This is a genomic window from Acinetobacter sp. S40 (genome assembly GCF_016624705.1).
GTDB lineage: Bacteria > Pseudomonadota > Gammaproteobacteria > Pseudomonadales > Moraxellaceae > Acinetobacter.
Genome location: NZ_JACVTU010000011.1, coordinates 1 through 97,862, shown reverse-complemented (window position 1 = coordinate 97,862; position 97,862 = coordinate 1). Strand labels below are relative to the sequence as shown.

Here is a 97,862-nt window from a genome sequence, read left to right as displayed (position 1 = left end):
TGCTGAAATAAAGATAAAAATAAGTTAACGCCTAAACACTCGATAACTCATCAACAAGTGATTTGTTAACGCTATAAATTTTAATTAAATTTAGTTAACATGACTTATGATATTCTGGCTGGCCTTTTTTAAACTAAATAAAAGTTGGCCAAGTAAAACATCTTTACTACTCAATGTTACGATTACCATAGGATGCTTATCGGCTGGTACTGAAGTTAGAATTGCTTTTCCATTTTCAGCATCCAAAGTGATGCTCTGACAGCCTGTCAGCTGAATTTCTTTAAGAAAGGCACCGACCATTGCCAAAATAGAACTGCTAACTGCAGCTAATTTACTGGCATTATAATGATTTTTTTTTGTAATCGTTGCTAGCTCAAAACCATCCGTTGAACAAAGCATAATAAAATCTATTCCACGAACATTATTAATAATATCCTGAACTTCATTCTTTGCGTGTTGAATAAGCTCAGGAGATGCAATTCTTCGCTGTTCTTTTAAAGCAAACATGGCGGCTACCTCAAAATTAATTTTAGGATGTCAGGTTGTAATTTACTTCCAATGCTGTAATAAGTGATTCAATCATAAGTAAGATATGGTCAGGTTGACGCGCATCAATAAAAAATAACGGATATGAATATTGATTTTCCTTTAGCCAGTCCCGATAGATCGAAAGGGATTTTTCTTTATTTTGATCAACGTGAGTGATTCCTATCGCTATATTATGACTGTGTGCCTTAAATGTTTTTAAATAAGTATCCAGTTCTTGCAGGGGTGTCTCGATAGAGTGATCAATCAGTAAAATAATTCCTATAGCACCCTCACAAATAACTGACCAGATAAAATCAAAGCGAGTTTGTCCAGGAGTACCATATAATCCGATCTTTACGCCATCTTCTAGCGTAATTTCACCATAATCAATCCCTACAGTTGTCTGAAGCTTTTCATGGGCCTCTTGGTCTGTATTAAACGCTTCCGTAGCTAGCACAGGGATTTCGGACAGTGATTTTATTGCTTCAGTTTTACCAGCTCCCATGCTTCCAGCAAATACAATTTTATATTGTTGTAGAATCATATGCTTATCCTATAATCCAAAACGGCGACGTAGCTTACCGAAAAATTTATTTAAAAAGCCTTGGTTTTCATCATCTTGTATATCTGAGTTGTGTGAAAATTTACTTTGTGCAGCCAGAATCACCTCACCATTACCAGCTGCAATACAGGCCGCTATAAATTGTTTAACTATCTGGATTGGTAGATTTAGTTGTTTCGCTATTTGGCTAAGTTGGGCGCCTTGTATAAAGCATGCGCTCAGTTGCAAGACGGTTTTACGATTTTGAGTACTAAATGGTTGTGGCCAATATTTGGTTTGATAAAACTGGATATCATCTGCAAGGGTATTTAGTTCAGGAGAATTCCAAACAAGATTCCAAAGCCAGTCTTGAAGTTGATATTCGGCTTTACGCGAGACTTTGACAAAATCAGCAGTCATTGCAAAATCATATTGAAAACTATGGTTTGTTCGGGTCTTGATTCGAGTAGGTTCTAACCATGCAATTTTACTGCGTGTATCAATGATCGCTAGAGTTCCATGATCATCAAACAAATGTAAACGTGCATTTTCAGGATTAAGCATTTTCCTAAAAATGGTTGGATCTAATGGAGAGGGTGCTTGATTATTTAAATTTGTTTTATATTCTTCATAATTGGATAAATAGTTTAGTAATTTTAAATTTACCCATTGCTTTAAAGGTTCAATTTTATTATTAAAAGGTAAGTATAGGGTATTATTATTTATACTTCCTGATAAATCATGATCTTTCACTATTTTTAAAAATGGAAAATTTTTATTTTCTAAAATCTTTTGAATGCTTTGGGTCTCAAAAAAAGATTCATTGATTATAAGTAAATCAATATTGGGGTCAGCAACATTTATCCAGTTAATACCATATTGGTCTGGAATAGCATTTCTTAACTCCATTTTTAATTCATCTGAACTTTTTAATCCTAAGCCAGAAATTGCAATATTAATGCAGTGCCCATTCATATTATCTTTTGTATCTCAACAGTGGACAGTACAAGAGAAACAGCCCTTTATAAATTTAGTTCATAAAGGGCAATTTTGGCTTAAGCAAAATCAAGTTCTTTTTCAAAAGTCTTAAGCTCATGACGTGCCATCGCTAAATTAGATTTTGCGCGGTCAAGAACCAAGTACAAAAAGATATTGCTATTGCTCTCTAATGGGCGAATAAGGTGGTATTGCTTGCCCAATGTGATCAGGATATCCTCAATTTCATCATTGAGCTTGAGTGAGTTGGCAACGCGACGTTTAGCACGTATAACTTCTGTATTTCCTGCTGCTGCAAGTTCTAAATCAATATTTCCCCCACCTTGAGTGGCAAGCGCTAATCCGCTTTCTGAGTCGACTAGAGCCGCTGCATTGAAACCATCAATACCCGTTAATCCATCAAGTGATAATTTAGCCATGTGTATACCTATTTATTAAGCCATGATTATTTATACTTTCTACTATTCTTTGATTTATATCTGGAATGAAATAGTAGGTGTTTTTTTATTATTAGAAAATGGCTGAATTAAAGCAATAGTTTATAAAATATAAAAAATGAATATGAATTATTGATTTGATTATACTGGTCATATTAAATTCAAAAAAATGTATTTTTTAATGCATATCGATAATTCTAATGTGATATTAATCTCATTAAAATTGATCAAAAAAGTCAGAATTACAAATGTAACAAAATATTTTTCAATAATTTTATTGTTAAATTTAAATATAATAAACGTTATTATGTGACATTATTTGTTAGTTTCTATTGTGTAAATAAAATAAGAGAGCAAGTCCTCTCTTATTTTAAATAATGTTTTTAATTTAACTTAATGAGTTAAGCCGGTATATTGGCAATAAAGAAAAATTAAAATTACGAACGCGATTACTGGCGCAATGATTTTAGACCAACCGGGAATATGGGGTTCGGGTACTTCAATAGACGAGTGGTGATCTGTATCAATGTGAGGGTGGGCTGTATTTACCATTAGATTAAACTCCTTCATGGTTTCATCTAATGATATCTCTTCTGTTCTCTGAGGTTTAGACCCTACCAGCTCAGTAAGCTGATTTGTTGACCAAACCCAATCATCCGCTTGTCCTGATAAATGCTCTACTTGCCCAGTCAATAGCTCTCTAAGCCCATTTTGACCAAAATTTCCCGTGTCATCGAGTTGTTTAATCTCGGTAAATTGAAGTGCCAAAATCTCCATTAAAGCAGTTTCTAGTTCTTTGGCTGGTAATTCTGATTGATTATTTGAAGAGGTAACCAGATGGCGGGCAATACCTTGTAAATATAAGGGATCAATTTTATGAATTTCTTGGTAAAGTTTACTTTCATCTTCACGCCAGAGCTGAATAATTTTTCCCAAAGCTAATACATTAAGTTCAAAAATATAATGGTTACGCTTTTCACGGGGGTGGGATGAAAATAGCTGAGGCTTTTGAATTGCAGTCTGCTCAGCAAAATAATGTACTAAATCAAAAGCCATCGGATACTCCGTAAATCTAATCTAATAATCGTAAACTTGGTTTTTTCTTAGGTGTTTCTGATTCAACTTTGTCTTGAGTATTTGATTTTAAAGTATCTTCTGTAGTTTGCGCATTGGCATATTCGTCAGGATCGAAGAATAATCCTTGTCCATTTTCACGAGCATAAATACCCATTAAGGCTGAAATGGGGACATAAATATCACGAGCCACGCCACCAAAGCGAGCTGAAAAACTAATCGCATCGTTGCTCATTTGAAATTGATGAACCGCATGAGGCGCAATATTTAGAACAATTTGTCCATCTTTCACGAACTGTTCTGGAACAGAAGTATAAGGTTGGGTGGCATCAACCATTAAATAAGGCGTAAGCTGGTTATCACAGATCCATTCATAAATTGCACGTGCCATATAGGGGCGGGTAGGACTTACATCTATTTCATGATTTGACATGATGGACTCACTTAACGATTTACTAAAGTACTATAACGCGTTTTTTCCTGTTGTGTCATGGATTTAACAAAAGCAGGACGACTAAATACACGATTACAATAGAGTAACAAAGGGCGGGATTGTTGGGCTGATAGTTCAATTCCCATAGTTTGTAATCTGAGAAACATGGGGGCAATCATACAATCAAGAATCCCAAAATTTTCTGCCATAAAATAGGGGAAATGTTGAAATAAGGGAGTAAGGGAAATTAAAGTATCTCGGAATTGTTTTTGTGTTCTAATTTTTTGTTCGACATTCAGTGTATCTGCATGTTTTAGCATGATATCCGCTTGTTTAAACCAGTCTTGTTCAAATCGCCAGATATATTGGCGTTGTTCAGCACGTGTACTAGGTGCATCCGCATATAGCTTATTTTGTCGATATCGATCATCGATATACTCTGAAATAATCGCGGTTGAAAATAGTTTTAAATCATTTTCCAGTAACATGGGAAGCTGATTATAGGGATTTAAACTGGCAAGGTCTTCGTCTTCATGATCCACTAGAATCAAATGATATTTTATTTGTTTTTCCGCCAGCAAAAATCGAATCCAGTGTGAGCGAAAATCATCTGCATGACTATAAAGCGTAATTCCTTGAAGCGATGCATTTTCGACAGACATATCTCAAAAAACTAAAAAACTGAATGTAGTAGGATACTAAAATTACATCTAAAAAGATAATACCCTGTTTAATAAGTTTGGGTGCTTTGCATTTATAAATTTTAAGTATAGGGGCCGTCTCTTTATTCAAAAAAAGCTTAAAGCTATATCTGTATTATGAAATATAAAATAAATTTTTTAAAAGAAAACCCCGGAAAATCCGGGGTTTTGTCCAATCCGAAAACGTATTAACGTTTAGAGAACTGAGGACGTTTACGTGCTTTACGTAAACCAAGTTTTTTACGTTCAACTTCACGAGCATCACGAGTTACGAAGCCAGCTTGACGAAGAACTGGTTTTAAAGTCTCGTCAGATGCGATCAAGGCACGAGTAATACCGTGACGGATAGCACCAGCTTGACCACCAATACCACCACCTTTAACAGTGATGTAAAGGTCGTATTTTCCAGTTGCTTCTAACAACTCAAGCGGTTGACGAACAACCATTTGAGCAGTTTCACGTCCGAAATATTGCTCTAAAGTGCGGTTGTTGATAACGAGTTTACCAGTACCTGCTGATAAGAAAACACGTGCAGTTGCGGTCTTACGGCGACCTGTACCATAATTAGTTGCCATGTGCTTTATCCCTTAGATGTCCAAAACTTGTGGCTGTTGAGCAGTATGAGGATGCTCGCTACCAGCATACACTTTCATCTTCTTGATCATTGCATAACCAAGAGGACCTTTTGGCAACATGCCTTTAACAGCGCGTTGGAAGATTTCTTCAGGTTTGTGAGCAACTAATTTTTCGAAATTAGTTTCTTTTAAACCGCCTGGGTATTCAGTGTGGCGATAGTATTTTTTATCAAGCGCTTTGTTACCAGTCACTTGAACTTGTTCAGCATTGATCACAACGATGTAGTCACCAGTGTCAACGTGAGGAGTATAAGAAGTCTTGTGCTTACCGCGTAAACGACGAGCGATTTCAGTCGCGAGACGACCTAAAGTTTTGCCAGAAGCATCAACAACGTACCAGTCGTGTTGTACTTCAGCAGGCTTAGCGCTGAGAGTTTTCATTACTACTACCTATTATAGTTGGTTTGAACGGTGGAATCTGTCCAAACAAAAGGAGACGATATTCTAAACGAATCTATCCAATTTCACAAGAAATAATCACTTCTAATCAGGATTATTTTAACCGCTCTAGTCTTAAAATTGCATATACTGCATAAGATGGAAACTAATACGAGTGGGATTCGATGGCACTTCCTTTATATATCACCAGCGGTGAGCCTGCGGGAATTGGCCCGGACATTTGTTTAACTTTAGCTGCGCGTGTGGATGAACGTCCAGTTGTTGTTCTGGTTGATAAAGATTTATTGCTGCAACGTGCCCGACAATTGGGAATAGACGTTGAATTGATCGAATATAAGGGACAGCCTGTTCCCAGTGAAAAAGGTCAGCTTTATATCGAACATGTTCCTTTACATGTAGAAGTGATTGCAGGTGAATTAAATCCCAAAAATTCAGCGTATGTCATCGAACAGCTTAGACGTTCTGCTGAATATGCCATGACTGCTAAAAGTGTGGGTGTAGCAACTGCCCCAGTACAAAAGTCTGTGATTAATGATGCAGGGATTGTTTTTAGTGGACATACAGAGTTTTATCAGGACTTCGCAGGTGTTGCTCGTGTGGTCATGATGTTAGCAACGAAAACGTTACGGGTGGCTTTGGTCACTACACATTTACCATTACGCGCTGTTGCTGATGCGATTACACCTGAGCGGCTACGTCAAGTGATTGATATTTTACTGCATGATTTACAAACCAAATTTAAAATTGAACAGCCACGGGTTTTAGTTTGTGGATTGAACCCTCATGCTGGGGAAGATGGTTATTTAGGTCGTGAAGAAATCGAGGTCATTAATCCTGTCCTTGAAAGTTACCGTCAACACGGCGTAAAAATGAGTTTAAGTCTACCTGCAGATACTTTATTTACCCCTGAACATTTAAAAGATGCTGATGCGGTTTTGGCGATGTATCACGATCAGGGTTTACCTGTGTTAAAATCACAGGGCTTTGGTGAAGCCATTAATATTACGCTGGGTTTACCTTTTATTCGTACCTCGGTCGATCATGGTACTGCACTGTCGTTAGCAGGCACCGGTATAGCTAAAAGTTCAAGTTTGCATGTTGCGGTTGATCTGGCGCTGGATCTGGCGCGTCAATAATTGATTTATGTTGGAACGTTTTTATGTATCAAATTAATGCCCTAAACCCTAAAGAAGAAGGGCATAAAGCTCGTAAACGTTTTGGTCAAAACTTTTTGCATGATCAGCGCGTGATTGCCAAAATTGTACGATCAGTTAATCCGCGTCCTGGTGAAAATATTGTGGAAATTGGGCCGGGTCTAGCGGCATTAACTTCACCACTGATTGGCGAGTGTGATGCACTTACTGTCGTAGAGCTGGATCGTGATTTGGCAGCGGGTTTGCCTGAGCGTGTGCCTTATCCAGAACGATTAACCATTGTAGAAGCAGATGCATTAAAATACGATTTTAGCCAATTAGCACAAGAAGGGCGTCCACTACGTGTTGTGGGTAATTTACCTTATAACATTTCGACTCCTTTACTTTTTCATCTTTTGGAATTTGGCGATAAAGTCAAAGACATGCACTTTATGCTGCAAAAAGAAGTAGTAGAACGGATTACGGCAGCCCCTAATACCAAAGAGTATGGTCGTTTGTCGGTGATGATTCAGTATTATTGTCAGCCTACTTTTTTATTTGAAGTCCCTGCAGGTGCATTTAATCCGCCGCCAAAAGTCACGAGCGCTGTATTCCGTTTAGTCCCGTATATCGAGAAACCGATTGTGGCTAAAGATGAAAAAGCATTATCTCGTCTGGTTTCCCATGTGTTTACTCAACGTCGAAAAACCTTGAGAAATAGTTTAAAGGGTATGCTCGGTGAAGATGGTTTTGTAAAAGCGGGCGTAGATCCAATGGCTCGTCCTGAAACCTTAACATTGACACAATTTGTCGCGTTGTCTGATTATATGGTCGGGTAGATGCTATGGCGAAACGTTATAATTATGTGATTGGGGATGTACAAGGCTGTTTTGAAGCTTTAAAAGCATTACTCAAGGAAATTCGTTTTGATCCAGATCAGGACGTAATCTGGTTTGCAGGCGATTTAGTGGCCCGAGGTGAAAACTCTGTAGGAACATTACGTTTTGTCAAAAAACTAGCAGAGCGCGGTGCGGCCCATACCGTTTTGGGCAATCATGACCTGACTTTAATTGCGGGTGCGCGTGGGTTGAAAAAAATTAAACCCAAAGACAATACTCAGCAAGTCATTGATGCCATTGATGGTGATGAATTAATCGATTGGTTGCGTCGTCAGCCTTTGTCGCTATTTCCAAATGAAGTTACAGTGTTGACTCATGCCGGCATTCCTTGCATCTGGAGTGCTGAAAAAACGGATCAATTGGCAAAAGAAGTTCAGGCTCAGATTGGAAGCGATGATTTAAATCAATTGGATGCATTTTTGGCAGTTATGTACGGTGAAGAACCAAGCTTATGGTCAGATGAATTAACTGGAATGGAGCGTTTACGCAGCATTACCAATTATTTAACACGTATGCGCCTGACCAATGCAGAGGGTCGTCTTGAGTTCAGTTTTAAAGATGAACTGACGGCTCCTATGCCTGAAGGCTTTCGTCCATGGTTTGAATTTGAGAGTTTAACCGCACAGACACATCAAATCGTATTTGGTCATTGGGCTGCTTTACAAGGTCGGACGATTAGCCCACATATTCAAAATGTCGATGGGGGAGCGGTGTGGGGCAATCAGCTCATTGCTTATCGCTTGGAAGATCAACAACTTTTTCAGGTTGATAATCCATTAATTTAAAAATGCAAAAAGTCACCGTTTGGTGACTTTTTATGATTGTGAATACGTTATTGTTATTCCTGACGGATCCAGATTTGGGTACGACCTAACGCTGAAACGCCAACATATCCCCGTAGTTGTAGACGTTTGCCATTTGGACTTAACTTGGCTTTCATGCTGTAAATCTTGCCACTTAAAGGATCAATAATTCTGCCGCCTTTGTAGTCAAAATTTTCATCATGCTGTAGCCCTGTTAAAACATCCATTCCTAAGATAGGTTTGTTGGTGTAAGGAGCCGGGCAATTTACGCACGTTTCTTTAGGCGTATAGCCTGGACGTGGCGTAACTTTAATAATTTTACCTGTATATGAACCGTTTGATTCTTTACGAATCTCAATAATTGCTTTGGATGAACCTGTTTTATCATCAATATTTTGCCAGATACCTGAAATGTCTTGTGCAAAAATCAGACTACTAAATCCAGACAATAATACCGCTGCTGCTAATTTTAGCTTTCGCATTGTTTAAATTCCTTTTTCTGCGTAACCAGATAGCTTTTTATGCCATAAAATGACAACTACTCCAATCTTAGGTGTAATTCTATCTGTATTCAATGCCTATTTTTGATTAATAAGTCACGGATTATTGGAGTGAAAGTATAAAAGTTGGCAGCCAGATTGCAGTGAATACGCCATTAATGGCCATGCCAAAGGCGGCATAACGCCCAGCAACGGCACCTCGTTGCCATGCCTGAGCGGTGCCAATCGCATGTGCTGCTAGACCTAAAGCCAGACCAGATGCACGTTCATCATTAATATGTCGTAATATTAATGGAGAGAATGCAGCTCCAATCACGCCAGATAATATGACGATTAAAGTCACTAAGGTTAATGGTGCATGTAATAAAGTTGCGATATTTAATGCAATTGGTGTGGTAACAGCGCGTGTGGCAAAGGCCAGAATCGTGGGTTCTGACATATGTAATAAATAAGCAAGTCCCATAGGTAGTGCAACCGCACTGGTACTGGCAAAAACAAGAATTCCAATCATCGATTTAAGAGGTAAATCGTCATAACGCATAGCCGCTAAAGGAATAGCAAGTGCGACCGTGACATAACCAAGTAAATGACTGAATAAATTATTTACAGCAGCCATATATTGTTCATATGGCATACCGACTATGGCCAAGATAGCCACCACGATGCACATACCAAATACCAGTAAAGGTACTTGCGGTAGACGTTTATTCAAAGGCTTAGCACAAAGATAGGCCACGAGAGTGATCAAAAAACCATAAAGAACTGTTAACATTTTTTGGTCATCCTAAAGCCAGTGTTTTGCCATTTTTGCGTAAATCCAGAGAGGAATCAGGGTGCTGATCACCAATACCAATAAAAATAAGGGAATTTCCTTCCCCATATGTACCAGCATCATCAGTGAACCCGCACAGATGGGTAAAAATGCAAACCCACTTTCTTTCATGATTTTATTATTGGTGTCGACGAGACGATTTGGAACTTTTTTAAATTTACGCCAGACAAATAGTACAATCAGAAGACTAATTAATCCTACCAAATTACCCAATTCAGGATGGTTAAATGCTCCCATAATCAGCACAGAACCTTCTCGAAATACAATAATCAGCGCAATGGTTGCGACCCATGCCAACCAGTCAATCTGTTTTAACCTGTCCATGCTGCTCATCTATTTATCATTTGAATAATCACGTTTTAACCGATCTAGGACTTGATTTCAAATTCTTCGAGTGGTCGTTTAAATTGGCTAGCGCGTTCACCCAGAATTTCGTCAAGTGGTAAATGCGCTTGACGAATCAGTTGTTCAAGTTTATGTGGTGCGATGCAAATATTTAAATGGAGATGGCCTTCGTCATCATAATGTTCACTTTGAATGACATTCAGTGCATAAAGTTGGGTACGTAATTTGCCATAAGCAGGTTTCAGGCAAAGCTCAAACTCTTGTAATTGACCCATTAAACATTCTTGTACTGCTTGTTTAAGTAATTCAAGTCCTTGTCCAGAATGCGCAGATACATAAACCCGATCGGGTAAATGCGGTTCAGCATAAATAATTTTTGGCTCATCACCACTTAGATCAATTTTGTTATATACCCTTAAAACGGGTGCATCTGCTCCAATTTCTTTTAGTACGCCTTCGACAGCTTCGATTTGTTCATGCATGTCGGGACTATGACTATCAATGACATGAAGTAAAAGCGTAGCTTCAAGGGTTTCTTCCAAGGTCGCTTTAAATGATTCGACCAAGTCATGTTGCAAGTCACGAACAAAACCTACAGTATCTGCGAGTACGACCGCACCAATTCCATCCCAGTCTAGACGACGTAATGTCGGATCCAGTGTCGCAAACAATTGGTCAGCAGCGTAAACATCACTATTGGCCAAGATATTAAACAAAGTGGATTTGCCGGCATTGGTATATCCGACCAAAGAAACTGTTGGAATCGCAGCCTTTTGCCGTGCTGCCCGGCCTTGTATACGAGTTTGTTGTACTTTGATCAGTTTATCTTTCAACTGAGTAATACGTACTTTAATTAAACGTCGATCGGTTTCAAGCTGAGTTTCACCTGGTCCTTTGAGTCCAATGCCACCTTTTTGTTGCTCAAAACCTGCTGCCCAACCGCGAATTAAGCGTGTAGATAAGTATTTGAGCTGTGCCAATTCGACTTGTAATTTACCTTCATGAGTACGAGCCCGTTGCGCAAAAATATCCAGAATCAATCCTGTGCGATCAATAACGCGACATTTCATGATTTTTTCGAGATTGCGTTCTTGCGCAGGCGATAATGAGTGATCAAAAATCACGAGTTCAGCATCTAAATCTTGGACGTGCTGCGCAATTTCTTCGGCTTTACCTGAGCCAATAAAAAACTTGGGGTCAGGTTTATTGCGTTGAACCGTTAAGTGTTCGAGTAAAGTGGCTCCTGCAGATTGGGCAAGCAGGCGAAACTCTTCAACATCCAGATCATCGAGCATGTTGACTGCTACACTGACCAAAATGACACGTTCCCTTTGTTGTACTTGCCCCGAATGTTCCACAGATGACTAAACTCGTTTAACTAAAATATCATGCTAAGATAACCCGAGCAGTCATTTGAATCTAGTTTTTATAGCCAAAATGACTAGATTAAACTGCTAAATGCCTGAGCAGTCAGAATCATGGCGCCCGTATATAAAATTGACCAGCCGATGATTTGACGTAAAATTGTTGCAATCGAACTGTTGGAATATTGATGTTGTTTCACTGGAGTGGCGTGCATGACATGGCTCCTTTGATCTTTAATTTCGATAATTAAATAATAGTCAATCGTAATAATAAATAGAAATTGAATTTTTAAATGTTCTTGTTCGGTTTTTATCATCAATGCAAGCAAATCCAGTTCAGTATAAAATGGGCCGAAATTGCTATTTTAACAACAATGATATTTTTATGACTCAATCTAATTCTGTATCTCAAACGCCCTTAAGTCCTGTAGAAAAAGTTTTTCTATATAGTAAGAAACTGGCGACTGGTCTGGGCGTGATTGGGGAGGGCTTTTATCTGGTCTATCGCCATGGTCTCTATAAAAATCCTAATAATCCACACAATACCCGTTATGTGCAGTATTTTTGTCGCCAATTATGCAAAGTTTTTAATATTGATGTTGAGGTACACGGTACTATTCCGCGCAATCCTGCATTATGGGTAAGTAATCATATTTCATGGCTTGATGTCGCAGTGTTAGGTTCTGGTGCGCGAGTTTTCTTTTTGGCTAAAGCTGAAATTGAAAATTGGCCTGTGTTGGGTAAATTGGCGAAAGGCGGTGGTACGTTATTTATTAAACGCGGTTCAGGCGATTCAGTGCGGATTCGTGAGCAAATTGCAGATTTTTTAAGAAAGGATATCCCGGTTTTATTTTTTCCCGAGGCCACAACGACGGATGGAAAAACCATTAAAAGGGTGCATGGACGTATTTTAGGGGCTGCGATAGAAGCACAACGTCCTGTACAAGTTTGTTTGATTTGCTATGTCAATCAACAGGGTGAATTAGATACTATTGCGCCATTTATTGGTGAAACTACTTTTGCAGAACATGTGCAGCAGGTATTGGAAATGCCTAAAGTTACAGCACATTTGCTGACTTTACCTGAAATTGAGGTACAGGGACATACGGTGACGAGTTTAACGGCCGAAGTTCAACAGAAAATGGAGCAAGGTTTAAAAGAGTTGCATGCGAGAGTACTGACTCTTAAAGCATAAATAAATTGCTTACTTATTGAAGGATTTACAGGATTCTTTGAATTACATAAATCCTTCGATTGGTAACCATGACAGCATTTTGACTCCAGCACGTTGCCACCATTTCATGCGTGGTTCTTTTTTATAAATTTTAGTGCTGTTGGGAGTCTGGCGATACCAATTGATATTATGGTTAGCATCTAGCACGAGCTTATAGGCGTAATGAGTGAGTTGTTGATCCATTGTTTGGTGAATGTTTTTTGCTAAAGTCGGACTGTTTAAAATAACCCCAATCTCAGTGTTCAAATAGGCTGAGCGCGGATCAAAATTAAAAGAACCAATAAATACCTGCTTTTGATCTAGGGTCATCATTTTTGCATGTAGGCTTGAATTACTTAGACCTTTAAGACTAATTTTAGCTTCTTTTGCTAATTCTCGGGTATTTTTAGTTAGATCCTCTTCATCAAGAGAGGGGAGAAACTCATAAAGCTGTACGCCATTTTCCAATAATTCTTTGCGATATTTACCATAAAAGGCATGAACAATCGACACATCATTGGCTTTAAACGAGTTGGTTAAAACCCGAACTTGTACACCATTTTGTGCTAATTCACTTAAGTGCTTGGCACCTTGTTTTTCAGGTACGAAATAAGCAGAGATCAGGTCAATATTCTCCTCAGGTTTCTGCAAATTTTTAATCAGCTGGAAATTAAGATGTTGTTCTTTTTTTGCTTTTGCGCGAATTTTATCAGGTGAGTCCTTGACCACTTTCGCTTCTACCCAATCGAATTGAATATTATTATTGAACCATTGGTCAAAAGCATGTGAACGTGCCGCTAAGTTAAGATAGTTTTGTACATTCGCCAATTCGTAATGTGCGTCTAGCTGACGTTTTAGCTCTGGATAACGTAAATAATGGGTTTTGGCATTAACGATATTAATCACAGAGTAGGCATATTTATCATTCCAGTAATCGTCAAAGGAATGCACAATGTCATCGACAGCTGAACCAACAAGCATCACATCGACATCTGAAAATTGATAATTATCACTGCTGTTATAATATTGATTGGTCATGTTACGACCGCCAATTAAGGCAATCTGATCATCAGCAATAAAGCTTTTATTATGCATGCGGCGATTGATACGCTTTAAATCCAGTACCATATCAATTCCACGAAATTTGCGAAAACGATAAGGATTAAACAGCTTTACTTCAATATTTTGATGTTGTGACAATGCCAATAAAACGCCTTCCATTTGTTTGGCATTGTTGTCATCAATCAATAAACGAACTTTTACTCCACGATCCGCTGCACGAATAATGGCATGCAAAGCTAAAGCACCTACTCGGTCGTTGTCCCAGATATAATATTGCAGATCCAGACTTTTTTCGGCTTTATCAATCAGTTTAAGTCGTGCGGTAAGAGCTTCAAGTGGATCATAGAGCAAATGATAGCCCGTAAGTCCCGGATTCTGCTGACGCAGAGGCTTTACGACTTTGGCAAGCGTAGTTTGTGAGGTATCTACTTGGCTTGCTAGCTGAATAACTTCAGGTCCAGGTTTTGGTAGCGTATTGCATCCGCTTAAATTCAATACCACCATACAACTGATGCCAAGCAAAAAGTGCCTGCTCATTTGCTTTTTTGCAGTAAAATTAGGGTATTGTGTAGATAAGCGGAATGTTTTTGCCATAATGCATGCATACAATAATGTGGCCTAGAGTATAATTCTTGACTAGCCAAAGATAAATAACTGAAACAAAATCACCATCCTGATGATTCTTTCAGTGTTTAAGATGCTATTTAGGATCATTTGAGAATAGCTATGTGGGATTTTAATTCGATTATTTTTTATTTCTATCTGATTTTTGTTGTTCTTGCAATCTGGGCCATTTCTCAAGCTTGGCGTAGTCAGTCACGTACGGAAACGATTCATCCTTTTAAGGCTTTCGTACATCTCTTGGCCTTTTATTTATCTTATTTACTTTTTCCTTTAATTATTTTTAGTCTTTATGCGGGATGGTCTGGTTATTTTTCTTTGCATCAATCGATTTTTGTTTTTCTATTGAGCGTATTCTTAATTTATGCTCGATTTATCGAACCGCATCTAGTTCATGTACGTCAGCATCAATATCGTTTAAATCCCGATCAGCCGTTTGTTAAACCCATTAAAGTGGCTTTGATTGCCGATTTACATATTGGTTTGTTTTCAGGACATGAGCGTCAATTACGCATTATTGTCGAAAAGCTTAATCAGGCCCAGCCCGATATTGTAGTTGTCGCAGGCGACTGGACCTATGAACCTGAAAATGAATTGGCTGAAGAACTAGACGTTTTGCGTCAGATAGAGGCGCCTGTCTACTCTGTGCCAGGGAATCATGATGAACAATATCCTGGCCCGCCAATTCAGGAATTGCTGAAACATGCATTAAATGTAAATGATGTGATCGATATAGAAGGAAAAATCGTTGAGTTTGATGAATTTCGTCTCATTGGAATTGGGGATTTATGGGCAGGCAAGACGGATATGCGTTTTATGCCTGAGTTACCTCAGGATAAGCCTTGGCTAATTTTATCGCACAATCCTGATACTGTAGATATGGTGCCTAAGCTTCCTTTACGTCCTTTAATGCTTTCTGGACATACACATGGTGGGCAAGTTGAATTGCCATGGATTACCAATTACATTATGAAAAAAGTTTCAATTTTGGGTCATAAAAAAGGCTTTTATGAACATGAACATGCGGATGTATTTGTAACTGTTGGAACGGGAATGGTGGGAATTCCATTTCGTTTTCGAGTGCCACCTACGATTGATATTATTGAACTGATTTAAACTTTTAGGGTGTTTAAATTAAATGAGCCAATAAAAAACCAGCCTATGCTGGTTTTTTATTTTCTTAGCTTTAAATTTGATTATTTACATCTTCATTTTTAGTTTCACGGATCAGCAGGAATGCAAGCAATGATAAAATTGAAGCTGCTGTTAAATAATATCCTACAGCTTGTAAGCCGTAAGTTTCAGCTAACTTAGTGGCGATCAGCGGCGCAAAAGAGGCCCCTAAAATACCCGCAAGGTTGAATGTTAAAGCTGAACCGGTGTAGCGGACAGATGTTGGAAATAGTTCTGAAAGTACGGTTCCAATTGGGCCATAAGTAAGTCCCATAATAGACAAACCAATACACAGGAACAGGAACACTACCAACGTATTGCCAGATGCCAGAAGATCAGAGAAAAACAAACCAAAAATTGCAGCAGCAATACAAACCCCAATAGAGGTCGCTTTACGGCCAAATTTTTCAGCAAAAATAGCTGAAAGGGGAATAAAAGCAGCAAAACATAAAGTTGCAAATAATTGCATCTCAAGGAACTGTCCACGAGCATAGCCCAAATGAGTGGTCCCCCAATTTAAGGCAAAAACAGTCGTCAAATAAAACACGACAAAGGTACATACAGCACCAATGGTTCCAAGTACCAATTGTTTAGTGTGTTTTGTCACCACTTCGGTAAATGGAATGTTAACTTCTTTTTGCTTATCCAGTACTTTCTGGAAAGCTGGTGTTTCGTGGAGTTTTAAGCGGATATATAAACCCACCAGTACCAAAATTGCACTCGCAATAAATGGAATACGCCATCCCCATTGCATAAATGCCTCATCTGACATAAATGCGCCAAGCGTTAAAAATGAACCTGCGGCTAAAATAAATCCAATCGGTGCGCCAAGTTGGGGAAACATGCCATACCATGCACGTTTACCTTCTGGTGCATTTTCAGTTGCGAGCAGTACAGCGCCACTCCATTCACCACCTAACCCCAAACCTTGGCCTAAACGACATAGCGCTAACAATAATGGCGCGACAATTCCAATTTGAGCATAAGTAGGCAATAGGCCGATACAAACTGTAGAAATTCCCATAGTGAGCAAGGCTGCGACTAAGGTTGCTTTACGTCCAATACGATCCCCTAAATGCCCAAATAATGCAGCACCAATCGGGCGCGCGATAAAGGCAATCGCGAAAGTTGCAAGGGACTGTAGCATGGCAGCACTGCCACTGCTTGCTGGGAAAAATAGATGTGGAAAAATAAGTACTGCAGCGGTGGCATAAATATAAAAATCAAAAAACTCGATCGTTGTTCCAACGAGACTCGCAGTTAAGACACGGAATTTTGAGTTACTGGCAACAGCAGGTGCTGTGGTTGCAGAGGTAGAGGATGACGCCATAAAGGAACCTTACACTTCGTAAAAATAAAAAAATTTGTTTTTAAAAGCGTAATCTTTTTAAAAAAGGCGTAATTTCTTAAAAAAATAACGAGAGTAGTCCTGATATTCAATACTGATCAGGGTCGCTGACAATAGTATTAAAAATAGACTAGATCACGTACCAATAGATCGCGAGGAATTGTAATCCTGCGCCTATCAATACAAAAACATGCCAGATTGCATGGGTATATCTTACCTTTTTTAGCGCATAAAACAATGCTCCAATCGTATAAGCTAATCCACCACCCACTAAAAAAATGAGAGCATCTTTGCTCAAATACCTTTGCATATCATCAATAAGCAACACAGCAGTCCACCCCATCAGCAAATAGGCAATGAGTGAGATTTTTTGAAATCGATGAATGAAAATTAATTTGAAAAGTGTACCAATAAAAGCAATCACCCAAAGTGCAATCAATAAATAATGCGCTTTGGTTGTCGGAATGGCGATACTTAAAAAAGGCGTGTATGTTCCTGCAATAAGATAATAAATCGCCGTATGATCCAGTTTTTTATACCAGTGGCGTTTTTCTTTGGTTTTTGCAAAATGGTAGAGCGTGGAGCTACTAAATACTAAAATCAGACTTAAGCAATAAGCCCATAAACCAATCCATTGACCACCTGATAAATCATGGCCTTTTATTAATAAAAAAATAGCAGCAATGACCGCAAGAACCGCACCAGCTGCATGACTCCAAGCATTTAGTTGTTCTTCAACAGGATCATAATCAAGGACAGGGAGATGTGACATTTTTAGGTCATTTTATTAAAAGTACAAGTGTATAGTAATTCAATTTTATTTTTAAAGTAAGACGTTTTAAACTATAGCTGCAAATAAATAAGGTTTTTACTATGTCTGCTTTGGCAATCGATTCTTCTCAGGAACATCAATTTATTGAATTGATTCAACAAACCATTCAAACTCAGCAGTTTGAACGGCTGATCCTGAGCCAATATAAAGGTACTGAGGCGGAACTTGAAAAAATCACGTTTCGATTGGTTGAGTTACAGCAGCAAACAAAATTAAGTGTTTTGTACCATTATAAAACTAAAGATGTGACTAAAAATTATGATTTAAATGAATCATTTGAAATTATTGAAGAATTTGTACTTTTATGTAAACAAGCCAATCTATTTGCGTTAAATGTTGAAGCTCAGCTCAAAAAGAATAAGAAAAAAGCTGTGTTGAATATTCAACCATTGAATAAACTGGAATCGAATCATTTAAAGCCTGCCCATCAGCAACATGACCGTGAAAAAGAGCGCTATATTGATCAGGGAAGTCCATTTTTACACTATCTAGGTATTACCGAAAGCGGTGGTAATATTATTCCTGCTATGGCGAGAAAATGGAAACAAATCAACAAATTTATTGAAATTTTTTCACATGCCTATGAACAAATTGAGATAAAAAAAGATCAGATCAATATCGTTGATTTTGGTTCAGGTAAAGGTTATCTCACTTTTGCACTTTACGATTATTTGCAGCAGCAAACCATGACTCAACCTGTCATCACAGGGGTTGAGCTGCGTTCCAATCTGGTTGAGTTTTGTGAGGATGTCGCTAAACGGTCGGGTTTTGATCATCTCAATTTTTTTGAAGGAGATGTCAGAACTTATCATGCAGATCAGCTAGATGTGATGATCGCTTTACATGCCTGTGATATTGCTACGGACTTTGCAATTCATACAGGAATTCGCCTAAATGCCTCAATGATTATGTGCGCACCATGTTGTCATAAAGAATTACGACCACAGTTACAAAGTCCAGCGGTACTAAAACCGATGTTGCAATTTGGCGTTCATGCGGGGCAACAAGCTGAAATGCTCACGGATTCGTTACGCGCTTTATTTCTTAAAGCGTATGGTTATGAAGTCAAAGTATTTGAATTTGTATCACTCGAACACACCAGTAAAAATAAAATGATTCTGGCCACTAAGCGTAAAAATATGCAACAGCCAGATGCCCAAATTTTGCAACAGATTCAAGCATTAAAACAGATGTATGGGATTGAAAAACAAACACTTGAGTTACTATTAAGCGATCAATTGATGATCGATAATGTTGGATGTAAATGTTAAATGATGAAGAATCCGATCATTGATATTCAAAAAGGGGCATGGAAGACTCTGCAACAAGATGCCATGTTTGTCCGTAAACGTGTGTTTATTGAGGAACAACAAATTCCAGAAGCAGAAGAGTGGGATGCTCAGGATGAGCGCTCTATTCATTTTGTTATGTATCATGATACTCAACCGATTGCCACGGCAAGATTATTAGAAAATCGTAGTGTGGGTCGAGTTGCGGTTTTAAAGCCTTATCGGGGATTAAACATTGGAAATAAGCTCATGCAAGCCATTGTTGATTATGCCAAACAACAAAATCTACCCGATTTAAAACTGTCTGCTCAGGTGTATGCAACGGGTTTTTATGAGCGTTTAGGCTTTCGTCAACGCGGTGAAATTTATGATGATTGTGGAATTCCGCATATAGAAATGTTTTTAAACTTCGACTAATTTAAGCTCTACTAAAAAAAGATATGGAAGCAAATACCATGAATCAAAACCAAAATATTATTCCAGTCTTGCGTATTTTTGATGTGGAAAAAGCCAAAGCTTTTTATCTGGATTTTTTGGGTTTTCAGTTGGATTGGACGCATCAATTTGAAGAAAACTTTCCGTTATATCTGCAGGTTTCAAAAGATCAGTATTGCTTGCACTTAACTGAACATCATGGTGATTGTAGTCCTGGTGCATTAGTGCGTTTGCATTTGGCAGATTTAGAACAATTTGCTCAACACCTTGCGGATAAGAATGCCCGATTTGCCAAGCCTCAGATTGAAACAGTGCCGTGGGGAAATCTCGAACTGTCAATAAGCGATCCATTTTCTAATCGTTTGGTGTTTTGGAAAGATCAGGTACACATTACCTGATCGTTTACCTGCTTAGGGCAAGGTTTTCCATTGTTCAATAGCAGCAAATCCTGTTTCCAAGCCGACTTGATAGGTGTATTGCAATTTATTGCGGTCTTTACACAAACGGTTTGCAAGCCCTTTTTTATCTGGTACACAAACTTCCAGAATGTGCTGGTGATTAGGTTGGCGTAAAAAACTGACTGAATCATTATAACGATTACAGCGTTCTTTTAGACTCAACGCGAAGCCTCGATTATTGCTCACGATATATTTCGCCAAAAATTGATCGCCTTTACTGCTGGCTTTAAAATAGTGCTGAGGGCGCGTGCGAATGACCATAAGTTTGGTCACATCTACTTGTTGAGCTGCCCATTGTACAGGCAATGCATCTGCAACACCGCCGTCAAAATATGGTTCACCCATAATCTGAACAGGGTGACGAGTCAATACAGGAATAGTGCTGGATGCGCGTAGAGCATCCAGCAGATTATCAGGACCTGCTCGTAAATACTCAGCCCGCCCGCTTTGTGCATGGGTCAGTACCATATAAAAATCAGGATTTTCTGAGAATAATTTTCCTTGATCGAGTGGATGTTCTATTTCGCCCACTTGCCACATCCACTCTAAATCAAGTAAATCACCACCCTTAAAAAAGCGTTTATAGCTAATAAATTCTGGGCGTAAGGAATGATCGATATAAAAATTTAGGGTACGACCCTTTTGAGCTGCTAGATAATTAGCAAGATTGGTTGAGCCAGAAGATACTCCGACATATAAATCAAAAGGGTTAAATTGCTGATCCAAAAAAGCATCGAGTACACCGGCAGTAAAAGCACCACGCATACCACCGCCTTCAACGATAAGCGCCTGACGTTGCATTGCTGACATGATATTTTCCAGAATTATGGTTTAGCTTGATGTTGCGAATCTTGATCCGCATGTTCTGAGTGCTGAAGCATTGCTTCATGATCTTGCTGAGTTTCAGGAGCTTGTTGTGGTGTCGCTTTGAGCTGGTAGTGACCTTTTTTAGCGTCCTGATTAGGCATATAGTCAGGTTCGCTGGACATGGCTAAATATAAAAAAGTAAAAAAAATCGTAGTGATGCCAGCCACAATGATAATAAATTTCCAGCCCAAGGCTGTTGATTCAGAATCATTGCCAGAAGATGATTTACTCATAAATGAGTCCAACCGTCAAAATAAAATAAAGAAAATAAGTGCTTGTTATAGCATAAAATTGAAAAAGAAAGAGGTTTTTAGTTTAAAATTCAATAAATACAATTAGATAAAAGCACACCCTATTTCTAAGTATAGGATGTGCCAGAGAAATGCAGCGACTGCTTAGTGAATGCTTTCACGCTTTTGCGCTTTGTCTTTCAGTAACTGCGGCGGATTAAAACGTTCACCATATTTTGCAGCTAATTGTTCAGCACGTTGTAGCGATTTCTCAATGCCGTTTTGATTGAGGAATTGAATTGCACCCCCTGTCCATGGGGCAAAACCGATTCCAAAAATTGAACCCACATTGGCATCAATCACGGACTCTAAAACACCTTCTTCATAGCAGCGTAAAGTATCTAATGCTTGAACGAATAGGAAGCGATCAATCATGTCTTGTTCAGAAATATCATTGTCTTTTGCCCAACAGCTGAGACCATCCCATAAATGTTTTTTACCGTTTTCGGGATATTCATAAAAACCTGCGCCCGCAGCTTTACCTTTACGATGAAGCTCGTGAATCATGGTGTGTACCACTTCATCCACTGGGGTTTTTGCAAGGTCTTTACCTTCGGCTTGTAGTGCTTTACGAGTTTCACTTGCGACGTGTTCAGTTAAGCTTAGAGACACTTCATCCTGAATCGCTAATGGGCCAACGGGCATGCCTGCTTTCAGTGCTGCCATTTCAATTTTGGCTGGATGTACTCCTTCAGCCAGCAAACGCATACCTTCTTGAATGAATGTGCCAAACACACGGCTTGTAAAAAAGCCACGACTGTCATTGACCACAATAGGGGTTTTCGCAATTTGCTGAACAAAATCGTAAGCTTTTGCTAATGTTTCAGCAGAAGTTTGTTTGCCTTTGATGATTTCGACCAATTGCATTTTATCTACTGGGCTAAAGAAGTGCAGGCCAATGAAGTTTTTAGCATCTTTACTTGCCGTTGCTAAGCCAGTGATGGGTAAGGTCGAAGTATTTGATGCAAAGATTCCACCTTCAGCCAAATACTGTTCAGCTTCTTGTGTGACTTTGGCTTTGAGTTCCTGATTTTCAAATACAGCTTCAATAATTAGGTCACAACCTTTTAAATCTGCAGCATCTGCTGTTGCCGTAATCAGCGCTAAAACCTGATCCCGTTTCTCTGCGGTCATACGACCTTGTGAAACACGTTTATCGAGTAACTTTTGCGAATAGGCTTTCCCTTTTTCAGCATTTTCAGCAGACACGTCCTTAAGCACAACGGGGATGCCTTTGATTGCGGTTGAATAGGCAATACCAGCGCCCATCATCCCTGCACCTAGAACTCCTACTTTGCTCGCTTGCCATTTTGCAATATTTGCAGGACGGCTTGCACCTGATTTAATTGCATTCAGACCATGCCAAAATGTGCCGATCATATTTTTGGAAATCTGACCAACTGTCAGTTGAGCGAAATAGCGTGATTCGATACGCAAAGCAGTATCTACATCTACTTGTGCGCCTTCAACAGCCGCAGCCATGATTGCCTCTGGAGCAGGGTAGCAACCTTTAGTCTTGTCACGCAGCATTGCAGGGGCTATTGCTAACACTTGAGCCACTGCAGGAGTTTTGGGATCGCCTCCCGGAATTTTGTAGCCTTTAACATCAAAAGGTTGCTGGCTTTTTGGATTGGCTTTCACCCATGTAATGGCTTTGTCTAAAAGTTCTTGCTCATTTTCGGCGGTATCATGTACTAAACCTAGCGATCTTGCTTTATCGACACCAAACTGTTTGCCTTCCATCAGAAATGGAAATGCATTTTGTAAGCCCAGCAGACGAACCATGCGCACGATACCGCCACCACCAGGGAGTAGACCTAAAGTGACTTCTGGCAGACCAAACTTGGTTTTTGGATCATTGATTGCAATACGGTAATGACAACCTAAAGCAATTTCCCAGCCACCGCCTAATGCCGTACCATTCAAAGCTGCCACAACAGGGACACCTAATGTTTCGATAGTGCGTAAATCACCTTTGAGCTTTTCAATCATTTTGAAAAATTCTGTGGCATTTTCAGGCTGAACTTGAATGAGTTCATCCAAGTCACCGCCTGCAAAAAAGGTTTTCTTGGCTGAGCGGAAAATAACCCCTTTAAGATCAGTTTCAGTTTTCAACTTTTGGCTAACTTCATCCAGCGAATCACGGAATTCTGCATTCATGGTATTGGCAGATTGACCCGATGAATCAAGGGTAAGAATTACAATATTGTCAGCGTTTTTTTCGTAGTTAATAGCGCTCATACATCATCGTCCAATATTTTATGAGCTTAATCATCAGTGATCTGCATAAGTAAAAATAAGCATTGCACAGTCTTGTTAAGCTCTCATCTAATTTTAGGATAAACCTTCGGCTCGACCTACCTTGCAAAATAGTATTTCTGATTTCACAGAAGTAGGTAAAATTATTGCCATTCGCAAAACTGAGGTACCAGCAAAGAGTAATACGCTTTGCCTTACTGCAAGGCGAAAGCTATGTCTGGGCATAAACCAAGCACTTTATTTATCTTTTGTTGTTCCTATGCTTTGGCTTGCTCAAGTTACAAATGACATTTCCGAATCTTATATTTCAGGGAAGTGTCGTATGTTTTACACCAACTCGATAATCGTCGCGATGCCCATACCACCACCGACACATAGTGTTGCTAAACCACGTTTTTTGCCCTGACGCTCTAATTCATCAAGTAACGTACTTAAAATCATGGCACCTGTTGCACCCAATGGATGACCCATTGCAATCGCGCCACCATTAACATTGACTTTATCGCTTGGGACTTTAAGTTCATTGATGAAACGCATCACTACGGCAGCAAATGCTTCATTGACTTCAAACAAGTCGATGTCATCAATGGTTAAGCCCGCTTTTTCCAATGCTTTACGTGCAGCAGGAGCAGGACCTGTCAGCATGATGGTGGGATCTGTTCCGACCAATGCCGTTGCCAATACTTTGGCACGAGGTTTTAAACCTTGTTCTTTAACTGCTTTTTCAGAAGCCAATAACACTACAGCAGCGCCATCAACGATGCCTGATGAGTTTCCTGCATGATGTACATGGTTAATTTTTTGGGCTTCGGGATATTTTTGTAAAGCCACCGCATCGAAACCCATTTGTCCCATCATTTCAAAGCTTGCGTTGAGTTTTGCCAAGCCTTCAACTGTGGTTGAACCTCTAATGAATTCATCTTTTTCTAAAATCATCACACCTGAATGATCTTTTACAGGAACGACTGATTTGTCAAAATAGCCATTTGCCTGAGCTGCTGCCGCTTTTTGTTGTGAGCCAACAGCAAAGGTATCGACATCTGCACGCGTATAGCCATCTAGAGTCGCAATCAGATCAGCCCCCACGCCTTGTGGGACAAAAGAGGATTTTAAATTGGTTTCAGGATCAAGTGCCCAAGGACCTCCGTCAGATCCCATTGGGATACGTGACATGGATTCAACGCCACCAGCAACGACTAAATCCTCCCAACCTGAACGCACTTTTTGAGCTGCCAAGTTTACAGCTTCTAGCCCAGATGCACAGAAACGGTTAATCTGAACCCCAGCAACATCATCATTCCAACCCGCTGCAATGGCAGCAGTTTTAGCAATATCACCGCCTTGATCGCCAATAGGTGTGACACAGCCTAGAACAATATCATCGACTTTCGAGGTGTCGAATTGGTGACGTTGTTGTAGCTCATTGAGTAATGTGGTGACTAATGTAATTGGTTTGACTTCATAAAGTGAACCATCCTTTTTCCCTTTCCCGCGTGGAGTACGGATGGCATCGATGATATAAGCCTCGCTCATCATTATTCCTTTTATGACCTTAAAATATTTTTATGGATTGAGTGTAATGGATTTTAGACCCAACACAATGACGATAAGGTCATCTGGTAAATGATAATTTTTGCCAATGCAGTGTCCCCAATAGAAACTTGATCAATATTTGCTTCATTAGTAGAATATTCGGCCATAAAAAATAATCTATTTATATGAAATTTATTAATATTGTTGGAAACACGGCTTCTGGTAAAACGACATTTTCTCGTCAACTCGCACAAACATTAAAATTAACACGTATTGAAATGGACGATTTGTTTTGGTTGGATAATTGGCAGGAAACACCGGATGATGAATTTGTCCTGAAACTACAACATAAAATGGATACCGCCAAAGAGGGTTGGGTATTGGATGGAAATTATTCGAGGACATGGGCTTTAAAGTTAATCAAATTGGATACGATGATTTGGCTAGATTATTCATTTAGCCTGAATTTTTATCGATCTGTTAAGCGGGCAATAAGTCGAGCGATCAGCCAAGAAGCATTATGGAAAAGCTCAAATAATCGAGAAAGTTTTCGTAGAAGTTTCTTATCCCAAGAATCTATTATTTTATGGATGATCAAGCATCATGCTAAAAATCGGAAAAAATATTTAAATATGATGCAAAACCCTGCGTATCAACATATTCAATTTGTTCGACTGACTTCGCCTAAGCAGGCAGCAGAATTTTTAAAACAGGTAGGGGCTATGTAATGAATTCTATTAAAGCAAAAGCCTTGTGTATTTTTCGATATGAGAATAAATTTTTGCTATCTCATGGATATGATCCGAGCAAAAATGAGCATTATCTAAGACCGATTGGAGGGAGTATTGAATTTGGAGAAACCTCCTTACAAGCAATAGAAAGAGAAGTGTTTGAGGAAATTAATCAACAAATTACTCATCCAAAACTTTTAGGTGTATTGGAAAATTTATTTAGTTTTAACCGTCAGCAAGGACATGAAATTGTGTTTTTGTATGAAGCAAATTTTTTGGATCGAAAAATATACAATCAGGGCGAAATAAAGGGTCATGAAACGGATGGGTCAACTTATATTGCTCAATGGATAACTTTAGAGCAGCTTGCTTCGGGATACCCTGTTTATCCAAAGGGGATAGAGCATTGGCTTGCAGTTGATAGACAGCCTGCTTTTTAGACTGTCTATTTATTCGAAAATTAAACTTTAATGATATCCATGTAACTGACGATATAACCCTGGAGTGACGCCAGTCCATTTTTTAAATGCGCGGTGGAACGTACTGGTTTCACTAAAGCCGACTTGTTGCGCGACGTCTTCAAGTGTCAAATCAGGATTAAGTAACAAGTGAATTGCAGCATCGCGACGTAATGCATCTTTCACACCTTGATAACTTTTACCTTCTGCTGCAAGACGACGACGCAGGGTTTGCGGTGAAAGATAAAGCATAGAGGCAACATCATTCAGGGTTGGCATTTCTTCACCAATTTGACTTTTGAGCACATCACGAATACGTGAAGTCAGTGAATTGGTATTTTTAAATTTCACTAAAAGCTGCGCTGGTGCTGCTTTTAAGAACTCCTCCAGAGTGTTTTCGTTTTGACGAATAGGTAAATCGAGATAATCCGCAGCAAAAGTGATTTCAGTCCGTGGCATATCAAATTGCATGACAGGTGCAAAAAATAAAGCATCGTATTCGTCAGCATGTGCAGGTCGAGGATAACCAAAATGAACACGTTCTAGCGGCAGACGACGTTCGATTAACCATGAAGCCAAACCATGCCAAATCATGAGCATACTTTCGGTAATAAAATGATCGGGATCCAGACTTTTAGGAATCATGGGAACCAAACGCGCTTCATGTTTATCACGCTCTAAAGTCACTGACCACTCATCACCAAAAAGCTTATAAAATTGAGAAGATAAATCTAGAGCTTCGCCCAGTGTCTTTGCATGAATAATCAACTGACACATAATGGCAAAAGTGCCTAAACGGCGCGGTTGAACATCAAATCCTACATGTTCATCCTGAGTAACCATCCAGAGCATTTTAATGAAACGTGTATATTGTTCTGGTGAAATTCGCGCCTTGGGTTGACGTAACAATTCTGCTTCAATCCCAACGTGCGAAAGCAGGGTTTCGACATCCATGCCTAGGCGTTTAACACCAGTCAAAGCCGCATTCACGAAATGGATACTAATGGTATCGCGACTCATGTTAAATCCTTCAGTCTCTTTTATGTTCACTTTTGATTGACCTAAATGACCTTAAAAAACGTTCAATTGGCGATTTACAACAATCATAAATCACTTTTTACATGTTAAATTGCCGAAATGATCAAGGTAAATGGCTGAACATGACATTGTTTTGATTCTTTTATATCCCTAAGATTGCTAAAAATACAATAGTTTTAGGATGAAAATAAGTATGACAACGGCATTAAACGGACTGAAAATACTGGATTTTTCAACATTATTACCTGGGCCATTTGCTACGATGTATCTGGCAGATATGGGTGCAGAAGTCGTTCATATTGAATCGCCAACCCGTCCTGATCTGGTTCGGATTATGCCCCCTTATGCCAATGGCCAAGCTACATCGCATAGCTATCTTAATCGTAATAAACAGTCTATTGCACTGGATTTAAAGGATCTTGCCAATATTGAGCTGATTAAATCGCGCATTTCAGAGTTTGATATTGTGGTTGAACAGTTTCGTCCTGGTGTGATGCAACGTCTTGGTCTGGATTATACCACTCTGTCTGCAATTAATCCCCGTCTAATCTATTGCTCCATTACAGGCTATGGACAAACGGGCAGTTATAAAGATCGGGCTGGCCATGACATTAACTATTTAGCCTTGTCAGGCATTATGGGACATAGTGGGCGTGAGCAGAGTGGCCCACCGCCGTTAGGCATTCAGATTGCAGATGTTGCAGGTGGTTCATTACATGCCGTAATTGGTATTTTGGCTGCCGTGGTGGAGCGAAATCAAAGTGGCAAAGGACAGTATATTGATATCTCCATGACGGATTGTGTGGTGGGACTCAATAGTATGGCCGCTTCGGCAAGTCTGGCAGCAGATGTTGCACAATATCCTGAACAGAGCACATTAAATGGCGGCAGTTTTTATGACTATTATCAAACCAAAGATGGCCGCTATATTTCGGTAGGCAGTCTTGAACCACAATTTATGACAGGCTTAGCCACCGCGCTGGAGTTGCCAATTTTATTAGAAAAAGGGGCTTCTTTTCACCCAGAGGATCGACAGCTTGTAAAGCAGGCATTGACCGATCAATTTAAGACTCAAGATTATACATACTGGCATCATGTATTTGCGGCGCTAGACGTATGCGTCGAACCTGTCTTAAGTTTGGAGGAGGCATTACATACCCCACTTGCTGGTGAGCGTGGGTGGGTCGTCGATGTACCATTGTCCGAGCGGGCTGAACAAACTGAACCTCAACTGGGCTGTCCAATTAAATTTTCAAGATCAAAACTTCGTTATGATTTTATCGGACAGGGTCTCGGCCAAGGAATATGGTGAGGAAATAACCAGCAATATTCTTTATAAATGTGATTTTAATCAATAAATTAACATTTTGAATAAATTCTTCTGATTTAATTTAGCGTAACCTTTCAAGTACAAATATATAAAAAGGTTACGTAAACATGACAATTAATTCATCTTTAGTTGTTTCTTGTTTATCTGTCTTAACATTGAGTCTTTTCCAAACCTCTCATGCCGCTTCCGCATTTGATTCCTCAAGTCCGTGGATGTTTGGTGATTGGAATGGAAAACGTACTGAGTTACAGCAACAAGGATATGACTTTAGTTTTGGTTATACGGGCGAACTTGCAAATGTATTAGATTCAAAGAAAACCTCGAATCATGGTACAGAATATGCCGATCAATTTGCACTGGGTGCACATCTGGATCTGAGTAAAATTGCAGGTTGGGATGATACCGAAGCACAAATCACAATTACTCAACGTAATGGACATTCACTTTCTCAAACCTCACCTGCTTTAGATGGTCATCTGAGTTCTGCACAAGAGGTTTGGGGGCGTGGACAAACTTGGCGTCTCACTGATTTATGGATTAAGAAAAAATTTTTAGATCAAGCGCTTGATATTAAAGTGGGCCGTTTTGGCGAAGGTGAAGACTTTAATAGCTTTGATTGTGATTTTCAAAACTTGGCTTTATGTGGTTCGCAAGTGGGTAACTGGGTTGGCGATCAATGGTATAACTGGCCCGTAAGTCAGTGGGCATTACGTGTCAAATATAACTGGCAGCCCGATTTGTATACCCAGATCGGGGTATATGAATATAATCCTGAAAATCTGGAACGTGGTAAAGGTTTTAACCTGAGTACCGATGGTTCAAAAGGTGCGATAATTCCTGCAGAAGTAGTTTGGTCTCCTAAATTAGGCGGACAAGCACTCAATGGAGAATACCGTCTAGGTTATTATTACAGCACCGCAGATGCCGCAGAAATTAAAAATCCTCAACAAACTTCGCACAAGCAAGGTGGCTGGCTGGTGGTTAAACAGCAGCTTACTCGAATGAATGATCAATCAGATCGCGGCCTTAGCGGCTTTATTAACCTAACGCTGCATGATTCGGATACCAATACAGTTAAAAATATGCAAAATATCGGCCTCGTTTATAAAGGGCCATTTGACCAGCGTCCCCAAGACGATGTGGCTATTGGTTTTGCACGTATTGAAGTAAATGGTGATTTAGAGACCAATCAGGATGAAGAATACAATACTGAGCTGTACTACGGTATTCATGCCAATAATTGGTTAACGATTCGTCCAAATATTCAGTACGTACGCCATGTGGGCGCCTATAAAAATGGCGATAACACATGGGTGGGTGGCATTAAATTGCAAACGGCTTTCTAATTTCTATATAAAAACACAAATGAATAGAGGTGGTACTATGACTCAACCATCTTCACACTCAGGGCTAAGAACATTTACCGTTATTATTGCAATGGTATTTGGGCTTGTCCTGCTCGCTGGAGGTTTATGGCTTACCTTTTTAGGTGGGTCTTTCTATTATGTGGTGACAGGACTATTGTTCATTGCCTTTGCGATTTTGCTTGGCAAACGTTCTGTCTCGGCAATCTGGTTATATGCAGCGCTCATGCTGGGTACAACCATCTGGGGTGTTTGGGAGGCCGGAACAGATTTCTGGGCACTCGCACCACGTCTGGATATTTTAGGGCTATTTGGTCTATGGTTGCTTATTCCTGCCATTACTCGCGGTATGGTAAATGTTGCGCCTAGCAAAATTGTATTGTCCTCAACATTGGTGATTGCTATTGCCGTGATGGTGTATTCGATTTTTAATGATCCTCAGGAAATTAATGGTGTCATTCAAAATCAACAACCTGCAACCGCGCAAAAAGTTGATGGTGTGGCTGAACAGGACTGGCCAGCTTATGGACGCACTCAAGCAGGTGTACGTTATTCACCACTCACTCAAATTAATGAGCAAAATGTCAAAGACCTAAAAGTTGCTTGGACATTCCGTACAGGTGATTTGAAAAGTGGAAATGACTCTGGTGAAACTACCAATCAGGTTACTCCAATCAAAATCGGCAACGACATGTATATGTGTACTACCCATCAATGGTTGATTGCGTTGGATCCTGCGACAGGTAAAGAAAAATGGCGATTTGATCCGAAACTTAAAGCGGATAAAACCTATCAGCATTTAACTTGCCGTGGCGTTTCTTATTTTGATGCGGCGAATACAGACGGTTTTGCGACCAGTTTGCAAAATAAAACTTCGAGTTCAACTGAATGTCCACGCAAGATCATTTTACCCGTCAATGACGGACGTTTAGTTGCGGTCAATGCAGACACAGGTAAAGCTTGCTCTGACTTTGGTCATAATGGTCAGGTCGATCTACAAAAAGATATGCCTTATGCCTATCCAGGTGGTTATAACCCAACTTCACCACCAGTGGTTACTGGAACGACGATTGTCATTGCCGGTTCTGTGACTGATAACTATTCATCCAAAGAGCCGTCGGGTGTTATTCGCGGTTATGATGTTAATACAGGCAAATTGCTTTGGGTATTTGACACAGGTGCAGAAGATCCAAATGCCATTCCAGCACCGGGTCAAACTTTTGTACATAACTCACCGAATGCATGGGCTCCGCTTGCTTATGATGCCAAAGCGGATGTGGTATTTGTGCCTACTGGTGTCGGTACTCCAGATATCTGGGGTGGTGACCGTACTCCGCTGAAAGAGCGTTATGCCAATTCTGTACTGGCGATTAATGCTTCGACCGGGAAATTAATCTGGCATTTCCAAACGACCCATCACGATTTGTGGGATATGGATGTACCATCACAACCGACGTTGGCAGATGTGAAAGACAAATCGGGACAAATGGTACCTGCTGTATATGTGACTACGAAAACGGGTAATGTTTTTGTACTGGATCGACGTGATGGTAAAGCAATTGTACCAATCACTGAACGTCCTGTACCACAAACGGTGAAACGTGGTCCTCAAACCAAAGGTGAACATTATTCAGCTACCCAGCCGTTCTCTGATCTGGATCTGGCACCACAAAACAAACTCACAGATAAAGATATGTGGGGTGGTACGATGTTTGATCAACTGGTGTGCCGTATTCAATTTAAACGTTTGAATTATGACGGTATTTATACGCCACCATCTGAGAATGGTACGTTAGTATTTCCGGGTAACCTAGGTGTGTTTGAATGGGGCGGTATTTCAGTGAATCCTGATCGTCAGGTCGCCGTAATGAATCCAATTGGCTTGCCTTTTGTAAGTCGTTTGATTCCAGAAAATCCAAACCGTGCGGAAACAGCAAAAGGAGCGGGAACTGAGCAAGGTGTTCAGCCGATGTATGGAGTTCCATATGGCGTTGAAATCAGTGCATTCCTTTCTCCAATTGGTTTGCCATGTAAACAACCTGCATGGGGCTATGTGGCGGGTGTGGATTTAAACACTCATCAAGTGGTATGGAAAAAACGTATCGGAACGATTCGTGATAGCCTACCAAATCTATTCCAGTTGCCACCCGTGAAAATCGGTGTGCCGGGTCTAGGTGGCTCTATTTCCACAGCAGGAAATGTCATGTTCGTAGGTGCAACTCAGGATAACTATTTACGCGCATTTAATGTGAGTAATGGTAAACAACTTTGGGAAGCACGTTTGCCGGCAGGTGGACAGGCGACCCCAATGACTTATGAGATCAATGGCAAGCAATATGTGGTGATTATGGCAGGTGGTCATGGTTCATTTGGCACTAAGATGGGGGACTATCTGGTGGCTTATGCATTACCCGATTCCAAATAAACATCAAGACAGTTAAATAAATGGAAAAGCTCAGATTAATTCTGGGCTTTTTTCTAAAAATCGACTTATAAAATGTCTTATCAATAAAATCGTTATTAAATATCCAAAAAAAGCATTTTGTTGATGAATCAAAGCTCGTTATGCTATCCGCCTTTACAATGAATCTACTAGCCATACGCCATGTATTTATATACTGATTTCGATCAACAACTGGTCAATGAACGTGTTGCTCAGTTCCGCGATCAAACAGAACGCTATCTTGCTGGAAAGCTTACCGAAGATGAATATCGTCCATTGCGTCTGCAAAACGGTCTTTATGTACAACGTTACGCACCAATGCTTCGTATTGCCGTGCCGTATGGCTTAATGAACTCTACGCAACTGCGTAAAATTGCAGAAATTTCTACAGAATATGACCGTGGCTATGCACACGTATCTACACGTCAGAATATTCAATTGAACTGGCCTGCATTGGAAGATGTACCCGATATTCTCGCTGAATTGGCAACGGTACAAATGCATGCCATTCAAACTAGTGGTAACTGTATCCGTAATACCACCACTGACCAATATGCAGGTGTAGTCGCGGGTGAAATTGCAGATCCGCGTCCGACTTGCGAATTGATTCGTCAATGGAGTACCTTCCATCCTGAGTTTGCATTTTTACCACGTAAGTTCAAGATTGCAGTGTCAGCTCTTGAGGAAAAGGATCGTGCTGCGACCTCTTTTCATGATATTGGCGTATATATCGTCAAAAATGATGTGGGTGAAATCGGCTATAAAATCAAAGTCGGTGGTGGTTTGGGTCGTACTCCAGTCATCGGTAGCTTTATTCGTGAGTTCTTGCCACGTGAAGATTTAATTGCATATTTGGAAGCGGTATTACGTGTATATAATTTGCATGGTCGCCGTGATAACAAATATAAAGCGCGAATCAAAATTTTGGTGAAAGCCTTAACACCTCAAGTATTTGCTGAAAAAGTAGAAGCAGAATTTGCTCATACGCGTGAAACCTTAAAAATCCAGCCCGAAATTCTGGAAAAACTGGATCACGTGTTCACGCCTTTTGATTATCAAACCCTAGAGGATCAGGATTTAAGTACATTATTTGCTGAACATCCGAAATTTAAGCAATGGTTCAACGTTAATACATATGCACATAAGGTGAAAGGCTATCGTATTGTTACCATTAGCTTGAAACGTGCTGGTGTTGCACCAGGCGATATGACGACTGAAGAGATGAATTTGATTGCTGATTTGGCAGACAAATATACATTTGGTGAACTGCGTACCACGCATGAACAAAATATTTCTTTGGCAGATGTACCACAAAAAGATTTGTTTGAATTGTGGCAAACGCTTGAACAGCACAATATGTCACGTGCACATATTGGCTTTCTAACCGATATTATCTGTTGTCCAGGCGGGGATTTCTGTTCATTGGCCAATGCGAAATCGATTCCGATTTCAGAAGCGATTACTCGCCGTTTTGAAGATTTGGATACTATTTATAATTTGGGACAACTGGATTTAAATATCTCTGGTTGTATGAATGCCTGTGGTCATCACCATGTTGGTAATATCGGGATCTTGGGCGTCGATAAAAAAGGTGCTGAGTTTTATCAAATCACACTCGGTGGTAACTCAGATCATGATGCCTCGATTGGAGATATTTTGGGGCCATCATTTGCGGCTGAAGCAGTACCTGATGTGATTGAAGAAATTCTAAATACCTATCTTGATTTACGTACGGATAACGAACGCTTTATTGATACGTATCGTCGTGTTGGTATTCAACCATTTAAGGAGCGTGCATATGCTTAATCCAGCCTTACAGGTGCTGTTTAAAGATGGCACGATCGCAGACAATACTTACCAATTGATCGCTGAGGATGAAGTGCTTCCTCAGGGTGATGTTGTTGTGAACACTGCACAACTTGATCAATTAGCGAATATTCAGGGTAAAAAAGCGCTTTATATCACCGTTGATGATTCTCCTGAAACCCATGAATTTCCACTTCATGATTTAGATGCAATTTTTATTGAATTTGCAGGATTCAATGATGGTCGTGGTTATTCATTTGCTGCACTTTTACGCCGTCAAGGTTATCAAGGCGAGTTACGTGCGGTTGGAGATATTTTTAAAGATGTCCTGAACTATTTAAAACGCTCTGGTTTTGATAGTTTTGTGGTAAAAGAAGGCAAAGATATTCATGAGGCGGCGGCAGGTTTAAATGATTTTAAACATCCGTATCAGGCTTCAACTGCGGTGGTACAAGCGGAATATCAGACAGGATCGGAATTAGATTTTTAATGATATGGTAAAAGCTGAACTTAGGTTTGGCTTTTTTATTCTCATTTTAGAAAATTAAAAACCGTATTCTCAAAAGAATACGGTTTATTTTTTTAATGAAGATTAAGCTTTTAATTTTGCTAGTAATTCTTCTTTAGTTAAGTTAACGGATTCAGCATCAGTACGACCTTTATATTCAAAAGTACCTGCATCCAGTCCTTTTTCACCGATAACAATACGATGTGGAATACCTGTCAATTCAAGATCCGAAAATTTAACTCCAGGACGTTCATTGCGATCATCAAGCAGTACATCATAGCCTTGAGCTTGTAACTCCGTATAAAGTGCTTCTGCTGCTTCGAGCATTTTTGGTGATTTATGCGCATTCATTGGTACGATTGCGATTTCAAACGGTGCGATAGCAGAAGGCCAGATAATGCCTTTATCATCGTAGTTTTGTTCTATTGCCGAGGCTACAACACGTGTTACGCCAATTCCATAACACCCCATCGTCACAGTGAGTGGCTTACCGTCATCACCCAAAACGGTACAGTTAAGTGCTTCAGAATATTTTTGACCTAACTGGAAAATATGACCAACTTCGATGCCTCGTTTGATTTGGAGCACACCTTTTCCATCTGGAGATGGATCGCCATCAACCACATTCCGTAAGTCATAGACTTCGCTAAATTGTGCATCACGTTGCCAGTTTACACCTGTAGCATGTTTGTCAGCTTCATTTGCACCCGCAATAAAATCAGATAACACTGAAGCAGCACGATCAACAATGACAGTTACACCTTTTTCAACTAAGCCTTGTGGGCCCACATAGCCAGCAGTTAAACCGAGTTCTTGCAATTGAACTTCAGTGGCAAAAGTTAAAGGTGCTGCAATGCGTGGATGATGTTCCGCTTTAATTTCATTTAACTCATGATCGCCACGCAGAAATAGCGCAATCACAGGCACTTTGCCATTTTCATCGGCATTGCCTTGTACTAACAAGGCTTTTACCGAATGCTTAGGATCTGATTTTAAAAACCCACAAACATCTGCAATAGTTTTTTGATTCGGTGTGTCCACAATTGTCAATGCTTGTGTTGGAGCAGCACGTTCTCCAACGAGCACAGCTTCGGCTTTTTCTACATTTGCTGCGTAATCCGATTCAGTTGAAAATACGATATCATCTTCGCCACTATCGGCCAGTACATGAAACTCATGCGAACCTGAGCCACCAATTGAACCTGTATCGGCTTGTACAGGACGGAAATTTAGCCCTAATCGTGTGAAAATATGGCAATAAGTGTCATACATATTGTCATAGGTTTCTTGCAAAGAAGTCTGATCAACATGAAACGAATAAGCATCTTTCATGATGAATTCACGCGAACGCATCACGCCGAAACGTGGACGAATTTCATCACGGAACTTGGTTTGGATCTGATAGAAATTAACAGGTAACTGCTTATAACTTTTAAGTTCGTTGCGCGCGAGATCAGTAATTACTTCTTCATGTGTTGGGCCAAGCACAAAAGGATTGTCATGACGATCTTTAAAGCGTAAAAGTTCGGGACCATATTGGACATAACGACCTGATTCTTCCCAAAGACTCGCAGGTTGAGTCACGGGCATAAATACTTCAAGTGCGCCTGAACGGTTCATTTCTTCACGTACAATCGCTTCAACTTTATTTAACACACGTACACCCATCGGCAGCCAAGTGTATAAACCTGAAGCCAATTTACGAATCATCCCGGCTCGAAGCATGAGCTGATGCGAGATTACTTCTGCATCATTTGGGGTTTCTCTTAACGTTGCAAATAAAAAGCGGCTTGCGCGCATGGAAACTGTCCTAAAAATGGGCTCTTTAACAGAGCACGATAAAAACACAAGATTATACGATAAAAAATGAGATGAATATTTCACCTCATTGAACAAAGACCAGATTATGACATTAATTTGCGGGTTTGGCGCAACAAGAAATTTTTCAAATCATCTAAATAAGTAAAAATTACGGGCACGACTACAAGAGTAAGTAGCGTAGAGGTAATTACTCCACCAATGACCGCATGTGCCATTGGGGCACTTTGCTCTCCGCCTTCACCCAGTCCCAACGCCAGAGGAATCATCCCCATGACCATGGCGCTGGTCGTCATTAAGATAGGGCGCAAACGGGTTTTACCTGCCTGGATAATGGCATCATAACGGCTTTCACCGCGCTCCATTGCTTTTTTAATAAAGTCAATCAAGAGAATGGCATTTTTAGTGACCAGTCCCATTAACATGATTATTCCAATAATGGAAAACAGATTCATAGTGCTTTGAAATAAAAACAATGCCAGAAATACCCCAATCAACGATAAAGGCAAAGATGCCATAATCGCGGCAGGGTGGATAAAGCTGTTAAATTGTGAACCTAGAACAATATAGATGAACACAATTGATAGTGTAATCGCGGTCAATGCATAACCGGCTGATTCAGCCATGTCTGCATTGGCTCCTTGTGTATCAAAACTATATCCAGCCGGAAGCTTAAAGTTTTTTTGTAATTGATCAATGTCTTTACCAATATCACCTGCTGGACGACCAGAAGTATTGGCTTGAACCAGCACTTCACGTGCAAGATCTCGTCGATTGATTTGTGATGCACCCAAAGTTTGCTCAAATTTCGCGACGCTGGCAAAAGGCACTAAAATTGGTTGTCCATTCGCATCCGTTTTTGAGGACGTCAGATAGAGATTTTCCAGATCGCTGGGTAAGGCACGATTATGTTCGGCCAGTCGTAAATTGACATCATAAGTTTCACCGCGTTCATCTTGCCATGTCGTTACATCATCACCCGCGATCAACGGACGAATAATATTGGCGATTTGATTGACAGAAAGGCCGAGGTCACTTGCTAAAACACGATTAATTTGAATCGACAAGGTCGGTTTAGGTTCTTTCAATGAGCTTTCAAGATCAACCACGCCTTTGATTTTTTCCATTTCTGCCATAAAACGATCAGAAATATGTTGGAGTTCATCCAGATCTGGGCCTTTTATGGAAATCATAATCGGCTTTTGTCCTCCGGATACTGTTTCATCAGCTGAGGAAACAGAAGTAACACTGATACCAGCCACTCGTTTTAAGCGTTCACGAAATTCATTATTTAATTCGGTTAGACTTTGAGTACGTTCATTTCTAGGCGTAACGGTTACCCTTAAACTGGCATGATTTTTACCGCGGTCAGTAATGCCATTGACGACACCATAGGTAGATTTAACCTGCGGGTGCTGACGAATAATATGATTAACCTGATCCAGTTTAGCTTGAGTATAGGGTAAGGAAGCATCAACAGCTGTTTCAAACTTAATGCGGATTTCACCTTTATCTGGTGTAGGCACAAATTCAGTACCGATTAGCTTTGATAATCCTAGGGCTCCGATTAAAGAGGCAATCGCAATTAAAAGCGTAAGAAAACGAAATCTTAAAGCAAGTTTGAGCAAGTGTTCATAGACATGACTTAAGTTGTCTAGCTTTTGAGAAATCCAATTAAAAAAGCGTTTGATCCGACTCGGTGGTTTGTTGGTTTTTTTCTCCTGCCAATGCGCTGATAGCATTGGATCTAGAGTAAAACTGACAAACATGGAAATGAGCACTGCGGTACTTACCGTTACCCCAAACTGATAGAAAAAGCGGCCAATAATTCCACCCATAAACGCGACAGGTAAAAACACGGCAACAATAGTTAGCGTGGTTGCCAAAACCGCCAATCCAATTTCTTTGGTTCCGTCTAAAGCAGCGGTCACATGGTCTTTGCCCATTTCACTATGACGAACAATATTCTCCCGTACTACAATCGCATCATCAATGAGTAAACCAATACAAAGCGATAATGCCAACAGTGTCATCATGTTGATGCTAAAACCAAAAGCCCAGATAAAAGTAAGGGTTCCGAGTAAAGCAATAGGTAAGGTCAACCCTGTAATGACAGTTGAACGGAAAGAGCCTAAAAATAGTAAAACAATTAAAACAGCCAGTAACGCGCCTTCAATAATGGTACGCGCTACATCTTTAATCGAAGCGCGAATCCCTTTTGAACTATCGACCACCACATTTAAACTTGCGCCCTGAGGGAGCTGGGACTTAATTTTATCTAACACTTTATATGTGTTATCTACCACCTGAATGACGTTAGCATCAGAGCTTCGCAAAATATCAACAGCCACGGCTGGCTTTCCATTCAGATAAGCACCTGTTTCTAACTCGGCCTGACTGTCTTCTACTTTTGCAATCTGTTTAAGATAAATCGGCGATCCATTTTTATTGGCCACCACTAAATCACCAAATCCGTGTGGATAAATCACTTTGGATTGAATTTCGATAACCAGTTCAGAGTCAGGTTGTTTAAGTGATCCGCCGGGAATTTCCACATTTTCATTTTTTAAGGTATTAATCACCTGATCAATACCAATACCATAGCTTTGTAATTGTTGCGGATTAATTTCAATACGAATTTGACGTTTGGCATCACCCAGTAAATTAACGGTTCCAACGCCCGGCACCGTTCTGAGTTGAGGTAAAATCCGTTGATCCAGATAAGAGCTAAAATCACGCAATGACATAGAACCTGATTCAAATACCACTGACATAATCGCATTACTGGCAGGGTCATAGCGTTCCACAACGGGATCTTCTATTTCATCACGAAAATCTGACTTGACTACTGCAATTTTATCGCGAACATCCTGCGCTGCTACGCTAGAGGGAACATCCAAATTAAATTCAGCAATAATCATCGACAATCCTTCACTGGATTGCGAAGTAATTTGTTTTAGTCCAGATATCGTATTGATCTGATCTTCGAGTTTTTTTGTAATTTCAGATTCGACTGCTTCAGGCGACGCGCCAGGATAATTGGTGTACACCACAACAAAAGGAAAATCGACATCAGGAAATTCTTCTACCCCCATACGTTGCCATGATGCCAAACCCAAAACCATCAGACAAATCATCATCATGATGGTAAAGACGGGGTATTTGACACTAATTCGGGTAAACCACATATCTATTTAATCCTGAAAAATCATTCTTTTATTTATCTTTGGCAAATGCGTTTTGATCTGAATTTGAAAAGATCACGGATTTATTTTCATCGGCATTATCAAATTTAATCCGACTAATTGCATCATTATTTTGTAGACCTGAAACGATTGCTTTATTCTCAGCAAAGCGTTTTTCTAATACTTGAATATTGATTTTACGGAGTTTTTGCTGGCGAACCACCCATACATAAGGGGCATGGTCGATACTTTGAACGCTATCCAATGGAATGATTTGTCCCTGAATCTGATCTTGATTCAAGATAAAACCTTCTATAAAAGCACCGATACTGAGTGAGTTAATAGCTTCACTCGGTTTGGCAAAAAATTCTATTTGCCGACTGACTTGATCCGCTACGGGTGAAACACGAGTTAAAACCGCATTGTGAGGAGTTTGATTCCCCTGAATGGTGTATTGAATCTTTTGGCCGATTCGTAATGCAGATTGTTGCTCTAGAGGCAGTTTGGCCTGAATTTCTAATTGTTCAGGATTGACGATTTCAAATAATGTTTGGCCTGCTGAAACTGTTTGACCAGGTTCTACCTCACGTTTAGTAATGATTCCATCAAGAGGGCTACGAATAATGCCATCCTGATCGGCTTTCTGGGCAATATTTAAATTTGCCTTTTGTGCATTTACTGTTTCGAGCTGGGCTTTGTAATCCACCTGGCTTTGTTCATATTCAACACGTGAAATAAAACCCTGATCTAAAAGTCTTTTTTTACGTTGCATTAGATTATGTGATAGTTCAGCTTGAGCCTGAGCAGATGCCAAATTGGCTTGTGCTTGTGCTAAACGCGCAGCATTATCCTGATTGTTTAAGCGCACTAAAACTTGGTCTTTTTTGACCCGCTGTCCTACATCGGCATTGACTTGAGTTGCTGTGGCGGAAACCTGTGCCTGAATCGAGCTTTGCTGGGTAGCACGAATAGTGCCTGTAAAGGCCGTTTTACGTTCAAGCATGCCAGTCGAGACTTCAACTAGATCTTGTTGAATAACATCAATCGTCTCAGGGGAGTGGGGCTGTGCGGTTTCTGAGGTAGATGTAGAGCGATTACAAGCTGTTAAAACAAAGCTAAAGCTAATTAAACATAGTACAGGAATATAAAACGTAGTGCGTGACACTTTGCGCATGCCTACCCATCCTTAAATTAATGACATTCGTTGTTTTATTTGGTGTCAGGATTATAACGATTATTCCAGTGCTTTTAAGCGCTCAATAATGTTGGAATAATGTTCCTGTGTTGTACGATAGCTAGTTTGCAGACTTGAGATATTCTTTTTGATATTACTCATATTCTGTTCATTCTGATCAAGCTGATCTTTTAGACGCTGTGGAAGACTACTCTCACCTTTGCGTAAATATTCCATTTCTTGACGTTTAAACATAATCCGGTCACTTTGCAATTGTTTCAACTGATCTTGCTGTGACATGATTTGTTTTTTTATGGCTAACAATGCCTGATTTTGCTTTTCAGTTGCGATTGCTACATTTCCATAGGCACGTTTGAGTTTTAAATCTTGCTCTCTTTGACGAGCTTGGGCTTCTCGTTGGCTCGACTGGCGTAAATCTGCTTCGGCATTGTAGGGCTTATTTCTGCGAATCACCTGCATATTACTGTCTAAAGCTTCATAGCCATAACGGATATGGGCAGGTGTTACAGAACTGCTGATATTGGCAATACCTTTTTGATCGTAGTAGCGATACCAAACGGCGCGAGGTTGTGCATTGGCCGCGTAAACAAAAGACATCCACAGAAGTAGTCCGAATGCAATAATGGAACGACGAGTCATCTGTTTGGATCGTTCCAGCAGCTTTCGAGATCTCATTCGACTGTTCATGCCCTTCCCCAAATTAAAGTCGACTAAATTACTTATTTTTAAATAATAATATCGTTATATTAGTTGTAAATTATCCAATTAAAAATAGGAATAACTCAAAAAAAAATCATAAGTCGTTTTAAAGTGTGATTGGTTTGGAGATATTCGTGGAAAGTGTGTTTGAACATCAAAAAACCTTCATTGAAAACGCAAGTAATTATATGTTAAAAAAGGTCATAATCTGTAAAAACAATGAAAGCCCCTATGATCGGCTATAATCATTTTCAGTTATTGTCTGCATTGAATAAATGGGGAAAGGGTCACTAAATGGAAGAAAAATTTCAAAACCTTAAAGTCATGGTAATTGATGATTCAAAAACCATTCGTCGCACGGCCGAAACTTTACTGCAACGTGAAGGATGTGAGGTCATTACTGCGGTTGATGGCTTTGAAGCATTATCAAAAATTGCTGAGGCAAATCCTGATATTGTCTTTGTAGATATCATGATGCCGCGCCTAGATGGTTATCAAACCTGTGCCTTAATTAAGAATTCACAGAACTATCAGAATATCCCTGTAATTATGCTGTCGAGTAAGGATGGTTTATTCGATCAAGCCAAAGGCCGTATTGTGGGTTCCGATGAATATTTAACCAAACCTTTTAGTAAAGATGAATTATTAAACGCTATTCGAAATCACGTAAACACATAAATTAAAGAAAACGTTGGGGAATAAAATGGCACGTATTTTAATTGTAGATGACTCGCCAACTGAAACATTTCGATTTAGAGAAATATTAACAAAACACGGTTTTGAGGTTATTGAAGCATCCAACGGTGCAGATGGTGTGACCATGGCACAGGCAGAGCAGCCTGATCTGGTTCTTATGGATGTCGTAATGCCTGGGGTAAATGGTTTTCAAGCGACTCGCGAAATTAGCCGTGGTGATAATACCAAACATATTCCAGTGGTGATTGTAAGTACTAAAGATCAGGCAACAGATCGTGTATGGGGAAAACGTCAGGGTGCTAGAGACTATCTGACCAAGCCGATTGATGAAAGTAAATTGATAGAAGTGATTCAGCAAAATCTCAATCTAGGATAGTCACTATGGCAGCAAATGGATTTATCGAATTGCTTCGATTGGCAAAACGTGGCAATCGAAGCTACGCCTCCAATCAAAACGAAGTAAACCGATGGTCAGGTATTGCCTTTGAGATGATGGGACAATATTTTGTTGCGCCTTTGGGAGAAGTCACAGAAGTGATTTATCCCCCTAAATATACACCCGTACCCAACGCACAAGTCTGGGTGAGGGGGTTGGCTAATATTCGGGGGAGACTGCTCTCAGTTTCTGATTTAACACATTTTGTGTCTGGACAACGTTCTCAGTTTTCGCCTACTCAAAAAGTGTTATGTATCAGTCACAATGACCATTATGTCGGTTTGGTTGTGGATCAGGTTCTTGGGATTCAGCACTTTAACAAGCGCAGTTTTTTTTCTAAAAGTGATGAGCTGGATCAAAAATTAAAAGATTACTGTCAAGGTTATTTTTATCAGCATAACCAGCGTTGGCATGTCTTTTTGTTTAGTCAGCTGCTGAAAAATCCACAGTATATGAATGCTTCAGCAAGATTTATAAATTAAATTCCTACGCAATCAAGTCAAAACGCGTATTCAGGAGAGAAGCTGCATGGGCTTTAAACTAAAAAAGAAAAACACAGCTGAAAGTGCGGTTAAGAAAAACGGTTCTGCATTTTTTGCGAAAATACAGGCTCAGATTGATCAATTTTCACGTCTATTTGGGGAAAGTGAAAAATCTAAACCAATCATTTATGCTGCCATTATCTTTTTATTTCTGGCAATCCTTACGCTGATTTACTTGTTTTATAGCGTACCGCGTAACAATGAATTGACACGTAGTCTGGGGCAATTACGTTTATTGTCACAAACTATTCCACGTCAGGCAACAGATGCAACTGCTTCTGGCTCACCTGATATGATTGCTAATCTGAAAAAATCGCAAGAACAATTCGCGCAAAATCTGGAAAATGTCCAAGATATTTACGGAACATCTTCAGAGGAATATAAAAAGGTTGATCAACTCTGGAAAAATGTATCCACCAATGTAGAGTTGATTACCTCGCAACAAAAACTTATCAATCAACTATACGACACCAATATTGCAATTGGTGAGTCAATTCCAGGGATTCAGGCTGAATACAACCTGATGGTTGACCAAATGGCACGTCTAAATATGCCAAGTAGTCAGGTAGTAATTGCTAAAAACCAAGTATTCATTGCAGAACGTATTCTTCGTTCGATTGGTTCTGTGTTGGTTGGCACTGAAAATGCCCGTGCATCAGCCGACGATTTCAGTGCGGATATTGAAACCTTTGGTGCTTATCTTAACGCGCAGTTAAATGGCAGCACAGATTTAGGTGTAGAGCGTATTGGTGATGCAACCTTACGTGAATCAGTCGAAAGCATTAAATCTGAATATGATGAAGTATTAAAAACTGCTGCATCTACAGTATTTAAAAATGCCAATCAGATTGTTAAAGTCCGTCAAGCGTCTTCACAGATTTTCTCTCAATCAGATGAGATGCTGAAATCCTTGAATAACCTTTCAGACAAGGCAGATTCTGGCTGGTCAAGTATTATTCCAGCAGTTTTATTACTGTTATTCCTAGGTGGTTTTACTTATACCATTCTGAAACTCTTGTCTTTGCGTAGTGCAATGGATAAAACCCGTGTAACGCGTTTACAGGATGAGTATGACCGTAACCAGAATGCGATTTTACGTTTATTGGATGAAATTGCAGATTTGGCGGATGGTGACTTACGTTCGTATGCAACAGTATCAGAAGACTTTACTGGAGCAATTGCTGACTCGATCAACTTTGCGATTGATCAGTTACGCGATCTGGTTTCGCGTATTACCGATACTTCTCAGGAAGTGGCACGTTATACACAGGATACTCAAACCATTACCAATCAGTTGGCTGAGGCATCTGAACATCAGGCACAGGAAATTGCAGGTGCTTCTGCCGCGATTAACGAAATGGCGGTGTCGATCGATCAGGTATCTGCCAACGCGGCTGAGTCTGCTGAGGTTGCTGAGCGTTCGGTACAAATTGCATCCAATGGCGCCGATGTTGTAAACCGTTCTATTGTCGGGATGGATACCATTCGTGAACAGATTCAGGAAACGTCTAAACGGATTAAACGTTTGGGTGAGTCGTCTCAGGAAATTGGAAATATTGTCTCACTGATTAACGATATTGCTGACCAAACCAACATTCTGGCATTGAATGCTGCGATTCAAGCATCGATGGCGGGCGAAGCTGGTCGTGGTTTTGCCGTGGTCGCCGATGAAGTACAGCGTCTAGCAGAACGTTCGGCTTCTGCAACCAAGCAGATTGAAGGTCTGGTTAAAACCATTCAGACAGATACCAATGAAGCGGTTATTTCAATGGAGCAAACGACATCTGAGGTTGTGCGTGGAGCTAACTTGGCGAAAGATGCGGGCGTGGCGCTGGACGAGATTCAAAGCGTATCCAGCAATTTGGCAAAACTGATTGCAAACATTTCCAATGCTGCAAAACTTCAGTCTGCATCTGCGAGCCATATTGCTAATACCATGAATGTTGTACAGGAAATTACTTCGCAAACAACGACAGCAACCTTTGATACAGCGCGTTCAGTTTCTGAACTAGCCAATATGGCAGAGTCATTACGTGAGTCTGTATCAGACTTTAAACTGCCGGACTAAGCTTTAAATAACATTTTAGGGCAGACTTTGGACTGCCCTAAATTAAAAATGCATCGTCAAGATGGCTTCTTGAGAAGGAAGTCACTTGCGTGATGGTGGTAGATCAAGTTTCACCATCAAGGGTGGATAAACGAAAGAAGCCTTCGTTATGAAAGAAATATTAAAACATTTTGTTGAAACAATAAGCTTGCCTGAAGATAGTTATCTTGATCAGGATGCCGAAATTCTTGAAATTTTTATTGAAGAACTAGAAGAAATTTTTCAAGAATTGGACCAACTTATTCCACAGTGGCTAGTTCAGCCCAATGAACACAAACTTTTAGTAGAAGTTCGCCGTCATTTTCATACCCTTAAAGGGTCTGGACGTATGGTGGGAGCAAAGTCATCTAGTGAGTTGGCGTGGACAGTAGAAGAAACGCTGAATCGAATTATTGCGACAACATTACCATTAAACTCAGATTTACAGCGCTATGTTCAAACAGCGTTTAATCTCTATCGCTTTAAATTTTATGATGATTTTAAAAATGTACAGGCGCATGCACTAGATATTCGTCCTTTGATTCTATTAGGGCAGCAATTACAACAGCAACAGGGTGTTGAACCTGCTTTGGAAGAATTGCTCATTTTAGCTGAACAGTTGAATACTTCAGCTGTTACGACAGGACTGGAAATTCAGGAAGAACAGGCGACAGCCGCTGAAAGTCCAGTTGAATTCGTGCCTGCGATTGATGCAGATCAAAATACTGAGATTGTTGCTACTGATGACGGTTTGATTAAAGAAACCTTGGCGATTTTCCTTGAAGAAGCAGAAGAACATTTACAAACAGTGGATGCTTTTTTGCAGCAGGATGCGCCAACTGATCAAAGCTATAATCAGTTGATTCGTGCCTTGCATACTTTGCGGGGCAGTTCATCAATGGCCCATATTCAGCAAGTATTTGACGCGAGTAGTAAAGTTGAAACCCTGTTTAAAACACTTATGCAGGATGAGCTCGAATCTACTTCTAATGAAACGGCCTTACTTACGCATTATGCTGAGTTCGTTCGTGATTATTTACATACGTTACATCAGCAAGGTTCTCAGCAACAGCTTGATAAAATTGATCAGAAATTTAATCAGGCGTGGGAGAATTATGGCTTTAATATCGAAGAAATTGCCCATGAAGCACAGCATCCGCAAGGTGTAGTGACCTCGTTATTGCAACTAGAGATTGAAAATTTACTCAATGCAGATTATGAGTTTGAAAAACGTGCCAAACATGAATTCCCAGCTTATATTCAACAATTGCTTCATGAAGCAGTGTCTTTAATTGAACATACTCCTAATCGTGCTTCGCAGGGCGTACATGACTATTTATTGCAATTGAGACCCGCGTATGAGGCGCTATTGCAAAAACCAGCTTTACTGAATATTGATTTCGCCTTTGATATTTTTGGACAAGCACATCAGCAGGTCATTCATTTATTTGATATTTTGGCAGCAGGGCAACGTGTAAGCCTGGGACAAGAGCAACAAAGCATTCTTAATGAATTGCAGGATTTTGTTCAACAAGACATAGAAACTACTCTTGCTGAAATTGAAGGAGAGTCTGTTTCAAATCCTGAACAGCAAATTGAACCAGTTGAGCAAATACCAACCTTAGAGCCAGTTACTTCACCATTTGATTTGTCTCAAATTTCTGCGCGTATTCGACAGGATCATCAGTACATCGATGCTGAACAGGCCAATCGTAATTTTGATGCAGACCTTCTGGATATCTTTCTTGAAGAAGCAGATGAATTGTTAGTAGGTATTGATGCGGACTTAAATACTTGGTCTCAGCAACAAAGTAATACTTCGGCGCTAAATAATCTGATGCGTTATTTGCATACCTTAAAAGGTGGGGCAAATATGGTTCAGGCGACGCATATGGGTTTAATTGCGCATGAATTAGAAACGATTTATGAGCGATTGATTAATGGGCAAATACATTCATCTGCCAATTTAATCCAGATTATTCGTCTGGTACAGGACGATATCGCCGATCGTATTCAAACTTTACGTGATCAAGCTGTCGATTACCCTGCAACTGAAGTGCTTGAGTTACTTCAGAACATTGAACAAGTTTTACAAGGTGTGCCACAGCAATCGGAGCCTGCTGCAATCACTGAGATTGAAACAGATGAAATTGCGTTTGAAGATCAAATTTTAGAGACACAAAATAAAGTTTTTGTTGAGGAATCAGCCACTGATGTAATTGAGTCCACATTTATTGCGGAATCTGCGCTGGTGGATGAGTCGGAATCTGTAGCGCTTGATGAACAAGTATTGGATTCTGTTTCAATTGTATCGAACGATGAAAATAATGAGCAGCAACATAGTTCAAATTCTGATGCAGATGTAGAAGAGATTGTTGCATACCCTCAAGATTCTGATCTGGATGATGTTCAGTCTTTGGTCGAAGCGACATTCTATGAAGAAGCCGAAGAATTACTTGAAACTGCGCATCAATTACTGCAACGCTGGTTTGATGACCGTGCTAATCGTAGCGTTTTGCTCCAGTTACAGCGTACTGTACATAGCCTGAAGGGCGGTGCACGTATGGCAGAATTAGAACCTGTGGCTGTCATTGCTTCGCATCTGGAAAATGCATTTGAGCAATTTGGTGTTAAAAACTTTAGTTCAAATGCTTATGACCATTTGTTATTGACTGCATTTACCTGGTTGAAACAAGCCATTTTTGAACGTTCTTACAATAATTACGATGGTTTAAAACATACGCTGGAACGTCTTGAGTTCGTTGATACCAATGCGCAAATTCCAAGCAAGCTGGCTCGAGCGGATTTATTCTCGCAAGAACAGGTTATGGAATTTGTACAGGGTGATGGCACAGAACCGCCATCCATGCTAGGTGAGTGGGACAATACTGTTCAGGTTGATGACTCAAATGAAATGATCCGTGTTTCTGCGGATCTGATTGAAAAAATGATTAACCTCTCTGGTGAAAATGCCATTAACCGTTCCCGTATTGAAATGGATCTGGGGCAGTTGGGCAATACATTGGTGGAAATGGAACTTGCTATTCAGCGTCTAGCAGATCAGCTACGTCGAATGGAAGGTGAGTTGGAAAGTCAGATCATTGCCAAGCATGGTACAGAAAACTCGCGTTATACCGACTTTGATCCTTTAGAAATGGATCAATATTCATCTCTGAATCAATTGTCGAAGTCGCTTGCCGAATCTGCATCGGATCTGGTGGATTTTAAAACCACGTTATCCGACAAAATTCGTGATACCGAAGGCCTGTTGTTACAACAGTCACGTATTCAGGCTGAAATTCAGGAAAGCCTAATGCGTACCCGACTGGTCCCTTTCTCTCGGTTATTACCGCGATTACAGCGTATTGTCCGTCAGACTGCAACGACTCTAAATCGTCCTGCTGAATTAGTTGTGCAAAATACGGAAGGTGAATTGGATCGCACTATTTTAGAGCGTTTGGTGACACCACTTGAACATATGCTGCGTAACGCAGTCGATCATGGTTTGGAAGATCGTGACGAACGTTTGAAGCTGGGTAAACCAGAAACTGGTCGAATTGAACTAAATATTAGCCGTCAAGGAACCGACGTTCTGGTTAGTTTTAGCGATGATGGTAAAGGAATTGAAGTTGAGAAAATCAAAGCCAAAGCTTTACAAAATGGCTTGATGACCGCAGATCAAAAACTCGATGCACAGGAAATTTTGCAATATATTTTCCACCCAGGTTTTAGTACAGCCACTGCAGTCACTCAGATTTCAGGTCGTGGTGTTGGGCTAGATGTGGTGCAAAGTGGGATTAAAGCCTTAGGTGGCCATGTCAGTGTTGAGTCTAAACTTGGTTCAGGAACTACCTTTACCATTCGCGTTCCAACCACTGTAGCGGTGAGTGATGCCTTAATGGTGAAAGTCGGCGATCAACAATTTGCCTTGCCTTTGGCTCAGATTGATCGAATTGTACGGATTGCACCTTCAACTTTAGAGCAGTATTTTAATGGACAGGATGACTATTTTAATATTGATAACACACCATATCGCTTACGCTATCTGGCTGAGTTCGTAGCTAACCAACCTGTTCCAAAGCTTTCAGGTGTTGCACATTCACTACCCGTATTATTGGTCAAAGGTGCGCATGGGCAGACCATCGCTTTACTGGTCGATCAATTAGTTGGTTCACGGGCGCAAATTGTGGTGAAACCGATAGGTCAGCAATTTGCAAGTATTGGAACTGTGGCAGGCGCGACGATTCTAGGTGACGGTCATGTCTGTCTGATTCTAGATGGGCAAAATATTGCGCGGCAGATTCAGGCGACACAGCGTAATAAACAGCTTATTGAGGGTAGAGAAAAAACACGGCATACCGATGAGCGTCGTCTAGTCATGATAGTTGATGACTCTGTAACGGTACGCAAAGTTACCTCGCGCTTATTGGAACGTCAGGGCTTTGATGTAGTCACTGCTAAAGATGGTGTTGATGCCATGGAGCAGCTTGAAAATGTCAAACCAGATTTGATGTTGCTGGATATTGAAATGCCGCGTATGGATGGTTTTGAGGTCACAAATCTTGTACGTCATCATGAATTACATCAAGACATGCCAATTATCATGATTACATCTCGTACAGGTGAAAAACATCGTGAGCGCGCCTTGTCATTGGGAGTGAGTCATTACATGGGTAAACCTTTCCAGGAAGCTGAGTTACTGGCCAATATTGAAGATTTACTCGAAACACGTTCAGGGAGTTACTGATGAGCTCAGATAAAACTGTAGTGACACAGATTGATCAACAGGAACTTCAGCATTTAATTACAGTTTCAACTGGATTTATTGATGCGTATATTATTGAGTGTCATGATCGGGTGCCAATGCTATTACCGCAAAATATTGTACTCTCTGCTCTGGATACCAAAGCAGATGCGCAGTCAATTGAATGGCATGATTTAAAACTACCTGTTTATGCTGTTACTCATCCGACAGCAACAGATGGTGTGGCATTGGTAATTGAAGGTGATGATGTAGCGCAACGGTTTGCTTTGATGTGTAATAACATGCCGCAATCCATTCGCTTGCGTATCTCAGAAGTGGTCGATGAGGAAAATGTTGAATCCAATCCCATGGTATTTAAGCAGGTAAAAATTGCAGATCAACACTTTCATGTGCCTAATTTGGAAAATATTCAAAAAAGTTTAGGGATTTTATAATCTAACATGCTCTAAAGAACAAACCCCAGTTCAAATAACTGGGGTTTGTTTTATGTGTGAGGATTAAGGCCAAATAATGAGATCTGATGATGGTTTTTTTCATGATGTGCTCCTAAGAATCAATTGATATGAATTTATTTATCCCAAGTTGTCGACTTTAACATCTGCTTGGTTTGTTGCCGTTCACGTCGATGTTGTGCTTTAGGCTTTTCCGTTTCGTGCATCCCACCTTTATGCATCAAAGGTGATAAAGCAACCTGATTTCTGATTTTTACGTTAGGTAACTTAGCGAGTTTCATTTATGACCTCTGGGTTAAATTATCCTTTAATACAAAGGACTTGTTTAAGCGTATGTACCACTTCAACCAAATCAGTCTGATTAGCCATGACTTGGTCAATGTTCTTATACGCTGCTGGAATTTCATCAATAACGCCTGCGTCTTTACGGCATTCAATCCCTTGAGTTTGTTCAATCAGATCTTGTTGATTAAACAAATGTTTGGCTTTATTACGGCTCATTTTACGTCCAGCGCCATGTGAGCAGGAGCAAAAGGATTCCGGATTTCCTTTGCCGCGAACGATATAAGAGCAAGCCCCCATAGAACCTGGAATGATTCCAAGTTCACCTTCACCCGCACGAATAGCACCTTTGCGGGTAATGAATAAGTTTTCGCCATCATGTTGTTCATAACTAACATAATTATGGTGGCAATTAATGGCTTCTTTGGTCAGTTGAAATGGTGGTAATAAGGGGCGAATTGCTTCTAAAATTAAACGCATCATCTCGCGACGGTTTTCATAAGCATAAGCCTGTGCCCATTCCACGGCTTCCACATAATCATCAAAGCTGGTTGACCCTTCTGCAAAGTAACTTAAGTCTTTATCTGGAACATGACCAAAACGATCTTGCGCTTCTTTTTTGGCTAGCTCAATAAAATAAGTCCCAATGACATTCCCCAGACCACGACTGCCTGAATGCAACATGATCCAGATATCCTGATTTTCATCCAGACAGAGTTCAATAAAGTGGTTACCACCGCCCAAAGTTCCTAATTGCTTTTGCCAAGTCATATCAAACTTTCGTAACATTCGAACTAAACCAGAATGTTTGGTAATAATAGGTTTTAGCCCTTTGTCGAGAGGCGTTAGGGTAGACGCTTTGGCTTTCACCTGCTTATGTAGATCAAAGCCCACAGGTACTTTGCGTTCAATGGCATTGCGTAAAGCTGAAAGGTTGTCCGGAAGTTGACTACTTTTTAGATTTAAGCGAATTGCGTTCATCCCGCAACCGATATCTACGCCTACCGCAGCAGGAATAATCGCATTTTTGGTTGGAATGACACTACCAACGGTTGCCCCTTTCCCGACATGCACATCTGGCATGACTGCGATGTGGGAATGAATAAATTGCAATTGCGCCATTTTATGAAGTTGTTCAATACTGTCATTATCTATATCTTGGGTGAAGATTTTGACTGGCACCCCATAAGCTGCATCTGCATTTAAAATTTTTTGTATGCTCATACAATCTGTCCGTTTCATTGTTTAAATCTGTCCGAACAGGCATAAAAAAACCTAGCGAATGCTAGGTTTATGTGCATTCGGACAAGTCATCATTGATACTTGTCCGTGAGCTGACAACGTGCCAATGATTAGTAGTAGTTATCCTGTAAAGCTGGCATGTTGTTACTCCTATAAAATGGCAGTTTCAATTAAAGCTGCGTCAATGGTTGAATCTTGATCGTCATCATAATCCTTTCTTTTTAAAAGTCAAGCTACTCAAAATCAAGGAATTGAACAATGGCCTACACAGTGAAAAAATTAATCCTGATCTGGTTTGAGATTCATTTCATGATAGGGCACCAGTTTGGTTTTATGTTTCCATTTATAGCTTAGCCAAATCACCAGAAAAAGAGGAATACTGATATAAGTGGAAAGTAAACCCACCCAATCAATTTTGCCACCTAAAACAGCTTGGTAGTTTTGTCCCAAAATAATAATCGAACATAAAATAAAAGCAAACCATGGCGCAAAGGGAAAGAATTTGGCTCGATATGCCAGATCTTCAAGTCTATGACCTTGAGCCAGATAACCTTTGCGAAAACGATAGTGTGAAATGGCAATGCCAAGCCAAACAATAAACCCACACATGCCCGACATATTTAACAGCCAGTTAAATACTGCCTGCTCTCCAATAAATGTGGTCAGGAAGCATAACGCCGCAATGGCTGTTGTGGCATAAAGCGCATTCATAGGTACACCGCGTGGATCCAATTTTGAGAACCATTTTGGTGCGCGACCTTCACGAGCCATGTCAAACAGCATTCGGGTTGAAGAATACATGCCTGAATTACCTGCCGATAAAATAGCAGTTAAAATCACGGCATTCATCAGACTTGCGGCAAAGGCAAAACCCACCTTTTCATAGAGCAAGGTAAAAGGAGAAAGGGCAATATCACTACTAGACGCTGCTTGTAACAGACGTGGATCATCATAGGTAATTAATGTACCAATGATAAAAATACATACGATATAAAACAGTAAAATCCGCCAGAAAATCTGTTTAATGGCAAGTGGAATAGTGCGTTTCGGGTCTTTAGATTCACCTGCTGCAACGCCAACCATTTCAGTGCCTTGAAAAGAGAATCCTGCAATCATGGCAACGCCAATCATGGCCTGTAATCCGCCAACAAAAGGTGCATCTTTATATGTCCAATTACCAAAAGTAGCCATGCCAGGCGTCATCATAATTTTGATGATCATGGAAAAACCAATAATGATAAAGGCAATGATGGCAACGACTTTGACCATGGAAAACCAGAACTCACTTTCTCCAAAGCCCTTCACCGTCATAGCATTGATTGCAAAAATCACAACCAGAAAAATGGCACTCCAATAAAAACCCGGTAAGTCTGGAAACCAGAATTTCATAATGAGCTGGACCGCAACCAATTCAAAGGCAACAGTAATAGCCCAGTTGTACCAATAGTTCCAGCCTAATGCAAAACCAAAACCATCTTCGACGTAACGGCTACCGTAGGTAAAAAATGCACCCGAAGTTGGATTATGAGTTGCCAACTCGCCCAAGCTGGTCATTAGGAAGTAAATCATTACGCCAATTAGTGCATAGGCAAGCAGAGCTCCGCCTGGCCCAGCATTGGCAATAGTTGAACCTGAAGCAAGAAATAAGCCGGTACCGATGGAACCGCCAATAGCGATCATATTTAAATGACGAGCACCCAGCTTTCGCTGAAGCTTTTCAGGTTGAATCGTTTCACTCATGAAAATTCCTTAGTCATTGGGATGCTTGGGCATAGAGCACTTTGAATCCTTGTTGATCTGCAAGGATGTTGCAGCGACCAAATTGTTGTTCTATCAAAAGGGCATAATTTAAAAAACGGTTCGCCACAATCCACAATTCACCATTTATGGTCAAATGCTGTTTGGCTTGCTTGCATAGACCTTCACTGGCGGCATAGTCAGTATGAATTCCCTGATGAAAAGGAGGGTTGCTGACAATTGCATCTAGTTGAGGGGGTGCATCATGAATCCCCGTGACTGCCTGAATATGAAGCTGTTCTAAATTAAGTCCATTTCGATGAAATGTCATTTCAGTGGAGCATAGTGCAAAGGCATCAACATCTAGCGCATAAATTTCATTTTTGCTATTTAATTTTGCCAAATACGCGCTAATTACACCTGCACCGCAACCAAAGTCGGCAAGTTTACCCGATTTTATATTATTTAGATAAGGTAAAAGAATGGCGGTTCCAACATCTAAATGATTTTGACTGAACACGCCGGGTAGAGCGCAGATCTGAAGTTCAGTCTGGTTTACTTGTACGGTATAGGTTTTTACCCAGTTTTGCAGTGGCTTCAGCGTTTCAGTTTTTTGCAAAATACATTGCCATAGCTGACAGTGTCGAGCGCTATCAAGTTTTAGGGTTTTACCTAAAGCTTGTAGCTGTTTAGCTGCACGTTCCACACCACCTTTTTTCTCACCGACTAAAAAAATGGATTGTCCTTTATTTAGGTGGCTTGTCACAACATGCAAAATATAGCTTAGTAATTCTTTCGATTTCGGCACAAAAATAACGACTTGATCGATTGAAGTCTTTGGAAATTCTACTGAGAAATGCGTATCAAATTGCTGCTGTTGAAAATATTGATGATCAGCAAAGTTCCATGTCCAGATAGAAACATCTAATGCTTTAGGGAGTTCCTGACTCAGACGATCAGCAGGCGCATTAATCAGTAGTACCCGACCAGATAAAAATTGTTGTTGGCGTAACACCACTTCACTACGTGGGTCCATGTTCATCTCTCATGAATAAGAAAGCCCAGTCAAACTGGGCAAATTCATTTTAATTGCCCAATTTAATGTTTATGTTCAGGCAAAACAATATTTAAAATTAAGGCCGCAATACCACCCGTTGCCACACCAGAACTAAAGATATTTTTAAATAGTTCAGGTAAATGTTCAAGAATTTGTGGTACCTGAGCAACGCCCAACCCTAGAGCCAGAGAAATGGCAATAATTAATAATGCACGACGATCCAGATGAATCCCGGATAAAATGTTAATTCCTGAGGCAGCAACAGCTCCAAACATAACCATGACTGCACCACCTAATACTGCTTGGGGTACGGCTTGAATCACGCCAGAAACCATAGGGAATAGACCAAGTACGATCAATAAAATTGCAATCCAAATGCCGACATAACGACTGGCAACACCTGTCAATTGGATAACGCCGTTATTTTGTGCAAAAACTGAGCTAGGAAAGGTGTTAAATAAACCCGCAAGTAGAGAATTTGCACCATTGACCAATACGCCGCCTTTAATACGGGCCATCCATTTTGAACCATTTACGGGTTCATTGGATAGTTTACTGGTCGCTGTAATATCGCCAATCGCTTCTAAAGATGTCACCAGATAAATAAATGCCATTGGAATAAATAAGCTCCATGAAAAGCTTAAACCAAAGTGCATTGGTGTTGGAATTTGTACGAATGGAGTTTCATGTAATCCTGAAAAATCCAGATGTCCCATGAAGCCTGCTAGCACGTAACCAACAATGAGTGCAATTAAAATTGCGGAACTTTTAACCCAGATAATCCGAATACGATTGAGTAGAATAATAATCGCAAGTACTGTACATGACATAATCAGGTTATCTGTACTGGCAAAGGTTTGGTTTTGCATCGCCTGATAACCACCGCCCATACTGATCAAACCTTCTTTAATTAAGGTCAAACCAATCATTAGTACTACGATACCTGTGACCAACGGCGTGATCAGTTTTTTCACCCACGGTAGAATTCGGGATACACCCATTTCAATAAATGAGCCCGCAATCACTACACCAAAAATAGCTGCCATAACCTGATTCACTGGCGTTCCTGCGGCTACCATCGCGCTACCGATTCCGATAATCGGACCAATAAAGTTAAAACTGGTGCCTTGTACAATGAGTAAGCCTGCGCCAAATGGCCCGACTTTTTTACATTGTAAAAATGTTGCGATGCCGGAAATAACCAAAGACATGGATAAAATCATGTTGGTTTCTTCGCGAGAAACACCGAGCGCCAGACAAATTAGCAGTCCTGGTGTAACAATAGGGACAATAATTGCTAAAAGATGTTGCAGGGCAGCAAGAAAAGAGACAAAAGGAGCAGGACGGTCATTCAGGCCATAAATCAAATCAAGTTTTTCACCTGACTTTGGCGCAGAGTCTTGTAAATCAGACATGGGAGGAAAAAATCACTAACTGCAAGTTGGCGCTATTCTAATCGAGATCCTGACCTTTACCAAAGAAAAAAAGACAAACACATGAAAAAAACAAGTGCATGTCAATAAACTGTCACTACTTTTATGTAGGATTTTTCTGTATAATTTGCCCTCAAGTTTTAGGCTTATCGAATTTTCATGTCAGATATCAAAAATCTCCGCAATATTGCAATTATTGCACACGTCGACCATGGTAAAACCACGCTTGTCGATAAACTTCTTCAACAATCAGGTGCTTTGGGTGATCGTGCAGGCGAGATTGAGCGTGTCATGGACTCGAATGCGCTTGAAAGCGAACGTGGTATTACCATTTTGGCAAAAAACACTGCCATTACTTGGTTAGACAAGCGTACTGATACGACTTACCGTATTAATATCGTCGATACCCCGGGACACGCCGACTTTGGTGGTGAAGTAGAACGTGTACTGTCGATGGTTGATTGTGTACTTCTTCTTGTTGATGCTCAAGAAGGCCCAATGCCACAAACACGTTTTGTGACACAAAAAGCCTTTGCACGTGGTTTGAAGCCTATCGTGATCATTAACAAAGTAGACAAACCAAGTGCACGTCCAGACTGGGTTATCGATCAAGTATTTGACTTGTTTGATAACTTGGGTGCAACTGACGAACAGTTAGACTTCCCAATCGTTTATGCGTCAGGCTTACGTGGTGTGGCAGGTCCTTCGCCAGAAGAATTGGCTGATGATATGACACCGTTGTTTGAAACGGTTGTAGACATTGTTGAACCACCTGCAGTAGATGCGGAGGGTCCGTTCCAAATGCAAATTTCATCACTTGACTATAATAGTTTTGTGGGCGTAATTGGTGTTGGTCGTATTCAACGTGGTTCTGTGAAGTTAAATACTCCAGTAACTGTTATTGATAAAGAAGGTAAGACTCGTAACGGTCGTATCTTAAAAATCATGGGTTATCACGGTTTAGAGCGTATCGATGTAGAAGAAGCTTCTGCAGGTGATATCGTATGTATTACTGGTATTGATGCACTCAACATTTCAGATACAGTATGTGATCCGAAAAATGTTGAAGCATTACCGCCATTGTCTGTAGATGAGCCTACAGTATCGATGACATTCCAGGTAAACAACTCACCGTTTGCAGGTAAAGAAGGCAAATTCGTGACTTCACGTAATATTCGTGAACGTCTAGATCGTGAATTGATTCATAATGTTGCACTTCGTGTCGAAGACACAGATAGTCCAGACCGTTTTAAAGTATCTGGTCGTGGTGAACTTCATCTTTCTGTATTGATCGAAAACATGCGCCGTGAAGGCTTTGAGATGGGTGTATCTCGTCCGCAAGTGATCATCAAAGAAGTTGATGGTGAAAAACAAGAGCCATATGAAAACGTGACGTTTGATGTTGAAGAACAACATCAAGGTGCGGTGATGGAGCAAATGGGCCACCGTAAAGGTGAAATGACCAATATGGAAGTAGACGGGAAAGGCCGTATCCGTATTGAAGCGACTGTTCCGTCACGTGGCTTGATTGGTTTCCGTTCAGAATTCTTAACCATGACATCTGGTACAGGGATTATGACATCAAGCTTCTCGCATTATGGACCTGTTAAACAAGGTACTGTTGCGAAACGTCAAAACGGTGTATTGATTTCAATGGTTCAAGGCACTTGCTTGGGCTATGCATTGTTCAGTTTGCAAGACCGTGGTCGTTTGTTTGCCAAACCACAGTTAGAAGTTTACGAAGGTATGATCGTCGGCATTAACTCGCGCTCTGATGATATGGTAGTAAACCCAACTAAAGCAAAACAGCTGACTAACGTTCGTGCATCGGGTACTGATGATGCCTTAACTTTAACACCTGCAATTGAATACACGCTTGAACAAGCACTTGAATTCATTGAAGATGATGAATTAGTTGAAGTAACCCCTAAATCAATTCGTATTCGTAAGCGTTATTTGACTGAAAACGAACGTAAACGTAATCGTGATAAATAATTTATTTTTGATTTAAGTCCAAAAACCGCTAAATTCGTTTAGCGGTTTTTTATTGGCAATCAAATATTTTGTTGACTATGCTTAAGTTCATATTTTCATTCAAATAAAAATGTTGTTAAAGTGTGAAATAACTTTCTTTTTTTTGGAAAAATATTAAATTAACAAGCATTAGCACATAATCCATTAACACTAATGTTAAGCCGTGATTAGAACAAAAAACAAGGGAATAGCGGTTCCCGACTGGAGAAAATAGAGATGAGTATTATTCAAGAATTCAGAGAATTCGCTGTTAAGGGCAATATGATTGATCTGGCTGTCGGTGTCATCATCGGTGGTGCATTTGGTAAAATCGTCGACTCATTGGTAAAAGATATTATTATGCCGTTAATCACTGTAATTACAGGTGGCGGTGTGGATTTCACCCAGAAGTTCGTTGTTTTGGGTGCCAATCCCAATAACTTACAATCATTGGATGCTCTGCAAAAAGCAGGGGTTAACGTATTGACTTATGGTAATTTCCTTACCATTTTAATTAACTTCCTGATCTTGGCTTGGGTGGTGTTTCTTATGGTCAAGTTGATTAATCGTATGCGCCGTAATCAGGCAGAGCCTGCACCTGCGGCAACCCCAGAAGATATTGAACTTCTTCGTGAAATTCGTGATGAATTAAAAAATCGTCCAAACGTTTAATTTGGATGAAGTTAAAAACGGCATAATTTATGCCGTTTTTTTTATGCGTTAAAATATCTTTTAGTTGCGTTGGCTACTTGAGGTTTTTGTCGAAGGCCTTAAAATATGGCCACTGAAATATCAGCCAACGACAGGAAATGCTCAGAGATGAATCGACTTTTTGCTTATGGAACTTTATGTCCAGATCGTGAAAATGCACATATTCTGGGAAATATTGGCGGGCAATGGCAGAAGGCTTTTGTCACTGGCGTGGTTCATACTTTAGACTGGGGACCAGACCAAGGTCTTCCTGCCTTAGTCCTGGATGAAAATGCACCTAGAGTATCAGGATTGGTATTTAGCACCCATAAACTGGCTGAACATTGGTCAATGTTGGATGAGTTTGAGGGCTTTCAATATCAGCGTGTTAAAGTCATGGTTGAACTAGAAACTGGTGAAATGATTGAAAGCTGGACCTATCAGATGAACCCTCAAGCAAAGAGTTTGCAGCCATAACAGGATTTAAATTTTAATTCCCTTTAGAAATAGGCTAAGCAAATTCAGTTCTAAATTTAACTTCAAGTAAATGAAAACCAAATTGGCTTTTGATGGGACCCTGCAAGATTCGTTCTGCGGCAGTAAACACGATCTTGTCAATTACAGGAACCAGTTGTCCCTTTTTAACTTCCCCTAGTTCTCCACCGCGTTTGGCAGAGTTACAGGTAGAATACTGTTTGGCAATTTTGGCAAAATCAGCACCAGATAAAATTTTCTTTTTTAGCTGTTCTGCAAGATCTTTGTCTTTAACCAGAATATGTCGAACAATTGCAGTTTGCATGAGCATGTCTCCTAAGTCTGTTGAGGACAAATTTTAAACTTTAACGCGTTTTAGGGGCTGGCATTGTGGACAAAATACACTAGCACGTTGCCCAAGTTTTAGGTTTTCCAAGGGTGTTTCACAGTTTACGCACATTTCACCAGCTCGACCATATGCCAATAACGTCTGCTGAAAATAGCCATTTTCACCCACTGCATTGGTAAAGTCACGCAAGGTTGAACCTCCTAGCTCAATAGCAGATTTTAAGATGCGCTTGATTTCCACCACCAATTGAAAGACCTGCTTTTTTGTCAAACTATGGGCAGGTTGCGCTGGATGAATACCTAAATTAAACAGGCTTTCAGTGGCATAAATATTTCCAACACCCACCACCACGTGATTATCCATAATTGCAATTTTTATGCCGACTTGCTTGCTTTTGAGCTTTTGATAAAGATAATCCGCATTAAACTCATCACTTAAAGGCTCAGGGCCAAGTGGATTGAGTAGTTTAGTTTGGGATTCATCGTTCAGCCATAAAATACAGCCAAACCGACGCGGATCGTGGTAGCGTAACTGTGTACCGTCTTCAAAACTGATAATCAAATGATCATGTTTGCGTAATTCATCTTGTGCGGTGGCAAGCCGAAAACTACCAGACATACCCAAATGCCACAACATGTGATCCTGTTCGAACTCAGCCAGAATATATTTAGAACGTCTTTTTAAACCTGATAAACGTTGCCCTTGTAAGCGGATAATATTGTCTGGAATAGGCCAGCGTAAACGAGATTCACGGACTTGAACGATTTGCACACGTTGTTCTAACAAGGGCAATAAGCTAGTTTTTGTGGTTTCAACTTCAGGTAATTCTGGCATTTACGGCTCGATGAAATAATTCGGTGTTAATATGGGGGTGATTACATCAATTGCAAAATTGAGCTGTAAGTTGATGATTAGAGAGATCATCATTTTCCCACTCACTCATGGTAGCGTGATGTCAGAAATTTTACCATTAACATGGTTTCAGCGTGATACTTCAACTGTGGCAGAGCAATTGATCGGCTGTCAGCTTTGTGTACGTCAGAACAATGGTGAAATTCTACGGTGTACCATTAGCGAAACAGAAGCATATTTGGGCGTTCGCGATAAAGCTAGTCATAACTATGGCGGACGACGTACTCCACGAACCGAAATAATGTATAGCTCTGGTGGGCATATTTATGTCTATCTCATCTATGGGATGTATCACATGCTCAATCTGATTACGCAGACTGAACAAGAACCAGAAGGTGTGATGCTCAGAGCCGCTTTTTTTGCAGACTCTGTTTCTAAAACAGATTTTAAACGTTTATCTGGGCCAGGAAAACTTACTAAACAGTTGGATATTAGTGAAAAGTTTAAAGCCAAGACATTAGGTGTTGAAAATGGTTTATGGGTGGAAAATAAGATTGTCCAGCCAGATGTGGTTCGCGAAAAACGAGTTGGAATCGACTATGCAGAAGAAGCGAAAGACTGGCTAGAACGTTATTGTTGGAAAGATCATCCAAGTTTAAGCCGTTAAAATTTTGAACTATTAATCAAAATAACCAAACTGATATATTGAAAGTTGGCATGATTCGTTAAAATCGTTTTTTGTCGATATGTTAAACTTCATATACAAAATTATATAACAAATTCTTTTTGGGCTAATCGTTGATATTAAAGGATGACTGAATGCGCTTTATGCAATTCAATACATTATATTCTTCCATGTTTTTATTTACTGGGCTTAGTAGTTGCGCTGTATGGGCAGAAGTGCCAGAAGCTGTTGCATTACCGACTATTAAGGTAGAAGCAACGCGTACCGACACGACTTATTTGCAAACTCCAGCATCCGTTTTTCGAATTGATGCACCCAAGCAGGATGAAAGCTCTCAAGTTAATTTGACTGAAGTGGTTAAGGGCATTCCAAGTTTACAACTGCATAACCGTGAAAACTATGCACAAGATTTACAACTTTCCATGCATGGTTTTGGTGCACGTTCAACCTTTGGAGTGCGTGGGATTCGATTATATGTCGATGGCATTCCTGCGACTATGCCAGATGGTCAGGGACAAACTTCTAATATTGATTTGAGCAGTCTGGATCATATTGAAGTATTAACAGGACCTTTTTCGTCACTCTATGGTAATTCATCAGGTGGTACTCTGCTGACCACAACCAAAGAAGGTGAGGGCAAAGACTCAGTTGAATTGAGTTATTCGGGTGGCAGTCATGATAAAAACCGCGTAGGAATGGTGTTGCAGGGAGGCGCAAGCCAAGCCAACCAACCCAGTTATGTGATTAGTTCATCTTATTTCGATACTGATGGTTATCGAGATCATAGCGCTGCCAATAAAGTCCTGAATAATGCCAAATTGACCTGGAATCTTGAAGATGGTTCCAAAATTAACTGGATTACCAATTATTTAAAGATTAATGCCGATGATCCACAAGGATTGACGCGTGATCAATGGAACGCTAATCCAAAACAAGTGAATGATGCCCATAACATCTATGATGTTCGCAAAGAAATTGAACAGACACAAACTGGATTGACATGGTTAAAGCCATTAAATGATAAAAATGAACTGTACGCGATGGCTTACTTTGGCCAGCGGCAGGTTACTCAATATCAGTCCATTCCTCAATCTGCTCAGACCAATCCTCGTCATGCAGGTGGTGTAATTGAGTTTGATCGTAATTATTATGGAGCCGATCTACGTTGGACTGGCAAAGAGCTTCTTCCGAATGTAACCGTGAGTGCAGGTGTCGCACTGGATGCAATGGATGAAGATCGTCAAGGTTATGAAAATTTTACTTTAATGAACAATCAGCCGAGTTATGGGGTTAAAGGTAATTTACGCCGTGATGAAAACAATACGTTGTGGAATATTGATCCCTATTTACAGGCTTCATGGCAGTTTTTACCCACATGGCGTTTAGATACAGGCGTACGTTATAGCAACGTCCATTATAAATCGGATGACGATTATATTAGTGCCACCAATCCAGATGATAGTGGTAAGACGGATTATTCTAAAGTCTTGCCTTCAGCGGCTTTAAGCTGGCAAATTATTCCTGAGCTTTTGGCGTATGTAAGCTATGCCAAAGGTTTTGAGACACCCACCTTCACTGAAATGGCTTACAACACAGACGCGAGTATTTCAGGGTTTAATTTTAATCTAAAGCCCTCCAACAGTGATACCTACGAAGCGGGTTTGAAGTCACAAAATCCGCTAGGTGATTTTACTTTGGCAATTTTTCAAACTAAAACCAAAGATGATATTGTTTCAGCGGGAAGTGTGGATGGGCGGTCTACTTTCCGTAATGCAGATCAAACCTTGCGTGAAGGTGTAGAACTCTCATGGAATAAACAACTTTGGCGCGATCTGATCGCTACGGCAAGTTATGCTTATCTGGATGCAAAATTTGATAGCAATACCGCAGCAATTTATGACCAGAATGGCAAAGTCGTTGCCAAAGCCATTGATAAAGATGCTTATATTCCCGGAATTGCCAAAAATCAGGCGTATCTTGCATTGTCATGGAAACCGCAAACAGGTTTTTATGGTGGGGTCGATGCTCAATATAACGATAAAATTTACGTCGATGATCAAAATACAGACGCAGCACCAAGTTATACCGTTGTAGCCGCTTATGCAGGCTATGCATGGCAGTTACAAGACTGGAAAGTGAATGTTTTTAGCCGTGTGGATAACTTATTAGATAAAGACTATGCCGGATCAATTATCGTCAATGATGGTAATTCACGTTTTTTTGAACCTGCTGATGGACGTAACTGGAGTGCGGGTTTGAGAGTAAGTAAACAATTTTAATGAAAATTAATGTGCAGAGGTGACAGGTGGTAAAATTATTTGAAAGTATACAATTTGGTTCATTGGGCCTTAGCAATAAAATCGTGATTGCACCGATGTGTCAATATTCTGCAACAGATGACGGTGAAATCACGTATTGGCATGAACAGCAATGGGCCAATTATGCCCTTTCAGGAGCAGGTTTATGCATTATTGAGGCGTCTGCGGTACAACCACAAGGACGGATTAGTTATGCCGATGTGGGGCTTTGGAATGATACTCAACGAGACAAAATCAAAGTATTATTGGAGAAAATTCAACAACTTTCCCCAATTCCATTTGGTATACAACTAGCGCATGCAGGCCGTAAAGCTTCTACAGATAAACCATGGCTAGGCAAGGGGCAAATTGCGCCAGATCAACCCCATGGCTGGCAAACTTTGGCACCCAGTGAAATCGCTTTTGGTTCTCATGACTTGGCACCACATGCGCTTACTATTGATGAGATAAAACAAATTCAGGCAGATTTTGCGGCTGCGGCAGTTCGAGCCATGGAAGCTGGTTTTAAGCTTATCGAAATTCATGCGGCACATGGCTATTTATTGCATCAGTTTTTATCCCCTTTGTCGAATCAGCGTACCGATGAATATGGCGGGTCATTTGAGAATCGTATTCGCATGACGCTTGAAGTTCTTCAGGCGATTAAAACGGCTTTACCAAAGGATTTCCCGGTCGGTATTCGTATTTCTGCGACAGACTGGATGGAGCCTGCACATGGTTGGGATATTGAATCCAGTATTGGTTTATCTTTGGCATTGCAACAATTGGGTGCTGTCTACATCCATGTTTCCAGTGGCGGTTTACACGAACTTCAAGACATTAAAATTGGTGCGAATTATCAGGTACCTTTTGCTGAACAGATTAAATCCAAAGTTTCTGTTCCTGTCATTGCTGTAGGTTTAATTACAGAGCCTGAACAAGCTGAAGCTATTTTACAGAATGATCAAGCGGATGCGATTGCATTGGCCAGAGCGATTCAATACGATCCACGCTGGCCTTGGCATGCTGCTGCTGCTCTGGGGGCGGAAATTGAAATCTCACCACAATATCTGCGTTGTCAACCTCATGGTTTGAAACAGCTTTTTAAACCCTTTAGTGGTTAATCAAAACCAAGAAAGACTCAATCGAATTTGAGTCTTTCTTTTATTGAAAAAGGATGTCGATGTGGTTGTACAGGTGATCGTGCCGATTTTTTTGTTACTATTTGCAGGCTTTTTAAGTGTCTCTATTCGATTAATTTCACCCGACCAAATCAAGGCACTGAGCGCCTTCATTATTAAAATTGCTTTACCTGCTTTTTTGCTTTATGCCTTGTCCAATAAAAGCCTGAATGATATTTGGCATCCCTCTTATTTTGTCGCTTATGGTGGCGGTTCACTGATTATTTTTGCACTGGCATTTTATTGTTATCGTTACTGCTTTGATCATGCTCTTACGCCAACTGCCGTACTGGCGATGGGTGCATCGATGTCAAATACCGGCTTTATTGGAACGGCTGTATTGAGTCTGTTAATGGGATCACATGCTGCGATCTATATTTCACTGACGCTCATTTTGGAAAACTTATTGATATTGGCCTTAGTTTTAGCATTGGCAGAAGCAGGGCAACAAGAACAGCAACGTATCTGGCCTCTACTGCAAAAAACCGCCCAGAATTTGTTAAAGAATCCAGTTATTATTGCCATTATTTTGGGAATGGGGTGTATCCTTTTAGACCTTCAACTTCCTGCTTTAGTGGATCAATCTTTAGCACTATTGGGTAAAACGGCATCACCATTGGCCTTATTTGTTATTGGGGGGAGTCTGGTAGGAATGGGAATGACCGCTGTGAATCTGCAAAGTGGTTTGTTGGTGGCTTTCAAAGTGATATTGATGCCTTTGCTGATTTATAGTCTACTTCGTGTCTTGCCAGATGTCAGTCAGGAAATGTTATACGCAGGAACCATTTTGGCTGCGTTACCAATGCCAATCGCCTTTGGAATTTTTGGTCAGGCTTATGGTTTAAATGAACGAGCTTTAACCCCGCTTATGCTCAGCACTATTCTGGGCTTTGTAGGGGTGAGTGGATTGATTGTGTTATGGTGGTGAGTGATTTTGCCTCGATCATTGAGGCAAAATCATATGTTGTTTCATTTAGCTTTTTGCTTTTGGAGCAGGTGCTTTTGCTTTTTCAGCAATAAGTTTATCGACCGCAGCCAGTGATTCTTTAGCCTGAGGTACATTATCCTGAGCTAAAGCAGCAAAAATTTTTCGGGCTTCTGGTAAATTTTGTGGAACAATATTCCCATTAGTCATCATATTTCCGACTGCCATCAGGGCAGGAATATAGCCTTTTTTAGCCAGACTTTCGATGCTGGCTAAACCAACCTTAATCGCGGCTTCATTCTTGGTTTTAAAGCCATTACTAATGTCATAAATCGCTTTTAGGTGCATTGCACGATAATTATTTTTGTTAATTAAAGGTTGTAGCTTTTGTAAAGCTAATTTATTCGATGCATCTTTATTTTCAGCAAATAACAAAACTGCCAGTTCTATGGTTGCTTCATCCAGACCTGCACTCGACGCTTTTTCCAGATAGTCACGTCCTTTTTTTACATCTTTAGTAACACCTAGTTCGCCTGCCATATAAATTTGCGCAAGCCGATAAGTTGCAACAGGATAACCTTTATTGGATGCTTCTTCGTAAGCAGCGAATGCTTTTTTGGAATCCTGAGCCGTACCTTGTCCTAACTCACTCATAAATCCCTGATTATAAATCGCTTGAGCATTACCTGTTTTCGCTAAACGATCCATTTCCTGATATGCAGCATTATAGTTTTTATCTTTATACAGTTGTTCAGCTTTAGCAAACGGATTATTTGCTGCGCCTGTTTGAGATGCTGTTTCCGCAGCAAATGTGGTTGAAGATAAAGCAATAAGACCCGCGAGAAGAAGTTTTTTCATTTTAAAATCCTGTTGTCATACTTACATCATTCCATTGATGCACAATATGGGGGTTACATCGTGAATCATCATCATAAAAGCTTTATAGGGAATGTAAATATAAAAATTGCGATTGAATGTGTAATTTTTTTACAGGTCATTGCTTAATAATTGATTAAATATGGGAAGTTCAAATGTTTCTAAACTTCCCCCGTAATTTACTTGGTTTCATCTAAAAGCTGATTTAATTCATCTGCTTCCATTGCACCGGTAATTCGGTTGCCATTTTTAAGGAACATAGTCGGCGTTCCGCTAATTTTTAAATGTTTGCCCAATTCAAGATTCTTCTGAATAGGCGTCTGACAGCTAGCAGATTTTGCGGGTTGTTTTTTATTTAGCAGATAATTTTCCCATGCAGTGTATTGGTCTTTGGCACACCAAATCTGGGTGGCTATATTTTCAGCATTAGGATGTAATCCTTTGAGTGGATATAAAAATAAATAAATCGTGACATTATCGACCGATGCCATCTGCTTTTCTAGGCGCTGACAATAAGGACAGTCAGGGTCACTAAAGAGATAAAGTGTACGTTGTCCATTTCCTTTGACATGTTTAATCGCCTGATTTAATGGCAAAGTGGAAACATCGATTTTCTCAAGTTTCTGCAAACTGTCTTCAGTTAAGTTTTTCTGATTTTTGTTGTCGATCAAATTGCCTATAAAAAAGTAATTGGCATCATCATTGGTATAGACAATTTGCCCGCCCATGTATACTTCATAAATATCTTTTAATGGGGTGTTCTGTACAGATTGCGCAGGAATATCTGGAAAATTCTTTTTTAGATTTTGCTGAACAGTTGCAATATTGGCATGGGTCAGAGAGATACTAAATAAACTTAGCGTAAATGCGCTCAATAAAAATTTCATGATGTATTCCACAATAAAAAGCCGTTTGATCATGCCAAAAAACGATGAAAAACAATAGTAAAGAAATGTGTTTGACTATTTGTGGAATGACATGTTCTGTCTGTTTATTTGTCCAAACAGAACGTCTATTTATATGATTTACGACTAGACGTTCTGCTCTTAGACGACGCTATGTTTTTTTTCTACAGATAGAGCATTTATCAGCACTATTGCTGTCTTGCGACATCACCGCTCAAATATTCTGGTAAATCCAAGACAGTTAGGCTTAACTCTTCAATCGCCGCGGGTTTTCCTACGACTAGTGCTTTATAGCCGCCTTCAACTGCAATACTATTGACCACTTCAACATCATTACTTAATTTTGTCGCAGGAGCAGGGACTTCACCATTTCCCAAGACTAAATGCAGCCAATGTTTAGGTTTTGCCTTAAACCAGAGACGTGCAATGATTTCCTGTCCTAAGTAGCAACCCTTGTCATAATGTACACCTTCACGCTGGTGTAAACGCAACTCTTGAGGTTGAAACTCATGTTCAGTTACCTGAGAAATCCATGCCTGACCAGATTCGATGCTTTGTAATTGCCAAGCGTTAACATCTGTTTCGGCTGTTGAAAATTCGCTGCTTTTTTCTATTATTGTCGGAAACACCGTGCCTGTTTCCTCAAGTTTCATCTTGGAAAAAGCACCGTATTTGCGGATATGTTTAGCAAACTCTTCACTTTGATCCTGAGTGGTTACAATTTGAAAGCTTTCGGAAGATTGTTTTGTTAACCATAACCCAAAATGGATACGACCCTTTAAATCACAAATGGCGGTATAACGAGTACTATTTTCAGATAAAGCGTCTACATTGACCGTGACTTGGCCTTGTAAAAATTTTTGTGCATCAACACCATTGAGTGAAAATGAAGCGAAAGCTAAATTGCTCATAAGATAATTTTGAACCCATCATTTATTCCCAAGAATAGACTCTATTCTGCGCCATTTCTCTAAAAAAATCAGCTTTATTCCCTCAGGTTTTAAGTACTAAATGAAAACTAATCTCAACGAAGGTTGTGGCTAATCCAGACGTAATGGGAAACTTAATAGGTTCACTATAACCTTAAAGATAGAGTCTAAGAATATTGAAAATTTTCGAGATTAGAAGAAAATGAGATGAAATAAATTGAAAAAATAAGGGATGTGGGAAAAATTTTTCTTAGATTTTAAGTTTTTTGAGATAAATTTCCAATAGTGTTAGATAAAATGCTTAATTCGGAAAACAATCTCTCCCGATTCTATCTAAACTATTTTACAAGGTCAGGAACAAAAGTTCCGCAGGGGATCGAAAAGAGCAGCATGCACCGAAACGTATAACGTAAGTGTGTACTCACCCAAAAGGTCTCGATTCGGCTTAGGACGCTATAAATCAAAAGTTTATAGGCAAAGGTTATGACTTATAAAGTCATGAGTGTTGAAGCAAACCCACAGTGTTTTCCCTTGACCCAAAAATTTATTTCAGTATCTGACAGAACCCTTAATTCTATAAAAATCTAAAGAACTTCACTTTACAATCAATAAAATATTTAAAGTTTGTGCCAAGTCTTACCTTCCTGATCTAAAGCGATAGTGAACGAAAAACCATCATCATCTGATACCAATAAAGAGTTGGGTGTTGGCATCATGACTTTAAGCACAGTGCCTTTTTCAAAAATCTTAGGTGCAAAGTTTTCTTTATGTAAAGTAATAGTTTCAAGAAGTTCGATTGCTTTTAAATCCATAAGAGTTTATTCCTGTTTTTCTAATGTATACATTCCATTCATTGTATATCACATTCCAGCAATTTTTGATTAATATCTGACAAATAAAATCATTTATAGCGATCAATTTTTTTAAAGTTAAATTTATATTTTTTAGAGAGATATGAGATTTTTTAGATATATTAAAACGATAAAACCGCTATTTTTATTTTAAAAAAAATAACTAAAATCTGTTATAAAATATTGCCTATTTACCGAATTGGAGCATGCAAATAACACCATTTTTTATTCTTTTAAGTTCTGATAAATAATGCTTTAAAAAAAAGAATCTTGTAGTCATGAAAATTAAGAAGTCTTAGCTCTAAAGTTTCTAGAAAATATAATTCAATATAAAAAATAGAAATCAAACTCATCAGTATAGATGTGTGCTTGTGTAATTCACCTAAAAAGAGCTATATAGAGCTTTACATAAATAACAAAGAACAGACAGTTATTTCGGCGGAATTTAAGATTTCGATCTTAATTTCTATCCCAACGATAGTGCGTAAAAAAGGAATATCGCAACTTCATGTTCAAGTCATTTTTTCCGAAACCGAAATGGTTTTTTTTGTCGTTGATTTTCTGGTTTGTAATCAATATCGTGCTTTGGTACGCAGGTGGCAAAGAATGGGGGGAGTTTTTAGGCTTTAGCAAAGGCTATGCAGAAGCTGAACTTCCAATAGGTGTGAGTCGGTTCTGGTCACCTGCTTTTTTATGGTTTTACCTCTGGTTTTTTGTCGCGACCACCTTGTTTGCATTGTTCTGGAAAATGCTTTCAGATAATCCGTGGCAGAAATGGTCAGTTTGGGGTTCAGCCTTTATTTTGTTTAATATTTGGTTTGGCGTACAGGTTAGTGTTGCAGTGAATGCATGGTATGTACCGTTTTGGGATTTGATTCAAAATATGCTGACCCATGGTGGTGGAAATATCATAGATTTGTATAAAGAAACCATGGTTTTTCTTTATATCGCTATGGTGGGTGTGACCCTTGCAGTGGTAAATGCCTTTTTTACCAGTCACTACGTCTTTCGCTGGCGTACGGCAATGAATGATTATTACACGGCCAATTGGGAAAAACTAAGACATGTTGAAGGCGCTTCACAACGTGTGCAAGAGGACACCATGCGTTTTGCCACGATTCTGGAGGATTTGGGGGTAGAGCTGGTAAAAGCCATGATGACTTTAATCGCATTTCTACCTTTACTTTTTCAATTGTCAAAATATGTTCCCGTCATTCCTGTTGTGGGAGAATTGAATCATTCCTTGGTTTGGGCCGCAATTGTTTGGGCTGTTTTTGGTACGGTGTTATTAATGGTCGTTGGCATCAAATTGCCTGGATTACAATTTAATAATCAAAAGGTTGAAGCAGCATATCGTAAGGAGCTGGTCTATGGTGAAGATCATGCCGATCGTGCGCAACCTGCCACTTTAAAAGAGCTATTTAGTCGAGTGCGTAAAAACTATTTTCGTCTTTATTTCCATTACGCTTATTTCAATTTAGTAGCAACTTGGTACAGCCAACTGGATATTTTATATAGTCTGGTTGTGTTGTTTCCTTCCATTGCTGGAGGAAAAATGACATTGGGCTTAATTAATCAAATTGGGAATGTCTTTGATAAAGTTCGTCAATCATTTCAGTATTTGATTAGTTCATGGAAAACCATTATTGAATTACTTTCTATTCATAAACGTTTAAAAGCCTTTGAATCCATTCTAGATAAATAAATCACGACCCGCGAAAGCGGGTTTCTTATCAGGATTTGAAATTAGAGTAGAACAATACCCAAAGTTGCACCAAGTAACATGACCCAAAGAGGATGGATTTTTTTAAATAAACCCAAAAGCGCAGTCAAAATAACAATCAAGACCAATACCGTATTTTGTGCAGATGCCTGAGCAATCATCCATGCGCTGACCAGAACCAAACCTACCGTGATAGGTTTCAGTGCTTTTTCAAAACGACGTCTAAAAGGATGATCTTTAAAACGTTGCCAGAATTTTAGTGCATAGACCGTAATCATCGATGAAGGACCAAATTTCGCCAACGATGTCACCAATAAACCAGCAGGACCCGCAACATGCCAGCCAATAAGAGGGACGATCATCATATTTGGTCCTGGTGCAGCCTGTGCCATCGCAAACAATGAACTAAACTGTTCAGTGCTCATCCAGTGATGAATGTTCACCACCTGATGTTGCATTTCAGGGAGAATGGCATTGCCGCCTCCAAATGCTAAAACAGAAAGCTGAGTGAATACTACGGCTAGAGTCATCAGTACCAAGATCATGATCTTTTCACTCCCAGAATCAAAACGTTAATGGTGAGTAAAATAAGTAAGGTCAAAGCCAGCGGTAGCTTAAATAACAACATAAAGATGAATGTCAGTGTAATCGTCAACAGTGTTAGTTTGCTTTTTAAAATAGGACGAAGCATTTTGAAACCAGTGGCAAATAAAAGTCCTGCAGCTGCAGCCGCTAATCCTTGAATAAGATGTCGTACTACCGTTAAGTACTGAAAATGTTCATACACTTGGTAGATGATTAATACGATCACAGTCGGCGCAAAAATAAGTCCAAGTACAGAACTGATGGCGCCTTTAATACCTTGAAACTGCATGCCAATAGCCACTGACATATTAATGATATTGCCGCCGGGCAATAACTGACAAACGCCTAGGAGGTTGGTAAATTGACTTTCATCCAGCCATTTTTGTTGTTCCACAATCATGCGATGTGCTAGCGGTAACACTCCGCCAAAACCCATCAAACCTAAGGTCATAAATCCGGTAAATAAAGCCTTGCAATCAGGAGTTATCGATTGTTCACTCGCTATTGGCATGGCTTGAATTTTCACTACGTCACCTTTCATTGTCTCCGCTGATAGGGATAGCATGAGCGGATTGTGGTATATTTACCAATGCTATTTTTGGCATAAAACATACTAAAAAAGTATAGCTATGATTGATATACATAAACTGAATGCTTTTGTTGCTGTGGTTGAAGAAAGTAATATATCTAAAGCTGCGGTTAGGCTTCATATGCAGCAGCCTCCGTTGACCAGATTAATGCAAAGTCTTGAGCAGGAACTCGATAGCCAGCTCCTAAAACGATTGCCGCGTGGAGTAGAGGCGACCGAAGCAGGTAAAGTGCTTTATCAAGAGGCGCTTACAATTTTAGCTCATGCCCAGTCAATTCCTAGACGGGTTCAAAATATAGCGCAGGGCAAAGAAGGACAGCTGAATGTGGGGTTTACTCATTCGGTTGGATTGCATCCCTTTTTGCCCACCGTATTAAGAGCATTTCGTGATCAATTTTCACAGGTATCTATTCATCTGGAAGAAGAAAGTAGCAGCGCCTTAATTGATGCCGTTATCAATGAAAAGCTAGATATCGTATTCTTACGTAAACCTGCTGCTATGCAGAAGAAATTACATAGTCAACATATATTAAACGAACCATTAATGGTGGCTTTACCAAATAATCATACATTAGCTCAAACTGATGGAGCTATTCATTTATCAGATTTGGAACCTTACGAATTTGTTCTCTATCGGCGTTTAGGTGGACAGGATTTATTTGATAATATTATGGCAAGTTGTTATCAAGCTGGTTTTAGTCCTCACGTTGTGCAGGAAGCGCCTCGTTTGACCTCCAGTCTAAACTTGATTGCGGCAGGCATTGGTTTGTCTATTGTGCCTGCATCTATTCAAGATTTCTGGAACAAGCAGATTATTTATAAAGTACTTGAAGCCAAAAAACCGTGTATTGCACCGATCTATGCTATTTACCGTGCAGACCAAATGAATATTCGGGTTCAGCATATTTTATCCTTGCTGCAAGTATCTGAGGATAAGGAGTGAGATCAAGAAAGAGATAACCATGAATCTTGCAACATTTAAGTAAGCACAACTTCTGCATAGACTTCAAGCTTCTGATCATTAGAAATTGCACCAAAGTGAATAAATTCACCTGATTCCATATTTGTATGAAAAACTTAACATATAGCTAATTGATCGATATTTCATTCATTATGAGTGAATAGAAAAAAGTTGGCATTTTATTACTTGTTTTGAATACACCATCAAATTTGATTTATTTATTTTTCAATAAAAATCAGATCATTATGTTTATTTTGGGATGAGTTTTGCTATATTTTAGCGATAAAAAAGAACTGAGAAAAAGTAACGTGAAATCTAAATTAGGGATATGGCTGGGGTTGAGTGTCTTATTGTTACAGGGATGTGCTTCTACACCTAAAAACACTCGTATCGAAACAATGCAAAATTTTACTTCAGCTCAGGATTTAATTGTTCAAAAACAATTAAACGGGACCACAGGAACATCCAGAGCGTATATTTACGACTGGGGGCAACAACAGACTGGAGCGGAACCAGAATCCCTTTATCCACGTAAATATTTAAGTCAGTATTGTCATGCGAATGGCGGTAAATTTTCTTTATTGCATCGTAGCAATTTGAACTTGGTAAAAGACAATAATTCCAGAAAAATATTAGCCGCCAATAGCAGTGTTAAGCAAGGGATTGGTGCATATCAATGTGATCAGGGCGTTGGAAAAAGCTGGATTGTGTCAATTGAGCCTGTTGCAGAAAGTAAAAGTAGTGAGATGGATAAAGCTGCAATTCGTTCAGTGAATTTGCAAACCAGAATAATGTCATTAGAGGAAAGTAAGAACTTTTACAGTAAAAATAATATAGCTTTAAACGCTGTATCTAAAAGAGTAGTTACTAATCAGACCTCGACCAAGAACAATAAACATCTGATTGAAAAAGATATGGACACTAAAAAAGAAGTTGATCTTAAAAGAGAGGCAGATGCCAAAAAAGAGTTAGAGGCTAAAAAAGAGACTAAAAACAGTAATGAACCACAGCTAAAAAGTTCTGAAAAAGTGGCGGAAACACCCCAATCACAGCAGTTAAAATATTATGTGGCAGCACGTAAGGATTTGACCAAAGGTCAAAATCAGATCGTTGCCTGTAATAATGCTGAAAAAGCTTACAGTTATGGCAAGTTGTACAATACAAATGGAAGTAATGTATATGCTGAGTCGGGCGTATTGGTTGCAAAATGCCTAACCCATGTATCTGCTTATAAAAGCCGATTTAGCAATCCCAAAGCACGAGCTGTTGGGATTTTACAAAATCTTGCCACGAATCAGAATCATGCGGGTGCCAAAAATATGCTTAAGCAAATTCAATAAGCCTCGAGTTACTTATTCTTTCGTTTAAGTTTGGCCGTAAATGCGAAGTTTAAACGAAGGGGGATTTAATGAAGCTGATGATTTGGCTTAAAGTATGATTTTAGCCCCTAGAACTTTAACAAACTGTGACAGCCAGGCAGGATGAGCGGGCCAAGCAGGAGCGGTTACTAAATGTCCATCTGTGACTGCTTCTGTAACAGCAATATCTGCATATTGACCCCCTGCTAATTTTACTTCAACTGCGCAAGCAGGATAGGCTGAGCATAAGCGTCCACGAATAATATCTGCTGCGGCCAATAATTGAGCGCCATGACAGACGGCGGCAATCGGCTTTTGTGCGTTGTCAAACTCACGGACAATTGCCACTACACGTTCATTCATTCGTAAATATTCAGGTGCACGTCCACCTGGAATGACTAACCCGGCATAATCCTGTGTGTTGACTGCATCAAAATCATAATTAATGGCAAAATTATGGCCGCGTTTTTCGCTATAGGTTTGATCACCTTCAAAATCATGAATCGCCGTTGCAATATGATCACCTGCTTTTTTTTCAGGGCAAACGGCATGCACGATATAACCCAAGCCTGTTAAAAACTGAAAAGGAACCATAGTTTCATAATCTTCTGCATAGTCGCCAACGAGCATTAAAATTTGTTTGGACATGCGTTATCCTCTTTTGTTGTGTTTATGGTCAAGAAGTACAAAGGAAACATTGATATAAAGTTTTTATTAACCATAACATAAGCATCGATATGATTTAAGAGCTTTGAACAGTCACTTTAGTCGAATAAAATTAAACCATTTAGTCTTTACCAATCCATGAATGATTATTGATATATAGGCTCTAGGTCTGGTTAAAACATCTGAGTAAATACAAGATGTAAAGTAAAAGATAGAACATAAAAGACGGATTAGAATATGAAGTACGATAAAAAAATTTCTGCACGATTGATCTTAACCATATTGGGCAGTTGCATGATGGTTAAAGTTTATGCAGCACCACTCAAGATTCTTGATTTTAATCAAAAGCAGCTAAATGCAGTTGAGCAGCGGCAAATCTGTCAACAGGCAAAACAACTTTGTGAGCAACCTGAAAAATGGCGAAGTCTTAAAACACCAGATCAAAAATTATGGTTACTTGTGAAAGATCATATTGCTGTGTTTACATCCTCGCAGACAGGTTTAAAGCTGGATCGACAATGGGAAATTCCTCTTGTTGAAAAAAATAAGGATGTTGATGAACAACCATTTATTTTTCCTAAACTTTTTCTAATGACTCAGACTCGTTATGCCATCGCTATGATTTCACCTTTTTCAGAAATGTATTCAGGTGGAGGGGCCAATATCGAACGTGCCAGTTTTTATGAATTGCTCGACAATGGTAAAACTAATCGCTTTATAACAGATTATCCCTTTAGTTTTAGTCGCATGATTCGTGCCTGTTTTTCCGAGCAAGACTATGAACAGTCTAAAGGCAAATGCCATGATGAAGATGGTCTAAGTCTGGATATTCGTCCAGTCAAACCGATGCTTTGGCAATTCCGTTATTTTTATCGCTTGGAGGTGTCACCTGCATCAGACTCAGACGAGAAATCATATAAAGGCAGTCGCAATCTGAATATTAATTTAAATCAAGCACCACGCCAGCCCAACATTCCAGAACAGTGGAATTATGCAGGGCAAGGCTAAGCGGTTTATTTACAGCCTACTAACAGATATAACGACTATATTTGTGATAGAAATAGGAAATTGTTGATTGGAGTTAAACTGATGTCACGCCTGTATTCTGTGGTGCGCCGTAAATTTTCTTATTTTGGGCATTCGCTTTTAATGGTTAGCGCTTTAGGCGGTACGGCACAAATGGCGAATGCTGGCCCTACGGTTGATCAACTCAGTGATTGTTTAGTTAAATCAACCACCGTGGCAGATAAAACGACTGTATTACAATGGACATATGCTGCTTTGTCAGTACATCCAGATTTAAAAGCATTTAGTAATATTACCCCTGCACAAAAAGATCAACTTGATCAAAAACTAGCGCAAGTGTTACAGCGAATTATCGTTGAGCAATGCTCTGCACAGACCAAAGCGGTGATTCAGACTGAAGGTCTACAGGCGGTTGGACAGAGTTTTCAGCAGCTCGGGCGTGATGCTGGTGAAAGCATTATAAAAGATCCTGCGGTAAGTCAGCAGTTACAAGGTACGTTGCGTTATATTGATTTAAATAAGATTGCTATGACGTTTTTGACACCAGGTTTATTAAATAAAATTGGGTTGTAAAAATACAAAAACTTTAGCGTTGAATTTTGGCCTAAAGCTGTTTTTAAATATTTTTTGAAAACTTTAAGAACAATCCGCTATAAAGCGGGTTGTTCTTTTGAAATTTGACCAGTTTAACCAATCAATTTCTTCATTAATTCATTCACTTGAGCAGGGTTGGCTTTGCCTTTCGATGCTTTCATCACTTGACCGACAAGACCGTTAAAGGCTTTTTCCTTGCCAGATTTATATTCTTCAACCATTTTTTCATTGGCTGCTAAAACGTCTTTGATGATAGCTTCAATTGCACCCGTATCAGTTTCTTGCTTCAGGCCTTTTTCGCTAATAATGTCATCAGCAGATTTGCCTTCATCCCACATAAATCCAAAGACTTGCTTGGCAATTTTACCACTGATGGTGTTATCGACAATACGAGCAATCATGCCACCAAGTAATTCGGCAGACACTGGTGAGTCCGCCAATTCTAGACCTGCTTTGTTTAAAGCGCCTGAGAATTCACCCATCACCCAGTTTGCGGCAATCTTCCCTTGGGTTGCACCACCAGAAGCAGCCACAACCGCTTCATAGAAATCGGCCATTTCACGAGAGAGCGTCAATACATGCGCGTCATATTCAGTCACAGCGAAGTTGGCGATGAAACGTTCACGGCGTGCAGCAGGAAGTTCTGGCATGGTGGCTTTAATGGCTTCAATTTGCTCATTCGCAATGATCACAGGTAACAAATCTGGATCAGGAAAGTAGCGGTAATCGTTCGCTTCTTCTTTTGAGCGCATTGAACGAGTTTCCATTTTGTTTGGATCAAACAGACGGGTTTCTTGGTCAATGGTGCCACCATATTCCAAAATTTCCATTTGACGTTCAATTTCAACATTGATCGCTTGTTCAATGAAACGGAATGAGTTGAGGTTTTTTAACTCACAACGTGTACCAAAAGGCTCACCCGGACGACGTAATGACACGTTACAGTCAGCGCGGAACGAACCTTCTGCCATATTGCCGTCAGAAATACCCAACCAACGTACAAGTGTGTGAATCGATTTGATATACGCCACAGCTTCTTCAACCGAGCGCATATCAGGTTCAGATACGATTTCAAGTAATGGTGTACCAGCACGGTTTAAGTCAATACCTGACTGACCTTCAAACTGATCATGGATCGATTTACCCGCATCTTCTTCAAGATGCGCCCGAGTAACACCAATACGCTTTACTGTGCCATCTTCAAGCTGAATATCAATATGACCCAAACCGACAATTGGATTGTCCATTTGGCTGATCTGATAGCCTTTAGGAGAGTCTGGATAAAAGTAATTTTTACGTGCAAATACAGAAGCTTGATCGATATAGGCATCAATTCCCAAACCAAAACGAATGGCAAGATTCACCACTTCTGCATTGAGTACTGGAAGCACTCCTGGCATAGCCAGATCAACCAAACTGGCTTGTGTATTGGGATCCTGACCAAATTCAGTTGATGAACCTGAGAAGATTTTAGATTGAGTTGCAAGTTGCGTGTGAATCTCAATCCCGATCACCACTTCCCAGCCATCAATAAGATTTGATTTTGGCTTTTTCTGTGCTGTTTTTGAGGTATTGGTCATTTATGCATTCTCCTCAGCAATTGCCGCACGTTGGGTGTGGAAGTTTGTGTCTTGTTGATATTGATGCACAATTGATAGCAATTGTGATTCTGACCAATAATTGCCAATGAGTTGCAAACCAACAGGAAGGCTGTTGCTATCAACTCCCACAGGTGCATTAATTGCAGGTAAACCTGCCAAGTTCACTGCAAGGGTATAAATATCACCCAAATACATTTCCACAGGAGTTAAATCTGCGCCAATTTTATAAGCAGTCGTAGGGGCGGAGGGTGCTGCAATTACATCAACACTTTCAAATGCTTTTAAGAAATCCTGCTGGATCAAACGGCGTACTTTTTGTGCTTTGACATAATAAGCATCGTAATAACCCGCAGAAAGGGCATAAGTACCGATCAAGATTCGACGTTGCACTTCAGCGCCAAAACCTTCAGAACGTGAACGCTTATACAAGTCCATCAAATCCACTGGATTTTCACAACGATAGCCATAACGAACGCCATCATAACGTGATAGGTTAGATGATGCTTCGGCAGGTGCGATCAAGTAGTAGGTTGGTACATAGCTTTCAGTCATTGTGAGATCAATCTCAACCAGAATTGCCCCCATGTCTTCGAGTTTTTTTAATGATTCTTCAACACGCGCTTTTACTTCAGGGGCTAAACCAGCCACATTGAAGTATTGCTTTGGAATCCCAATGCGTAAGCCTTTTAACGATGTTGACTTCAAGTTTGCCACATAGTCATCTACTTCTTTATCAACAGAAGTTGAATCTTTGGCATCATGACCTGCAATGACATTCATCAAGTACGCACAGTCTTCAGCAGAACGAGCCATTGGTCCGCCTTGATCAAGCGACGATGCATAAGCAATCATACCGAAACGAGATACACGGCCATAGGTTGGTTTTAGACCTGTCAAACCGCAGAATGATGCAGGCTGACGAATTGAACCGCCTGTATCCGTACCCGTCGCGAAAGGTGCAAGATCAGCCGCGACAGCTGCCGCAGAACCACCTGATGATCCCCCAGGTACACGATCCAATGCCCATGGATTTTTGGTCGCACCAAAATATGAACTTTCTGAGGTTGAACCCATGGCGAATTCATCCATATTCACTTTACCTAAAGTGACTAAACCTGCAGCTTTTGCTTTGGCAACCACAGTAGCATCATAAGGTGAAATGAAGTTGTCTAGCATTTTTGAACCCGCAGTGGTTTTAATCCCTTGAGTACAAAAAATATCTTTATGCGCTAGAGGAATGCCTGTTAGCACAGTAGCGTGACCTGTTTTTAACGCTGCATCTGCTGCATCAGCCTCAAGCAATGCTTGTTCAGGCGTCACAGTCACATAACTTTTAATTTGCGTATCCAGTTTGGAAATACGATTAAGATAATGTTGAGTCAATTCGCGTGAAGAAAACTTGGCTTGACTCAGGCCTTCGGAAAGCTCGCGAATAGATAAGCGATGTAAATCTGTCATAAGTGAAAATTCTTTATCTTCAAATTCTAAAATATAAGGAGATGAATTAAAAATGATTCATCTGTTTTTAACTATTCAATGACGCGTGGAACCAGATATAACCCGTCTTGCGTTTCAGGTGCAACTGCCTGATATTCATCACGATGATTTGTTTCAGTCACCAGATCAGCACGTAAAGGTTGGGGATGATCAAACGGACTTTTCAGGGGTTCAACACCATCAGTATCAATGCTTTTTAGGCTTTCCATCATGTCTAAAATTTTATTTAGACTTTGAGCATAGTCGCTAGATTGCGTATCATTGAGCGACAATCTAGCAAGATTGGCAATTTGAGATACGGTTTGTGCATTTAAATCTGAATGCTGAGCATCCGATGTAGACATAACATCACCTAAGTCTGTATTAAAAATTTGCAAATAATGTGGCTTATAATAAGCGATTGACTTGTTCAAAGCATCACATTTAGTTAAAGTTGCCAACTTGCGTCCATATAAAGTTTAACTGAGAACGACCCGTGATTCTAAAACGACTAATTGGCTTGTTTTCGCCAGATCTAGCCATTGATTTAGGTACAGCAAATACACTTATTTATGCACCAGGCCGAGGCATTATATTAAATGAACCGACCGTTGTGGCGATTCGTCACAGTGGTTCGCAGAAAATTGTTGCTGCTGTAGGTCTCGATGCTAAACAAATGTTAGGTCGTACGCCAGCCAATATTTCTGCGATTCGTCCGATGAAAGACGGTGTTATTGCCGATTTTGAAGTGACCGAAACCATGTTGAACCAATTTATTGGTAAAGTACATGAAAAGCGCCTATTTCCACCAGCACCACGTGTTGTGGTATGTGTACCATGCAAATCAACTTTAGTTGAACGTCGTGCCATTCGTGAAGCTGTATTCAATGCAGGCGCACGTGATGTTCGTTTAATCGAAGAACCTATGGCTGCTGCCATTGGTGCAGGTATGCCAGTTGAACAAGCGTGTGGTTCTATGGTGGTTGATGTAGGTGGCGGTACAACTGAAATTGCCATTATCTCACTTCAAGGTTGTGTTTATGCAGATTCATTGCGCATAGGTGGCGATGTATTTGATGAACAGATTATCCATTATGTGCGTAAGGCGCATGGCTGTGTGATTGGTGAAACTACGGCTGAAATCATTAAGAAAGAAGTCGGTATGGCTGTTTCTGATGGACAGACTTTGGAAATTGAAGTTCGTGGCCGCAATCTGGCTGAAGGTGTACCTCGTGCAATCACGGTCACTTCTGATGAGGTCATGCAGGCTATTTCTGATCCGCTACAAAGTATCGTCAGTGCAGTGAAGTCAGCACTTGAGCAGACTCCTCCAGAATTATCTTCTGATATTGCTGAACGCGGTATCGTGTTAACAGGTGGTGGTGCATTATTGCGTAACTTGGATAAATTATTGGCTCAAGAAACAGGTTTACCTGTTGTTGTTGCTGAAGATCCACTGACTTGTGTCACCCGTGGGGGGGGGAAAGTGCTTGAGTTCTTCGATAATCCAAACCATGACATGCTCTTTGTTGGTTAATACTATTTAAGGACGAGGCGGTGCAACCGAATCTTTTTTCAAGACAACCGCCATCTTTTCGCTCGTTTGTTATCGCGGTCATTACATGTCTGGTGGTGCTCTTTATTAACTGGCGCATACCTCATGTAATCAAGCCGGCGAGGGATGTCATCTATGCTGCATATAATCCCATATATGCGCTAGCCAGTTATCCTGTATTGTCGCGAGAATGGCTCAATCAACAAACCAAGTCTGAAACACAGTTACGTCGTGAAAATACTGCGATGCAAGCTGAATTGCTTCAGGCTCAGGTACGTCTACAGAAATTATCTGAACTCTCTGCGGAAAATACCCGTTTACGTGGTCTTTTGGATACGCCATTAATTATTGATGGACGTATGGAAATTGCTGAAGTCATTGGAACGGATGCAGACCCATTACGTCATATCATTATTATTAACCGTGGTGCAACCAATCAGATTAAAGTGGGCCAAACGGTTCTTGATGATAAAGGAATTATGGGACAGATTATTAATGTCTATCCGCATAGTTCACGAGTCATGTTGTTATCTGATAAAGAACATTCGCTTTCTGTGCGTCTGGAACGTACAGGCATGCGTGCGATTGTGTCAGGTACAGGTGATCTTGGACGTTTAAAAATGGAATATGTTCCAACCAGTGCCAATGTGAAAATAGGCGATAAAGTCTATAGTTCTGGATTGGGTGAGCATTTTCCTGCTGGTTATTTGGTCGGAACGGTATCGCAGGTACGTCGACATAATTCGGGCGAATTTTCCGAAATTGATGTGACTCCAGCAGCTCAATTAGCCAGTGGTCATCATGTTGTGGTTTTATTTTCTGAATCATTAGCGATGGAGCAACCCTATGCCGATCGCTAAATTAAAATTTGAAAAGCGTAAAGATCCACTGTTCATTATTATTATTTCAATTGTGATCAGTTCAGTTCTAATGGTCTATCCTTTGTCCTATGATGTTTCAGGCTGGCGACCATTAATTATGTTTCTGGTAATGATGTTCTGGGTCTTATGTCAGCCAACGTGGTGTGGTATCTGGTTCGCATTTGCTATTGGTTTATTTACCGATTTATTAATTGATTCACCCTTAGGCCTCAATGCGCTTAGTTTTGTTTTGATCACTTTTATTGTGCGTTATTTTACCCGTGAGCGACGGATTTTAACGTTTATGAATTTGTGGACGATTATTATTTTGGCGCTGATTGCTCATTTGTTTTTTATGTGGATGGCGCAAATTATGGGAGGGTTCCACTTTTCCATTGCGCGACATTGGCAGCCTTTAGTTACCAGTATTTTATGCTGGCCCATTATCTATTATTGTCTACATAAATGGCGTATTTAATTTTGGCCTCAAGCTCGCCCAGACGACAAGAGCTCCTCCAACAACTGGGTTTGCACTTTGATGTAGTTTGTCCTGATATTGATGAATCACAACAGGAAAATGAGTCAGTCGCTACATACGTTGAACGTCTGGCGCGAGAAAAAGCCCAAGTGATTCTCAAAAAATTTCCAGATGCAGTTATACTGGCCGCTGATACAAGTTTGGGACTTGATGGTAAGATTATTGGTAAGCCAGAATCCAAAGCACATGCTTTTAAAATTTGGAAAGCGCTGTCAGGCCGTCAGCATGATGTTTTTTCAGGGATTTGTGTGGCAACAGCGAAGGATATTTTTAGTGATGTCGTGCAGACTAGAGTTGAATTTCAACATTTAACTCACACAGATATGGATGATTATTGGGCAACAGGGGAGCCTGTTGATAAAGCTGGGGCATATGCCATACAGGGGATAGCTGCTCAATTTATTCCTCGAATTGAAGGAAGTTATACCAATGTGGTGGGCTTGCCTTTATACGAGACAGTACAGTTATTAAAAAGAGTTAAGGTCATTGGGAGAAAGAGCGGCTTTGAGCAATCTATTTGATTGTACGCTTGATTTCCTTTAACTCTGGAACAAGAATTTTTATAACATTTTGAGTTTTAGTATGTCGGAAGAACTACTTATTAATGTCACGCCTATGGAGTGTCGGGTGGCATTAATCCAAAACGGAACGGTCAATGAGTTATTTGTTGAGCGTACAGTTAAGCGTGGCTTGGTGGGCAATATCTATACAGGAAAAGTGGTTCGTGTATTGCCGGGAATGCAGGCAGCTTTTGTTGATATAGGATTATCCCGAACTGCATTTTTACATATCAACGATATGGTTTGGTCACGTTCCCAACCGACTCCAAATGTCTTTGAACTTTTGCATCCTGGACAAATTCTTACGGTTCAAGTGATGAAAGATATGTTGGGGACGAAAGGTGCTCGACTAAGTACAGATCTTTCTATTCCTTCACGTTATTTGGTTCTCATGCCTTATGGTAATCATATCGGGGTCTCGCAGAGAATTGAATCTGAAGAAGAACGTGATCGCTTGCGCAGTATGATTGAACGTATTCAGAAAGAACACCATTTGCCAGGGAGTGTGATTGTTCGCACAGCCGCAGAAGGAATTGATGAAGCTTCAATTACACAAGACATGTGTTATCTAGCAAAGCTGTGGGAGTTTATTCAGCGTAAACAAAAAGGTGGCGTTGTTCCCAACCTTATTTTTGAAGAACTACCTTTACCACAGCGGGTGATTCGTGATTTGGCCAATGAAGAAACGTCTAAGGTGTATGTCGATTCACGTGAAATTCATGCAAAACTGGTGGAGTTTATTGATGAATTTGTTCCTGATATTAAGAATCGTTTGATTCACTATCCGGGTGAACGTCCCTTATTTGATCTGTACAATGTTGAAGAGGATATTCAAAAGGCCTTACAGACCCGTGTGGCACTAAAATCTGGCGGCTACCTGATGATTGATCAGACTGAGGCCATGACTACGATTGATGTCAACACAGGCTCCTATGTAGGGGGGCGTAGTCTAGAAGACACAGTATTTAAAACTAATATGGAAGCGACACAAGTCATTGCGCGTCAGTTAAGACTTCGTAATCTAGGTGGCATTATCATTATTGATTTTATTGATATGCAGGAAGCTACGCATCGCGAAGAAGTCATGCGCCAGCTAGAAAAAATGCTAGAACGTGATCATGCTAAAACCAAAATTACTCAGGTTTCTGAGCTGGGGTTAGTGGAAATGACTCGTAAACGTACGCGTGAGTCGTTAGAACATTTACTTTGTGAGTCGTGCCCGACCTGTCAAGGACGGGGTTATGTGAAGACAGCAGAAACAGTGTGTTACGAGATATTTCGAGAAATTTTAAGATATACCCGAGCTTTTGAATCCAAGAGTGGCTTTACTGTCGTTGCTCATCCAGCGGTGATTGATCGATTATTAACTGCAGAAGCTACGGCTGTCGCGGATTTGGAGCATTTTGTGAATCGTGTCATAAAATTTCAAGTCGAAAATTTATACACGCAAGAGCAATATGACATCATTTTAAGTTGAAATTGTAACAGGATTTCGCTTAATCCTTGTTACAACTGAAATTTTACTTTCGCCTGCGAATTTTAAATACTAGATACATCCAGTAGCCAAAGACAAATTCTCCCTTTTTAGACGTCTTAGCAAGTAGAGGTTCTCTAGCATGAATGTAAGTGAAAGATTACTTGGTCAAGGTTTGAAGCATGTGATGGACAGCAGCCATGTTGTAAACACGTGTTATATGGTGGACGATCAAGGTAAAGAAGTACAAATTACCACCGCGATGATTCGCTCTGTGTGTCATCAATTACTCAAACAATGTCGTACAATTAAAAAATAAGGGGCATATTCAAGCCCCTTTTTTTAGCTTAATAAAAACTTAACTTGCTGCAATTACTTCATTTTCCCGCTTTTGCATACTTTCTTTTTCAGCAATCAATTGTTCAAAACGAAGAATTTCATCTTCTAGATGCGTCAATAAGTTTTGCATGCGTGGTAATGCATTACGACAAGCCGTTAAGCCGACTTCAAGTTTATCTAGATAACTGGTCATCGTAATGTTAAGCGCCTGCCCATCTAACACAATTGACGCAGGGTAGAGTGCATCCAGTTTTGCTCCATTCCAATAAAGCGGCTCACGTGGGCCAGGAACATTGGAAATGACCAGATTAAATGCTTGATGTTTTGGCATCATACCAGAAAGAATATTAAGTCCAGCCGCACCGTATACCACAGCACTATAATTTAAAATCTGATCACTGGTCATGCGTTTAAAGCGTTGTTTAGCATTCTGTACGCTGCGACGAATAATCTCAAGACGTTCTACAGGATCATCTTTGTGTGTCGCCAGATTGGCTAGAATCATGGTGATTCGATTGCTTACGTCAGAGTCGTCACTGCGTAATGACGCTGGTACCATCGCAATTAATGGTTTATTCGGTAAACTTTGATGGCTAATCAGATATTCACGTAAAGCGCCAGAACAAACCGCCAAAACAATATCATTAATCGTGACATCAAGAGATTTGGCAATTTGGCGAAAGCGATCCAGCTCAAACGATTGCGCTGCAAATCGACGCGAAGAACTAACCCGCTGATTTAGTATCGAACTAGGTGCCTGAAAACTCGATACATAATCTGGATTACGCCCAAAGTCTTTCAGCAAGGTTTGAGAAAGTTCTTGCATGACACGCGGTGCCGCTTCAAATTGACCTTTTAAACCTGTCAGGATTTTTTTGACTCGACCTGTTTTAGGTTCTTTCAAACGCTTTGCCCGTTTCCCTTCAACACACCAAGGCGGAACGATACTTTTTTCCGTAGGATCATGCGACAATGATTTCTCAATCAAGCGCATACCTGCTACGCCATCCACCATTGCGTGATGGATTTTGAAGTACATAGCAAAACGGTTGCCTTCAATTCCTTCAATGATATTGCATGTCCAGAGCGGCTTTGCCCGATCAATAAGGGTACTATGTTCCTGAGAAATATAGATTAATAACTCACGAATACGTCCCGGATGCGGCAGAGAAACATGACGAAAATGATGATCGAGATCAAACTCTTCATCTTCATCCCAAAACAGACCATTCAGGCGATTGTTAAAGGGTGGAACAGGAATTGACTTGGATTTGCGAATATCATCCACCAGATCCTGCATAAATGTATCTGGAGCATTTTCTGGAATTTCAAATAAAAACAAACCCCCTACGTGCATAGGTTGTTGTCTTTTTTCAAGTGATAAGAAAATGAAGTCAATGGGATGTAATGGGCGCATAGCTTGGATTGCCTCACTGCAATTATATCAATAACCTTTGATGAGCTAAGTTTTTAGAATTATAGAACACGTATCAGGTATAAGTGTATGACTAGTATATAAGCAACAATGTACATAAAGCTAATAAATTGTGAAGAATGGCGGGGTTATAAAAAATTCTAGATATTTTTATAAATTTAAATTTATTGAGCAAATGCTTTATTGGTTTAAAAGAAAGAAATTAATAGGAATGTTAGGTATTAAGTCATTCAAAGACAGTCGCCTAAATGACTGTCTTTACCATATAGATTGATATTTCCAACCGATTAATGACTAAGGTGTAAACCGCATTCACGGTGTTCTTCACCTTTGGTTGGGTCAAAATAGTCTTCATTATCAGGCAGATTATGTTTTTGCATATATTCCCAAAGATCTTTAGATGTCCATTTGAGTAAAGGAGCAACCTTAATCAGTCCATCTGGGTTGATGCTGACCGCATCCATTTCTGCACGAACAGCAGTATCTGTTGCACGTAATGCAGTGAACCAGACTTTAGGTGCCGTTTCACGTAGTGCGCGTTCAAAAGGTTCTAACTTTACTTCTGCGGTGAATGCTTCATGTTTAGGATCGTCCAGAGCGGGTACTGATCCCTCCAATGCCTCTCGGTGAGCACGGGAACGTTTTGGTAGATAAGTAAGTAGATTTAGATGGAGTAATTTACTAATTTCATCAACATATTTATAGGTGGTTTCGGTGTTGTAACCGTTATCCATCCATACCACCTGAATGTCGGGTTTAACACGTGTGAGCATATGCAAAATCACCGCTTCAAACGGACGAAAATTGGTAGTGACAATTGCTTTTTCATTTAGGCTAAGTGCCCATTCAATTAGCTTTTCGGCATCATTGCCTAATTCTGCATTGATACGATCTAAATCTAAACTCATTCCAGTGTTGCCTTATCAGATGTCAACTCATTTTGCAGATTATTATAATCTATTTCGGAGCGTCAACCTGAATAATCAGTCAATTTGAATCTAAAAGATCATGTTTACAAGAAAATCTACATGCTAAACTAATGCAATTTTTAAATCAGCTGGAGTAAGCATGGAAATCGTTTGTTTAGACTTGGAAGGGGTTTTGGTTCCTGAAATCTGGATTAATTTCGCAAAAAAAACGGGAATCAAAGAGCTTGAAGCCACCACACGCGATATTCCAGATTATGATGTGTTAATGACACAGCGCTTAAATATTTTAAAACAACATGGTTTAGGCTTAAACGATATTCAGGCTGTAATTGCGGAAATGGGACCGTTACCGGGCGCAAAAGAGTTTGTGGAATGGGTGCGTACCCATTTCCAATTGATCATTCTTTCAGATACATTTTATGAGTTTGCTCATCCCTTAATGCAACAATTAGGTTGGCCGACAATTTTCTGTCACAAGTTAGAGACAGATGATAACGGTATGATTACTGCTTACAAACTTCGCCAGCCAGATCAAAAACGAGAAGCGGTTAAAGCATTACATGGCTTGAATTTTCGTGTGATCGCAGCGGGTGATTCTTATAATGACACCACAATGCTGGGTGAAGCAGATCATGGTTTCTTATTTGATGCGCCAGACAATGTCATTGCTGAATTTCCTCAATTCCCAGCCATTCATGGCTATGAGGCATTGAAAGAAGCCATCCGTTCAGTTTCTCAGCGTAATATTCCTGCTTAATCGTTTTTTTTGATAAAGCAAAACTAAAGGCGCTCAAAGCGCCTTTAGTTTTAGGTATTATTTTTTAGGTTTATGATTTAGAAGCGATAACCGATTTTTAAGCCATAAGCGATGGCGTGGTTATCTTTAAAGTCTGCGATGTACTCAGAAGTACCAAATTGTGCTCCTGATTGTGCTTTAGCATCGCCCAGCCAGAAATATTTTACCCCGCCCGCGATGAAATAGTTTGGAGCTGGACTGAATTGTGCTCCTAAGCCCACATTCCAATAACCTTCTGTTGGTCCAAGTGTTGTAACAGGATTACCTGAGCCAGAATCCCAACCAACAGAGACATTCCCAGCCCATTGATCATTTAACTTGCGGCCTAAACCTACATTTGCAGACCATTGATCATCGGTATATGCAACAAGATCAAAGCCATTCGGTTTACCTACACTTGGACCTGCAATTGCACTTGCTCTACCAAATTTATCTGGGCGGATTGAAAAATCTTTCCAGTTCACCCAGCGAACATTTGCAAAGGCAACTGTATCAGCCATGATTCCTGTCTGAAAATCTAGGTTTGCTGATTGTGGTGTCGTAATATCAGTTTTATTGGGGGTTAAGAAGTTTAATGCACCAAAACTTCCCGCAGAATTGAAAGTTTCTCTGGCATTTACCGAATGTTCAATTTCAGAGCGATAAGTCAAAGATGTTTTTAATGCAATTTCAGGAAGCTGAAATGCGATACCAGCTAACCAGCCAACATCTCCAGTTTCTTTAATATTGGCATTGTAACCACCAAATGTTGCATTGCCGCCATAAGCTGTGCCTCGTAATTGGACACTACCTTTAACAGTTTGATAGGCTGCACCGCCATAAATATTCCAGTTTTCAGTAGGTTGAAAACCTAAAATAAATGACAAGTTTTGAGTGGTAACATCAACTTCAGTGCCTTCGCTGCCATTATGAAATGCACCCTGACCAGCAAATGCTGCCGCAGCTCCAGGCAAAACCGCAGGTAATGTTGCAGTTGTAGTTGAATACGTTGCTTTGGCTCCAAATGGTTGATCGTAAAGTAAGCCAAAAGAAAAGTTTGGATTAAGTTGAACTTTTAATGCTGCATTATAGAATTGATAATCATCTGCCATCTCACCAGTAGCAGTATTGGATAATAATGGTAGTGCGGCATTAGGATAATTGTCTTTGGTTTGACCAGAAACATTCGGATCTAATATGGAAATTCCAGCTTCAAAATAGTTGCCTGGTTGTAAAAAAGCTGCAATAGATTGCCCAGAGCGGTCGAGAGCTGCTGCAAAAACCCCTGTTGTAGGTAGTGATGCCAAGATCATAGCGGTTGTTAAATGTTTTAATTTCATTCAAATCTTTCCTTGAACAACAAAATAATTTATTGCTTATTTCCAAGCATTTACATTTTTAATTTTGGAGAAATGAGTTTAATGTATCTGTATTCATCCTTACTCCATGCAACAAAAATAACACAATTAAAATAAGAGTAAATGCTCTATAAGGCTACATAAGTTAAAAAAATAATGCTTGCAATAGTTTGATACTATTTTCTTAACAGTATTAAAAAATAAAATAATAATTAAGTTTTTATAAATCAATAGTTTGAAATTATTTTTTAAATATACGATTGTCTTTTTTTACTGAAAAAGTAGACGCTATAGTCAAAGATTTTTATTTTTAATTAAGATCTAAATTTTCATTTGTCTGTTATTTGTCCATTTCTGTGAGGGTGGTTTGTTTTTTTGCGTATTTTATTTAAGTTTAATTTAAGATTTTTATTTTTTGCTATAAGCGAAAATCTTCAGAAATACTTAATAAAAGAATAGACCACCTAGTCGATATTTTTAAAAGTCCATTTATTAATTTCACCTCTATCTATTAGAAGAAAGGTTTTATTCCATTCCTAATTGACAATTCACCATCCATTTTATACCAAATTGATCAGTAAACGCGCCATACAATGCACCCCAAAAGGTTTTTTGTAGTGGCATTTCGACTAATCCTCCCATCGATAAAAGATTAAATAATCGACGAGTTTCTGTTTCATCATTTTCTAAATTAATTGAAATATAGTGGTTATTTCCTTTATTTAAAATCGCATTTGCTGGACTGCAAAACTGTTCATTGACATCTGACCCCATAAGAACTGTAAATTCATTAATAGTCAAAGAAACATGCAATATCAGGTTTCTTTGGGAATCTGATAAGACCACGCCATCTTGTGCGGGTAGGTCTGCGTATCGAGTCATCATGGCAAATTCGCCACCAAAAACAGATTGGTAAAAATTAAAAGCGGCTTCGGCTTCACCATTAAAGTTGAGGTAATGATTGAGTTGCATAGGGAATTGTCCTGATTATTTTTATTGTTACCTCATCAATGTAATTTAGAGTTAGATAAAAAACAGTCTAATTTTGTATCTACACCACAAAAAAATCCCGCCGAAGCGGGATTAAAAATTATGAAGACTTAAAGTAATTCTATGGCAACAGCCGTTGCTTCCCCTCCGCCGATACACAATGCAGCAATCCCTTTTTTTCCACCGGTGCGTTTTAGTGCATGTATTAATGTCAAAATAATACGCGAACCAGTCGAACCTACAGGATGTCCTAAAGCACAGGCGCCGCCATTAATATTGACTTTTTCAGCATCAAGTTTGAAATCATCGATGGCACACATTGTCACCATGGCAAATGCTTCATTGATTTCCCAAAGATCGACATCTTGAGCATCCCAACCCGCTTTTTTAAGGACTTTGTCAATTGCGCCAACAGGGGCAATAGTAAATTCAGATGGGTGTTGAGAGTTGGATGCAGTTGCTACAATTTTGGCTAAAGGTTGTAAACCGCGTTGATTAGCAATTTCACTAGAAGTTAGTACCAGTGCTGAAGCACCATCTGAAATTGAACTAGCATTGGCTGCAGTAATTGTTCCATCTTTGGCAAAAGCTGGTTTTAAAGATGGGATTTTATCAATTTTAGCATTTAAAGGTTGTTCATCCTGATCAATTGTAATGTCACCTTTACGTGATGAAACAGTGACAGGAACAATCTCATCCTTAAAATAGCCTTCGGTGATCGCTGTTTGAGCTCGCTTAAGTGAACGAATGGCAAATTCATCCATTTGTTCTCGAGTATAGCTGCGAGTATTGGCCATATCCTGAGCAAAGGAACCCATTAAACGACCTGTTTCAGCATCTTCAAGACCATCAAAAAACATATGATCTTTAATTTCACCATGACCCATACGATATCCTGCACGAGCTTTAGGCAAAATATAGGGTGCATTTGTCATTGATTCCATGCCACCAGCAACGACAATTCCAGCACTTCCTGCCTTAATCATATCTGTAGCTTGCATAACAGCTTTCATGCCAGAACCACACAGTTTATTAATGGTTACAGCACCAGTAGAATCAGGTAGCCCCGCTTTACGCATGGCTTGACGGGCAGGACCCTGTTTTAGACCCGCGGGTAACACGCATCCCATAATCACTTCTTCAATATCTGCTGGTACTAAGCCAGCACGTTGAACAGCTTCACGTATAGTAACGGCACCCAGTTCAGGTGCTGTCGAAGATGATAAAACGCCTTGAAAGCCGCCCATTGCTGTACGTGCGCCATTTATAATTACAATATCTGTCACAATCATTTCTCCCAAAATCACTTAAGAATTACGTTTTCGAAGCAGTATAGTAAAAAAGTAGATTGATAAAAGTGACCTAAAAGACCACAACCTCGACTGCCCAGTTTTCTTAACAGCTGGTCAGAGATTCATTGCGAGCATGTCCCATTCGACTGAGTGTTAGCTTGAGGTAATGAGGATAATGATGTGAGCAATAACGAAAAGAACCATTTGAAGCCAGAGGAAGACCTGAATTCCCTTCAAAAATAATTCTTTTATTGCCAAATCCCTGCCAAGATAATGTGCCATATTTTAATTGCAAACTTTCTATAGCTAACACCGTTTCATCCAAATCGTAGTTACGGTTTTTATTCTGATCGATAAATAAAATATAACCGTTCGTCCAATTATTATCACATTCATGAAAGGTACTGGTTGCGCATAAAATTATATTCTTTCTATAAAGCAATGATTCATGCTTAGCCTTTTGTATATGGCGTGTGAGCATTTGGGGTACTTTTTTTGCCTCTTGTGATGCCATGTATTGGTGATAAGAGGGGATTGCAAAGGAAGCAATTACAGCAATGATTGTTAATACAACACTTATTTCGATTAACGAAAAACCATCATTTATCTTTTTCATGTTAAAGATACGTCCATCTTGTGTAACTTTTTTTGTTTTTTAACAGTAGATTAAGCAAAAAAGATTGAAAAAAAGTTTGAGTTGAAATATTTATTACTTTAAGCGTTTGAATGCTGCTAAAATAAAGAAAGCGTGAAGATAAGCTATTCACAACAATAAATTGAGTAGAAAGTTACCGAATTACAACGGAAATTGTAAGTAATTTTGTCAATAATTTACTTGATTAAAGTTATCAAGCACTTGGAAATCAGTTTAAGTGTTTGTATGATTCAACGTGAGTAGCTTAAAAATAATACTGGGGTATATAAAAAGTTATCTCAGGGCCATAAAAATTTTAGGCTGAGCTTGAACAACAAACAATTTGTTTATCTCTGGAGGATATCCATGAAATTGAGTCGTATTGCACTTGCTACTATGCTGGTTGCTGCTCCATTCGCTGCTGCAAACGCTGGCGTAACCGTTACTCCTTTATTGTTAGGTTATACTTGGTATGATACTGACCACAACAATGACAAACTTACAGCTGGTCCTGAGTTACAAGACGATTTATTCGTTGGTGCTGGATTAGGTGTTGAGTTAACTCCTTGGTTAGGTTTTGAAGCTGAATACTCTCAAGTAAAAGGTGATCTTGACGGTGTTCCTGGAAATCCTGGTGCAGAATACAAACAACAAAACATTGTTGGTAATTTCTACGCTACTTCTGACCTCATTACTAAAAATTATGACAGCAAAATCAAGCCTTATGTATTACTAGGTGCTGGTCAAGCTAAATATGAGTTTGATGGTTTAGCTGATAAGAAAGATACGATTGGTAATGCTGGTGTTGGTGCTTTCTGGCGTCTAAATGATGCATTGTCTCTTCGTACTGAAGCTCGTGGTACGTATGACTTTGATGAAAAATTCTGGAGCTATACTGCTCTTGCAGGTTTGAACGTAGTTCTTGGTGGTCACTTGAAACCAGCTGCGCCAGTAGTTGAAGTTGCTCCAGTTGAGCCAACTCCAGTTCAACCTCAACCACAAGAGTTGACTGAAGATCTTAACATGGAACTTCGTGTATTCTTTGATACCAACAAATCAAACATCAAAGATCAATACAAACCTGAAATCGCAAAAGTTGCTGAGAAGTTAGTTGAATACCCTAACGCAACTGCTCGTATCGATGGTCACACAGATAACACTGGTCCTCGTAAGTTAAACGAACGTTTATCTTTAGCTCGTGCTAACTCTGTTAAATCAGCTCTTGTAAACGAATACAACATTGATGCTTCTCGTTTATCTACTCAAGGTTTTGCGTGGGATCAACCGATTGCTGACAACAGCACTAAAGAAGGTCGTGCAATGAACCGTCGTGTATTCGCTACAATTACTGGTAGCCGTACTGTAGTCGTTCAACCTGGTCAACAAGCTCAATAATCTGAGTTTTTGATTGAAAAAGAGCAGCTTTAAAGCTGCTCTTTTTATTTGTGTTTTTTAAGCATAATAAAAATACACTCTTTTGAGTGTATTTTTATATGTGTTGATTTAGGTAAGAAGCTGTTTCAGCATTTCTTCATAAATTTCTGCCAAAGGTTCTAGATCCGCAACATTTACATGTTCATTAACTTGATGAATTGAGGCATTTAGTACACCTAACTCTAAGACTTGTGCGCCAGTAGGTGCGATAAAACGTCCATCAGACGTACCGCCAGTGGTAGATAACTGAGTTTCTGTTCCGGTAATTTTTTTAATTGCATGTTTTGCTGCATTAACCAATTCGCCGACGGGCGTTAAAAATGGTAAACCTGATAGTGTCCAGACAATGTCATATTCAAGTCCGTGTCGATCTAGAAGGTCTATAACGCGCTGTTTTAAAATTTCTGCGGTGACTTCAGTGGAGTATCTAAAATTGAAGGTCACTTCAAGTGTGCCAGGTACAACATTGGTTGCACCTGTCCCTGAATGGATATTAGAGATTTGGAACGTTGTTGCTGGGAAATATTCATTGCCTTCATCCCAAATAGTTTCACACAGCTCATGAATGGCGGCAGCAGCTAAATGAATAGGGTTGCGAGCTAAATGGGGATAGGCTACGTGCCCTTGTTTACCTTGAACCGTTAAAACAGCATTGAGTGAACCGCGACGTCCATTTTTGATAATGTCGCCTAACTGATGTGTGCTTGAAGGTTCACCTACGAGACACCACGTTATTTTCTCATTACGGGCCTCAAGGGTTTCAATTACTTTAACTGTACCATTGATAGAGGGTCCTTCTTCATCTGAGGTAATAAGATAAGCAATTGAGCCTTTATGATCCGGATGTTTTTTAACAAAACGTTCAGTGGCAATCACCATCGCTGCTAACGCAGTTTTCATATCTGCTGCACCACGTCCATACAGTATTCCATTACGAATTTCGGGCTGAAATGGATCGGTTTCCCAAGCGTGTAAGCTACCTGTCGGTACGACGTCAGTATGACCTGCAAAACAAAATACAGGTGACTGCGTGCCACGACGCGCCCATAAATTATCAACATCTTCAAAACGCATATGCTCGATTTGAAAACCAGCCTGAGCAAGACGGTCAGCCATAATATTTTGACAATTATGATCGACTGGCGTGACAGAAGGTTGGCGTAGAAGCTCTAAACTGAGGTCTAAGGTATCTGATAAAGTCATAGGGAAGAATTTGGCAGTGAAAAACTGACAGTTATAATAGGCTAAACTGTTGTATCTGGGTACGTATAAATGAAAAAACCTTATCATTCGATAAGGTTTTTAAAATGTAATTAGATGACTTACATTTTGTCTTGAGTTTTTTGCGCTGTATTCGTTACTGCATCTCCAGCTTTAGATACATCTTTTCCCACGCCTTTGAAAGTATTACAACCCGTTAATACAAAAGCAACCATCATTGATGCAACTAAGATTTTTTTCATCATCTATCTCCACTTTAGATTTAATTCTGATGTACTTCAAAGATTAAAAACTAATCATGAAAATAAACATGAGTGTTTGATAGTAAATGTGTTAAAAAGTGTTTCAGAAGAGAATTGTTCTTGTAAATAAGTTATTTATAGGTCATTAAGTGTTGCCGATACATGTAATATTGAGCAAAGTGATAAGGCCCTTTGTATAAGCCATTTGTCCACCATTTTGCTTGTGATGAGGAAGGAACGTGATTGGGGCATAACCATTCATGCCGCGTTAAACGATAATAATCTGGCCTTATTTGACTTCCCCATTGCCCTAGTTGTCTTTGTGGTTCAATCCAGTCTAAATTCATAGTAGTTTCTAGGAAGGATTCAGGTAAATAAAGTTGACCTTTTAGTACAGCATAACGTTTTTGGATCACATGATGATCGACTTGTTTAAACTGAAATTGGCGTTGAGTAAAATGATTTAGTTTTTTAGACAAAGTGTCATCACGATTTAGTCCAAACCAAAACGGTAGAGTAAAATCAGCTTCGCCTAAATAATATTTTAAAGCGACTTCCCAGTGTTCAATTTCGTTTGTATTGGTATTTAAAAGAAGAAAATCAAGTTCTCCCAACGTCTTTGCGTGATCTATTTTTTGGATGCTATGACCTAAAAGTTGGTAAGGATGATACTCATGATCTTGTAGCCAAAACCAGAGTAGATACTCAAAACGCAAACCTAAACGGGTGCTTTTTAGTTGATTAAGAAAATCAAACAATGGTTCTGGATGCTGGTCAAGCCTAAGCAAGCGCTGTTGATAGGCGATAAATTGTGTTTGCCAGAAATGTGGCATGTGTAAATCGAAGTTGTAGTTAATGCTTAGTTCATCGGGAATACTTTTTATAATATTCGGACTGGCTAGACAAAACGCCAGTTGACGTACACTGGGTTGTTTGAACTTTAACCATGGTTCAAAATATTCATTCATGAAAAGAGAAATGGGCATAACAACCTAATGCAATAATTTAAATTAGAAATAAGCAAATAACATATAAAACTTTTATACTAGGCGGCGCGTAAGCAATTTTAGGATTCAATATGAAAACGTTGTTTTGGCGAAGCCTTGTAGTGATATTTATCACACTTGGTATTATTGGTGCAATTTTGCCTGGTATGCCAACAACGGTATTCTTAATTTTGGCGGCTTGGGCGGCGTCAAAAGGCTGGCCCCAAATGGATGCATGGTTACTTAATCATCCTAAATATGGGCCAACCTTACGCAATTGGCGTGAATATGGCACAGTCCCTCGTAGAGCTAAATGGATCGCTAGTATCATGATGCTTATCAGTGGCATTATTATGCTATTTACTAATGCACCATTTTGGGTAAAAGTTTTTACTGATAGCATTATGTTTATTGTTGCAGTGTGGTTATGGCTTCGTCCTGAGCACCGTTAAAAAAGCAATACTTTTAGCGGCACAAGACCTTGCATAATATATTCATCCTGTCCGCATATTTAAAATCGAGAAATAAAATGTCTTATACGCTAGAACAGGCAGATATTTTGATTGATTTAGAACAGCAGCTTCTATATCTACCCAAACACAATAAATTATATTTGATTTCTTCAGGTAAAAATGGAATTGGCGAGCAAGACAACTCAGGTAAGACACCACGAGGTTGGCATCAAGTTGCTGAAAAATTTGGTGAAAACCTGCCTGTTAATACCGTCTTTATCGCACGTCAACCTACAGGCGAAATATATTCTCCAGCGTTGTCGCTTGAAAACCCACAACGTGATTGGATTTTATCCCGAATTCTTTGGTTAGATGGGCTTGAACAGGGCTTTAATCAAGGACAGGGGTGTGATAGTAAACAAAGGTATATCTACATTCATGGAACACCTGATAGTGAGCCGATGGGAATCCCTGTTTCACATGGCTGTATTCGCATGCGTAATCAAGATGTCATAGAGATATTTGATTTGATGGAAAGAGGGGCTCTGGTTTATTTATCTGAATCAAAAATTGAGCCATTCATTCCTGTACACAAAGATTCGTAATCTTTTAAAAGAGGATATTGAATCTGTAATCTAATGAGGTGATGATTTCTAAAGATCATAAATAAGCATTTGATGTTTAAATAAAACACAGAATTTTCAGGTTTTTCTATCGAATCACCTATTTTTTAATCATTCACGCCAGATTTTGAGAAAAGAAAGGGAAAAGCGTTTGACACGCTGATTAGATTCTCTATAATGCACCTCACAAACGATGAAGACGTTAAGGGCGCTTAGCTCAGTTGGTAGAGCGTCTGCCTTACAAGCAGAATGTCGG

At 39.8% G+C, this 97,862-nt stretch carries 95 protein-coding genes; 43 read left to right on the top strand and 52 right to left on the bottom strand.

What is annotated here, in order from left to right; all coding sequences use genetic code 11:
• Positions 1-90: 90 nt before the first annotated feature.
• From IAE19_RS13010 to rplM, 9 genes are all read right to left on the bottom strand, one after another.
• Positions 91-507: a roadblock/LC7 domain-containing protein gene (locus IAE19_RS13010; protein WP_200461344.1), complete on the bottom strand. Its 417-nt coding sequence runs from the start codon at positions 505-507 to the stop codon at positions 91-93.
• Positions 508-529: 22 nt separating this feature from the next.
• On the bottom strand, positions 530-1,072 hold the full coding sequence (locus IAE19_RS13005; RefSeq protein WP_200461343.1) for a GTP-binding protein: 543 nt from the start codon (positions 1,070-1,072) through the stop codon (positions 530-532).
• Positions 1,073-1,081: 9 nt separating this feature from the next.
• The gene (locus IAE19_RS13000) at positions 1,082-2,044 is read right to left on the bottom strand and encodes a hypothetical protein (protein ID WP_200461342.1); all 963 of its coding nucleotides are present in this window, start codon (positions 2,042-2,044) and stop codon (positions 1,082-1,084) included.
• An 80-nt stretch (positions 2,045-2,124) separates the two neighbouring features.
• The gene (locus IAE19_RS12995) at positions 2,125-2,484 is read right to left on the bottom strand and encodes a roadblock/LC7 domain-containing protein (RefSeq protein WP_200461341.1); all 360 of its coding nucleotides are present in this window, start codon (positions 2,482-2,484) and stop codon (positions 2,125-2,127) included.
• 411 nt (positions 2,485-2,895) lie between these two features.
• The gene (locus tag IAE19_RS12990) at positions 2,896-3,558 is read right to left on the bottom strand and encodes a hypothetical protein (protein WP_200461340.1); all 663 of its coding nucleotides are present in this window, start codon (positions 3,556-3,558) and stop codon (positions 2,896-2,898) included.
• Between the two features lie 16 nt (positions 3,559-3,574).
• Positions 3,575-4,009, bottom strand: coding sequence for a ClpXP protease specificity-enhancing factor (locus tag IAE19_RS12985; protein ID WP_200461339.1), 435 nt, complete (start codon positions 4,007-4,009; stop codon positions 3,575-3,577).
• Positions 4,010-4,020: 11 nt separating this feature from the next.
• Positions 4,021-4,671: a glutathione S-transferase N-terminal domain-containing protein gene (locus tag IAE19_RS12980; RefSeq protein ID WP_200461338.1), complete on the bottom strand. Its 651-nt coding sequence runs from the start codon at positions 4,669-4,671 to the stop codon at positions 4,021-4,023.
• 227 nt (positions 4,672-4,898) lie between these two features.
• On the bottom strand, positions 4,899-5,285 hold the full coding sequence (rpsI, locus tag IAE19_RS12975; protein ID WP_120368518.1) for a 30S ribosomal protein S9: 387 nt from the start codon (positions 5,283-5,285) through the stop codon (positions 4,899-4,901).
• Between the two features lie 12 nt (positions 5,286-5,297).
• Entirely contained in the window at positions 5,298-5,726 is a 429-nt protein-coding gene (rplM, locus tag IAE19_RS12970; RefSeq protein WP_200461337.1) for a 50S ribosomal protein L13, read from the bottom strand.
• Positions 5,727-5,908: 182 nt separating this feature from the next.
• Here rplM and pdxA point away from each other — a divergent pair, with 182 nt between their 5' ends.
• Genes pdxA through IAE19_RS12955 form a run of 3 tightly spaced genes read left to right on the top strand, consistent with a single transcriptional unit; the run spans position 5,909 to position 8,561 of the window.
• The gene (pdxA, locus tag IAE19_RS12965) at positions 5,909-6,880 is read left to right on the top strand and encodes a 4-hydroxythreonine-4-phosphate dehydrogenase PdxA (protein ID WP_200461336.1); all 972 of its coding nucleotides are present in this window, start codon (positions 5,909-5,911) and stop codon (positions 6,878-6,880) included.
• Between the two features lie 23 nt (positions 6,881-6,903).
• Positions 6,904-7,716, top strand: a complete 813-nt coding sequence (gene rsmA / locus IAE19_RS12960; protein WP_200461335.1) for a 16S rRNA (adenine(1518)-N(6)/adenine(1519)-N(6))-dimethyltransferase RsmA — start codon at positions 6,904-6,906, stop codon at positions 7,714-7,716.
• A 5-nt stretch (positions 7,717-7,721) separates the two neighbouring features.
• Positions 7,722-8,561, top strand: coding sequence for a symmetrical bis(5'-nucleosyl)-tetraphosphatase (locus tag IAE19_RS12955; protein ID WP_200461334.1), 840 nt, complete (start codon positions 7,722-7,724; stop codon positions 8,559-8,561).
• 53 nt (positions 8,562-8,614) lie between these two features.
• On the opposite strand, the gene IAE19_RS12950 is transcribed toward IAE19_RS12955, so the two are convergent.
• The 5 genes from IAE19_RS12950 to IAE19_RS16655 all read right to left on the bottom strand — a co-directional run bounded on the left by IAE19_RS12950 (position 8,615) and on the right by IAE19_RS16655 (position 11,835).
• Entirely contained in the window at positions 8,615-9,061 is a 447-nt protein-coding gene (locus IAE19_RS12950) for a DUF2147 domain-containing protein (RefSeq protein ID WP_200461333.1), read from the bottom strand.
• A gap of 121 nt (positions 9,062-9,182) precedes the next feature.
• Positions 9,183-9,851: an LrgB family protein gene (locus IAE19_RS12945; RefSeq protein WP_200461332.1), complete on the bottom strand. Its 669-nt coding sequence runs from the start codon at positions 9,849-9,851 to the stop codon at positions 9,183-9,185.
• Between the two features lie 12 nt (positions 9,852-9,863).
• Complete coding sequence (locus IAE19_RS12940; protein WP_200461331.1) at positions 9,864-10,235, bottom strand: hypothetical protein; 372 nt, start codon at positions 10,233-10,235, stop codon at positions 9,864-9,866.
• Positions 10,236-10,279: 44 nt separating this feature from the next.
• Entirely contained in the window at positions 10,280-11,614 is a 1,335-nt protein-coding gene (gene hflX, locus IAE19_RS12935) for a ribosome rescue GTPase HflX (RefSeq protein WP_200461330.1), read from the bottom strand.
• A gap of 83 nt (positions 11,615-11,697) precedes the next feature.
• Positions 11,698-11,835 carry a hypothetical protein gene (locus tag IAE19_RS16655; protein WP_227612260.1) on the bottom strand — a complete coding sequence of 46 codons (138 nt, stop codon included), beginning with the start codon at positions 11,833-11,835 and terminating at the stop codon, positions 11,698-11,700.
• 170 nt (positions 11,836-12,005) lie between these two features.
• On the opposite strand from IAE19_RS16655, the gene IAE19_RS12925 reads away from it, so the two are divergent.
• Entirely contained in the window at positions 12,006-12,815 is an 810-nt protein-coding gene (locus IAE19_RS12925) for a lysophospholipid acyltransferase family protein (RefSeq protein ID WP_200461329.1), read from the top strand.
• Positions 12,816-12,857: 42 nt separating this feature from the next.
• Here IAE19_RS12925 and IAE19_RS12920 read toward each other — a convergent pair whose 3' ends face one another.
• Positions 12,858-14,432: a phospholipase D family protein gene (locus IAE19_RS12920; protein WP_227611034.1), complete on the bottom strand. Its 1,575-nt coding sequence runs from the start codon at positions 14,430-14,432 to the stop codon at positions 12,858-12,860.
• A gap of 189 nt (positions 14,433-14,621) precedes the next feature.
• Between IAE19_RS12920 and IAE19_RS12915 the strand changes: the two genes are divergently transcribed.
• Complete coding sequence (locus tag IAE19_RS12915) at positions 14,622-15,632, top strand: metallophosphoesterase (RefSeq protein ID WP_200461327.1); 1,011 nt, start codon at positions 14,622-14,624, stop codon at positions 15,630-15,632.
• 70 nt (positions 15,633-15,702) lie between these two features.
• On the opposite strand, the gene IAE19_RS12910 is transcribed toward IAE19_RS12915, so the two are convergent.
• Together IAE19_RS12910 and trhA are read right to left on the bottom strand one after the other, a co-directional pair.
• Positions 15,703-17,019, bottom strand: coding sequence for an MFS transporter (locus IAE19_RS12910; protein ID WP_200461326.1), 1,317 nt, complete (start codon positions 17,017-17,019; stop codon positions 15,703-15,705).
• A gap of 148 nt (positions 17,020-17,167) precedes the next feature.
• The gene (gene trhA / locus IAE19_RS12905; protein WP_200461325.1) at positions 17,168-17,809 is read right to left on the bottom strand and encodes a PAQR family membrane homeostasis protein TrhA; all 642 of its coding nucleotides are present in this window, start codon (positions 17,807-17,809) and stop codon (positions 17,168-17,170) included.
• A 101-nt stretch (positions 17,810-17,910) separates the two neighbouring features.
• Between trhA and IAE19_RS12900 the strand changes: the two genes are divergently transcribed.
• Genes IAE19_RS12900 through IAE19_RS12890 form a run of 3 tightly spaced genes read left to right on the top strand, consistent with a single transcriptional unit; the run spans position 17,911 to position 19,991 of the window.
• Positions 17,911-19,140, top strand: coding sequence for a class I SAM-dependent methyltransferase (locus IAE19_RS12900; RefSeq protein ID WP_200461324.1), 1,230 nt, complete (start codon positions 17,911-17,913; stop codon positions 19,138-19,140).
• The gene (locus IAE19_RS12895; RefSeq protein WP_200461323.1) at positions 19,141-19,575 is read left to right on the top strand and encodes a GNAT family N-acetyltransferase; all 435 of its coding nucleotides are present in this window, start codon (positions 19,141-19,143) and stop codon (positions 19,573-19,575) included.
• Between the two features lie 38 nt (positions 19,576-19,613).
• On the top strand, positions 19,614-19,991 hold the full coding sequence (locus tag IAE19_RS12890; RefSeq protein WP_200461322.1) for a glyoxalase superfamily protein: 378 nt from the start codon (positions 19,614-19,616) through the stop codon (positions 19,989-19,991).
• A 12-nt stretch (positions 19,992-20,003) separates the two neighbouring features.
• Here the strand turns inward: IAE19_RS12890 and IAE19_RS12885 are convergent, their stop codons facing one another.
• From IAE19_RS12885 to IAE19_RS12870, 4 genes are all read right to left on the bottom strand, one after another.
• Positions 20,004-20,861 (bottom strand): patatin family protein, encoded by an 858-nt coding sequence (locus IAE19_RS12885; RefSeq protein ID WP_200461321.1) that lies wholly within the window; start codon positions 20,859-20,861, stop codon positions 20,004-20,006.
• 14 nt (positions 20,862-20,875) lie between these two features.
• Complete coding sequence (locus IAE19_RS12880) at positions 20,876-21,151, bottom strand: hypothetical protein (RefSeq protein WP_200461320.1); 276 nt, start codon at positions 21,149-21,151, stop codon at positions 20,876-20,878.
• A 162-nt stretch (positions 21,152-21,313) separates the two neighbouring features.
• Complete coding sequence (locus IAE19_RS12875; RefSeq protein ID WP_200461319.1) at positions 21,314-23,449, bottom strand: 3-hydroxyacyl-CoA dehydrogenase NAD-binding domain-containing protein; 2,136 nt, start codon at positions 23,447-23,449, stop codon at positions 21,314-21,316.
• A gap of 345 nt (positions 23,450-23,794) precedes the next feature.
• Entirely contained in the window at positions 23,795-25,000 is a 1,206-nt protein-coding gene (locus tag IAE19_RS12870; protein WP_200461318.1) for an acetyl-CoA C-acetyltransferase, read from the bottom strand.
• Positions 25,001-25,185: 185 nt separating this feature from the next.
• On the opposite strand from IAE19_RS12870, the gene IAE19_RS12865 reads away from it, so the two are divergent.
• Positions 25,186-25,728, top strand: a complete 543-nt coding sequence (locus IAE19_RS12865) for an adenylate kinase (protein ID WP_200461317.1) — start codon at positions 25,186-25,188, stop codon at positions 25,726-25,728.
• Positions 25,728-26,171 carry an NUDIX hydrolase gene (locus IAE19_RS12860; RefSeq protein ID WP_200461316.1) on the top strand — a complete coding sequence of 148 codons (444 nt, stop codon included), beginning with the start codon at positions 25,728-25,730 and terminating at the stop codon, positions 26,169-26,171. Before IAE19_RS12865 ends, IAE19_RS12860 begins: the two co-directional genes overlap by 1 nt.
• 27 nt (positions 26,172-26,198) lie before the next feature.
• On the opposite strand, the gene IAE19_RS12855 is transcribed toward IAE19_RS12860, so the two are convergent.
• A complete protein-coding gene (locus tag IAE19_RS12855; RefSeq protein ID WP_120370915.1) occupies positions 26,199-27,209 on the bottom strand; it encodes an AraC family transcriptional regulator in 1,011 nt (336 codons plus the stop codon).
• A gap of 211 nt (positions 27,210-27,420) precedes the next feature.
• Between IAE19_RS12855 and IAE19_RS12850 the strand changes: the two genes are divergently transcribed.
• The 5 genes from IAE19_RS12850 to IAE19_RS12830 all read left to right on the top strand — a co-directional run bounded on the left by IAE19_RS12850 (position 27,421) and on the right by IAE19_RS12830 (position 34,660).
• Positions 27,421-28,539 (top strand): CaiB/BaiF CoA transferase family protein, encoded by a 1,119-nt coding sequence (locus IAE19_RS12850; RefSeq protein ID WP_200461315.1) that lies wholly within the window; start codon positions 27,421-27,423, stop codon positions 28,537-28,539.
• Positions 28,540-28,664: 125 nt separating this feature from the next.
• A complete protein-coding gene (locus IAE19_RS12845; protein WP_200461314.1) occupies positions 28,665-29,903 on the top strand; it encodes a carbohydrate porin in 1,239 nt (412 codons plus the stop codon).
• A gap of 37 nt (positions 29,904-29,940) precedes the next feature.
• A complete protein-coding gene (locus IAE19_RS12840; protein ID WP_200461313.1) occupies positions 29,941-32,346 on the top strand; it encodes a glucose/quinate/shikimate family membrane-bound PQQ-dependent dehydrogenase in 2,406 nt (801 codons plus the stop codon).
• A 180-nt stretch (positions 32,347-32,526) separates the two neighbouring features.
• Positions 32,527-34,170 carry a nitrite/sulfite reductase gene (locus IAE19_RS12835; protein ID WP_200461312.1) on the top strand — a complete coding sequence of 548 codons (1,644 nt, stop codon included), beginning with the start codon at positions 32,527-32,529 and terminating at the stop codon, positions 34,168-34,170.
• Entirely contained in the window at positions 34,163-34,660 is a 498-nt protein-coding gene (locus IAE19_RS12830; protein ID WP_200461311.1) for a DUF934 domain-containing protein, read from the top strand. The genes IAE19_RS12835 and IAE19_RS12830 overlap by 8 nt, the downstream gene beginning before the upstream one ends.
• Positions 34,661-34,762: 102 nt before the next feature.
• On the opposite strand, the gene IAE19_RS12825 is transcribed toward IAE19_RS12830, so the two are convergent.
• From IAE19_RS12825 to IAE19_RS12810, 4 genes are all read right to left on the bottom strand, one after another.
• Positions 34,763-36,478 (bottom strand): proline--tRNA ligase, encoded by a 1,716-nt coding sequence (locus tag IAE19_RS12825; RefSeq protein WP_200461310.1) that lies wholly within the window; start codon positions 36,476-36,478, stop codon positions 34,763-34,765.
• A gap of 104 nt (positions 36,479-36,582) precedes the next feature.
• Positions 36,583-39,684, bottom strand: coding sequence for an efflux RND transporter permease subunit (locus tag IAE19_RS12820; RefSeq protein ID WP_200461309.1), 3,102 nt, complete (start codon positions 39,682-39,684; stop codon positions 36,583-36,585).
• Positions 39,685-39,712: 28 nt separating this feature from the next.
• A complete protein-coding gene (locus IAE19_RS12815) occupies positions 39,713-40,855 on the bottom strand; it encodes an efflux RND transporter periplasmic adaptor subunit (RefSeq protein ID WP_200461308.1) in 1,143 nt (380 codons plus the stop codon).
• A 60-nt stretch (positions 40,856-40,915) separates the two neighbouring features.
• Positions 40,916-41,515 (bottom strand): hypothetical protein, encoded by a 600-nt coding sequence (locus IAE19_RS12810; protein ID WP_200461347.1) that lies wholly within the window; start codon positions 41,513-41,515, stop codon positions 40,916-40,918.
• A gap of 354 nt (positions 41,516-41,869) precedes the next feature.
• Here IAE19_RS12810 and pilG point away from each other — a divergent pair, with 354 nt between their 5' ends.
• From pilG to IAE19_RS12780, 6 genes are all read left to right on the top strand, one after another.
• Positions 41,870-42,253, top strand: coding sequence for a twitching motility response regulator PilG (gene pilG / locus IAE19_RS12805; RefSeq protein ID WP_200461307.1), 384 nt, complete (start codon positions 41,870-41,872; stop codon positions 42,251-42,253).
• 25 nt (positions 42,254-42,278) lie between these two features.
• Complete coding sequence (locus IAE19_RS12800) at positions 42,279-42,647, top strand: response regulator (RefSeq protein ID WP_200461306.1); 369 nt, start codon at positions 42,279-42,281, stop codon at positions 42,645-42,647.
• 5 nt (positions 42,648-42,652) lie between these two features.
• Positions 42,653-43,189 (top strand): chemotaxis protein CheW, encoded by a 537-nt coding sequence (locus IAE19_RS12795; RefSeq protein ID WP_120370903.1) that lies wholly within the window; start codon positions 42,653-42,655, stop codon positions 43,187-43,189.
• Between the two features lie 46 nt (positions 43,190-43,235).
• Positions 43,236-45,317 (top strand): methyl-accepting chemotaxis protein, encoded by a 2,082-nt coding sequence (locus tag IAE19_RS12790; protein WP_200461305.1) that lies wholly within the window; start codon positions 43,236-43,238, stop codon positions 45,315-45,317.
• A gap of 148 nt (positions 45,318-45,465) precedes the next feature.
• Positions 45,466-50,082 (top strand): Hpt domain-containing protein, encoded by a 4,617-nt coding sequence (locus IAE19_RS12785; RefSeq protein WP_200461304.1) that lies wholly within the window; start codon positions 45,466-45,468, stop codon positions 50,080-50,082.
• Positions 50,082-50,534, top strand: a complete 453-nt coding sequence (locus IAE19_RS12780; RefSeq protein WP_200461303.1) for a hypothetical protein — start codon at positions 50,082-50,084, stop codon at positions 50,532-50,534. The genes IAE19_RS12785 and IAE19_RS12780 overlap by 1 nt, the downstream gene beginning before the upstream one ends.
• Before the next feature lie 134 nt (positions 50,535-50,668).
• Here IAE19_RS12780 and IAE19_RS12775 read toward each other — a convergent pair whose 3' ends face one another.
• From IAE19_RS12775 to IAE19_RS12755, 5 genes are all read right to left on the bottom strand, one after another.
• Positions 50,669-50,833 (bottom strand): hypothetical protein, encoded by a 165-nt coding sequence (locus tag IAE19_RS12775; RefSeq protein WP_200461302.1) that lies wholly within the window; start codon positions 50,831-50,833, stop codon positions 50,669-50,671.
• A 19-nt stretch (positions 50,834-50,852) separates the two neighbouring features.
• Entirely contained in the window at positions 50,853-52,058 is a 1,206-nt protein-coding gene (locus tag IAE19_RS12770) for an RtcB family protein (protein ID WP_200461301.1), read from the bottom strand.
• Between the two features lie 297 nt (positions 52,059-52,355).
• Positions 52,356-53,816 carry an amino acid permease gene (locus tag IAE19_RS12765; protein ID WP_200461300.1) on the bottom strand — a complete coding sequence of 487 codons (1,461 nt, stop codon included), beginning with the start codon at positions 53,814-53,816 and terminating at the stop codon, positions 52,356-52,358.
• A gap of 13 nt (positions 53,817-53,829) precedes the next feature.
• Complete coding sequence (locus IAE19_RS12760; protein WP_200461299.1) at positions 53,830-54,849, bottom strand: methyltransferase; 1,020 nt, start codon at positions 54,847-54,849, stop codon at positions 53,830-53,832.
• 62 nt (positions 54,850-54,911) lie between these two features.
• Positions 54,912-56,285, bottom strand: a complete 1,374-nt coding sequence (locus IAE19_RS12755) for a uracil-xanthine permease family protein (protein WP_200461298.1) — start codon at positions 56,283-56,285, stop codon at positions 54,912-54,914.
• Between the two features lie 177 nt (positions 56,286-56,462).
• On the opposite strand from IAE19_RS12755, the gene typA reads away from it, so the two are divergent.
• The 3 genes from typA to IAE19_RS12740 all read left to right on the top strand — a co-directional run bounded on the left by typA (position 56,463) and on the right by IAE19_RS12740 (position 59,483).
• Positions 56,463-58,298, top strand: a complete 1,836-nt coding sequence (typA, locus tag IAE19_RS12750; RefSeq protein ID WP_200461297.1) for a translational GTPase TypA — start codon at positions 56,463-56,465, stop codon at positions 58,296-58,298.
• A gap of 255 nt (positions 58,299-58,553) precedes the next feature.
• Positions 58,554-58,988, top strand: coding sequence for a large conductance mechanosensitive channel protein MscL (gene mscL, locus IAE19_RS12745; protein ID WP_200461296.1), 435 nt, complete (start codon positions 58,554-58,556; stop codon positions 58,986-58,988).
• 147 nt (positions 58,989-59,135) lie between these two features.
• On the top strand, positions 59,136-59,483 hold the full coding sequence (locus IAE19_RS12740; RefSeq protein ID WP_200461295.1) for a gamma-glutamylcyclotransferase family protein: 348 nt from the start codon (positions 59,136-59,138) through the stop codon (positions 59,481-59,483).
• 34 nt (positions 59,484-59,517) lie between these two features.
• On the opposite strand, the gene IAE19_RS12735 is transcribed toward IAE19_RS12740, so the two are convergent.
• Both IAE19_RS12735 and mutM read right to left on the bottom strand, forming a co-directional pair.
• Positions 59,518-59,805, bottom strand: coding sequence for a peptidylprolyl isomerase (locus IAE19_RS12735; RefSeq protein WP_200461294.1), 288 nt, complete (start codon positions 59,803-59,805; stop codon positions 59,518-59,520).
• A gap of 33 nt (positions 59,806-59,838) precedes the next feature.
• Positions 59,839-60,663: a bifunctional DNA-formamidopyrimidine glycosylase/DNA-(apurinic or apyrimidinic site) lyase gene (mutM, locus tag IAE19_RS12730; RefSeq protein ID WP_200461293.1), complete on the bottom strand. Its 825-nt coding sequence runs from the start codon at positions 60,661-60,663 to the stop codon at positions 59,839-59,841.
• Between the two features lie 118 nt (positions 60,664-60,781).
• On the opposite strand from mutM, the gene IAE19_RS12725 reads away from it, so the two are divergent.
• The 4 genes from IAE19_RS12725 (at position 60,782) to IAE19_RS12710 (ending at position 65,772) form a co-directional block, all read left to right on the top strand.
• The gene (locus tag IAE19_RS12725; RefSeq protein WP_200461292.1) at positions 60,782-61,348 is read left to right on the top strand and encodes a DNA-3-methyladenine glycosylase; all 567 of its coding nucleotides are present in this window, start codon (positions 60,782-60,784) and stop codon (positions 61,346-61,348) included.
• 152 nt (positions 61,349-61,500) lie between these two features.
• The gene (locus IAE19_RS12720; protein WP_200461291.1) at positions 61,501-63,645 is read left to right on the top strand and encodes a TonB-dependent receptor family protein; all 2,145 of its coding nucleotides are present in this window, start codon (positions 61,501-61,503) and stop codon (positions 63,643-63,645) included.
• A 26-nt stretch (positions 63,646-63,671) separates the two neighbouring features.
• Positions 63,672-64,787 carry an NADH:flavin oxidoreductase/NADH oxidase gene (locus IAE19_RS12715; protein WP_200461290.1) on the top strand — a complete coding sequence of 372 codons (1,116 nt, stop codon included), beginning with the start codon at positions 63,672-63,674 and terminating at the stop codon, positions 64,785-64,787.
• A 61-nt stretch (positions 64,788-64,848) separates the two neighbouring features.
• On the top strand, positions 64,849-65,772 hold the full coding sequence (locus IAE19_RS12710) for an AEC family transporter (protein WP_200461289.1): 924 nt from the start codon (positions 64,849-64,851) through the stop codon (positions 65,770-65,772).
• Positions 65,773-65,817: 45 nt separating this feature from the next.
• Here IAE19_RS12710 and IAE19_RS12705 read toward each other — a convergent pair whose 3' ends face one another.
• The 4 genes from IAE19_RS12705 to IAE19_RS12690 form a co-directional block, all read right to left on the bottom strand.
• Positions 65,818-66,627 (bottom strand): tetratricopeptide repeat protein, encoded by an 810-nt coding sequence (locus IAE19_RS12705; protein WP_200461288.1) that lies wholly within the window; start codon positions 66,625-66,627, stop codon positions 65,818-65,820.
• A gap of 197 nt (positions 66,628-66,824) precedes the next feature.
• On the bottom strand, positions 66,825-67,532 hold the full coding sequence (locus tag IAE19_RS12700; protein WP_200461287.1) for a DsbC family protein: 708 nt from the start codon (positions 67,530-67,532) through the stop codon (positions 66,825-66,827).
• 206 nt (positions 67,533-67,738) lie between these two features.
• A complete protein-coding gene (locus IAE19_RS12695; protein WP_200461286.1) occupies positions 67,739-68,461 on the bottom strand; it encodes a YgfZ/GcvT domain-containing protein in 723 nt (240 codons plus the stop codon).
• A gap of 635 nt (positions 68,462-69,096) precedes the next feature.
• Positions 69,097-69,291, bottom strand: a complete 195-nt coding sequence (locus IAE19_RS12690) for a hypothetical protein (protein WP_200461285.1) — start codon at positions 69,289-69,291, stop codon at positions 69,097-69,099.
• A 547-nt stretch (positions 69,292-69,838) separates the two neighbouring features.
• On the opposite strand from IAE19_RS12690, the gene sbmA reads away from it, so the two are divergent.
• Entirely contained in the window at positions 69,839-71,035 is a 1,197-nt protein-coding gene (gene sbmA / locus IAE19_RS12685) for a peptide antibiotic transporter SbmA (protein ID WP_200461284.1), read from the top strand.
• Positions 71,036-71,076: 41 nt separating this feature from the next.
• On the opposite strand, the gene IAE19_RS12680 is transcribed toward sbmA, so the two are convergent.
• Together IAE19_RS12680 and IAE19_RS12675 are read right to left on the bottom strand one after the other, a co-directional pair.
• Positions 71,077-71,592 (bottom strand): chromate transporter, encoded by a 516-nt coding sequence (locus IAE19_RS12680; protein WP_200461346.1) that lies wholly within the window; start codon positions 71,590-71,592, stop codon positions 71,077-71,079.
• A 2-nt stretch (positions 71,593-71,594) separates the two neighbouring features.
• Positions 71,595-72,164, bottom strand: a complete 570-nt coding sequence (locus IAE19_RS12675; protein ID WP_413784521.1) for a chromate transporter — start codon at positions 72,162-72,164, stop codon at positions 71,595-71,597.
• A gap of 103 nt (positions 72,165-72,267) precedes the next feature.
• Between IAE19_RS12675 and IAE19_RS12670 the strand changes: the two genes are divergently transcribed.
• Both IAE19_RS12670 and IAE19_RS12665 read left to right on the top strand, forming a co-directional pair.
• Positions 72,268-73,170: a LysR family transcriptional regulator gene (locus IAE19_RS12670; RefSeq protein WP_200461283.1), complete on the top strand. Its 903-nt coding sequence runs from the start codon at positions 72,268-72,270 to the stop codon at positions 73,168-73,170.
• A 326-nt stretch (positions 73,171-73,496) separates the two neighbouring features.
• Complete coding sequence (locus tag IAE19_RS12665; protein WP_200461282.1) at positions 73,497-74,528, top strand: hypothetical protein; 1,032 nt, start codon at positions 73,497-73,499, stop codon at positions 74,526-74,528.
• 87 nt (positions 74,529-74,615) lie between these two features.
• On the opposite strand, the gene IAE19_RS12660 is transcribed toward IAE19_RS12665, so the two are convergent.
• Entirely contained in the window at positions 74,616-75,194 is a 579-nt protein-coding gene (locus IAE19_RS12660) for a DJ-1/PfpI family protein (protein ID WP_200461281.1), read from the bottom strand.
• A gap of 255 nt (positions 75,195-75,449) precedes the next feature.
• Between IAE19_RS12660 and IAE19_RS12655 the strand changes: the two genes are divergently transcribed.
• The gene (locus tag IAE19_RS12655) at positions 75,450-76,220 is read left to right on the top strand and encodes a hypothetical protein (protein WP_200461280.1); all 771 of its coding nucleotides are present in this window, start codon (positions 75,450-75,452) and stop codon (positions 76,218-76,220) included.
• 81 nt (positions 76,221-76,301) lie between these two features.
• Entirely contained in the window at positions 76,302-76,811 is a 510-nt protein-coding gene (locus IAE19_RS12650) for a hypothetical protein (RefSeq protein WP_200461279.1), read from the top strand.
• A gap of 113 nt (positions 76,812-76,924) precedes the next feature.
• Here the strand turns inward: IAE19_RS12650 and gatB are convergent, their stop codons facing one another.
• The 3 genes from gatB to gatC all read right to left on the bottom strand — a co-directional run bounded on the left by gatB (position 76,925) and on the right by gatC (position 80,274).
• A complete protein-coding gene (gene gatB / locus IAE19_RS12645) occupies positions 76,925-78,412 on the bottom strand; it encodes an Asp-tRNA(Asn)/Glu-tRNA(Gln) amidotransferase subunit GatB (protein ID WP_200461278.1) in 1,488 nt (495 codons plus the stop codon).
• Positions 78,413-79,891: an Asp-tRNA(Asn)/Glu-tRNA(Gln) amidotransferase subunit GatA gene (gatA, locus tag IAE19_RS12640; RefSeq protein WP_200461277.1), complete on the bottom strand. Its 1,479-nt coding sequence runs from the start codon at positions 79,889-79,891 to the stop codon at positions 78,413-78,415.
• Between the two features lie 71 nt (positions 79,892-79,962).
• A complete protein-coding gene (gene gatC, locus IAE19_RS12635) occupies positions 79,963-80,274 on the bottom strand; it encodes an Asp-tRNA(Asn)/Glu-tRNA(Gln) amidotransferase subunit GatC (RefSeq protein WP_200461276.1) in 312 nt (103 codons plus the stop codon).
• Between the two features lie 131 nt (positions 80,275-80,405).
• Between gatC and IAE19_RS12630 the strand changes: the two genes are divergently transcribed.
• From IAE19_RS12630 to IAE19_RS12605, 6 genes are all read left to right on the top strand, one after another.
• Positions 80,406-81,446 carry a rod shape-determining protein gene (locus tag IAE19_RS12630; protein WP_200461275.1) on the top strand — a complete coding sequence of 347 codons (1,041 nt, stop codon included), beginning with the start codon at positions 80,406-80,408 and terminating at the stop codon, positions 81,444-81,446.
• Between the two features lie 20 nt (positions 81,447-81,466).
• Positions 81,467-82,324, top strand: a complete 858-nt coding sequence (gene mreC / locus IAE19_RS12625) for a rod shape-determining protein MreC (protein ID WP_200461274.1) — start codon at positions 81,467-81,469, stop codon at positions 82,322-82,324.
• Positions 82,311-82,802, top strand: a complete 492-nt coding sequence (gene mreD / locus IAE19_RS12620; RefSeq protein WP_200461273.1) for a rod shape-determining protein MreD — start codon at positions 82,311-82,313, stop codon at positions 82,800-82,802. Before mreC ends, mreD begins: the two co-directional genes overlap by 14 nt.
• Complete coding sequence (locus IAE19_RS12615; protein WP_200461272.1) at positions 82,790-83,383, top strand: Maf-like protein; 594 nt, start codon at positions 82,790-82,792, stop codon at positions 83,381-83,383. Before mreD ends, IAE19_RS12615 begins: the two co-directional genes overlap by 13 nt.
• A gap of 61 nt (positions 83,384-83,444) precedes the next feature.
• Positions 83,445-84,899 (top strand): ribonuclease G, encoded by a 1,455-nt coding sequence (rng, locus tag IAE19_RS12610; protein ID WP_200461271.1) that lies wholly within the window; start codon positions 83,445-83,447, stop codon positions 84,897-84,899.
• A 139-nt stretch (positions 84,900-85,038) separates the two neighbouring features.
• Positions 85,039-85,215 carry a PA1571 family protein gene (locus IAE19_RS12605; protein WP_200461270.1) on the top strand — a complete coding sequence of 59 codons (177 nt, stop codon included), beginning with the start codon at positions 85,039-85,041 and terminating at the stop codon, positions 85,213-85,215.
• A 39-nt stretch (positions 85,216-85,254) separates the two neighbouring features.
• Here the strand turns inward: IAE19_RS12605 and IAE19_RS12600 are convergent, their stop codons facing one another.
• The gene (locus IAE19_RS12600) at positions 85,255-86,652 is read right to left on the bottom strand and encodes a WS/DGAT/MGAT family O-acyltransferase (protein ID WP_200461269.1); all 1,398 of its coding nucleotides are present in this window, start codon (positions 86,650-86,652) and stop codon (positions 85,255-85,257) included.
• A gap of 305 nt (positions 86,653-86,957) precedes the next feature.
• The gene (locus tag IAE19_RS12595) at positions 86,958-87,578 is read right to left on the bottom strand and encodes a phosphoadenosine phosphosulfate reductase family protein (protein WP_200461268.1); all 621 of its coding nucleotides are present in this window, start codon (positions 87,576-87,578) and stop codon (positions 86,958-86,960) included.
• A 160-nt stretch (positions 87,579-87,738) separates the two neighbouring features.
• Between IAE19_RS12595 and thrH the strand changes: the two genes are divergently transcribed.
• Positions 87,739-88,356: a bifunctional phosphoserine phosphatase/homoserine phosphotransferase ThrH gene (gene thrH / locus IAE19_RS12590; protein WP_200461267.1), complete on the top strand. Its 618-nt coding sequence runs from the start codon at positions 87,739-87,741 to the stop codon at positions 88,354-88,356.
• 77 nt (positions 88,357-88,433) lie between these two features.
• On the opposite strand, the gene IAE19_RS12585 is transcribed toward thrH, so the two are convergent.
• The 4 genes from IAE19_RS12585 to IAE19_RS12570 all read right to left on the bottom strand — a co-directional run bounded on the left by IAE19_RS12585 (position 88,434) and on the right by IAE19_RS12570 (position 92,630).
• Positions 88,434-89,714, bottom strand: a complete 1,281-nt coding sequence (locus tag IAE19_RS12585; protein WP_200461266.1) for an OmpP1/FadL family transporter — start codon at positions 89,712-89,714, stop codon at positions 88,434-88,436.
• Positions 89,715-90,257: 543 nt separating this feature from the next.
• Positions 90,258-90,704 carry a VOC family protein gene (locus tag IAE19_RS12580; protein ID WP_200461265.1) on the bottom strand — a complete coding sequence of 149 codons (447 nt, stop codon included), beginning with the start codon at positions 90,702-90,704 and terminating at the stop codon, positions 90,258-90,260.
• Positions 90,705-90,832: 128 nt separating this feature from the next.
• The gene (locus IAE19_RS12575; RefSeq protein ID WP_200461264.1) at positions 90,833-92,008 is read right to left on the bottom strand and encodes a thiolase family protein; all 1,176 of its coding nucleotides are present in this window, start codon (positions 92,006-92,008) and stop codon (positions 90,833-90,835) included.
• Positions 92,009-92,117: 109 nt separating this feature from the next.
• Positions 92,118-92,630, bottom strand: coding sequence for a GspH/FimT family pseudopilin (locus IAE19_RS12570; RefSeq protein WP_200461263.1), 513 nt, complete (start codon positions 92,628-92,630; stop codon positions 92,118-92,120).
• A gap of 384 nt (positions 92,631-93,014) precedes the next feature.
• On the opposite strand from IAE19_RS12570, the gene omp38 reads away from it, so the two are divergent.
• On the top strand, positions 93,015-94,043 hold the full coding sequence (gene omp38 / locus IAE19_RS12565) for an outer membrane protein Omp38 (protein ID WP_200461262.1): 1,029 nt from the start codon (positions 93,015-93,017) through the stop codon (positions 94,041-94,043).
• A 108-nt stretch (positions 94,044-94,151) separates the two neighbouring features.
• Here the strand turns inward: omp38 and dapE are convergent, their stop codons facing one another.
• The 3 genes from dapE to IAE19_RS12550 form a co-directional block, all read right to left on the bottom strand.
• Positions 94,152-95,285 (bottom strand): succinyl-diaminopimelate desuccinylase, encoded by a 1,134-nt coding sequence (gene dapE, locus IAE19_RS12560; RefSeq protein ID WP_200461261.1) that lies wholly within the window; start codon positions 95,283-95,285, stop codon positions 94,152-94,154.
• Positions 95,286-95,404: 119 nt separating this feature from the next.
• Positions 95,405-95,548 carry an entericidin A/B family lipoprotein gene (locus tag IAE19_RS12555; RefSeq protein WP_200461260.1) on the bottom strand — a complete coding sequence of 48 codons (144 nt, stop codon included), beginning with the start codon at positions 95,546-95,548 and terminating at the stop codon, positions 95,405-95,407.
• Positions 95,549-95,676: 128 nt separating this feature from the next.
• The gene (locus IAE19_RS12550) at positions 95,677-96,531 is read right to left on the bottom strand and encodes a DUF1853 family protein (RefSeq protein ID WP_200461259.1); all 855 of its coding nucleotides are present in this window, start codon (positions 96,529-96,531) and stop codon (positions 95,677-95,679) included.
• A 92-nt stretch (positions 96,532-96,623) separates the two neighbouring features.
• Between IAE19_RS12550 and IAE19_RS12545 the strand changes: the two genes are divergently transcribed.
• The gene (locus IAE19_RS12545) at positions 96,624-96,983 is read left to right on the top strand and encodes a YbaN family protein (protein WP_200461258.1); all 360 of its coding nucleotides are present in this window, start codon (positions 96,624-96,626) and stop codon (positions 96,981-96,983) included.
• A gap of 77 nt (positions 96,984-97,060) precedes the next feature.
• Positions 97,061-97,588, top strand: coding sequence for a cell wall-recycling L,D-carboxypeptidase ElsL (elsL, locus tag IAE19_RS12540; RefSeq protein ID WP_200461257.1), 528 nt, complete (start codon positions 97,061-97,063; stop codon positions 97,586-97,588).
• The last annotated feature ends 274 nt before the right edge of the window (positions 97,589-97,862 follow it).

Coding starts and splice junctions, on each gene's coding strand:
- IAE19_RS12700 (WP_200461287.1), bottom strand. CDS start 67,532: ATGAAATTTTTATTGAGCGCATTTACGCTAAGTTTATTTAGTATCTCT.
- IAE19_RS12720 (WP_200461291.1), top strand. CDS start 61,501: ATGCGCTTTATGCAATTCAATACATTATATTCTTCCATGTTTTTATTT.
- IAE19_RS12825 (WP_200461310.1), bottom strand. CDS start 36,478: ATGCGCGCAAGCCGCTTTTTATTTGCAACGTTAAGAGAAACCCCAAAT.
- IAE19_RS12895 (WP_200461323.1), top strand. CDS start 19,141: ATGATGAAGAATCCGATCATTGATATTCAAAAAGGGGCATGGAAGACT.
- IAE19_RS12790 (WP_200461305.1), top strand. CDS start 43,236: ATGGGCTTTAAACTAAAAAAGAAAAACACAGCTGAAAGTGCGGTTAAG.
- IAE19_RS13000 (WP_200461342.1), bottom strand. CDS start 2,044: ATGAATGGGCACTGCATTAATATTGCAATTTCTGGCTTAGGATTAAAA.
- typA (WP_200461297.1), top strand. CDS start 56,463: ATGTCAGATATCAAAAATCTCCGCAATATTGCAATTATTGCACACGTC.
- IAE19_RS12795 (WP_120370903.1), top strand. CDS start 42,653: ATGGCAGCAAATGGATTTATCGAATTGCTTCGATTGGCAAAACGTGGC.
- IAE19_RS12705 (WP_200461288.1), bottom strand. CDS start 66,627: ATGAAAAAACTTCTTCTCGCGGGTCTTATTGCTTTATCTTCAACCACA.
- IAE19_RS13010 (WP_200461344.1), bottom strand. CDS start 507: ATGTTTGCTTTAAAAGAACAGCGAAGAATTGCATCTCCTGAGCTTATT.
- IAE19_RS12600 (WP_200461269.1), bottom strand. CDS start 86,652: ATGCGCCCATTACATCCCATTGACTTCATTTTCTTATCACTTGAAAAA.
- IAE19_RS12875 (WP_200461319.1), bottom strand. CDS start 23,449: ATGAGCGCTATTAACTACGAAAAAAACGCTGACAATATTGTAATTCTT.
- thrH (WP_200461267.1), top strand. CDS start 87,739: ATGGAAATCGTTTGTTTAGACTTGGAAGGGGTTTTGGTTCCTGAAATC.
- elsL (WP_200461257.1), top strand. CDS start 97,061: ATGTCTTATACGCTAGAACAGGCAGATATTTTGATTGATTTAGAACAG.
- IAE19_RS12945 (WP_200461332.1), bottom strand. CDS start 9,851: ATGTTAACAGTTCTTTATGGTTTTTTGATCACTCTCGTGGCCTATCTT.
- rplM (WP_200461337.1), bottom strand. CDS start 5,726: ATGAAAACTCTCAGCGCTAAGCCTGCTGAAGTACAACACGACTGGTAC.
- IAE19_RS12605 (WP_200461270.1), top strand. CDS start 85,039: ATGAATGTAAGTGAAAGATTACTTGGTCAAGGTTTGAAGCATGTGATG.
- IAE19_RS13005 (WP_200461343.1), bottom strand. CDS start 1,072: ATGATTCTACAACAATATAAAATTGTATTTGCTGGAAGCATGGGAGCT.
- IAE19_RS12820 (WP_200461309.1), bottom strand. CDS start 39,684: ATGTGGTTTACCCGAATTAGTGTCAAATACCCCGTCTTTACCATCATG.
- IAE19_RS12850 (WP_200461315.1), top strand. CDS start 27,421: ATGACAACGGCATTAAACGGACTGAAAATACTGGATTTTTCAACATTA.
- IAE19_RS12835 (WP_200461312.1), top strand. CDS start 32,527: ATGTATTTATATACTGATTTCGATCAACAACTGGTCAATGAACGTGTT.
- IAE19_RS12840 (WP_200461313.1), top strand. CDS start 29,941: ATGACTCAACCATCTTCACACTCAGGGCTAAGAACATTTACCGTTATT.
- IAE19_RS12800 (WP_200461306.1), top strand. CDS start 42,279: ATGGCACGTATTTTAATTGTAGATGACTCGCCAACTGAAACATTTCGA.
- IAE19_RS12885 (WP_200461321.1), bottom strand. CDS start 20,861: ATGTCAGCAATGCAACGTCAGGCGCTTATCGTTGAAGGCGGTGGTATG.
- mutM (WP_200461293.1), bottom strand. CDS start 60,663: ATGCCAGAATTACCTGAAGTTGAAACCACAAAAACTAGCTTATTGCCC.
- IAE19_RS12655 (WP_200461280.1), top strand. CDS start 75,450: ATGAAGTACGATAAAAAAATTTCTGCACGATTGATCTTAACCATATTG.
- IAE19_RS12920 (WP_227611034.1), bottom strand. CDS start 14,432: ATGAGCAGGCACTTTTTGCTTGGCATCAGTTGTATGGTGGTATTGAAT.
- IAE19_RS12990 (WP_200461340.1), bottom strand. CDS start 3,558: ATGGCTTTTGATTTAGTACATTATTTTGCTGAGCAGACTGCAATTCAA.
- IAE19_RS12615 (WP_200461272.1), top strand. CDS start 82,790: ATGGCGTATTTAATTTTGGCCTCAAGCTCGCCCAGACGACAAGAGCTC.
- IAE19_RS12580 (WP_200461265.1), bottom strand. CDS start 90,704: ATGCAACTCAATCATTACCTCAACTTTAATGGTGAAGCCGAAGCCGCT.
- IAE19_RS12810 (WP_200461347.1), bottom strand. CDS start 41,515: ATGACTCGTCGTTCCATTATTGCATTCGGACTACTTCTGTGGATGTCT.
- IAE19_RS12815 (WP_200461308.1), bottom strand. CDS start 40,855: ATGCGCAAAGTGTCACGCACTACGTTTTATATTCCTGTACTATGTTTA.
- IAE19_RS12950 (WP_200461333.1), bottom strand. CDS start 9,061: ATGCGAAAGCTAAAATTAGCAGCAGCGGTATTATTGTCTGGATTTAGT.
- IAE19_RS12595 (WP_200461268.1), bottom strand. CDS start 87,578: ATGAGTTTAGATTTAGATCGTATCAATGCAGAATTAGGCAATGATGCC.
- IAE19_RS12785 (WP_200461304.1), top strand. CDS start 45,466: ATGAAAGAAATATTAAAACATTTTGTTGAAACAATAAGCTTGCCTGAA.
- IAE19_RS12660 (WP_200461281.1), bottom strand. CDS start 75,194: ATGTCCAAACAAATTTTAATGCTCGTTGGCGACTATGCAGAAGATTAT.
- IAE19_RS12765 (WP_200461300.1), bottom strand. CDS start 53,816: ATGAGTGAAACGATTCAACCTGAAAAGCTTCAGCGAAAGCTGGGTGCT.
- gatC (WP_200461276.1), bottom strand. CDS start 80,274: ATGTCTACATCGGATGCTCAGCATTCAGATTTAAATGCACAAACCGTA.
- IAE19_RS12910 (WP_200461326.1), bottom strand. CDS start 17,019: ATGGCGTCATCCTCTACCTCTGCAACCACAGCACCTGCTGTTGCCAGT.
- IAE19_RS12980 (WP_200461338.1), bottom strand. CDS start 4,671: ATGTCTGTCGAAAATGCATCGCTTCAAGGAATTACGCTTTATAGTCAT.
- IAE19_RS12650 (WP_200461279.1), top strand. CDS start 76,302: ATGTCACGCCTGTATTCTGTGGTGCGCCGTAAATTTTCTTATTTTGGG.
- IAE19_RS12900 (WP_200461324.1), top strand. CDS start 17,911: ATGTCTGCTTTGGCAATCGATTCTTCTCAGGAACATCAATTTATTGAA.
- IAE19_RS12940 (WP_200461331.1), bottom strand. CDS start 10,235: ATGGACAGGTTAAAACAGATTGACTGGTTGGCATGGGTCGCAACCATT.
- IAE19_RS12925 (WP_200461329.1), top strand. CDS start 12,006: ATGACTCAATCTAATTCTGTATCTCAAACGCCCTTAAGTCCTGTAGAA.
- dapE (WP_200461261.1), bottom strand. CDS start 95,285: ATGACTTTATCAGATACCTTAGACCTCAGTTTAGAGCTTCTACGCCAA.
- sbmA (WP_200461284.1), top strand. CDS start 69,839: ATGTTCAAGTCATTTTTTCCGAAACCGAAATGGTTTTTTTTGTCGTTG.
- IAE19_RS12890 (WP_200461322.1), top strand. CDS start 19,614: ATGAATCAAAACCAAAATATTATTCCAGTCTTGCGTATTTTTGATGTG.
- IAE19_RS12880 (WP_200461320.1), bottom strand. CDS start 21,151: ATGAGTAAATCATCTTCTGGCAATGATTCTGAATCAACAGCCTTGGGC.
- IAE19_RS12585 (WP_200461266.1), bottom strand. CDS start 89,714: ATGAAATTAAAACATTTAACAACCGCTATGATCTTGGCATCACTACCT.
- pilG (WP_200461307.1), top strand. CDS start 41,870: ATGGAAGAAAAATTTCAAAACCTTAAAGTCATGGTAATTGATGATTCA.
- IAE19_RS12545 (WP_200461258.1), top strand. CDS start 96,624: ATGAAAACGTTGTTTTGGCGAAGCCTTGTAGTGATATTTATCACACTT.
- IAE19_RS12845 (WP_200461314.1), top strand. CDS start 28,665: ATGACAATTAATTCATCTTTAGTTGTTTCTTGTTTATCTGTCTTAACA.
- IAE19_RS12670 (WP_200461283.1), top strand. CDS start 72,268: ATGATTGATATACATAAACTGAATGCTTTTGTTGCTGTGGTTGAAGAA.
- trhA (WP_200461325.1), bottom strand. CDS start 17,809: ATGTCACATCTCCCTGTCCTTGATTATGATCCTGTTGAAGAACAACTA.
- IAE19_RS12830 (WP_200461311.1), top strand. CDS start 34,163: ATGCTTAATCCAGCCTTACAGGTGCTGTTTAAAGATGGCACGATCGCA.
- IAE19_RS12550 (WP_200461259.1), bottom strand. CDS start 96,531: ATGCCCATTTCTCTTTTCATGAATGAATATTTTGAACCATGGTTAAAG.
- IAE19_RS12870 (WP_200461318.1), bottom strand. CDS start 25,000: ATGAGCGAGGCTTATATCATCGATGCCATCCGTACTCCACGCGGGAAA.
- IAE19_RS12995 (WP_200461341.1), bottom strand. CDS start 2,484: ATGGCTAAATTATCACTTGATGGATTAACGGGTATTGATGGTTTCAAT.
- IAE19_RS12775 (WP_200461302.1), bottom strand. CDS start 50,833: ATGAAACTCGCTAAGTTACCTAACGTAAAAATCAGAAATCAGGTTGCT.
- IAE19_RS16655 (WP_227612260.1), bottom strand. CDS start 11,835: ATGCACGCCACTCCAGTGAAACAACATCAATATTCCAACAGTTCGATT.
- gatA (WP_200461277.1), bottom strand. CDS start 79,891: ATGACAGATTTACATCGCTTATCTATTCGCGAGCTTTCCGAAGGCCTG.
- IAE19_RS12735 (WP_200461294.1), bottom strand. CDS start 59,805: ATGCAAACTGCAATTGTTCGACATATTCTGGTTAAAGACAAAGATCTT.
- IAE19_RS12570 (WP_200461263.1), bottom strand. CDS start 92,630: ATGAAAAAGATAAATGATGGTTTTTCGTTAATCGAAATAAGTGTTGTA.
- rng (WP_200461271.1), top strand. CDS start 83,445: ATGTCGGAAGAACTACTTATTAATGTCACGCCTATGGAGTGTCGGGTG.
- pdxA (WP_200461336.1), top strand. CDS start 5,909: ATGGCACTTCCTTTATATATCACCAGCGGTGAGCCTGCGGGAATTGGC.
- IAE19_RS12755 (WP_200461298.1), bottom strand. CDS start 56,285: ATGTCTGATTTACAAGACTCTGCGCCAAAGTCAGGTGAAAAACTTGAT.
- IAE19_RS12955 (WP_200461334.1), top strand. CDS start 7,722: ATGGCGAAACGTTATAATTATGTGATTGGGGATGTACAAGGCTGTTTT.
- IAE19_RS12695 (WP_200461286.1), bottom strand. CDS start 68,461: ATGAGCAATTTAGCTTTCGCTTCATTTTCACTCAATGGTGTTGATGCA.
- mreD (WP_200461273.1), top strand. CDS start 82,311: ATGCCGATCGCTAAATTAAAATTTGAAAAGCGTAAAGATCCACTGTTC.
- IAE19_RS12985 (WP_200461339.1), bottom strand. CDS start 4,009: ATGTCAAATCATGAAATAGATGTAAGTCCTACCCGCCCCTATATGGCA.
- IAE19_RS12780 (WP_200461303.1), top strand. CDS start 50,082: ATGAGCTCAGATAAAACTGTAGTGACACAGATTGATCAACAGGAACTT.
- rpsI (WP_120368518.1), bottom strand. CDS start 5,285: ATGGCAACTAATTATGGTACAGGTCGCCGTAAGACCGCAACTGCACGT.
- gatB (WP_200461278.1), bottom strand. CDS start 78,412: ATGACCAATACCTCAAAAACAGCACAGAAAAAGCCAAAATCAAATCTT.
- IAE19_RS12760 (WP_200461299.1), bottom strand. CDS start 54,849: ATGGACCCACGTAGTGAAGTGGTGTTACGCCAACAACAATTTTTATCT.
- mscL (WP_200461296.1), top strand. CDS start 58,554: ATGAGTATTATTCAAGAATTCAGAGAATTCGCTGTTAAGGGCAATATG.
- rsmA (WP_200461335.1), top strand. CDS start 6,904: ATGTATCAAATTAATGCCCTAAACCCTAAAGAAGAAGGGCATAAAGCT.
- IAE19_RS12740 (WP_200461295.1), top strand. CDS start 59,136: ATGAATCGACTTTTTGCTTATGGAACTTTATGTCCAGATCGTGAAAAT.
- IAE19_RS12865 (WP_200461317.1), top strand. CDS start 25,186: ATGAAATTTATTAATATTGTTGGAAACACGGCTTCTGGTAAAACGACA.
- IAE19_RS12555 (WP_200461260.1), bottom strand. CDS start 95,548: ATGATGAAAAAAATCTTAGTTGCATCAATGATGGTTGCTTTTGTATTA.
- IAE19_RS12860 (WP_200461316.1), top strand. CDS start 25,728: ATGAATTCTATTAAAGCAAAAGCCTTGTGTATTTTTCGATATGAGAAT.
- IAE19_RS12690 (WP_200461285.1), bottom strand. CDS start 69,291: ATGGATTTAAAAGCAATCGAACTTCTTGAAACTATTACTTTACATAAA.
- omp38 (WP_200461262.1), top strand. CDS start 93,015: ATGAAATTGAGTCGTATTGCACTTGCTACTATGCTGGTTGCTGCTCCA.
- IAE19_RS12725 (WP_200461292.1), top strand. CDS start 60,782: ATGTCAGAAATTTTACCATTAACATGGTTTCAGCGTGATACTTCAACT.
- IAE19_RS12915 (WP_200461327.1), top strand. CDS start 14,622: ATGTGGGATTTTAATTCGATTATTTTTTATTTCTATCTGATTTTTGTT.
- IAE19_RS12770 (WP_200461301.1), bottom strand. CDS start 52,058: ATGAGCATACAAAAAATTTTAAATGCAGATGCAGCTTATGGGGTGCCA.
- IAE19_RS12855 (WP_120370915.1), bottom strand. CDS start 27,209: ATGAGTCGCGATACCATTAGTATCCATTTCGTGAATGCGGCTTTGACT.